This is a genomic window from Brevibacillus sp. HB2.2, from assembly GCF_013284275.1.
In the GTDB taxonomy this organism is placed as follows: Bacteria; Bacillota; Bacilli; order Brevibacillales; family Brevibacillaceae; genus Brevibacillus; species Brevibacillus brevis_D.
In genome coordinates, this window is record NZ_JABSUV010000023.1 from 1 (window position 1) to 107,080 (window position 107,080).

General features: G+C 48.4%; 97 protein-coding genes, 1 pseudogene and 1 riboswitch. Of the genes and pseudogenes, 79 read left to right on the forward strand and 19 right to left on the reverse strand.

Translation table 11 applies throughout. The annotated features are described in order from the left end of the window. The first annotated feature begins 380 nt into the window (after positions 1-380). The 10 genes from HP401_RS17390 (at position 381) to HP401_RS17435 (ending at position 13,131) form a co-directional block, all read left to right on the forward strand. Entirely contained in the window at positions 381-1,967 is a 1,587-nt protein-coding gene (locus tag HP401_RS17390) for a glutathione ABC transporter substrate-binding protein (RefSeq protein WP_173605900.1), read from the forward strand. Between the two features lie 101 nt (positions 1,968-2,068). Beyond that, on the forward strand, positions 2,069-3,640 hold the full coding sequence (locus HP401_RS17395) for a glutathione ABC transporter substrate-binding protein (RefSeq protein WP_173605901.1): 1,572 nt from the start codon (positions 2,069-2,071) through the stop codon (positions 3,638-3,640). Positions 3,641-3,677: 37 nt separating this feature from the next. Further along, complete coding sequence (locus HP401_RS17400; RefSeq protein WP_173605902.1) at positions 3,678-4,901, forward strand: amidohydrolase family protein; 1,224 nt, start codon at positions 3,678-3,680, stop codon at positions 4,899-4,901. A gap of 832 nt (positions 4,902-5,733) precedes the next feature. Further along, positions 5,734-7,308, forward strand: a complete 1,575-nt coding sequence (locus HP401_RS17405; RefSeq protein ID WP_173605903.1) for a glutathione ABC transporter substrate-binding protein — start codon at positions 5,734-5,736, stop codon at positions 7,306-7,308. Between the two features lie 130 nt (positions 7,309-7,438). Further along, positions 7,439-8,077 carry an NUDIX hydrolase gene (locus HP401_RS17410; protein ID WP_173605904.1) on the forward strand — a complete coding sequence of 213 codons (639 nt, stop codon included), beginning with the start codon at positions 7,439-7,441 and terminating at the stop codon, positions 8,075-8,077. A gap of 145 nt (positions 8,078-8,222) precedes the next feature. Next, entirely contained in the window at positions 8,223-9,659 is a 1,437-nt protein-coding gene (locus HP401_RS17415) for an MDR family MFS transporter (RefSeq protein WP_173605905.1), read from the forward strand. 146 nt (positions 9,660-9,805) lie between these two features. Further along, positions 9,806-11,056, forward strand: a complete 1,251-nt coding sequence (locus HP401_RS17420) for a GNAT family N-acetyltransferase (protein ID WP_173605957.1) — start codon at positions 9,806-9,808, stop codon at positions 11,054-11,056. A 90-nt stretch (positions 11,057-11,146) separates the two neighbouring features. After that, a complete protein-coding gene (locus HP401_RS17425) occupies positions 11,147-11,320 on the forward strand; it encodes a hypothetical protein (protein ID WP_016739076.1) in 174 nt (57 codons plus the stop codon). 77 nt (positions 11,321-11,397) lie between these two features. Next, complete coding sequence (locus HP401_RS17430) at positions 11,398-11,874, forward strand: PilZ domain-containing protein (RefSeq protein WP_173605906.1); 477 nt, start codon at positions 11,398-11,400, stop codon at positions 11,872-11,874. Positions 11,875-11,988: 114 nt separating this feature from the next. Beyond that, positions 11,989-13,131 (forward strand): DUF2087 domain-containing protein, encoded by a 1,143-nt coding sequence (locus tag HP401_RS17435; protein ID WP_173605907.1) that lies wholly within the window; start codon positions 11,989-11,991, stop codon positions 13,129-13,131. Here HP401_RS17435 and HP401_RS17440 read toward each other — a convergent pair. From HP401_RS17440 to HP401_RS17450, 3 genes are all read right to left on the reverse strand, one after another. Continuing rightward, entirely contained in the window at positions 13,128-13,445 is a 318-nt protein-coding gene (locus tag HP401_RS17440) for a hypothetical protein (RefSeq protein WP_173605908.1), read from the reverse strand. The genes HP401_RS17435 and HP401_RS17440 overlap by 4 nt on opposite strands. A 126-nt stretch (positions 13,446-13,571) precedes the next feature. Beyond that, positions 13,572-14,024 (reverse strand): spore coat protein GerQ, encoded by a 453-nt coding sequence (gene gerQ / locus HP401_RS17445; protein WP_016739072.1) that lies wholly within the window; start codon positions 14,022-14,024, stop codon positions 13,572-13,574. Between the two features lie 32 nt (positions 14,025-14,056). Further along, entirely contained in the window at positions 14,057-14,479 is a 423-nt protein-coding gene (locus HP401_RS17450; RefSeq protein ID WP_012685322.1) for a cell wall hydrolase, read from the reverse strand. Between the two features lie 168 nt (positions 14,480-14,647). Between HP401_RS17450 and HP401_RS17455 the strand changes: the two genes are divergently transcribed. From HP401_RS17455 to HP401_RS17465, 3 genes are read left to right on the forward strand one after another with little or no spacing between them, the layout of a single operon-like run. Further along, complete coding sequence (locus HP401_RS17455) at positions 14,648-15,064, forward strand: MerR family transcriptional regulator (RefSeq protein ID WP_172140805.1); 417 nt, start codon at positions 14,648-14,650, stop codon at positions 15,062-15,064. Further along, positions 15,061-16,632, forward strand: a complete 1,572-nt coding sequence (locus HP401_RS17460) for a class I adenylate-forming enzyme family protein (protein WP_173605909.1) — start codon at positions 15,061-15,063, stop codon at positions 16,630-16,632. The genes HP401_RS17455 and HP401_RS17460 overlap by 4 nt, the downstream gene beginning before the upstream one ends. Next, entirely contained in the window at positions 16,629-18,437 is a 1,809-nt protein-coding gene (locus HP401_RS17465; RefSeq protein ID WP_173605910.1) for an acyl-CoA dehydrogenase family protein, read from the forward strand. Before HP401_RS17460 ends, HP401_RS17465 begins: the two co-directional genes overlap by 4 nt. Before the next feature lie 55 nt (positions 18,438-18,492). On the opposite strand, the gene HP401_RS17470 is transcribed toward HP401_RS17465, so the two are convergent. Next, positions 18,493-19,059: a YqaA family protein gene (locus HP401_RS17470; protein ID WP_016739068.1), complete on the reverse strand. Its 567-nt coding sequence runs from the start codon at positions 19,057-19,059 to the stop codon at positions 18,493-18,495. Between the two features lie 242 nt (positions 19,060-19,301). On the opposite strand from HP401_RS17470, the gene HP401_RS17475 reads away from it, so the two are divergent. From HP401_RS17475 to HP401_RS17520, 10 genes are all read left to right on the forward strand, one after another. Beyond that, positions 19,302-19,526 (forward strand): hypothetical protein, encoded by a 225-nt coding sequence (locus HP401_RS17475; protein ID WP_173605911.1) that lies wholly within the window; start codon positions 19,302-19,304, stop codon positions 19,524-19,526. A gap of 146 nt (positions 19,527-19,672) precedes the next feature. Beyond that, positions 19,673-20,779, forward strand: a complete 1,107-nt coding sequence (mqnC, locus tag HP401_RS17480) for a cyclic dehypoxanthinyl futalosine synthase (RefSeq protein ID WP_173605912.1) — start codon at positions 19,673-19,675, stop codon at positions 20,777-20,779. 185 nt (positions 20,780-20,964) lie between these two features. Continuing rightward, positions 20,965-21,885 carry a putative sporulation protein YtxC gene (gene ytxC, locus HP401_RS17485; RefSeq protein WP_173605913.1) on the forward strand — a complete coding sequence of 307 codons (921 nt, stop codon included), beginning with the start codon at positions 20,965-20,967 and terminating at the stop codon, positions 21,883-21,885. A 321-nt stretch (positions 21,886-22,206) separates the two neighbouring features. Continuing rightward, the gene (thrS, locus tag HP401_RS17490; protein WP_012685330.1) at positions 22,207-24,120 is read left to right on the forward strand and encodes a threonine--tRNA ligase; all 1,914 of its coding nucleotides are present in this window, start codon (positions 22,207-22,209) and stop codon (positions 24,118-24,120) included. A gap of 148 nt (positions 24,121-24,268) precedes the next feature. Continuing rightward, positions 24,269-26,323 (forward strand): methyl-accepting chemotaxis protein, encoded by a 2,055-nt coding sequence (locus HP401_RS17495; protein ID WP_173605914.1) that lies wholly within the window; start codon positions 24,269-24,271, stop codon positions 26,321-26,323. Positions 26,324-26,529: 206 nt separating this feature from the next. Further along, a complete protein-coding gene (gene moaA / locus HP401_RS17500; RefSeq protein ID WP_173605915.1) occupies positions 26,530-27,549 on the forward strand; it encodes a GTP 3',8-cyclase MoaA in 1,020 nt (339 codons plus the stop codon). A gap of 266 nt (positions 27,550-27,815) precedes the next feature. Then, positions 27,816-28,322, forward strand: a complete 507-nt coding sequence (infC, locus tag HP401_RS17505) for a translation initiation factor IF-3 (RefSeq protein WP_041749807.1) — start codon at positions 27,816-27,818, stop codon at positions 28,320-28,322. A 30-nt stretch (positions 28,323-28,352) separates the two neighbouring features. Continuing rightward, on the forward strand, positions 28,353-28,550 hold the full coding sequence (gene rpmI, locus HP401_RS17510) for a 50S ribosomal protein L35 (protein WP_012685334.1): 198 nt from the start codon (positions 28,353-28,355) through the stop codon (positions 28,548-28,550). Positions 28,551-28,641: 91 nt separating this feature from the next. Beyond that, complete coding sequence (rplT, locus tag HP401_RS17515) at positions 28,642-29,001, forward strand: 50S ribosomal protein L20 (protein ID WP_007728568.1); 360 nt, start codon at positions 28,642-28,644, stop codon at positions 28,999-29,001. 158 nt (positions 29,002-29,159) lie between these two features. After that, entirely contained in the window at positions 29,160-29,525 is a 366-nt protein-coding gene (locus HP401_RS17520; protein ID WP_041749316.1) for a hypothetical protein, read from the forward strand. Between the two features lie 64 nt (positions 29,526-29,589). On the opposite strand, the gene HP401_RS17525 is transcribed toward HP401_RS17520, so the two are convergent. Next, on the reverse strand, positions 29,590-30,276 hold the full coding sequence (locus HP401_RS17525; RefSeq protein ID WP_173605916.1) for a helix-turn-helix transcriptional regulator: 687 nt from the start codon (positions 30,274-30,276) through the stop codon (positions 29,590-29,592). Between the two features lie 213 nt (positions 30,277-30,489). Here HP401_RS17525 and HP401_RS17530 point away from each other — a divergent pair, with 213 nt between their 5' ends. The 10 genes from HP401_RS17530 to leuB all read left to right on the forward strand — a co-directional run bounded on the left by HP401_RS17530 (position 30,490) and on the right by leuB (position 41,026). Continuing rightward, entirely contained in the window at positions 30,490-31,383 is an 894-nt protein-coding gene (locus tag HP401_RS17530; protein WP_256435376.1) for a R2-like ligand-binding oxidase, read from the forward strand. Between the two features lie 176 nt (positions 31,384-31,559). Then, on the forward strand, positions 31,560-31,814 hold the full coding sequence (locus tag HP401_RS17535; protein WP_173605917.1) for a hypothetical protein: 255 nt from the start codon (positions 31,560-31,562) through the stop codon (positions 31,812-31,814). Between the two features lie 159 nt (positions 31,815-31,973). Then, positions 31,974-32,207, forward strand: coding sequence for a hypothetical protein (locus tag HP401_RS17540; protein WP_016739055.1), 234 nt, complete (start codon positions 31,974-31,976; stop codon positions 32,205-32,207). Positions 32,208-32,445: 238 nt separating this feature from the next. Next, on the forward strand, positions 32,446-33,147 hold the full coding sequence (locus HP401_RS17545) for a phosphoadenylyl-sulfate reductase (protein ID WP_064200986.1): 702 nt from the start codon (positions 32,446-32,448) through the stop codon (positions 33,145-33,147). Beyond that, a complete protein-coding gene (gene sat, locus HP401_RS17550) occupies positions 33,129-34,268 on the forward strand; it encodes a sulfate adenylyltransferase (protein WP_173605918.1) in 1,140 nt (379 codons plus the stop codon). The genes HP401_RS17545 and sat overlap by 19 nt, the downstream gene beginning before the upstream one ends. A gap of 664 nt (positions 34,269-34,932) precedes the next feature. Continuing rightward, positions 34,933-36,669, forward strand: coding sequence for a biosynthetic-type acetolactate synthase large subunit (ilvB, locus tag HP401_RS17555; RefSeq protein ID WP_173605919.1), 1,737 nt, complete (start codon positions 34,933-34,935; stop codon positions 36,667-36,669). 1 nt (position 36,670) lies between these two features. Further along, positions 36,671-37,177: an acetolactate synthase small subunit gene (ilvN, locus tag HP401_RS17560; RefSeq protein ID WP_016739051.1), complete on the forward strand. Its 507-nt coding sequence runs from the start codon at positions 36,671-36,673 to the stop codon at positions 37,175-37,177. Positions 37,178-37,233: 56 nt separating this feature from the next. After that, complete coding sequence (gene ilvC / locus HP401_RS17565; protein WP_012685345.1) at positions 37,234-38,256, forward strand: ketol-acid reductoisomerase; 1,023 nt, start codon at positions 37,234-37,236, stop codon at positions 38,254-38,256. 57 nt (positions 38,257-38,313) lie between these two features. Further along, a complete protein-coding gene (locus tag HP401_RS17570) occupies positions 38,314-39,852 on the forward strand; it encodes a 2-isopropylmalate synthase (protein ID WP_173605920.1) in 1,539 nt (512 codons plus the stop codon). Between the two features lie 79 nt (positions 39,853-39,931). After that, positions 39,932-41,026 (forward strand): 3-isopropylmalate dehydrogenase, encoded by a 1,095-nt coding sequence (gene leuB / locus HP401_RS17575; protein ID WP_012685347.1) that lies wholly within the window; start codon positions 39,932-39,934, stop codon positions 41,024-41,026. Positions 41,027-41,097: 71 nt separating this feature from the next. Here the strand turns inward: leuB and HP401_RS17580 are convergent, their stop codons facing one another. Together HP401_RS17580 and HP401_RS17585 are read right to left on the reverse strand one after the other, a co-directional pair. After that, positions 41,098-42,444, reverse strand: a complete 1,347-nt coding sequence (locus tag HP401_RS17580) for a TrkH family potassium uptake protein (protein WP_173605921.1) — start codon at positions 42,442-42,444, stop codon at positions 41,098-41,100. Between the two features lie 87 nt (positions 42,445-42,531). Continuing rightward, positions 42,532-43,974 carry an aminotransferase-like domain-containing protein gene (locus HP401_RS17585; RefSeq protein WP_173605922.1) on the reverse strand — a complete coding sequence of 481 codons (1,443 nt, stop codon included), beginning with the start codon at positions 43,972-43,974 and terminating at the stop codon, positions 42,532-42,534. Positions 43,975-44,148: 174 nt separating this feature from the next. Between HP401_RS17585 and HP401_RS17590 the strand changes: the two genes are divergently transcribed. The 10 genes and pseudogenes from HP401_RS17590 (at position 44,149) to HP401_RS17635 (ending at position 54,914) form a co-directional block, all read left to right on the forward strand. After that, positions 44,149-44,655 (forward strand): MogA/MoaB family molybdenum cofactor biosynthesis protein, encoded by a 507-nt coding sequence (locus HP401_RS17590; protein WP_012685350.1) that lies wholly within the window; start codon positions 44,149-44,151, stop codon positions 44,653-44,655. Between the two features lie 121 nt (positions 44,656-44,776). Further along, positions 44,777-46,555 (forward strand): B12-binding domain-containing radical SAM protein, encoded by a 1,779-nt coding sequence (locus HP401_RS17595; RefSeq protein ID WP_173605923.1) that lies wholly within the window; start codon positions 44,777-44,779, stop codon positions 46,553-46,555. A gap of 37 nt (positions 46,556-46,592) precedes the next feature. Then, positions 46,593-47,264 (forward strand): annotated as a pseudogene (locus HP401_RS17600) (DNA alkylation repair protein). Between the two features lie 171 nt (positions 47,265-47,435). Further along, on the forward strand, positions 47,436-48,053 hold the full coding sequence (locus HP401_RS17605; protein ID WP_012685353.1) for a DedA family protein: 618 nt from the start codon (positions 47,436-47,438) through the stop codon (positions 48,051-48,053). A gap of 3 nt (positions 48,054-48,056) precedes the next feature. Next, positions 48,057-48,440, forward strand: a complete 384-nt coding sequence (locus tag HP401_RS17610) for a DUF1294 domain-containing protein (protein WP_041749318.1) — start codon at positions 48,057-48,059, stop codon at positions 48,438-48,440. A 94-nt stretch (positions 48,441-48,534) separates the two neighbouring features. Further along, the gene (gene kynU / locus HP401_RS17615; protein WP_173605924.1) at positions 48,535-49,815 is read left to right on the forward strand and encodes a kynureninase; all 1,281 of its coding nucleotides are present in this window, start codon (positions 48,535-48,537) and stop codon (positions 49,813-49,815) included. Positions 49,816-49,948: 133 nt separating this feature from the next. Beyond that, positions 49,949-51,490 carry a spore germination protein gene (locus tag HP401_RS17620; RefSeq protein WP_064200977.1) on the forward strand — a complete coding sequence of 514 codons (1,542 nt, stop codon included), beginning with the start codon at positions 49,949-49,951 and terminating at the stop codon, positions 51,488-51,490. Next, the gene (locus HP401_RS17625; RefSeq protein ID WP_173605925.1) at positions 51,487-52,647 is read left to right on the forward strand and encodes a GerAB/ArcD/ProY family transporter; all 1,161 of its coding nucleotides are present in this window, start codon (positions 51,487-51,489) and stop codon (positions 52,645-52,647) included. The genes HP401_RS17620 and HP401_RS17625 overlap by 4 nt, the downstream gene beginning before the upstream one ends. Next, a complete protein-coding gene (locus tag HP401_RS17630) occupies positions 52,640-53,770 on the forward strand; it encodes a Ger(x)C family spore germination protein (RefSeq protein ID WP_173605926.1) in 1,131 nt (376 codons plus the stop codon). The genes HP401_RS17625 and HP401_RS17630 overlap by 8 nt, the downstream gene beginning before the upstream one ends. A 13-nt stretch (positions 53,771-53,783) precedes the next feature. Further along, positions 53,784-54,914 (forward strand): GerAB/ArcD/ProY family transporter, encoded by a 1,131-nt coding sequence (locus HP401_RS17635; protein WP_173605927.1) that lies wholly within the window; start codon positions 53,784-53,786, stop codon positions 54,912-54,914. A gap of 42 nt (positions 54,915-54,956) precedes the next feature. On the opposite strand, the gene sspI is transcribed toward HP401_RS17635, so the two are convergent. Beyond that, positions 54,957-55,193, reverse strand: a complete 237-nt coding sequence (gene sspI / locus HP401_RS17640; RefSeq protein ID WP_012685360.1) for a small acid-soluble spore protein SspI — start codon at positions 55,191-55,193, stop codon at positions 54,957-54,959. 170 nt (positions 55,194-55,363) lie between these two features. On the opposite strand from sspI, the gene HP401_RS17645 reads away from it, so the two are divergent. Beyond that, positions 55,364-56,017 carry a potassium channel family protein gene (locus HP401_RS17645; RefSeq protein ID WP_007728524.1) on the forward strand — a complete coding sequence of 218 codons (654 nt, stop codon included), beginning with the start codon at positions 55,364-55,366 and terminating at the stop codon, positions 56,015-56,017. A 4-nt stretch (positions 56,018-56,021) separates the two neighbouring features. Then, the gene (locus HP401_RS17650; RefSeq protein WP_016739036.1) at positions 56,022-56,837 is read left to right on the forward strand and encodes a TrmH family RNA methyltransferase; all 816 of its coding nucleotides are present in this window, start codon (positions 56,022-56,024) and stop codon (positions 56,835-56,837) included. 105 nt (positions 56,838-56,942) lie between these two features. On the opposite strand, the gene HP401_RS17655 is transcribed toward HP401_RS17650, so the two are convergent. Next, positions 56,943-57,662 carry a DUF2225 domain-containing protein gene (locus tag HP401_RS17655; protein ID WP_173605928.1) on the reverse strand — a complete coding sequence of 240 codons (720 nt, stop codon included), beginning with the start codon at positions 57,660-57,662 and terminating at the stop codon, positions 56,943-56,945. Positions 57,663-58,120: 458 nt separating this feature from the next. Between HP401_RS17655 and pheS the strand changes: the two genes are divergently transcribed. The 3 genes from pheS to zapA all read left to right on the forward strand — a co-directional run bounded on the left by pheS (position 58,121) and on the right by zapA (position 61,952). Further along, on the forward strand, positions 58,121-59,155 hold the full coding sequence (gene pheS, locus HP401_RS17660) for a phenylalanine--tRNA ligase subunit alpha (protein ID WP_087345341.1): 1,035 nt from the start codon (positions 58,121-58,123) through the stop codon (positions 59,153-59,155). Positions 59,156-59,170: 15 nt separating this feature from the next. Further along, positions 59,171-61,594, forward strand: coding sequence for a phenylalanine--tRNA ligase subunit beta (gene pheT, locus HP401_RS17665; protein ID WP_173605929.1), 2,424 nt, complete (start codon positions 59,171-59,173; stop codon positions 61,592-61,594). A gap of 82 nt (positions 61,595-61,676) precedes the next feature. After that, the gene (gene zapA / locus HP401_RS17670; RefSeq protein WP_007728510.1) at positions 61,677-61,952 is read left to right on the forward strand and encodes a cell division protein ZapA; all 276 of its coding nucleotides are present in this window, start codon (positions 61,677-61,679) and stop codon (positions 61,950-61,952) included. Between the two features lie 95 nt (positions 61,953-62,047). On the opposite strand, the gene HP401_RS17675 is transcribed toward zapA, so the two are convergent. Then, positions 62,048-62,422 carry a phage holin family protein gene (locus HP401_RS17675; protein ID WP_041749319.1) on the reverse strand — a complete coding sequence of 125 codons (375 nt, stop codon included), beginning with the start codon at positions 62,420-62,422 and terminating at the stop codon, positions 62,048-62,050. 245 nt (positions 62,423-62,667) lie between these two features. Between HP401_RS17675 and HP401_RS17680 the strand changes: the two genes are divergently transcribed. The 7 genes from HP401_RS17680 to HP401_RS17710 all read left to right on the forward strand — a co-directional run bounded on the left by HP401_RS17680 (position 62,668) and on the right by HP401_RS17710 (position 69,634). Beyond that, positions 62,668-65,025 (forward strand): endonuclease MutS2, encoded by a 2,358-nt coding sequence (locus tag HP401_RS17680; protein WP_064200969.1) that lies wholly within the window; start codon positions 62,668-62,670, stop codon positions 65,023-65,025. Between the two features lie 17 nt (positions 65,026-65,042). Continuing rightward, positions 65,043-65,453, forward strand: a complete 411-nt coding sequence (locus HP401_RS17685) for a DUF350 domain-containing protein (protein ID WP_007728502.1) — start codon at positions 65,043-65,045, stop codon at positions 65,451-65,453. Positions 65,454-65,734: 281 nt separating this feature from the next. After that, the gene (locus tag HP401_RS17690; RefSeq protein WP_173605930.1) at positions 65,735-67,033 is read left to right on the forward strand and encodes a nucleotide sugar dehydrogenase; all 1,299 of its coding nucleotides are present in this window, start codon (positions 65,735-65,737) and stop codon (positions 67,031-67,033) included. A 145-nt stretch (positions 67,034-67,178) separates the two neighbouring features. Then, positions 67,179-67,766, forward strand: coding sequence for a sigma-70 family RNA polymerase sigma factor (locus HP401_RS17695; RefSeq protein WP_173605931.1), 588 nt, complete (start codon positions 67,179-67,181; stop codon positions 67,764-67,766). Next, positions 67,745-68,506 carry a DUF4179 domain-containing protein gene (locus HP401_RS17700; RefSeq protein WP_173605932.1) on the forward strand — a complete coding sequence of 254 codons (762 nt, stop codon included), beginning with the start codon at positions 67,745-67,747 and terminating at the stop codon, positions 68,504-68,506. Before HP401_RS17695 ends, HP401_RS17700 begins: the two co-directional genes overlap by 22 nt. 106 nt (positions 68,507-68,612) lie before the next feature. After that, on the forward strand, positions 68,613-68,813 hold the full coding sequence (locus HP401_RS17705; protein WP_012685372.1) for a cold-shock protein: 201 nt from the start codon (positions 68,613-68,615) through the stop codon (positions 68,811-68,813). Between the two features lie 206 nt (positions 68,814-69,019). Further along, positions 69,020-69,634 carry a hypothetical protein gene (locus tag HP401_RS17710; protein ID WP_173605933.1) on the forward strand — a complete coding sequence of 205 codons (615 nt, stop codon included), beginning with the start codon at positions 69,020-69,022 and terminating at the stop codon, positions 69,632-69,634. A 67-nt stretch (positions 69,635-69,701) separates the two neighbouring features. Here HP401_RS17710 and HP401_RS17715 read toward each other — a convergent pair whose 3' ends face one another. Both HP401_RS17715 and HP401_RS17720 read right to left on the reverse strand, forming a co-directional pair. Then, the gene (locus HP401_RS17715) at positions 69,702-70,529 is read right to left on the reverse strand and encodes a M55 family metallopeptidase (protein ID WP_173605934.1); all 828 of its coding nucleotides are present in this window, start codon (positions 70,527-70,529) and stop codon (positions 69,702-69,704) included. Positions 70,530-70,692: 163 nt separating this feature from the next. Beyond that, positions 70,693-71,829: a glycosyltransferase gene (locus HP401_RS17720; RefSeq protein WP_173605935.1), complete on the reverse strand. Its 1,137-nt coding sequence runs from the start codon at positions 71,827-71,829 to the stop codon at positions 70,693-70,695. Positions 71,830-72,039: 210 nt separating this feature from the next. On the opposite strand from HP401_RS17720, the gene HP401_RS17725 reads away from it, so the two are divergent. Continuing rightward, entirely contained in the window at positions 72,040-73,389 is a 1,350-nt protein-coding gene (locus tag HP401_RS17725; RefSeq protein WP_173605936.1) for a glycosyltransferase family 4 protein, read from the forward strand. Between the two features lie 152 nt (positions 73,390-73,541). Here HP401_RS17725 and HP401_RS17730 read toward each other — a convergent pair whose 3' ends face one another. The 3 genes from HP401_RS17730 to HP401_RS17740 are packed head-to-tail and all read right to left on the reverse strand — an operon-like array spanning position 73,542 to position 77,248. Continuing rightward, positions 73,542-74,360, reverse strand: a complete 819-nt coding sequence (locus tag HP401_RS17730) for a hypothetical protein (RefSeq protein ID WP_173605937.1) — start codon at positions 74,358-74,360, stop codon at positions 73,542-73,544. Beyond that, positions 74,353-75,981, reverse strand: a complete 1,629-nt coding sequence (locus tag HP401_RS17735; RefSeq protein ID WP_173605938.1) for a hypothetical protein — start codon at positions 75,979-75,981, stop codon at positions 74,353-74,355. The genes HP401_RS17730 and HP401_RS17735 overlap by 8 nt, the downstream gene beginning before the upstream one ends. 4 nt (positions 75,982-75,985) lie before the next feature. Next, the gene (locus HP401_RS17740; protein WP_173605939.1) at positions 75,986-77,248 is read right to left on the reverse strand and encodes an O-antigen ligase family protein; all 1,263 of its coding nucleotides are present in this window, start codon (positions 77,246-77,248) and stop codon (positions 75,986-75,988) included. A 189-nt stretch (positions 77,249-77,437) separates the two neighbouring features. Here HP401_RS17740 and murJ point away from each other — a divergent pair, with 189 nt between their 5' ends. After that, positions 77,438-78,964, forward strand: a complete 1,527-nt coding sequence (gene murJ, locus HP401_RS17745) for a murein biosynthesis integral membrane protein MurJ (protein WP_173605940.1) — start codon at positions 77,438-77,440, stop codon at positions 78,962-78,964. Here murJ and HP401_RS17750 read toward each other — a convergent pair. Beyond that, the gene (locus tag HP401_RS17750) at positions 78,939-80,315 is read right to left on the reverse strand and encodes a phenylacetate--CoA ligase family protein (protein ID WP_173605941.1); all 1,377 of its coding nucleotides are present in this window, start codon (positions 80,313-80,315) and stop codon (positions 78,939-78,941) included. The genes murJ and HP401_RS17750 overlap by 26 nt on opposite strands. Before the next feature lie 204 nt (positions 80,316-80,519). Here HP401_RS17750 and HP401_RS17755 point away from each other — a divergent pair, with 204 nt between their 5' ends. Further along, complete coding sequence (locus HP401_RS17755) at positions 80,520-82,172, forward strand: putative polysaccharide biosynthesis protein (protein WP_173605942.1); 1,653 nt, start codon at positions 80,520-80,522, stop codon at positions 82,170-82,172. Between the two features lie 57 nt (positions 82,173-82,229). On the opposite strand, the gene HP401_RS17760 is transcribed toward HP401_RS17755, so the two are convergent. Both HP401_RS17760 and csaB read right to left on the reverse strand, forming a co-directional pair. Beyond that, positions 82,230-83,081 carry a class I SAM-dependent methyltransferase gene (locus tag HP401_RS17760; protein WP_173605943.1) on the reverse strand — a complete coding sequence of 284 codons (852 nt, stop codon included), beginning with the start codon at positions 83,079-83,081 and terminating at the stop codon, positions 82,230-82,232. A 24-nt stretch (positions 83,082-83,105) separates the two neighbouring features. Next, positions 83,106-84,203 carry a polysaccharide pyruvyl transferase CsaB gene (gene csaB, locus HP401_RS17765; RefSeq protein ID WP_173605944.1) on the reverse strand — a complete coding sequence of 366 codons (1,098 nt, stop codon included), beginning with the start codon at positions 84,201-84,203 and terminating at the stop codon, positions 83,106-83,108. Between the two features lie 430 nt (positions 84,204-84,633). On the opposite strand from csaB, the gene HP401_RS17770 reads away from it, so the two are divergent. From HP401_RS17770 to HP401_RS17855, 18 genes are all read left to right on the forward strand, one after another. Next, positions 84,634-85,557: a 50S ribosomal protein L11 methyltransferase gene (locus tag HP401_RS17770; protein ID WP_173605945.1), complete on the forward strand. Its 924-nt coding sequence runs from the start codon at positions 84,634-84,636 to the stop codon at positions 85,555-85,557. A 65-nt stretch (positions 85,558-85,622) separates the two neighbouring features. After that, positions 85,623-86,798 (forward strand): acetyl-CoA C-acetyltransferase, encoded by a 1,176-nt coding sequence (locus HP401_RS17775; protein WP_173605946.1) that lies wholly within the window; start codon positions 85,623-85,625, stop codon positions 86,796-86,798. Between the two features lie 54 nt (positions 86,799-86,852). After that, on the forward strand, positions 86,853-87,842 hold the full coding sequence (locus HP401_RS17780; protein WP_173605947.1) for an LCP family protein: 990 nt from the start codon (positions 86,853-86,855) through the stop codon (positions 87,840-87,842). 200 nt (positions 87,843-88,042) lie between these two features. Continuing rightward, on the forward strand, positions 88,043-89,743 hold the full coding sequence (locus HP401_RS17785) for an AMP-binding protein (protein ID WP_173605948.1): 1,701 nt from the start codon (positions 88,043-88,045) through the stop codon (positions 89,741-89,743). Between the two features lie 151 nt (positions 89,744-89,894). After that, positions 89,895-90,485: a fatty acid metabolism transcriptional regulator FadR gene (locus HP401_RS17790; RefSeq protein WP_012685390.1), complete on the forward strand. Its 591-nt coding sequence runs from the start codon at positions 89,895-89,897 to the stop codon at positions 90,483-90,485. Between the two features lie 118 nt (positions 90,486-90,603). Continuing rightward, complete coding sequence (locus HP401_RS17795) at positions 90,604-91,377, forward strand: enoyl-CoA hydratase (protein WP_173605949.1); 774 nt, start codon at positions 90,604-90,606, stop codon at positions 91,375-91,377. A gap of 52 nt (positions 91,378-91,429) precedes the next feature. Next, entirely contained in the window at positions 91,430-92,197 is a 768-nt protein-coding gene (locus HP401_RS17800) for an electron transfer flavoprotein subunit beta/FixA family protein (protein ID WP_016739010.1), read from the forward strand. A 20-nt stretch (positions 92,198-92,217) separates the two neighbouring features. Beyond that, positions 92,218-93,177 carry an electron transfer flavoprotein subunit alpha/FixB family protein gene (locus HP401_RS17805; protein WP_173605950.1) on the forward strand — a complete coding sequence of 320 codons (960 nt, stop codon included), beginning with the start codon at positions 92,218-92,220 and terminating at the stop codon, positions 93,175-93,177. Between the two features lie 109 nt (positions 93,178-93,286). Continuing rightward, positions 93,287-93,574, forward strand: coding sequence for a hypothetical protein (locus HP401_RS17810; RefSeq protein ID WP_012685394.1), 288 nt, complete (start codon positions 93,287-93,289; stop codon positions 93,572-93,574). A gap of 140 nt (positions 93,575-93,714) precedes the next feature. Then, the gene (gene trxA, locus HP401_RS17815; protein ID WP_007722428.1) at positions 93,715-94,032 is read left to right on the forward strand and encodes a thioredoxin; all 318 of its coding nucleotides are present in this window, start codon (positions 93,715-93,717) and stop codon (positions 94,030-94,032) included. A 184-nt stretch (positions 94,033-94,216) separates the two neighbouring features. Then, positions 94,217-95,404, forward strand: a complete 1,188-nt coding sequence (locus HP401_RS17820) for an ABC transporter substrate-binding protein (RefSeq protein ID WP_173605951.1) — start codon at positions 94,217-94,219, stop codon at positions 95,402-95,404. Positions 95,405-95,551: 147 nt separating this feature from the next. Continuing rightward, on the forward strand, positions 95,552-96,418 hold the full coding sequence (locus HP401_RS17825) for a branched-chain amino acid ABC transporter permease (RefSeq protein ID WP_173605952.1): 867 nt from the start codon (positions 95,552-95,554) through the stop codon (positions 96,416-96,418). Between the two features lie 5 nt (positions 96,419-96,423). Next, positions 96,424-97,395 (forward strand): branched-chain amino acid ABC transporter permease, encoded by a 972-nt coding sequence (locus HP401_RS17830; protein WP_173605953.1) that lies wholly within the window; start codon positions 96,424-96,426, stop codon positions 97,393-97,395. Between the two features lies 1 nt (position 97,396). After that, positions 97,397-98,158: an ABC transporter ATP-binding protein gene (locus HP401_RS17835; RefSeq protein ID WP_173605954.1), complete on the forward strand. Its 762-nt coding sequence runs from the start codon at positions 97,397-97,399 to the stop codon at positions 98,156-98,158. A gap of 1 nt (position 98,159) precedes the next feature. After that, a complete protein-coding gene (locus HP401_RS17840) occupies positions 98,160-98,873 on the forward strand; it encodes an ABC transporter ATP-binding protein (protein ID WP_173605955.1) in 714 nt (237 codons plus the stop codon). A 124-nt stretch (positions 98,874-98,997) separates the two neighbouring features. Then, positions 98,998-99,249 carry a DUF2164 domain-containing protein gene (locus HP401_RS17845; protein ID WP_087345418.1) on the forward strand — a complete coding sequence of 84 codons (252 nt, stop codon included), beginning with the start codon at positions 98,998-99,000 and terminating at the stop codon, positions 99,247-99,249. 38 nt (positions 99,250-99,287) lie between these two features. Next, positions 99,288-101,069, forward strand: coding sequence for an excinuclease ABC subunit UvrC (uvrC, locus tag HP401_RS17850; RefSeq protein ID WP_012685401.1), 1,782 nt, complete (start codon positions 99,288-99,290; stop codon positions 101,067-101,069). A gap of 102 nt (positions 101,070-101,171) precedes the next feature. After that, positions 101,172-101,359, forward strand: a riboswitch (Lysine riboswitch). A 231-nt stretch (positions 101,360-101,590) separates the two neighbouring features. After that, entirely contained in the window at positions 101,591-102,832 is a 1,242-nt protein-coding gene (locus HP401_RS17855; RefSeq protein WP_142495572.1) for an aspartate kinase, read from the forward strand. A gap of 49 nt (positions 102,833-102,881) precedes the next feature. On the opposite strand, the gene HP401_RS17860 is transcribed toward HP401_RS17855, so the two are convergent. After that, entirely contained in the window at positions 102,882-103,334 is a 453-nt protein-coding gene (locus HP401_RS17860; protein WP_173605956.1) for a YslB family protein, read from the reverse strand. 428 nt (positions 103,335-103,762) lie between these two features. Here HP401_RS17860 and HP401_RS17865 point away from each other — a divergent pair, with 428 nt between their 5' ends. The 3 genes from HP401_RS17865 to sdhB are packed head-to-tail and all read left to right on the forward strand — an operon-like array spanning position 103,763 to position 106,919. Next, on the forward strand, positions 103,763-104,374 hold the full coding sequence (locus HP401_RS17865; RefSeq protein WP_012685404.1) for a succinate dehydrogenase cytochrome b558 subunit: 612 nt from the start codon (positions 103,763-103,765) through the stop codon (positions 104,372-104,374). Positions 104,375-104,393: 19 nt separating this feature from the next. Beyond that, positions 104,394-106,151: a succinate dehydrogenase flavoprotein subunit gene (sdhA, locus tag HP401_RS17870; RefSeq protein ID WP_087345433.1), complete on the forward strand. Its 1,758-nt coding sequence runs from the start codon at positions 104,394-104,396 to the stop codon at positions 106,149-106,151. 18 nt (positions 106,152-106,169) lie between these two features. Next, a complete protein-coding gene (gene sdhB, locus HP401_RS17875) occupies positions 106,170-106,919 on the forward strand; it encodes a succinate dehydrogenase iron-sulfur subunit (RefSeq protein WP_012685406.1) in 750 nt (249 codons plus the stop codon). Positions 106,920-107,080: the final 161 nt, after the last annotated feature.

The following is a 107,080-nucleotide window of genomic DNA, read 5'->3' on the forward strand; positions in this document are numbered from 1 at the left end:
CGACTACTTTGGACGCGGTTTCGCTTTTTGCATGGAGTCGTGCAGTCAATCCCCCAAGGGGTGGCCCTAGAATCTGAGCGTTTTCTCCTGTTTCCTCCCCACCACTACAGCACCATATAATCCAATTCTATTTTTTCTTGCATCATTCGCATAAAAGTAGAAAAAGTGAAAAAAAGAGTAAAGAAAGTGAAAATACAAGTAAAGAGAGTGAAAACACAGTGACAGAATAGTGGGTAAAATGAAATATGCGCGAATGGTCAAAATATTCAAGTACATCTGGCGCAAAAAGCGGTCACGACCGTTTTTTTTGACCGCAAGCGGTCACATCAACATGGATGAAAAACATCGAGACGTTTTTCACAAAAGAGGGGGATAACTACATGAAAAAGACGCGCTTTTTCCAGACGCTGCTTGCCATGACCGTTGCGGTTTCTACAGCGTTGGCAGGCTGCTCACAAGCACCTGAAGCAGGAGGGACTTCCAATTCTTCAGGGCAAACCAATGCTTCATCACCAGCTGGCAAAGAAGGCGGGACACTCGTCATCGCCCGCTTGTCTGATGCGAACAACCTTGACCCACATTTTCTAACGCAAATCAATTCCGCCGCTATCATTCATCACAAGGTATACGAGGGTCTCGTTCGGATGGACAAAGAAAGCAAATATGTAGGCTCACTCGCTTCTGAATGGAAGCAGCTCGATGATGTGACATGGGAATTCAAGCTCCGCTCTGGTGTGACATTCCACGATGGCACCCCATTCAATGCGGAAGCTGTGAAAAAGACGATTGCACGTGTTCAAGACCCGGCAGTAGGGTCTAACCGCGCCAATTTGTTTGAAGCCATTAAGGAAGTAAAGGTCGTGGATGATACTACGGTTCGATTCATCCTGCACTATCCATACGCACCACTCCTGTCAGTGCTCGCCAGTGCAGAGGGGGGAATTTTATCACCAAAAGCGATTGAACAGTATGGGAAAGATTTGACCAAGCATCCAACGGGAACAGGGCCTTATAAATTCGAATCATGGACACCTGGTCAAGAAGTCGTCCTGGTGAAAAACGACAGCTATTGGGGCGACAAACCGAAGCTGGATAAAGTCGTCTTCAAGACCGTTCCAGAAGATACGACCAGACTCGCGATGGTCGAGACAGGAGAGGCGAATGTAGCTGAGCAATTGCCAGTGACAGAAGTCGATCGGGTGAAAAATTCTCCGAGTATGACACTTGGCCGTTACCCTGCTTTCGCTAGCGATCATATCGGGATTAACAACTCGAAGAAGCCATTCGATGATGTACGCGTTCGTCAAGCGATTGCACATGCGATCGATAAGAAAACCATCCTTCAAGGGGTCTACAACGATGTCGGGACGGTTGCTCATTCCTCCATTACCCCGTCCATGGTTGGTTACAGCCCGAATGTAAAAGACTTGCCTTACGATCTGGAAAAATCCAAAAAGCTGTTGGCGGAAGCTGGATACGGAAACGGCTTCAAAGCAACCATTTACTTGAATGATAACAAGGCACGAGTAAGCTTGGCAGAGGTGCTGCAGCAACAGCTGAAACAAATCAATATCGATTTGGAAGTGAAAGTGCTAGAGTTCGGTGCTTATATTGAAGCAGCCAACAAAGGCGAAACAGAATTGTTCCTCAGCGGTTGGGGAAATGCCACAGGCGATGCAGACTACAACCAATACAATCTGTTCCACACGAAGTCGCAAGGGGCAGCCGGCAACCATGCTTTCTTCAGCAATCCGGAAGTGGACAAGCTGATCGATGAGGGCCGCAAAGAGAAAGACGAAGAAAAACGGAAGCAAATCTACGAAAAAGCACAGCAAATCGAAATGGACGAAGCGCCAATGGTACCATATCGCTTCTCAGAAAACCTCGCAGCGATTCAAAAAGGCGTAGAAGGAGTTTGGATCAGCCCAGCAGGACACATTGAGATCGACGATGTAACCATGCCATAATTTCAGCAGAAAAGTGCTTCACGATCAGCATAGCTTCGCCCATTGGGAACGAGCTATGCTGATTGATTATACACAGAAAGAATAAAATGGGGGCGAGTCTAGTGAAAAAACAGAAGATGCTAGGTTCAATGCTGGTAGGTATCCTGAGCGTTGGCCTTGTGCTTACAGGCTGTTCATCGGGTACAGAGCAAGGTACGGCAGGGACTCCGACTGCGAAGGAAGCTCCGGCAACAGATCAGACGTTGGTGATTGCACGGCAGTCTGACGCAAACAATCTGGATCCGCACTTTATTTCAGCGATCAATGCAGCGAGTGTGGTCCATCACAATGTGTACGAAGGTCTTGTCCAGCGAGATGATAACATGGCGTTCAAACCAATGCTAGCCACGGAATGGAAGCAGTTGGACGATGTCACCTGGGAGTTCAAGCTACGTCAGGGAGTCAGCTTCCACGATGGTACGCCGTTTAACGCCGAAGCGGTGAAAGCAACATTCGCACGCGTACGCGATGAAAAAGTCGCCTCTCCACGTGCGTCTCAGTTTAAGATGCTTTCGGAAATAAAAGTAGTGGATGATTACACCGTGCAATTCAAGTTAGCCTACCCGTACTCCCCATTGCTGTCGATCCTCGCCAACCACGAAGGCAGCATCATCAGTCCAAAAGCAATAGAGCAATACGGCAAGGACCTGAGCAAACATCCCGTCGGTACAGGACCGTTTGTATTCGAATCGTGGACACCTGGCCAAGAGATCGTACTCGTGAAAAATGATAACTACTGGGGAGAAAAGGTAAAATTTATGAAGGCCGTCTTCAAAGTCGTACCGGAGGACACGACCCGCGTAGCCATGGTAGAGACAGGAGAAGCGCACATCGCTGAACCATTGCCGGTAACGGAAATTGACCGCGTCAGTAATTCCCCTCATATGAGCTTGTACCGAACAGAGGGCTTGGGGACAGATTTCATCGGGTTCAATACCAAGAAGAAGCCGTTTGACGACGCTCGTGTTCGTCAGGCGATCAACTATGCGGTTGAGACAGATGCGATCATCAAAGGTGTGTACAACGATGTCGGAACGAAAGCAAATTCAGCAGTGAGTCCGAAGGTTCTTGGATACGATGGGGCGTTAAAAGGATACGAGTTCGATCCGAATAAGGCGAAGGCCCTGTTAAAGGAAGCAGGCTACCCAGACGGCTTCAAGACAACCCTGTGGACAGGCGATCGCAAGGAACGGATTAATGCTGCGGAAGTCATTCAGTCCCAGTTAAAAGGAATCGGCATTGAAGTAGAGGTAAAAGTGCTTGAGTATGGAGCCTATTTGGATGCAGAAGACAACGGTGAGACAGAGCTGTTCATCAGCGGCTGGGGCAATGCCACTGGAGACGCTGACTACAACCAGTACAATCTGTTCCACTCCAGTTCTTTGGGTAAAGGCGGTAACACAACATTCTACGTGAATAAAGAAGTGGACAAGCTGATCGAAGAGGGGCGCCGCGAGCAGGATACGGAAAAACGCAAGCAAATTTATGCGAAGGTGTTGGAGATTGAAAAGCAAGAAGCACCAATCGTCCCGATCCGCAATCTTGAACATGTCGCTGCAGTCAGTAAAAACATCAAAGGCTTCTGGATCAGCCCTTCTGGGTATATGATGATCAAAGGCATTACGATCGAATAACGCAAACATTTAGAGAGAAAAGGATGGGAGACGAAGCATGAAAGCAAGCTTGTGGATCAAAAATGCGAGTCTGGAATGTGGGTATACAGAGGAGAATGGCATCGTGACGGGAACAAAGACGGAGCGTTTCCACGTCTTGCTCACGGACGGTCGCGTTGAGAAAATCGTACCTGCGCTGTCAGATATACATGACGGGGTATCTGTGTGGGATGCACAAGGCCTACTGATGCTTCCATCTTTCCGGGAAATGCACATTCATTTAGACAAAACATTTTATGGAGGTCCGTGGCAAGCTGTTCTCCCTGCCCCCAATCGTTTTTTTCGAATCGAGCAAGAGCAGGAACTGCTGCCCCGCCAGCTTCCCGTTGCCCGTGAGCGTGCAGAAAAGCTGCTGGAGTTAGTGCAATCGCACGGCGCTACTCACGTGCGGACGCATTGCAACATTGACCCGGTCATTGGGTTGAAAAATCTGGAAGCCACATTAGAGGCATTGGCGACTTACCGTGAAAAACTTTCCTGGGAAATTGTCGCGTTTCCCCAACATGGCTTGCTGCGCAGTGATTCTGTTTCCCTCGTTCGTGAGGCGATGAAGCATGGAGCCGGACTCGTCGGTGGTGTCGATCCTGCCACGTTTGACGATGATATCGAGAAATCACTTGATACGATGATGGATATAGCGGTTGAAGCGAATGCGGATGTGGACATTCACCTGCACGAGCCTGGTCATTTGGGTGTTTATATTATGAAAAAAGTGGCTGCGTTGACGAAGGATGCGGGTTGGCAAGGTCGAGTCACTGTCAGCCATGCTTACGGGCTAGGAGAGGTACCGACTGCGGTGGCCGAAGAGGTCGCGGAGCTTTTCGCCGAGCAGCAAATCGCTGTCATGTCGGCTATTCCCATTGATATGCCAACCATCCCAATTCCGTTGCTTTATGCAAAAGGCGTCCATGTTGGATTGGGCAATGACAACATTACTGATCATTGGGACCCATTTGGAACCGGAGATATGTTACAGAAAGCAAACCGTTTGGCTGAACGGTTCCGGTGGATCGATGAGCGATCTCTATCGCGTGCACTGGGATTCGTGACTGGTGGCGTGACTCCACTAGATCAAGCTGGCAATCAAGTTTGGCCGAAAGTCGGAGATGAGGCAAATGCTGTTTTTGTCCGTGCCAAATGCTCCGCCGAGGCTGTGGCCAGACTATCTCCGAAGGAAGCGGTGGTTTTCTCGGGCAAGGTGGTTTGGCAGAAACAATCATAAAGATAGTAAGCGCAATCCGATCTTCTCCAGAAGGTCGGATTTTTCATGTTATAAATGTGGCCGTAGTGGGGAAGAAGTGCATTTCCAGTCTACGCTTCGGCCTCCGCCCCGCAAGGGGGGATCGACTGTCCGCTTCGGAATGAATGGCGGGAGCGCTTCAAACGTAGATAATTTCAAGGAAGTACCTCATAGGTGAAGCTGAAATTCCCCGCCATTCATTCCTACGCTGGGACGGGCTCCAGAGGCGCTTGGACTGGAAATGCACTTCTTCCAACGTAGTTTTTGTAATATCTTGAAAGGCAGGCAATACAAGATGATAAAAGATTACTTAACTAACTATAAAGGATTTTAAAACAAATCCATTCATTAACATGCAGACAATCATCAAGAACCCTCAATCATTTTCTTTTTGCCTTTCATATACAGATCGGAAAATCAACAAAGCTACACCAAGAAGCGTGTTTCCAGTCAATCGCCTTTGGAGCCCGACCAAGCGGAGGGATGAATGATGGGAGCGTTTTTAGCTTCAACGTGCGAATACCTCCTCGAGGCAACCACTTTTGAAGCGGCTCCCGTCATTCATACCGGAGTGGACAGTCTTCACCCCCTTGCGGGGCGTAGGCCGAAGCGAAGACTGGAAACACGCTTCTCCACCGCGGCTACGGTATCAAGTGTATTTTCACACTTATTGATCTGTACAAAATTAAATAAAAGTAAAAATATTATAAATTGATGTAAAGATGCTGAAAGGTTCGGTTGGGAATCTACCGTATAATGCAAATAAGAAATACATTCAGAATTTTCGACAGTATTCTACAGGGGGTAGACACAAATGAAGAAAACGGGCATGGTCGGTTCCTTGTTGGCTCTGACATTGACGGTTAGTGTTGCGCTGACTGGATGTGGTGGTGCGAGCTCGGAGCAATCCGGTTCGACGAATACAACTGCTGCTGAAGCACCGAAAGAAGGGGGAACCCTGATTGTCGCTCGGAAGGCAGACGCCAATAATCTGGACCCGCATTTCATTTCCAATATTCCTTCGGCAAACTATGTGTATGGAAAAGTGTATGAGAGCTTGGTTTCTCGCGATAAAAACGGCGAGTACAAGCCTACTCTAGCAACTGAATGGAAACAGCTCGATGACTTGACATGGGAGTTCAAGCTCCGTGAGGGCGTTACGTTCCACGATGGTACACCCTTTACAGCAGACGCTGTGAAAAAGACGTTCGAACGTGTACGCGATCCAAAGGTTGCATCACCGCGTGCATCCAACTTCTCCATGATCAAGGAAATTAAGATCGTAGATGATAAGACAGTACATTTCGTACTGGAGTATCCTTTTGCACCGCTGCTCTCCATCTTGGCTAGCTCAGAAGGAAGTATCATCAGCCCGAAAGCAATCGCCGAGCATTCCGATACATTGGCGAAGCAGCCTGTGGGAACCGGACCTTTCAAATTTACATCATGGACACCGAGTCAAGAAATGAAACTCGCAAAAAATGATACCTACTGGGGTGAAAAGCCAAAGGTAGATGAAGTATTGTATAAGGTTGTTCCAGAAGATACGACGCGTGTAGCGATGATCGAAGCAGGCGAAGCGCACATCGGCGACCAGCTTCCCGTGACGGAAGTAGAGCGTGCACAGGCATCTCCTGGGATGAACATGGTGCGTGCAGAAGGCTTGGGTGTGGATTACATCGGCTTTAACGTGCAGAAGAAGCCATTTGATGATGTACGTGTACGTCAAGCTGTCGCACATGCTATCGAAAAGCAAGCCATTGTACAAGGGGTATACAACAATGTAGGAACACAGGCAGTTTCCTCGCTATCACCAAAAGTCATCGGCTACAATCCGAATCTCCAGGATTACGCGTATGACGTCAATGCAGCAAAAGCACTGCTCGCAGAAGCAGGTTACCCAAACGGCTTCAAGACAACCATCGTGACAGATGACCGTAAAGAGCGCATGAACGTAGCAGAAGTCATCCAGTCACAGTTGAAAGGCATCGGCATTGATTTGGAGATCAAAGTAATGGAATACGGTGCGTATCTGGAGTACGCAGACAATGGTGAGCATGCGATGTTCATCGGGGGCTGGGGCAATGCAACAGGGGATGGCGACTACAACCAGTACAACGTCTTCCACAGCACTTCGAAAGGCAGCGCAGGTAACATGGCGTTCTACAACAATCCAGAGGTAGACAAGCTGATTGAAGAAGGACGTCGCGAAAAAGATGCGCAAAAACGCAATGAAATTTACGCAAAGCTACAAGAAATCGAGCTGAAGGAAGTACCGATTCTTCCAATCCGTACGATTGATCATGTGGCGGTTACATCCAAGAATGTAAATGGCTTCTGGCTGAGCCCTGTTGGCTACTTGATGCTGGATGATGTATCGATCAACTAAAGGTGATAGAAGGGATGGCGCTTGTCGCTGTCCCTTTTTTCATCAATCGTCAATAGAGGAATTCACGATCTGGACCAGGAATAACTTGAGGAAGAGAAATGCTCAAGAGACAGGTCATGGGGTGGAAAACATGCAGGAAGAGCAGCTAGACATATTTGACGAAGCAGGACAGCATATCGGGGTAGAAGCGCGTAGCGAAGTGCACCGCTTAGGGCTGTGGCACCAAACCTTTCACTGCTGGATTTATCGTGTAGTAGATGACCAGATCGAAATGTTGTTCCAAAAAAGACATCCACAAAAGGATACTTGTCCAGATCTGCTCGACATTACCTCTGCCGGTCATCTTCTCGCCACGGAACAGCCATGTGACGGCGTGCGGGAATTGGAGGAGGAGCTGGGCTTGTCCGTGAGCTTTGAGGAATTGGACCAGTTAGGCGTAATTCGTGATGTAATGGTTGCCCCCTCTATCATTGATAAGGAAATGTGCCATACATTTTTATATGAATGCGATCAGCCCTTAGGCGAGTACCGTATACAGGAAGAAGAAGTCACGGGGCTGTTTTGGGTCAGTCTGCGTGAGTTAGAGCGGTTGTTTGCGGGCGAGATTGGGCAGATGACGGTGAATGGATTTTTGCTAACGGAAAATGGTGAACCAAAGGATATCGCAATGATCGCGGCCAAGGCTGACTTTGTACCGCATGAAGTGCATTATTACCAGCAGGTGTTTGCAGCAGTGAAACGACGCGCAGCCAACGCAGCCAATCGATAGCCCTGAACGGAAAAACAATGCCTCGCTTGTTATTTGACAAGACGAGGTTTTTCGTTGGTCGAGAAAGATTGTTCTTTCGTGTGGTATACTAAACAATGCTTTTTCGCTACTCGTGATCATGCGTACATAGAGAGAGGAGATCGAGATGAGACTACAGATTATGATTGCCCTTATGCTCTCGACATTCCTTGCTGCGATGGAAGGAACGATTGTGAGTACAGCCGTACCGCGCATTACAAGTGATTTGGCAGGCTTTGAACAGGTGAGCTGGGTATACGCCATCTACATGCTTGCCACTGCCGTATCTGCTCCCATTTACGGCAAACTAGCTGATTTATTTGGCCGAAAAAACGTGTTGTTAATCGGGATCGGCATCTTTTTGTTAGGTTCTACGCTCTGTGGAGTGGCGACGTCAATGTGGCAGCTTATTGTTTTCCGTGCCATTCAAGGCTTGGGTGCAGGATCAGTCATGCCGATTACGATGACCATTATCGGTGATTTGTATACGGAGCAGACTGCCCGGGCAAAAGCGCAGGGCTGGATTAGTGCTGTATGGGGACTTTCCGGTGTGGCAGGTCCGTTGGTCGGAGGATTTTTGGTCGATACACTGACGTGGCGTTATATCTTTTTTCTTAACTTACCTTTTGGACTTGTATCGTTTTTCATGCTCATTCTTTTGTACAAGGAAAAGCTTGCCGTCAAAGAAAAGCGCCATATTGATTATCCAGGCGCGCTTATTTTTTCGGTCGGGACCATCGCCTTGTTGTATGCCTTGTTAACAGGTAGCCAGAATCAATCCTGGACCAGTCCAGTGACGATTTCCTTGATCGTATTTGCTTTGGTGACCTATCTAGTGTTTGTATCGGTGGAGAAGAAATCGCCTGAGCCGCTGATTCCGCTTTCGCTTTTTACCAATCGAAATGTAACCATGATCAATCTGCTGACGCTCTTGACCAATGGAATTGTAATCAGCATGGTGGTTTACTTGCCGATCTGGAGCCAGGGAGTCTTGGGCGAAAGCGCGACGATGGCTGGCTTTGTCCTGACACCGATGCCAGTTTGCTGGACGATTGGCTCTATCCTTGCGGGGAATTTGTTAGGAAAGCTGCGAGCGGAACAGTTATTTATCGCAGGGACAGCCGTTCTGACGGTAGCGACAACATTGTTGAGCTTCCTATCCACTCACTCAGCGGGATACCTCATTTATGTGGCTGTGGGCTCAATTGGTTTGGGAATGGGACTCATTTCCCCAATCGTTATGGTAAAAATTCAATCGTCTGTTGCAGTCGACAAGAGGGGGACTGCCATTGCCCTCAATACATTCACGGGTACATTTAGCCAAACCTTCGGGGCAGCAGTATTTGGAATGTTGTTCAACATGGTGACTGTAGCAGGTGGCCATACGAATTTAGGGGCCTCGTTTGAACACGGATCGATCCCTGTGGCCCAGTTGGCACAGATCCGAGACTTATTGGCTAGTGGTGTTCATGTGGTCTTCACAGGCAACTTCGTGCTTGCGATAAGCAGCTTTGTTCTGACCCTTTTGATCGCAAAAGGAAACCGAGTCAGGCAGACACACTAATTCGAAGACGTCCGCCACGTGCGGGCGTTTTTCAATATTTGGTTACAATTTTCCAAAAAATGCAAACTTCGTATTGCCAGCCGTTACATTCATCGATACTATTTTCCTAGATGCCCAATTTCTTGCAGACAGGAGTGCATGAGATGATGGAGGAGATTCGCCCGGTTTCCATTGACGATATCGATGAGGTCGTGAGAATTGCAGCGCTGAGCTACCCTGGAAGCAATCTACTGGGTGCAGAGAGTAGACAGCGATTTGCCCAACGCGTAAGGGAGACGATCGAAAACGACCCACATGTCAGCTACCACGGCTGCTACCGTAATGGACAATTAGCGGGTATAATGAAATGGTACGATTTTCCTATGAATGTTCTTGGTACACCGCTTTTGACTGGCGGAATTGGGCTGGTCGCCGTAGACCTTTTGCATAAAAAGGAAAAGGTCGCCATGTCGATGCTTCAAGGTTTTCTTTCCAGCTATCGGGAACGGGGAATCTCGCTGGTCTCTCTCTATCCGTTTCGTGTTGATTTTTACAAGCAAATGGGTTTTGGAATAGGGACCAAGGTTCATCAATACAAGTTCAAACCGTCCAGCCTGCCGTTTGTAGGCAAGGACAAAATCGTTTATATAAGAAAAGAGGACAAAGAAGAACTGTCTGCTTGCTATCATCGCATCGCCCGTCAAACCCATGGCATGATCAAGCGAACAGACCGTGAGTGGGACAGACTCCTCGATGTCCCTGAAATGATTGTTGTTGGTTACAAAAAGGAAGGGAAATTCGCCGGCTATCTCGCTTTCCAGTTCCAGAGCGCTCATGAAAAAAACAAACTCATCAACAACATAGAAGTAAGAGAGCTTCAGTATGAGAGCCGCGAAGCACTTGCACAACTGCTCTCTTTCCTGCGGAGCCAGGCCGATCAGATTCAGCGAATCGAGTTCACGACGACGGACGAAGATTTTCACTTGTTGCTATCCGATCCGGGCAATGGAACGGATTCGATTTTATGGAGCATTTATCATGAGAGCCATGTATCTGGAGTCGGTCTGATGTATCGGATTATTGATGTACCGGGATTTTTCCGTCAGCTGTCCCACCACCGATTTGGTTCGGAAACAGTGAATGTAAAGCTGACGATCCACGATTCGTTCCTGCCTGAGAATGAAGGGACATGGCTCATCAAGTTTGTCGATGGACGTCCGGAAGTAGGAGAGGCAGCGGAGTCTGATGTTTCGGTGGAGCTAGATATTTCGGATTTTTCTTCACTCGTGATGGGGGTAGTAACTGCACGCAAGCTGTATCAATACGGCCAGTTGGAGCTGGATGCACCAGAAAAGCTCCCCATTTTGGATAGACTGTTTGCTGTTTCCGAGAAGCCGAGAAGTGTGACAACCTTTTAGAAAAGAAGGTTCGTCACGTTTTTGACACATTTGGTTATCTTATTTTGCTTCCTCCCATATGTTGTTAGTAAATGGGAGGAGGTACGATTTATGATCTTTCTAACACTGGTTATCTTTTTTGCATTTCTTTTGATTGTTTGGGTGGTCGTTAGACTCCTCTTCCGGCTGGAAAAGCATGATTCCATCACACATGATGAGAGGGAATTATGGAATCGTTTTCAGGTGAAGGAGCAGGAGATCAGATACCGAAAGCCCAAAAAATAAAAAGAAAGGCGCCAAGATGACAGGCGCTCTTTCTTTTGCGTGTTACCCACTATGAGATGAGAAAGAAGGAGAAAACAATGCCAGGTAGATCAGAGGGGCATCAACGTGAATTTTTTCGCTTACGTCTAGAATACGCCCTCTGTGCAGACATGACCATTGTGCTGGTCAAAGGGAAAACCATGGAGATTGGGAGCACGCAGGTATTGATCGAGGATATTGGGGCAGGTGGACTTCGTTTTCTTTCTCATCTCAAAATGCCAGCAAACGACCAGCTCGTTCTGCAGTTTGCGACGGAATTGTGCGGACAGGCTCTGAAAATGTACGGCCACGTCGTTCGCACGATTCCGTGGGAAACGGACTATTACGAATACGCTGTACGGTTTACGATGGAAGAGGAACAACATCTGGAGATTAATCGCATGGTAAACCGGTTGGCCATCCGCTATCGGCAGAAGCGTACAGCAACAGAAGGACGTTTCTACAAAGGTGACCGCCAGACATTTTTAAAAGAGTTGGCTCAAGCAAGTCTTTCGATGCGAGCCAGTGAAGCATAGATAAAAAGGCTTTCTGTTGTGCGAATACAACGGAGAGCTTTTTTGTTTGACAGGGAATAAACGCGATGATAAGTTATCTATAATAACTCAAACGAATAAAGGTTGTGTTTATATATGAGTCTTCACGAAGCATTTTGGAGCGCTTCTCTTCAAGAATGGAAGCAAGGTTACATCGAACAAGACGAACATTTTATGTGTTTGCTCTGCGGGGAACAGGTGGAGAAAGGCATCATTTATCCAGTGGAGGGTGTCCTGTACGAAGCGTCCCGCTTTATCCGCCATCATATCGAGGTTACGCATGGTTCTGTCTTTACCCACCTGAGCCAGTTGGATAAACGATTGACGGGCTTGTCTGATCATCAAGTTAATTTACTTCGCCTTTTTTACCAAGGAAAGACAGACGCCGAGGTTCAAAATGAAATGGGGATCGGCAGTGCATCGACGATCCGTAATCACCGCTTTGCACTCAAGGAGAAAGAACGCCAGGCCAAGGTGTTCCTGGTCATGATGGAGTTATTGCATGAAGCGGATAAACATCAATCGTCCAACGATGCCAAATCAAGCAAGCAAAAGAACACCTCGAAAGATGGCGATGTCACAGAGTATGCCGCGGTCGTAAAGAAATTCCTTCCGAATGGACTATCAGGTCGATTAGAGCGCTTCCCACGCAAGCAAAAGCATAAACTCATCCTACTCGAAGAGATTTCCAAAAAATTCGAGCTTGATCGTTTCTACACCGAGCGGGAAGTGAATGAGATTCTCGAAGGTCTCTACGATGATTATGTGACCTTGCGGAGATATTTAGTCGATGCTGGATTGATGGATAGACAGGCGGACGGCAGTCAATATTGGCGAATCGTTGTGGAAAGTGAAGGAGAGGAGCGGGGGGCGCAGCAGATGAATCGCAAGCAAGAGCTCAAGCAGATGTACAAGGAAGTAGAAACCGATGCAGGTGTTTATCAAATAAAGAACAAGCAAAACGACAAAGTCTTCATCGCCAGCACGAATAACCTAAAAACGATCAACGGTAGAAAGTTCATGCTTCAGCATGGCTCGCATCCTAATCGACAGCTGCAAAAAGACTGGGATAAATACGGTCCGGACGCTTTTGAAATCGAAGTGCTAGAGAAGGTTGAAAAGAAAGACCACCCATATTTTGATTTGAAGGATGCATTGGAAAAACTCGAAGATAAATGGATGAAAAAGCTGACGCCATATGGTGATCGAGGCTATCACGTGCAAAAAGATCCGTCCTAGTCTCGTCCATTCTCCAGCATTCGGAAGCGCTCCAAGTGATCCCACAGACCTTCCTTTTGCAAGATCTGGATTTGTTTTTCGCCAAGTAAATCAAAATGCGGGAAGGGCGCACGATTATGAATGTAGGCAGGATCTAGTCCGTTGGTAAGGCACCAGTCTGTCAGTAACAAATAATTGGCGCAGCCTACTTTTGTAACGGTTTTGATTCCAGGAAACCGGGGGTCCAGCCAATAGTGGGTAAGAAATGCCAATTCGCCTTGACTAACGGCTTGCTTCCAACGGTTTAGTTCGTCTCGTGTAATCCCAAATGCCACTGTTCCTCATCCTTTGCAAAGCGGTTGTGTCTCTCCCTCATTAATAGCATGGAATGGTAGATACGTCAAAAAGACAGTTCTCGCCGGGGATAGCCGAAGGAAACTGTCTTTTTGTGCTTGGTTTGCTTACCGAACTCCTGTAGGAAGCTGAGGCGGGATGTAATTCAACTCTTCGTCCGCCGTGATGTAATCCGTGTGGACCATGAGGAGCAAATATCGTTTGCCGGTTTGCGGATCACTGAGAATGATGTGGTCCCGGCCAGCAGTTTCGAGGACACCACGGAAAATTTTGGCGTTCCATTGGCTGTTGTTTTCAAACGTTTGGTACACCGTAATGACTTTGCCTCGATTCAGGCGAAGGATGTTTTCGATGTACGATTCTTCCAGCACTTGCCCAGGAGTTATGGGCATTCCGGGAATCAAGGATCCGCTTGGTTGCATCGGAACCAGTTGAGGTTGTTGCTGCTGAATCATCTGCTGCTGTTGCTGCGGTATGCCGTATGGATACTGTGCGGATGGGTACATGTCGTAACCGAATTGTTGTTGAGGGTAACCAGTGTAAGGCATTTGTTGACTCATGATGAACTCGCTCCTTTATCTATCTAATCCTTTTAATAGACGCGTGGACAATCTGCAGGTGTTGGAACGAAGAAGCAGTGTGCCTTATAGCGACCGGAGTTTTGTTGATCCCACCAGGTAGCTGGACAGTTTCCGGCAGGCCGGTAGAACCATAATGCGTTGCTAGCCGGACGGGTCTTTTCGCCATTGACTGCGCGCTGTGCCAATCGTCTTTCTTTATCCCTGGTCCGTTGATAGAAATACGGCTTCTGGACCGCTTCGAATCCTCCCGGAGATTGATAGACCATGTCACGCATGCTGCGAATGTTTTTGAAGTCAAGGCAGTTACCTAAAATCCGATTTACCCCAACGTTGCCAACCATCAACATGCCCAACTCACCTTCACCCTCAGCCTCAGCTCGAATCAGTCTGGCAAGCATATCGACATCTTTGGAGTTCGCTTTGATGACGGCCATTGCTTCACCTCCTTCCACAAAAATCACAATAACAATATATGGGCGAATAATAGATTGGTGATTGGCCCGATAAATTTTTCATCAAGTTGACGTTTACGTAAACGGCAGTTACAATCGTTTTGTTCGGTGAATTCTGAATTTTATAAATGTAAGTAAGGGGCGCTGGACATGAACAGAGAAGGAATACAGAAGGAAGAATCGTGGACCATCTCTGATCTTGCTCAACAATTAGATGTCAGCACCAGAACGATTCGGTACTACGAGGAGCTAGGCTTGATTTTCCCCAGTCGGACAGAGAAGGGCAGCAGGCACTATAACCGTAAGGATCGTGCCAGGCTGCGACTCATTCTACGAGGGAAACGCTTCGGATTTTCGTTGGATCAGATTCGCGAGATGATTAAGCTGTTCGACGAGGATCGTACAGGTCGGGCGCAGCTTTTGCGAACGATTGAGTACGGCAACCAAAAGCTGGCTGAGATCGACGAGAAAATCATGGAACTCCGACAACTGAGAGAAGACATTCTCGTCTACAAGCAAAACTTTGAACAAAAATTGCTTGAAGAAAATGAGGAGGAGAAACGATGAACGTATCAGCTCTGCTCGCAGCAAACGGAAGGAAATACCCTGACAAGCCCGCTCTGGTTGCAGGAGATGTAGAGGTCAGCTATTCCCAGTGGGATACACGCTCTACGCAGTGGGCTTTCTATTTGCGGGAGCTTGGCATCGAGCAAGGGGATCGGATCGTCATGCTGATGCCCAATTGTCCGGAGTTTGCCATTTTTTACGTCGCCGTCATTCGCACTGGTGCACTCGTCGTGCCGATCAACGCACGCTCAACTCAAGAAGAAGTACGACATATATGTGAACATGCCGGAGCAAAGGCACTTCTTGTTCACGATGCTCTTGTGCCGATCGTGAATGAGTTGGTCCTTCAAACGCCGCAGCTTGTGGCAATCAAAACAGGAACGAGCCAAGGGAATTGGCAGGGCATTGCTGAGTGGGATGCTAATGAAGTGTCTTTTGATGAAATGAATGCGCTTTCTCTACAGCCCTATTTGGTGAACATGAACGAAGATAGCGAGATCAGTATCCTCTATACATCTGGAACGACTGGGCGCCCTAAAGGGGTGCTTTATACACATAGAAGCTTATTGACTGTCGCGAAAATGATGTCGATTGAACTGACGATGACACATCGTTCTCGAATTTTACATTTGATGCCGCTGAGTCATTCGGCTCCACTCCATCTCTTTTTCATTGCAGGGCTCATGCTTGGCGCCACTCAGGTAATGGCTCTGACCTTCTCGCCACAGCTTCTTTTGGACCTGGTGCAGCAGCATCGGATTACGCATTTCTTCGGAGCGCCTGTGGCGTATTTGCTGACGATGAAGCATCCCGAGTTTGCTTCGTACGATTTGTCTTCCATCGAATATTGGATGTATGGCGGGGCTCCTTTGTCCAAAGAGATGGCTGCGCTCATGGAAGAAGCTTATGGACGCGATAAACTGGCGTGCGTCTACGGCTTGACAGAGGCAGGGCCGACCGGAATGTGTCTTTTGCACCGAGAACATCCAGATAAAATCGGTAGTATAGGCAATCGAGGTGTATTGTTCGTCGAAATGGAGGTCGTAGACGAGCGAGGAGAGCGATGCGCCAGTGGCGAAGTGGGCGAAATTCGCTTACGTGGGGAAGGGACAATGAAAGGATACTACAACAATCCAGAGGCTACAGCAGAATCGATACGAGATGGCTGGGTGTATACGGGCGATATTGCACGGGTAGATGAGGATGGATTTCTGTGGATGATTGATCGCAAAAAAGACGTGATGATCACGGGTGGGGTTAACGTTTACCCCAAGGAAATCGAGCAGTTGTTGGAGCGTCATCCGTTGATTGGCGAGGTAGCGGTTGTAGGTTTGCCACATGTGGAGTGGGGCGAGACGGTGACGGCCTATGTGGTGCTAAAATCAGGAGTCGATAACAATCGAGATTGGCTAGAGGAAATCCAAAGCTTTTTGCGCGGCCATCTCGCGGATTACAAGCTCCCGCGACAGGTCCATATTGTCCCTGCGCTGCCGCGGAATACGAGTGGAAAAGTCTTGAAGCATGTATTGCGTGTTGTCAGTTCCCAGAAGGAAGTGGAGCTTCGATGAGTGATTTGCAAACGAGCATCGATCAGCGAACTTACAGTGACAACATCCCGCACCCGCGTATGCCACAGGGGGAAAACTTTTTCAAAGCAGATCCCAATCTCAATTACTTGCTGGAACGTTATCTCCCTGCTTCCATGCATGAATGGGCCAAACAGCAGTTGAGCTGGTTAGGTGCGCAAGTGGCAGGACCCATTGATGAGCGTGCCGCTTATACAGACAGGGAAGGCAAGCCGAGATTACGCAAGTACAATCGGCTAGGCGAGGATATTTCCGAGATTATTACCAATGAAGGCTACAAGGAAACAGTAGCAGAGGTTTACGGAGCAGGCATCGTCAGCTATTTGTATCAAGACATCCCTGAGTTGGGGAGAAAAGCGCCGTACAGCTATTCCTTTTTCATGGGCTATCTCGTGAGCCAGTCTGAGCCGGGCTTTTATTGCCCTGTCACCTTGTCGATGTCAGCCGCTTATTTACTTGATCGTTACGGCAGCAAAGAACAGAAGGAGCAGTACCTGACAGGACTGACCTCTCGTGACCGCACTCGCTTGTATGAAGGGGCTACTTGGCTGACCGAGAGACAGGGCGGGTCGGATGTCGGTGCGAATTTGACCGTTGCAGAGCCAGTAGCAGGTCGGCCCGGAGTGTACCGATTGACAGGAGAAAAGTTTTTTGCGAGCAATGCCGGAGCATTTGTTGCGACTGTTTTGGCAAGAATCGATGAGGAGAAACCGGGAACAAAAGGGCTCGGACTGTTTTTGGTGCCTTGGGTAAAGCCTGACAACGAACGCAATCACATCCAGGTCCGCCGCTTGAAAGAAAAGCTGGGCGTCAACGCCGTACCATCTGCGGAGATACTGTTGAACGGGGCAGAGGGTTATTTGATCGGGGAGCCACAGAACGGCTTCAAATACATGGCAGAAGCCCTGAACCTCTCGCGCATTTGCAACGCGATTGCTTCGATTGGGATTATGCGTCGAGCTTTTTACGAAGCGAGGTATTATGCCGAGCAACGCCGTGCATTCGGGAAGCCAATTGATCAGTACCCGATGGTAAAAGAAATGCTGGTGAGCCTCTTATTGGATACAGAGGTCAGCACGGGTGCGGTGTTTGATATGATTGCTGTCTATGATCGCTTGCAGTCTCATTCCGCGAGCAAAGAGGATAACGCGCTTGCTCGCCTACTGATTCCTTTGCTGAAATACCGTACAGGGGAAGAAGCTGTCAAATCAACCCATACCGCGATTGAAATTCATGGCGGTAACGGCTATATCGAGGAATACGTGACGCCGCGCCTGTTGCGTGACGCGCAAGTTTTGACCGTATGGGAAGGCACCTCGAATATACTGGCACTCGATATTTTGCGTGTGATGCAAAAAGAAAACAGCCACGAAGTGTTTAGCAGAATGCTTCGGGAGCGCATAGCTGGCTGGAAGCATGCCTTTTCACAGCCGTACGCCGAGCTGATTCGAACAGAACTGGCCATCCTGGAGGAAAATATCGCCTATCTCATGCAACAGATCCACGATTATGTAACGTACAAATTAAAAACGCTCGCAGACCATATGGTAGATTTGTACACTTTATCATGCATCGTCAGTGAAGCAGAGGATCAGGTGACACGTGAGGGAAATGCGCGCAAATACATTTTGGCAAAGCTGTATGCCGAAAAGCATTTCCCTTCACGAGAAAAGCGGGGGATTCAAGTTGATCCTTTGCTGGATGTTCAGTTCTTTACCCAACTGGTGGAGTATGAGTTTGTCAGCGTAGAAGAATGGGCCCAACAGTCCGCTATTGTTCCGACCTGATAATCAAAAAGCGCCTTTTGTCCACTTGGTGAGGTGGCAAAGGCGCTTTTGATTTTTACGCGTACCGCTTGCGGCGCATGCTCCAAATAAACCAGGTCGCAGCAACCACTGCTGCTACCGCCAGCAGCGTGATCTCGAAGTATTCATCGATCAGAACCTTTGCGTGATTTCCATATAAATAAAACAAGGTGCCAATCAAGAAAAACTTCAATCCCCGCCCGATGATCGCATAAAACATGAGCTTGGTCAGCGAGTAATTGAATACGCCAGAGAGCACAGTGAAAACCTTGAAAGGAATGGGGGTAAAAGCTCCGATTAGGACGGCAGCATCCCCGTTTTTTGCGAATTTTTCCGTCGCTACGATAACCCATTTTTCAGGGAGAATCTTGTGCAAAAGTGGTTTTCCCAGCCATCTCCCCAACAAAAATCCGATGGGAGCGCCGAGGACGGAAGCAGTAAAGGCTACTGTCGCAAACTGAATCGCTGAGCCTGGATCGAGCAGACTCATCGCAATTTGCATAAAAAACGGAGGAATTGGACTGATAAATGAGTCCAAAAATGCCATGGCCGCGAGTCCCCACATCCCATATTGCATGAATAGCTGTGTGATATGTTCGAGCATGAGCATCTCCTTACGGGGTTTTTTCTATTGTAGCCATCTTATGCCACTTTGTCCAAAGAAAGACCACAACGGAAGTGAGGTGACGTGAGGAAAAACGAGGAAATAGGCCGATTGGCCCAGCTATCACATTCCAAAATCTCTAGGTCGAATATTGGTAATGAAGTCCTTGCTTTTTCATTGACGCTAGGAAAGATTATCCACTAAAATGTAGGGAAACAGGACAAACATCATGGGAGGAACCAATGAAAACATTGGGTTCGGGAAAAGTCGTTTTCTATGCACCAAACGGGACTAACTTGCAAGTATCAGGGGAAATTGACGTACGTGGTGATCGGGTATCCATAACAGAAATCATCTATTTTAATGGACAACCAAACGGAGCGCGCGAAACGAATTTGCCATTAGCGCAAACCGTGATTTACTGGGAGCCAGAAGTGTACGAACAGATTGGATATGAAGAAGAATAAGAATCATTGCGATTCCAAGCCCTGTCTCTTGCAGGGTTTTTTCGCGTATGGTAGTGTATCTGCCAGCACCTCGGGCTATAGCCGATGTCCCGGTATTGTGTTATGATGTGGGATGGAATTTACGTATGGTACAAGGAGTGATCCTTATGATCGATTCTATATTGGAACGTGCTCTCGCAGGTGAACGCCTGGGTCTCGAAGACGGTCTGGCTTTGTTTGCGAGCAATGAAATCGAAAAGATCGGACATTACGCCAATCTGGTTATGCAGAAGCATCATCCAGATCCGATTGCGACCTTTGTTATTAGTCGCAACGTCAATTACACGAACGTATGTGACACGTATTGCCGTTTTTGTGCCTTTTATCGTCCCCCAGGCTCTTCTGAAGGATACGTTCTTCCCAGAGAGACTATTTTCGAAAAGATTCAGGAGACCGTTGATGTAGGCGGTACAGAAATCTTGATGCAAGGCGGCACCAATCCTGATCTAAAGCTGGATTATTACACTGACCTCTTGCGTGCGATCAAAGAGCGCTTCCCGCAGATTACGATGCACTCTCTGTCTGTAGCGGAAGTGATGAAAATCGCGGAAGTTTCCAACATGTCTGTCGAGGAAGTGCTGAAAGAGCTGAAGGCAGCAGGTCTCGATTCCTTGCCGGGAGCGGGTGGCGAAATCCTCGATGATCGTACACGTCGGAAGATTTCCCGTTTGAAGGGTTCGTGGACTGAGTGGATTGATACCCAAAAAGCCGCACACCGTGCAGGCTTGCCTGGTACAGCTACCATGGTCATTGGTTTTGGGGAAGAGATGGAGGAGCGCGTACTTTCTCTGTTGCGCATCCGCGATGCACAAGATGAGACAGGCGGATTCAAAGCGTTCATCGTCTGGACCTTCCAACCGGACAACACCAACATGAAGGCTGTCAACAATACGCCGGAGGAATACTTAAAAACACTGGCAATCAGTCGCCTCATGCTGGATAATATCGAAAACTTCCAATCTTCTTGGGTGACAATGGGCCCGCATTACGGTCAGCTTTCTCTCTCTTATGGAGCGAATGATTTCGGCCAAACGATGATGGAAGAAAACGTTGTTTCCGCAGCAGCATGTACGTACAAGGTCAACACGAACCAAATTTTGGAGCTGATTCGTGGCGCAGGCAAAATTCCTGCACAGCGCAACACACAATATGACATCCTGCGCGTTTTCAAAGACGGCGAGATGGCAGAACGTGATTTTGTCATGCAAAACTAAAAACCAATAAATCCAAAAACGCTTCTCTGTCCCCTAACAAAGGGAAACTGGCAGAGAAGCGTTTTTTGGTATTTTAATCAGGAACTTTTTACCTGCAACCTTCCCTGAGTTTCCAACCGTTTAAAAGTATATCGCTCCTGACGGGACATATACTGTAACTACAATGGCGGGTTGGGGGGATGGTTATGCAGACGTTTCGCGTATTGCTGGAGAATGTCCCTGAGCATTGTGACACATATCGGGCTATCGTAAATGAGATGACGGAGCGGGTCAACACTGCACCGGTGCGCATTACATACAGGGAGCAAGAAGAGAATGGATACCTCTTGTTCTACTTTCAAAGCTGGTGTGAGAGTGAGTATGACGCGCAGACCATCGATTGGGCAAGAGCCTTCGTTGCTCTTACATTAGCCGAATGGGTCATTCAGGTGAAGGAACCGAAAATCATGGAAGAAATGGCCGCAGACTTACTCGCTGCCGAACAGATGGAAACCGAGTGGGCGGAAATTTTTCCTTATATTCAACGCATGTGCCAAGAAGTCGAGCTGGATGGCGGGGAACTGTTAACGGCTACGACACGCAAGGCAAACGTATATCGCAATGTCTTCTCCTATCTGGAGTGGGAGAGAACGATCAACGTATTGGGCTTCATCCGCTTTCGACTGCAGGAGCATTGGAACGAGCTGTTCGAACTCGTGGAAACGGGCATTGACGAATATCTGGAAGACAAGCAATACCAAGAGTTTGTCGAACTGCTGCGCTATTTCATTGCTGTACAGGAAACCAAGCAGGAAATCGTTCATGTCGTTCCTAGTGTGGACAAACCTTTCCATCTTTATGATAAAAAAGGGGATCGTCTTTGGCTTGAACAGTTGGATACTGTTCTGAACATGGACGAACAAAAATGCCGAGACGAGGATTATTTGGTCAGTGCTTTGGTTACACTGGCTCCTGAGAGTATCGTACTCCATATGGCTTCGGAAAAGCCTGGGCTTGTACAGACGATCCGTAGTATTTTTGACGGTCGGCTCATTACTTGCCACTCTTGTTCCCTTTGTCTATCCGAGCGACGTGTACTTGACGGGAATAATCCCTCTAAACTATAATAGCAACAACAACTTTACATCGCTTATAAATACGATGAGAAGGACACGGACAATAGTAAGGACGCTCTAGAGAGGCGGGCCACAGGCTGGAAGCTCGCTGCGAACTGTTATTGATCTACCACCTTCGAGTAGCTGCCGGGAACGAAGCGTAGGCTTTTACTATCGGTATGCCGGTTAGATACCGTTACATGGAATGAGGAGTCTGTTTTTGTACGCAGACTTGAAGTAGGGTGGTAACACGAGAACACACTCGTCCCTTTTTGGGGATGGGTGTTTTTTTATTTTCTCAACTAAAACAGATACAGGAAGGAAGAATCCACAGTGGCACAAATTCATGTTACTTTCCCAGATGGAGCCGTTCGTCAATACGACGCTGGGATTACTATCGAAGACATCGCAGGCTCCATTAGCTCTAGCCTGAAGAAAAAGGCAGTAGCTGGTAAAAAAGACGGCAAGGTTGTTGATCTGTACACAGAACTCACAGATGACGCAGCGATTGAAATCGTTACCCTCGATTCTGCCGACGGGTTGGAAGTATACCGCCACAGTACAGCTCACTTGCTCGCCCAAGCGGTAAAACGTATTTACGGCGCTGAAGTGAAATTCGGAATCGGTCCTGTGATCGAAGATGGCTTCTACTACGACATGGATATTCCGGTTTCCCTTTCCCCAGAGGATTTGGGCAAAATCGAAGCGGAAATGGAAAAAATCGTGAAGGAAGACCTGCCGATTCGCCGCAAAGTCGTAAGCCGCGAAGAAGCAACTGCGATTTTCCAAGAACTGAACGATCACCTGAAGCTGGAGCTGATTCGCGACCTGCCAGAGGATGCGACTATCACGCTGTATGAGCAAGGCGAATTTTTCGACCTCTGTCGTGGACCGCACTTGCCGTCCACTGGTTTCATCAAAGCATTCAAGCTGATGAGCGTGGCAGGTGCATACTGGCGCGGAAAAGCAGAAAACCAAGTTCTGCAACGCGTGTACGGTACAGCTTGGCCGAAAAAAGCAGACATGGATGAATATCTGCACTTCATCGAAGAAGCGAAAAAGCGTGATCACCGCAAATTGGGTAAAGAACTGGGCCTGTTCATGTTCTCCGAGGAAGCACCAGGCATGCCGTTCTACCTGCCAAAAGGTTTCACTGTTCGCAACGAGCTGGAGCAATTCTCCCGCCGTCTGCAACAATTGGCACAATACACAGAAGTGCGCTCACCGTTTCTCATGAACGAGCGTCTCTGGAAAGAATCCGGTCACTGGGATCACTACAAAGAGAATATGTACTTCTCAGAAGTAGACAACGCGACTTACGCCTTGAAGCCAATGAACTGCCCAGGTCACATGCTGATCTATAAAAACGAGATGCATTCGTACCGTGACCTGCCGATCCGTTACTCTGAGTTCGGGCAAGTTCACCGTCATGAGTACTCCGGGGCGTTGAATGGAATGCTGCGGGTGCGTACCTTCTGCCAGGATGACGCGCACGTGTTTGTCCGTCCTGATCAGATCGCGAGCGAAATCAAAGGCATGATCACTTTGATTGACAGCATCTACAAGGTATTTGGCTTCGAATACAGTGTGGCTCTGTCCACTCGTCCAGAAGATTCCATGGGCTCTGATGAGCTGTGGGAAGCAGCAGAAAGCTCTCTGAAAACAGTGTTGGAAGAGCTGGGTATGGCCTATGAGATCAAAGACGGAGACGGTGCGTTCTACGGACCGAAGATCGACTTCCAAATTACCGACGCGCTGAAACGCCGTCACCAATGTGGAACGATCCAACTGGACTTCCAAATGCCTGAGAAATTTGACCTGACTTATGTTGGTCAAGACAACGAGAAGCACCGTCCAGTTGTTTTGCACCGTGCGATGTACGGCTCCATGGAGCGCTTCATCGGTATCCTGATCGAGCACTACGCAGGTGCATTCCCGATTTGGCTGACACCAATCCAAGCGCGCATCATGAACATCAGTGAAGTGCACATGCCATATGCAGAACAAGTAAGAGAAAAACTGCAACAAGCCGGCATTCGCGTAGAGCTGGATGGCCGCAATGAGAAAATCGGCTACAAAATCCGTGAAGCACAAGTTGAAAAAATCCCGTACATGCTGGTCATCGGTGAAAAAGAGGTGGCTGACGGTACACTGTCCGTCCGTAAACGCGGAGTGGGCGATGAAGGCGCGATGACAGTGGATGCGTTTGTAGAGAAAATCCGCGCTGAAATCAATGAAATGAAGTAAAAGCGTTTAGAAGTAGAGCCGCCCTGAAGTTTCGGGCGGCTTTTTTTCAGTAAACGTTTACTTGATACGTTTACTTGGAAAAAAGAACGGGAAAAGGATGTAGAGTAAGTATTCTTATCGACATCAAGAAGAACAGCGGGGGATTCGCATGCGGGTAAGCATCAAGCAAAGACTGATAGCAGCATTTCTTGCCATTATTTTAATCCCGATTGGGGTGATTAGCTCATTTGTATACGTCAGTATGGAGGAGCGAATCCAGTCTTATTTTATTGAATCCTCGACAAAAGAAGTGGCTCAAGTAGACAACGCGATTAACTTGTATTTCGACTCGATTCGTGAAAACGTCAACCTGATAGCAAGCAGTCCCTTACTAAAGAGTGCAGATAACACCATCACGACGTATATGGACAAACCAACCAAAACTAAGCATACCCCCCTGCAAAATGGCGGGGTAGAGGCCGCTATTTTTCAAGATTTCCTGCGATTTGTCGATTCTCATCAGAATACTGCCTTTATTTATTTAGCGACAAAATACGGAGGATACATACAGTGGCCGACAGATGATGTCATCGCGAATTACGATCCGCGTACAAGGGATTGGTACAAAAAACCAATGGAGAATCCCGGAAAAGTGATCACAACAGATCCTTATCTCTATTTGGGCGATAACAGTATCGTGATCAGTAACGTGACGACGTTAAAGGATGACAAGGGTGAACCATTGGGCGTTGTTGGACTGGATGTGAATTTAAAAGGGCTAACCGATATTTTGAAAGAAATTAAGATTGGGAAAACGGGTTATCTCATGCTAGTGGGCAAAGACGGAACGATTTTAGCTGATCCCAAGAACCCCGAGCTCAATTCGAAAAACCTGAAAGATACGCAAATTCCTGAATTGGCCGCTATTGCAGAGAATACCCCCAGCAGCTTTGCGGTAACAATGAACGATACCGAGTATTTGGCGAACGTCTTTACTTCCAACAAAACCGGTTGGAAATATATTTCGTTTATCGAAAAAGCTGAGCTCTCTGCTGAAGCCAATCAAATCGGGTTCACTATCGGGGCATTAAGTATTTTGTTTGCTTTACTAGCGGCTGTGGCTTCTGTTCTTTTCGCGCATAAATTTACCAAGCCATTGCTTGCCATCGTTGACCAGATTGCACAGATCGGTCGTGGTGACTTTACAGCGGAATTGCCCAAAAACCTTTTGGATAGAAAAGACGAAATCGGCATGCTTGGTCATAGCATTCAGGTGATGCAAGTATCCATCCAAGGACTCATTCGGGAAGTCCAAAAAGCGGTGAACACCCTCTCTACTTCGTCAGACAACATATCGGTTCGCATGGCGGACAATGTAGATACTGCGAACAAAATATCTACCACGATACAGGAAGTAGCGAGCGGGGCGCAAAATCAGCTCCGAGGTACAGAAGAATCCGCAAGAGCGATGGAAGAAATGTCGATCGGCATCCAACGCGTGGCGGAGACAACCTCCATTATCTCGGAATCATCTACAAGTACGGCGGATGAAGCGCAGCTAGGAAACCAGTCCATCCAAAAGGCTATCCAGCAAATGGACTCCATCCGTGGCTCTGTGGAACATTCCGTATCCGTCGTCAAGCAATTGGGTGAGCGTTCCAAAGAAATTGTGCAAATCATTGACGTGATAACAGGAATTGCCTCTCAAACGAATCTGCTTGCTCTCAACGCAGCCATTGAAGCTGCTCGTGCGGGAGAGCATGGACGAGGTTTTGCTGTCGTAGCAGATGAAGTGAGAAAGCTCGCAGAACAATCTGATGAGTCTGCTCGGCAAATCGCCAACCTGATTCAGGAGATCCAAACAGATACGAACATGGCGGTCAACTCGATGGATTCCGTCAATCAAGATGTTCAGGTTGGATTGTCTACTGTACTGGAGTCAGGAGAAGCCTTCCAACGCATCTTGCAAGAAATTCAACAGATAACCGATCAAATTCAAGAGGTATCTGCTGTCTCTGAACAGATGTCCGCTGGATCGGAACAAGTAGCAGCATCTGTGGACGAGACTGCCCAAATCGCAAGGGTTTCAGCGCACAATGCTGAAAATCTGGCGGCTTCCTCCAAAGGTCAGTTGGCCACAATGGAAGAGTTTGCCGTTTCATTTGAATCATTGAACCAGATGGCTCGCGAACTGGAAAGAATGATTCGCAAATTTAAGATATAAAAATGCATAGCTGGAAGAGTACGAATGTCAGGAGGAATTCGTACTCTTTTTTTGCAAAGCGAACCCATTTATGCCACAATGTGCTGTTTGCGTTTGAAAATTTGGCGATTTCGATTTAAGATAATAGACTGGAACGAAGTCGAAATACGGTATGATGAAGATGAAGGGGAAAAGTCGTCCTATAGATAAAAGGAGAGTGAACAGCTATGCCAGATAAAGTGCTTGATTTACGGAACCGTCCTCTCCGAGATTTACGAATATCTGTCACCGATAAATGTAATTTTCGTTGCCGTTATTGCATGCCTGCCGATATTTTTGGACCGGATTTTGAGTTTTTGCCGCAAAGCAAGTTGCTGACCTTTGAGGAAATTACCCGTTTGACCCAGATCTTTACTTCGCTTGGAGTCGGGAAAATCCGCATTACCGGCGGAGAGCCATTAATGCGCCGAAATTTGCCTGAATTGATTCGAATGATACGTGAAGTAGAAGGCGTTCAAGATATTGCGATGACGACCAACGGCTCTCTCTTGTCGCGCCATGCGCAAGCACTAAAAGAAGCAGGTCTGGATCGGGTCACGGTCAGCCTGGATAGCTTGGATAATGAGCGCTTTGGGATGTTGAATGGAAGAGGCTATCAGGTCGATGCTGTGCTGGATGGGATTCGTGTTGCAGCAGATGCCGGGCTTTCGATCAAGATCAACATGGTGGTACAGCGCGGAGTCAATGATCAAGATATTTTGCCGATGGCACGGTACTTCCGTGAGCAAGGGCACACCCTTCGATTCATTGAATTCATGGATGTGGGAAACAGTAACGGCTGGCGGCTGGATCAAGTCGTACCTTCCCGTGAAATTGTGCGTATGATCCATGAAGAGATGCCATTGGTAGCGACTGAAGCGAACTACTATGGAGAGGTGGCTTCTCGCTATCGATATGAGGGATCGAACCAGGAAATCGGATTGATCTCATCGGTGACCCAAGCTTTTTGCTCCACTTGTACGCGGGCTCGCCTGTCGGCAGAAGGGAAATTGTACAATTGTCTCTTCGCTTCATCCGGAGATGATTTGCGCGAACCAGTCCGCGATGGACGCACGGATGAAGAGATTCGCGAGCTGATACGTGCGATCTGGGAGCGGCGTGACGTGCGCTACTCGGAGGAACGACTAAGTGAAACGCCTGGTCTCGACAAGCGTGAAAAGGTCGAAATGTCCCATATCGGGGGATAATTAGGTATTAGCCTTGACAAAACCCAAGCTACCTTGTAATATAAATTGCGTGTATAAACAACACTTCATACTTCGAGAACAAGCAGAGGCGCCCAGCTTCTCACCTGGGTCGACGTCGTATACGACTGTTGACAGGTAACTCTTACGCAAGGATCCTCGGATCCGATGAAATTGCTTAGGTGAGATATGTGCGGGCGCAGAATGCGTTCGCACATTTTTGTTCCTTCTCGAAATTGACGGGGGTGGCAAGTATTAGCAAGGATCAAATGTTAATTAACGAAGCGATCCGTGCCCGTGAAGTCCGTTTAATCGGTGCTGACGGGAGCCAATTGGGAGTCGTACCTTTTAGGGAAGCATTGCGCATTGCCCAGGAAGCTGAATTGGATCTGGTAAACGTTGCTCCTACAGCCAAGCCGCCTGTATGCCGTATCATGGACTATGGAAAGTTCAAATACGAGCAGGCGAAAAAGGAAAAAGAAGCGCGTAAAAACCAGAAGATCATCGAGCTGAAAGAAGTGCGTTTTTCTTCTAACATTGAGGAACACGATTTTCAAACAAAGCTTCGCAACGTCCGCAAGTTCTTGGAGGATCAACACAAGGTGAAGTGTACGATCCGTTTCCGTGGACGTGAAATCACCCACTCCGAAATTGGACTAGGCGTTATGGAACGTGTAGCTGCCCAGTGTGAAGATCTCGCTGCGCCTGAGCGCAAGCCGAAGATCGAGGGCCGCAGCATGATCATGATTCTGGCTCCGAAAGCGGAAAAGCAGTAAGATAGTAGTTTAGACAGGAGGATTTTTCAGATGCCTAAAATGAAAACCAACAAGGCCGCTGCGAAACGTTTCAAAAAGACTGGAAGCGGCCAATTGAAGCGCGACCGTGCGTTTGGTAGCCACTTGTTCGCTAACAAATCGACGAAAGCTAAGCGCCACCTGCGCAAAGCTGCACTCGTTTCCAAAGGCGATCAAAAACGTATTGAGCAAATGCTCACTTACCTGTAAGTTTTTCTTTATTACACACCATTACGCAGCATGAGCTCCCTAAGCGCCTAGCAGTAGGCCGCCATGCTGGAAAGACCAGGAGGAGTTTAGTATGCCAAGAGTAAAAGGTGGCATTGTTACACGCCGTCGTCATAAGAAAATCCTGAAGCTGGCGAAAGGATACTTCGGTTCCAAACATCGCCTGTTTAAATCCGCAAATGCGCAGGTAATGAAATCCCTGCTGTATGCATACCGTGACCGTCGTCAAAAGAAACGTGATTTCCGCAAACTGTGGATCACTCGTATTAACGCACAAGCTCGCATGAACGGTCTGTCCTACAGCCGTTTGATGCACGGCCTGAAAGTTGCTGGCATCGAAGTTAACCGCAAAATGCTGGCTGACTTGGCTGTTAACGACAAAGCTGCGTTCAACGAACTGGCAACAGTTGCAAAAAGCAAACTGAACGCTTAATTTTTGAATAGAAGAGCCGATCTTCCCGATTGAGGGCAAGGTTGGCTTTTTTGTTGTGGTCTGGAGCGCAAAATCAAACGAATAGCATCCTACACCTGTCCACACGCTATCAATCTCCTTGTCATATCTTATAGCAAAGATAGAAGGAGGTGAGTGGCATGGCAGAATTACGAGTAAGCCTATGGGCAGGTCGAAACTTTGAAGCTCGTCGTATTCGTTTTCGTAGACGTGGGGTAGCAGTTAGACAGTGTCAGGCTCTTGAATTCAATGACGTACTGTCGAGTTTTCGATTACGAGCAGGGAATAATGGACGAGTGACACTCGTTCTGTTTTCAGGAACCGCTTATCAAGGCGATTTTCGTGTCTTTCGGGGCAATCGAGATATTGCCAACCTCGGTAATTTTGGCTTCAATAATCGTACCTCGTCGTTCATTTTTGTGGGACGCAATCTGACTACTTCTCAAATCAGGGAGATTCAACGGACGAGAACAGCACCGAGAAACGTGGTAGAAATCAGAACGTAGAAAGAGAAGTTTGAGTCAAAGAAAAAACAACCGAGCTCACTTTCGGTTGTTTTTCTATTTCTATTCAACAAATGATTCGCTGGCGAATAGCGTCTGCCACACCTTGTGCGCGATTTTGTACACCGAGCTTTTTTAAGGCGGACTTGATGTAATCCTGTACGGTAAACTCACTAATTCCCATCCAGCTCGCCATCTCCTTAACGCTTTCGCCCCATGACATCCGCTGCATGACTTCGACTTCTCTGCGTGAGAGCTTGACGGTTTTAGGGCGAAGGGAGTCGGTTGCCAATACTTTGCCCAGCATCGAACAGTATGCGCTCAAAGATTGTACCAATGGATGGTTGATGCCAGAACAGCCATCCTGATGCCAGGAAATACCGGCGTAGCCGAGTACATTAGGCCCATAGCTGATCGGGAGAATGAGCGCATAAGGGGCGCCGTACACTAAATGGGGCGGTAACTCACGAATCGCCTCAGAATCTAGTAGTACGGCTCTCTGTTCACTGATCGCCTGCTGGATAAGGGGCATATTGCGCAAGTCCACCCGGATATTTCGGATGGAGCATAACTCTTGGTCAAGGATCGACCATAGTCCCTCACCCGTTTGACTGAGCGTGGAGTAATTGCACAGAATGGCTCCCGTAAAAGGAAAGAGATCCACGAAACCACGTACAGCAAGCACTAGTTTCTCCTCGTAATATGCCGTTTCTTCGATTCGATCGATGTACATGTTCAGCTCTGGACTGACCATGGAGTGATTGCCACCTCCATTTGAGTGATAAACACCCCCTGATTTTTGGGGATATGAACGATCGTTCAGCCTGACCTATAATCAACCTACAGCGCCTTCATTTTATCAAATCGCAGATCGGAGCGTAAAGAATAGAATTGGTATAAATTAACAATCTTACAACTTCTTTCATTCATTCGAAATAGAAGGCGTATCAGAAAAAAGAAAGGTTGGATGGGGATGAGGAATGGTTTTGTTTCGATCAGCCAAAAAGGATTCGATCAGGAGCTACTGCCATACCAGTTGTATCAAAAAGCGAAGAGATACGGCATTTGGAACCCGCAGGACATTGATTTTACACAAGACCGCGAAGATTACGCGAATATGAATCCAGAGCAGAAGGAAGAAACCTTGGGACGGATTGCTGGTTTTCTTGGTGGGGAAGAGGCTGTCACCCTCGATCTTTTGCCTTTGATCATGGTCATTGCAGAGGAAGGGCGCCTGGAGGAAGAAATGTTTTTGACGACCTTCCTCTTTGAAGAGGCCAAGCATACGGAGTTTTTCCGGTTGGTCCTCGACAACATCGGCGAGTCAGGAGACTTGCATCATTTTCACGATGATGTGTACAAGCGAATTTTCCATGAGATCCTACCGAACGCACTCCATCGTCTATTGACGGATAAATCCCCTGAGGCCATCGCAGAAGCTTCTACTGTCTACAACATGTTTGTGGAGGGCGTGCTCGCAGAGACAGGCTATTATGCGTTTTACGAAGCACTCAGCAAAACGGGGCTCATGCCTGGTCTCATGCAAGGAATTGGGTATTTGAAGACAGACGAATCGCGGCACATCAGCTATGGAACATTCCTGCTACAGCGATTGATCTGTGAGCATCCGCATATTTACGATGTCATTGCCAAAAAGATGGATGAGTTAGCTCCGATGGCAACTCATCTGTACGACTGGATGGATGACCCACAAGGGGTGAGTGCATTCGGAGTGAAGATCACTGATTTGAAGCAGTTTGCGAAAAAGCAACTGAGTGTGCGCATGGAGGTACTTGCCCGAGCAAAAGGACAGACGATTGAAGAGCTGTATAAGCATACAAGGACAACGATTGATGTGTAAGCAAAAATGCGATCGAACATATTCGAGTCGTTGTTTACAGAACTAGGCTATGGTCCTAAAGCGGAATCCGCCTAAGGTCTGAGTAAAAAACAACCTCCCGTCCGTGTTAGACAGCCTGGCTAATCCCTTACAATAAAGCCATAAGAGGAAAACATTGGATAGGGAGAGAGATCAAAATGAGAAAACAAAAGTGGATGATGTTAGGAATTACAGCAGTTGTTTGTTCGGCGATGGTCGTGCCAGGGGCGTTTGCCAAAGAGAAAGATGACGCATATTCCGTGACGAATACTTTCTTCGCCCCTGCTCCGAACACGACGGCACCAGTAGTCCAGAAAACAGATACCGTAACAGATACGCAAACAGCAGGTACGCAAACAGCAGGAAGTGCATTTATTTTCGCTCCAAATGTAAACGAAAAAGAAAAAAACTAATGGGTTAAAGCATCCGAACAGGATGCTTTTTCTTTTGGAAAAAACGAATCCATCTCAAGTCTGAGAAAAAAACAATCTTTCGTCCGTGTCGAGCAGACTCCCTACTGCCATACAATAAAAAGCGTTACAGGAAAACATTGGATAGGGAGAGAGACATAGATGAGAAAACCAAAATGGATGATGATGGGTGTAACAGCAGTTGTCTGTTCAGCATTGCTCGTGCCAGGAGCGTTTGCAAAAGATAAGGATGATTCTTACACGGTGCTACCTTCCTTGGTAACCCCTGGTTCTTACGCCGTACCAACGGTTCAAAAAACCGAGGTCAAAAACACGCAACAAACCGGAGCCTCTTTTATTTTCGCCCCTACCGTAAACGAAAAAGAGGAGAAATAAAGCAGAAGAAAGCTGTCAGACCCTGTCTGGCGGCTTTTTTTCTGTGAAAAGCGTCCTCTCTCATCGGGGGATCGAAACATCTCGACGTTTTTCATAAAAGAGGATGCGACCGCTTGCATTCGATCAAACGATCATGACCGTTTGGTTTGGGCGAGTTGGATATAGGTGGACGATGCGCCACTTCCAGTCACTAGGCATATGATGGTGGGTGAATCCTAGCAAGAGAGGAGTTTCGCTGATGAGCAATCGCCAGAAAATGGCGGATGAGGAATTACAGGAATGGGCAAGCAGACTGGAGACTCAAGCGCCCCAAGACGTGCTTGTGAACGCCGTGGAAAACTATGCAGCGAGTCTGATCCTAGCTGCCAGCTTTGGCGCTGAAGATGTCGTTTTAATCGACATGCTGCACAAATTGGCTCCCACGATTCCTGTATTTTACCTTGATACCAACATTCATTTTGCTGAAACGTACGATACGCGTGACAAGCTGCAAGTCAGGTACGGCACGACATTTATTCAAGTGCAGCCACAGGTGACGTTAGCCGAGCAGGCAGAAACACACGGTGACAAACTGTGGGAGCGAGAACCGAATCTTTGCTGCGAGATTCGAAAGGTAGAGCCATTAAAGCGCGTCCTGTCCAACTATCAGGCGTGGATTACAGGCATTCGGCGCGAGCAATCACCTACTCGAGCGAATACCAAAAAAGTGGAGTGGGACGAAAAATTCAACCTGGTCAAATTCAATCCGCTAGCAGATTGGACGGAGGCCCAGGTGTGGGAATATATCCATGCACATGATGTCCCTTACAATCCATTGCACGACCGGAACTATCCAAGCATTGGCTGCCGAGTATGCACGCGCGCTGTCCTGCCTGGCCAAGATTCTCGGTCGGGACGGTGGGCTGGCTTCGAAAAGACCGAATGCGGTCTGCACAAATGAACAGCGCAGGAGGGAAAGGTGTGAAGCAAGCGATTTTGCCGCACGGGATCAAAAAAGCCATTATCGTGGACAAATGGACCCTGTCGGACATCGAATGTCTTGCCATCGGAGCATTTTCGCCTTTGACTGGTTTCATGGAAGAGGCGGATTACCACACTGTCGTGGAAACGATGCGTCTAGCCAATGGAGCGATTTGGCCGTTGCCGGTGACATTGGCTGTCGATGCAGATGAGCACGACGATCTTGTGCCTGGCGACAGCATTCTGTTACGTGGGGAAGATGGAGTGGACTATGCGATTTTGCAGGTGAAAAGCTGCTTTGTGCCAGATAAAATGCGTGAGGCAGCGCTCGTTTTTCGCACGGTGGATCTCGCTCACCCCGGTGTGAAAAAGCTGTTTGAAAAGCCAAACCTATACGTGGGTGGGCCTGTAGAAATCCTGCAAAAGCCACAGCCTGAGCGCTTCTCTGATTTTTATTTGACGCCGGCAGAAACCAGAAAAAGATTTCGAGAAAATGGCTGGAAAACGGTGGTTGGTTTCCAAACGCGCAATCCTGTTCACCGGGCACATGAGTATATTCAAAAAGCCGCATTGGAGATTGTCGATGGCCTTTTTCTCAACCCATTGATGGGGGAAACGAAATCAGACGATGTTCCTGCACAAGTACGAATGAAAAGCTATCTCGCCCTTCTGGAAAATTACTATCCACACAACCGTGTACTGCTCGGTGCTTTTCCGGCTGCTATGCGATATGCAGGTCCGCGTGAGGCGGTGTTCCACGCATTGGTACGAAAAAATTACGGTTGTACACACTTTATCGTCGGCCGTGATCACGCAGGGGTAGGCGATTACTACGGCACGTATGATGCGCAGCACATCTTTTCCGAGTTTGCTCCTAGCGAGCTCGGTATCCAGCTACTCTTTTTTGAGCACAGCTTTTACTGCAACGCCTGCCAAGGGATGGCGACGACCAAGACGTGCCCACATGACAGAGATTCTCATATGACCTTATCGGGAACAAAAGTGAGGGAAATGTTGAGAAACGGGATGACGCCACCTCCGGAATTTACACGTCCGGAAGTCGCAACAATTTTGATTGAGGGATTGAAATCTCCGCAATAAAACGGAACCGGAAAAGCAGGAGAGGGACGGCAAAGCCGTTCTTTTTCCGTTGCAAAAACTGGACAAGTGTGGTGAAAAACGTCTCGGCGTTTTTCATAAAAGTATACGCGACCGCTTGCGGTCAACAAAACGGTTTTGACCGTTTGTTGTATCCGCTTTCACGCAAAAACCGCGCTATAAAGCCATTTCCAACTGAGCATTCGTTCGGACGAAAGTCTAGTAAAATCTTTTTGTTTTCGTTGACACCCCCTAGGTGCCTAGCTATAATCAGACGTAACACTTTATTCTGACAACAACAATATTGAAAATATTTTTTAAATAGCAGGCTATGACGAGGACGGTGCGCGTTTCCCCTTTTACAGAGAGCCCTGATGCTGAGAAACGGGTATAGGGTACGTCGCATTGCTCACCTCCGAGCCGTTTTGCTGAAACTTGCTTTGCAGGTAGTAGGCCAAACCGCTTAACACCCGTTAACGTGTTACAGTCCACATTAGTTGTGACTGGCTGAGATCGGCTGACCGTGAGGCGCCGATAAAGTTGGGTGGTACCGCGAACCCTTTCGCCCCAAAAGACATGGAAATCGAACCGTGTCGGGGCGAAAGGGTTTTTCTATGTGTCTATAGTTATTTTCAATACCTGTTGGAATTGGGAGGAGGAGAGAGCAATGAGTGTTGAAATGGCCGAATTGCAGAAAAAGAACGGCATTCCACCGATTCAGTTCGGGGAAGAGGTGTCAGGAGCAGAAACACTGCTTCGCTGTTTGATCCTGGAGGAGGTCGAATACATTTTCGGCTATCCAGGCGGGGCGGTTCTCCCCATTTATGACTCCCTGTACGGGAGCTACTTCAAGCACATTTTGACTCGCCACGAGCAAGGCGCTATCCACGCTGCTGACGGATATGCCCGAGCGACTGGCAAACCGGGTGTATGTATCGCCACTTCTGGTCCGGGAGCAACGAACCTTGTAACAGGGATTGCAACTGCTCAGATGGACTCGGTTCCGCTAGTCTGCATCACGGGTAACGTAGCACAGTCACTGATTGGTACCGATGCGTTCCAAGAGGCGAATATTACGGGAATTACTATCCCGATTACGAAGCACAGCTACTTTGTCCGCGATATTCGCGATCTCCCGCGGATTGTAAAGGAAGCGTTCCACATTGCGACAACTGGACGCCCTGGCCCAGTATTGATCGACATTCCAAAAGACGTCGCCAATGAGAAGGCACCATTTACCTATCCGGATAAAGTGGAAATTCGCGGCTACCGCTCTTCACTCGTACCAAGCGACGAAGAAGTACAAGAGTTTGTCAAAGCCGTTAGCGAAGCGAAGCGTCCAGTCATTTTGGCGGGCGGGGGAATCATTGCAGCTCAAGCAGAGAAAGAATTGCGCGACTTTGCTGAAAAAACACGCATCCCGGTGATCAACACCTTCATGGGATTGGGCGGTTTCCCTGGAACACACGAGTTATCGTTGGCAATGCCGGGGATGCACGGCAATTACACAGCGAACCAAGCGCTCTTGAATGCGGATTGTGTGATTGGTCTGGGAGCACGCTTTGATGACCGGATCACGATGGGTCGCACGAAGGAGTTCGCACCAAAAGCTCGCATTGTACACGTCGACATCGATCCAGCAGAGCTGGGGAAAAACGTAGACACAGCGATAACAGTAGCAGGCGACGTGAAGAGTACGCTGGCAAAAGCAATTCCGCTCGCAAAAGCTTGTGATTCAGAAGCTTGGATCAGTCAGTTGAAAGAGTGGAAAGAACAATATCCGTACAAGTACAAAAAAGATGGCGACGTATTGAAGCCACAAGCAGTGATTGAACTCTTGTACAACTCCACAGATGGGGAAGCGATCGTCACAACAGACGTTGGACAACACCAGATGTGGACAGCTCAATACTATAAGTTCAAGCACCCGCGCTCCTTTATCTCTTCCGGTGGTCTCGGCACGATGGGCTTCGGCTTTCCGGCAGCAATTGGCGCACAGATCGCTCACCCAGATCGCACGGTAATCTCCGTCGTAGGGGATGGCGGATTCCAGATGACCAACCAGGAGCTGGCAATCGTCTCCCAGTACAACATTCCGGTCAAAGTAGCGATTGTGAACAACCAGTGCTTGGGAATGGTTCGTCAATGGCAGGAGCTCTTCTACGATAATCGCTACAGCCAAATCGATCTGACATGCAGCCCGGATTTTGTCAAACTGGCCGAAGCATATGGCGTTAAAGGCTTGCGAGCACACACGCCAGAGGAAGCCGAAGCAGTTTGGGCAGAGGCACTTGCGCATGATGGACCAGTCGTGGTGGACTTCCGAGTTGCACAGGAAGAAAACGTATATCCGATGGTTGCATCAGGCAACACACTAGATCAGATGGAATTGGGGGACGATTAGGATGCAGCAACATACCATTTCCGTACTCGTCAACGACCAACCAGGCGTTTTGACTAGAGTGGCGACACTGTTCGGCCAACGCGGCTTCAACATCGACAGCATTACGGTGGGAGGCACGGAAGAACAGGGGCTGTCCCGGATGATCATTTCAACCGGGGGAGATGACCGCCAAATCAATCAGCTCATGAAGCAATTGCACAAGCTGATCGATGTCATCTCAGTCACGAATCTCAGCGAGAACCCTTTTGTTTCACGGGAACTGGCACTGATAAAAGTGACGGCATCGCCCAGTCAGCTGGCAGAGTTAAACGGAATTGTCGAGCCGTTCCGTGCCGCGATCGTCGATGTGGGTCCTAGCTCACTGATCGTGCAAGTAACGGGTGACACCGAAAAGATTGATGCGCTGCTCGTACTATTACAAAGCTACGGCGTTATTGAATTGACAAGAACAGGTTCAGTAGCGATGGCGCGCAGTATTGTTCCAGCAACAGCCGCAGCAACGGTTTAAATTAAAAAATTTCAGAATAGAAATTCAAACTAAACATTTTTAGGGAGGCTATACAAATGGTAAAAATGTATTATGAAGCGGACGTAAAACAAGAGGTACTGCGTGGAAAAACAATCGCAATCATCGGTTACGGTAGCCAAGGTCATGCACAAGCACAAAACCTGCGCGACAGCGGTTATAAAGTAGTGGTGGGTCTTCGTCCAGGTAAATCTTGGGATGTTGCAGCGAAAGACGGTTTTGAAGTTTTGACTGTAGCAGAAGCAACCAAACGCGCTGACGTAGTACAAATCCTGATGCCAGATGAGCGTCAAGCACAAGTATACCGCGACGAGATCGCTCCAAACCTGAAATCCGGCGCTGCACTTTGCTTCTCACACGGATTCAACATCCACTACGCGCAAATCGTGCCACCAGCTGATGTAGACGTAATCATGGCAGCTCCAAAAAGCCCGGGTCACCTTGTTCGTCGCGTATACCAAGAAGGCTTCGGTGTACCTGGTTTGATCGCAATTTACCAAGATGCAACTGGCAACGCGAAAGATCTGGCACTCGCATACTCCAGCGGTATCGGTTGCACAAAAGCTGGCGTAATCGAAACTTCTTTCCGTGAAGAGACAGAAACAGACCTGTTCGGTGAGCAAGCAGTATTGTGCGGTGGCGCAAGCGAGCTGGTAAAAGCAGGCTTCGATACATTGGTGGAAGCAGGTTATGCTCCTGAGATCGCCTACTTCGAGTGCTTGCATGAGCTGAAGCTGATCGTTGACCTGATGTACGAGGGTGGCTTGGCTCGTATGCGCTACTCCATCAGTGACACGGCTGAGTACGGTGACTACAGCACAGGTCGTCGTATCATCACAGATGAGACTCGCAAAGAAATGAAAAAAGTACTGGCAGAAATCCAAGATGGTACATTTGCTCGCAATTGGATCTTGGAAAACCAAGCAAACCGTCCTGGCTTCACTTCCCGTCGCCGTCTGGAATCCGAACATGGTATCGAGGTAGTAGGGGAGCAGCTGCGTGGCATGATGTCTTGGATCAACAAAGATACGAAAAAAGAAGAAGTGAAAATCGGACAATAAATAGGTGTGTAAAAAATGTATATATAATGTAGGGAAAAATGTGGAGGTGAAAAGTTCATGCGGACCATTGAGATTTTTGATACGACTCTGCGCGATGGGGAGCAGTCTCCGGGCGTCAATATTAGCACGAACGAAAAGGTGGAGATCGCCCTTCAACTCGAGAAGCTGGGCGTAAACAGAATGGAGGCGGGCTTCGCTGCTGCCTCCCCTGGTGACCAAAAGTCTGTGGCCGAAGTTGCAAAACGGGTGAAGAATGCAACCGTCGTCAGTCTGGCTCGTGCCGTAAAAGACGACATGGATAAGGCATACGAAGCGCTTCGCAACGCACAAAACGCTTCCCTCCACGTTTTTCTCGCAACATCTCCAATTCACCGTCAGTTCAAGCTGAACATGAGCAAGGAAGAAGTCCTTGCTCGGGCGGTGGAAGCGGTCACCTATGCGAAAAAGTATTTTACGGAAGTTCAGTTTTCCGCAGAGGATGCGGCGCGTACCGAGATCGACTTTTTGGCAGAGGTTGTAGAGGCGGTCATCAAGGCAGGGGCTACCACGGTAAATATTCCAGATACGGTTGGCTACATGACGCCGTATCAATACGGAAACATTTTCCGAGAGCTGAAAAAACGTGTGCCTTCTACTGATCTGATTCGCCTGAGCTGCCATTGCCATGATGACCTCGGGATGGCAGTCGCCAACAGTCTTGCTGCTGTCGAGGGTGGAGCTACACAAGTAGAGGGTACCATTAATGGAATCGGAGAGCGCGCAGGAAATGCTGCTCTGGAAGAAGTGGCGCTTGCCTTGGAGACACGCAAGGATTACTACCAGGCGACGACCAAGCTGAATTTGAAAGAAATCGCACGGACCAGTCAGTTGGTAAGCCGTTTGACAGGGATGATCGTGCCAGGAAATAAAGCAGTCGTGGGTGCAAATGCGTTTGCGCACGAATCCGGTATTCACCAGGATGGTGTGTTAAAAGAGGTCACTACGTACGAAATTATCCGTCCGGAATCGGTTGGCTTCAAGTCAAACAAACTGGTTCTCGGCAAGCACTCTGGCCGTCATGCTTTCAAAGAAAAATTGGTTGATCTGGGTTATCACTTGGAGCAAGAAGAGGTAAACGCAGCGTTCGCAGCATTTAAAGTATTGTGCGACAAGAAGAAAGAAATCACGGATGATGACATCCTCGCATTAGTCGATTCCAAGATGGTTCGCGGACCTGAAGCGTTCCAGCTAGAATCGGTGCAGCTCGCTTACGGCAACATTTCCGTTCCGACAGCGAGTGTGCGACTGGTTCGTCCCGACGGATCGGTATGCGAAGAAGCCGCATGTGGAAATGGATCGGTTGATTCTATCTACAAAGCGATTGACCGCGCTACCGGAGAAGAAGTCTCTCTTGTCGACTACAAAATTCTTTCTGTTACCCATGGACAAGATGCGTTGGGTGAAGTGTTCGTACGCCTTCAACAGGACGATCTGATCGTAACAGGACGCGGTGTGAGTACGGATGTGCTGGAAGCAAGCGCCATTGCCTATGTACGGGCAGTCAACAAGATCATGGAGCGGCGAGGCGAGCCTACTCCTGTCAGTGCAACGATATAAAGATAGGGTTTAAAGTGGATAGGATCATAGGAACCAGCAGCGTTCGGAAACCATTACGTATAGAAAAGCGGGATAAACGATGAAGAAAAACTATCGCATCGCCGTTCTTCCTGGAGACGGTATTGGACCAGAAATCATGCAGGAAGCGGTCAAAGTCCTTACACTCGTAGGGGAACTTGAAGGTGTCACTTTTACATGTGAAGAAGGCCGGATCGGTGGGATCGCAATCGATACGGATGGAACACCGTTGCCAGAAGAAACGGTAACGTTGGCAAAGCAAGCGGATGCTGTGCTCTTGGGTGCCGTTGGCGGACCGAAGTGGGATCAAAATCCTGGGCATCTTCGTCCAGAAACAGGGTTGCTCGGCATTCGTAAAGCACTCGGATTGTTTGCGAACATTCGCCCAGCAACCATGCACAGCTCTCTGGTGGATGCGTCCACCCTCAAGCCAGAAGTCGTTTCTGGCGTTGACTTGATCGTTGTACGTGAACTGACCGGGGGGATTTACTTCGGTGAGAAAAAACGCTATGACGGTCCAAACGGTGAAGTCGCAGAGGATCAGTGCATCTATCATGAAGCGGAAGTCGAGCGAATCATTCGAGTTGGCTTCGACATTGCCCGCAAACGCCAAAAGCGTCTCGTATCTGTAGATAAGGCAAACGTCCTCGAAAGCTCCCGCCTTTGGCGCAAGGTAGCCGAGCGAGTAGCGGCTGACTATCCAGATGTAGAGCTGTCTCACCAGTTGGTAGACTCTTGCGCGATGCAGCTTGTGCGTGAACCCAAACAGTTTGACGTCATCGTGACAGAAAACATGTTTGGCGACATCTTGAGTGATCAGGCAGCGATGCTGACTGGTTCGATTGGGATGCTGTCCTCGGCGAGTCTGGCAGCTGGCAGCTTTGGCCTGTATGAACCGGTTCATGGCTCTGCCCCTGACATTGCTGGAAAAGGCATTGCCAATCCGCTGGCAACCATTCTGTCCGTAGCGATGATGCTTCGTCTCTCTCTCGGAATGGATGAAGCGGCAGCAGCGGTGGAAAACGCAGTTTGGTCCGTACTGGAAGCAGGACATCGCACGGGCGATATCGCAGCAGACAGAAGCAAAGCGATTGGTACAATCGAGATGGGCCAACTGGTTCGCGACGAGCTGTCCAAACAGTGGCAAACACAATAAACCATACACAAAACGAAACCCTGCCAAAGTCCTTCGGTGCTCTGGCAGGGTTTTCTCCATTATGATACGACTTATCCGATCGTAATCTTCCCTTTTGGATAGCGGAAGTACTCCTTTTGCTTGCGTTGTGCGAGGGCAAAGGCAATGGTGAGAGGCCCTACCCGACCGGCAAACATCGTCAATACGATCAGGATTTTCCCGATTGGAGTCAGATGAGGGGTTAGCCCCATGGACAATCCAGTCGTAGCAAACGCAGAAGTGACCTCGAACAGGATCATTTCGAATCGGGCACTTGTCTCTGTAATGGAAAGCACCATCGTCATGACAAGGACAATAAACAAGGAGATCATCGTCAATGTCAGCGATTTGTAGACCATGTGAGGCAGGATACGTTGTCGGAAGAAGATCACGTCTTCTTTTCCTTTCATTTGGGCGACAACAGCACCGATCAGTGTGGCGAATGTCGTCGTCTTGATACCGCCACCCGTTGATCCTGGGGAAGCACCGATGAACATTAAGAGAATAATGAGGAATAGAGATGACTGATACATGTCACCGATATTCAAGGTGTTCGAACCTGCCGTACGTGCTGTCACTGATTGATAAAGTGAGCCAAGCACTTTGCCCATCATAGACAAAGGCTGCAAGGTCTTCGGATTCGCATACTCCAAAATTAAGATCAGAGCAGTTCCTGCGACAACTAAGATCCCGGTCGTAGACAAAACGACCTTCGTATGTAGCGAAAGACGGCGCGTTTGACGGTAATCGTACAGCTCACTCACAACCATGAAGCCGATCCCGCCGAGGATGATCAGCAGACAGACAACGAGCGTGACGACCGGATCATCTACGTAGGCTGTCAAGCTGGCGAATTCCCCCATTAAGTCAAAGCCAGCATTATTAAAGTTAGAAATTGCATGAAAAAAGCCGAAGTAGATCGCTTTAGGCAATGGGAAATCAAAGGCAAAGCGTATAGAGAGAAGCACACCGCCTATCAGCTCAGTGAGGGCAGTAAAGACCAGAATCATTTTGGCCAAACGAACGATACCTTCCATTGACATCTGATTCAGGGATTCTTGCAGGATGAGTCGCTCGCGCAAGGAGATCTTTTTGCGCATGATTAGTGCGAAAAAGGTAGCGAACGTCATAAAGCCGAGTCCGCCAATTTGGATGAGCGATAAAATGACGAGTTGACCAAAGGTAGTGAAAGTCGTTCCGGTATCGACGACAACCAAGCCTGTTACACACGTAGCAGAGGTGGCTGTAAACAGTGCATCAAGCCAATGCAGACCAAGTCCATCAACTGTAGCGACCGGGAGTGTCAAAAGCAGCGCTCCTAAGAAGATAATCAAGGAAAACCCAAGAACAAGCGTTTTTGGTGGATCAAGGTGAAGCTTTTCTACGATTTTTTTAATCATAGTAGGTTATACCTCGGCTTTTTTTGAGTCTAGTGAAAAGGAAAAGAGGGAAATCCATTTCTTAGTATGGCATTTCCCTTGGAAAACTTACTGAAGTAGAGCAGCACCCAATCGGTGAAGCCAATGCTTCAACTCTCTTTCTTCCAGTGGAGCGAGTGGAAAACGGACAGCCGGGCAGCGCAGAATGTCGGCGGGCTCATCTGCTACGCGAAAAGCATGACCACCAGTCAGCTCGAGTCCTTCCTCACGCAGAATAGCGACGACTCTCTCTTCTTGTTCGGTTGCTCTTGCGGTTGGCGTGCCCCATTTGATCCACGTATTTAAGCCCCCTGAAATGGGGTACATTCGCGCGTGATCAGGGAGTGCCTGGCGTCTTTCCTGCCACAGTCGCAGGAAGCGAGTCTGGAACAGGGCGCGACGATCCGTCAGAAACTCTTCATAAAACCATGGATCATCGAGGAGGCGGACGGCGGATTCCACGACGAGCAAGGATGGCTCAGCTCCTGTCATGGAAACAAGCTGACTGTAGCGCTCCAACTCGTCATCCGATAAATCAGAAGGAAGCATCAATACGCCCAATTGCAGATCGCGAGCCAACGTTTTTGACAACGAATGCAGATAGTAGACCTCCACAGGGCTTTTTGCCTGTGCAGCCATCTGGTACAGCGGAACACTCGGTTCTTCAAACCAGAGGTCGCCATAATGGTCATTTTCCACAAGACGTACGTTATGGCTCTGCGCCCATTCGAGCAGATCTTCCTTTCGTTTCAACGAATAGCTGATACCCGTAGGAAATTGATAATGCGGGTTAATCAAAAGCCAATTCGCCGGGTAATGCTCCTGCTCTTCTGTGAGAGCTTGAATACAAACGCCTTCTTCATCCATGCGAATCGGGCGAACGGTAATTCCGCACTGACTCAATAGGCGAAGAAAAACGGGATAGCTGTACTCCTCCACATAGACGACATCACGTGAATTCATGACACGCTGGGCAAGAAAGGCGAAGCCGCTCGTGCTTCTATTAAAAAGCAGGAGGCGCTCAGGTGAGTGAGGAAGCCCCCGGCGGCCGAGGTGATCGGCAAAAACCTTGGCAGCTTGTGTACGCCTGATTTTCTTTTGCGCGGACGGTTCATCCAATACGGTCAGGCTCTCATAAAAAGCACCACGCAATCGTTTCACCAGCTCTTCGCTAGGACGAGGGGAGGAATCAGCTAGGGAAGCGATCGGAATATCTGTGAGCGGGAGGCGATTTTCCAAACGAGCTTCTTTGGCAAGCTGCGTCAAGTAATAACCTTTGCCGTGCACAGCTTCCAGCCAGCCTTCCAACGCAAGATGATCGTATGCTTTTTTGACTGTCTCCAGCGAGCAGCCGCTAATTGTTTTCATATCTCGCAGCGATATCAATTGTTGTCCATCTACAAGAAAGGCACCACGAAGAATCGCTGTTTTCAATTGTTCAGCGAGTTGTACATAGATCGGTGTGTGCGATTGTTTGTGGAAATGAAAAGAAAAATATGGTCGCTCTGGCATTCGCGCACGCCTCCTTGTCTGTCGAAAAAATAGCAGTCATCAGCATTATATAGGAAAGCGAAGCATCTCGGGTATAGGGAGTGAAGAAATTGTTGCCGGAACGACGAGGGTATTGGAAACCGGAACATGGTATCATGAGAAGAGATATATATTGAAGAAATGAGGAAAATACGGATGAGTACGCAGGAACACAAGGCACTATCGCCCAAGCAAGTCACATGCATGGTCATCACCGTTTCCGATACCCGGACAGAGGATACAGATAAAAGCGGGCAATTAATGAAGCAACTATTGACTGAAGCAGGTCACAGCGTTGCGCTTTATCAAATAGTAAAGGACGAGCCTGTACAGGTCATTGCTGCGATCGAAGCGGGAATCGCACATGAAGACGTTCAAGTCATTCTTCTCAATGGCGGTACTGGCATTTCGCCCCGAGACAATACCTTTGAGGCTGTTTCTGGCTTGCTCGATAAGGAAATGCCAGGGTTTGGGGAGCTGTTTCGGATGTTGAGCTTTACAGAAGACATCGGTTCGGCAGCGATGCTCAGTCGTGCGATTGCAGGGACGCGGAAAGGGAAAATGATTTTTTCCACGCCAGGTTCGACAGGTGCGGTGCGACTGGCGATGAATCGGTTGATCGTGCCGGAGCTGGGGCATGTGGTGCGCGAATTAAACCGTTAACGATTTGCCGTTACTAGCCTCGTATGGTACTGTTACGAAAGGAAAAAGATCGGTCAGACCTGAACCATCGATTGCAGATGGTTTTTTGGTGCCGAATTTTGCAAGGAGAGTAGACCCATCCATGAAGATTTTACTATCGACTTTAAACGCCAAGTTTATTCACTCCTCACTCGCTTTGCGTTATTTGCGAAGCTATGCTCAGGAAGCATTTCCTTCGATTGAGCTGGTGGAGTATACCATCAACGATGTGACGTTAAATATAGTAGCAGATATACACAAGCGCAAGCCCGATGTTGTTGCATTTTCCTGTTATATCTGGAACATTCGTGAGACCCTCAGTGTCATGCGCACGCTGAAAAAGATTTGCCCGGATGTTCCGATTATCCTCGGCGGACCAGAAGTGACCTATGATGCGGACGAATGGATGAAGAAGCATCCTGAAATCGATGTGATCTGCATCGGTGAAGGGGAGCAAACCTTCTTGGAGCTTTTGCAGGTGTACCAGGAATCATTGCAAACCAAGCAGCCTCCGCGCTTGCGTGATGTCGCCGGAATCGCTTATCGCGAAGAGGAGTACGTGCGTTTTTCCATGCCGCGTGCGCAGGTTGAAGAGATGGACAGCATTCCTTCCCCATACGCGGATCAACTGGACGAGCTGAACAACCGCGTCGTCTATTTCGAGGCATCCCGTGGCTGTCCGTTCAAATGCCAATACTGTCTGTCTTCGATTGAAGACGGCGTACGCTATTTCAGTCTGGAACGAGTAAAGGAAGATCTCATGCGTTTGATCAATCACGGCGTCAAAACGATCAAGTTCGTGGATCGAACGTTTAACATCAATAAGAAATATGCGTTGGAAATCTTTCAGTTTTTGATCGATAACCACAATGGCACAGTCTTTCAATTCGAGATCACGGCAGACATTTTGCGCGCGGACGTACTCGATTTCTTGACCGAGAACGCACCTCCAGGTATTTTCCGCTTCGAGATTGGGGTTCAGTCCACGAATGATGAGACCAACCGCCTTGTTCAGCGGATTCAGCGCTTCGATCGCCTTGCGCGTACAGTGACACAGATCAAGGATTCGAAAAAAATCGATCAGCATTTGGATTTGATCGCTGGTTTGCCTGAGGAAGATTATGCGTCCTTCCGCAAAACCTTCAACGACGTGTTTGGTCTGCGCCCGGAGGAGCTTCAGCTTGGCTTTTTGAAAATGCTGCGCGGGACAGGTGTTCGTGCGCGTGCGGCTAATCATGGCTATGTTTTTATGGATGAGGCTCCTTACGAAATTTTGGGGAATAACGTCCTTTCCTTTGATGACATGCAAAAAATCAAGCGTGTTGAAGACATTTTGGAAAAGTACTGGAACGCGCACCGGATGGACTATACAGTGGAGTGGCTCTTGGTGAATCAGTTCGAAACGGCTTTTGACTTCTTCCAGGCATTTGGTGATTATTGGGAAAATCAGGGTTGGGGCCGAATCGGTCATCAATTAGAGGATTTGTTCGTACGTTTGCAGAAGTTTTTGCAATTCCAGGAAGTGGATGGTATGGGTCATGTGCTTAGCATGATGAAATTCGATTTCCTGCGCAACCAGAAGCATCGCCCGCGCAAGCTGTGGTGGGAGGACGTGATGGACAAGGAAGAGATGCAGCAGACGTTTGCTGTCCTAACCGAGCAGCGTGAGCGACTCCGCGATGATTTTGCGGCACATGCTGCGTTGGAAAAAGATTATTTCAAACACACGCTGACTGCCAAGGTGACCTTTGATATTGAAAAATGGATGGAGACCGGTGAGCTTGTCGAGGGAGATTTTACACTCGTCGTGTATTATCCGTACAAAGACGAAGAGCAAAATGCTTTTGCCGTCGTCAAGCAGGACGTCCAAGCAGCAGGCTAAACCACCGGATGATCAGATGGGGTGGGAGGAGACGCGGATGAACGCAAGTGAGTATACGGAGGCTGTCGAGGAACGGTTGCGTGCACATAGTGATTCGATTGTGGCTGGCCCCATGGCGCAGTACATGAAAAATCATTTTCCTTTTCTGGGGATAAAATCACCATAGCGCAAAGAACTGACCAAACAAATCTTTCGTGAGTATGGTGTACCCGAAGATTGGGAGCAGGTCGTTCGGTCCTTGTGGGCTTTGCCAGCGCGAGAGTACCAGTATGTAGCGCTTGACGTACTCGAGAAGTCCAAAAAGCGTCTCACCCCTAACCATCTCCCGTTCGTTGTCGAACTGATTACGACAAAATCGTGGTGGGATACCGTAGATTATCTGGCTTCCCATACAACGGGCAAATTGTTCGCCGTACATCCCGAACTGATCGAACCGAATGCGACAACCTGGATGGATGGGACCAACATGTGGCTGCAACGAACGGCCATTTTATTTCAATTGTCGTACAAGGACAAGACCGATCAGCGGCTGCTCTTTTCCTTGGTGGAAAGATGCGCGGATTCCAAAGAGTTTTTTATTCAGAAGGCAATCGGCTGGGCGTTGAGAGAGTATGCGAAAACCAATCCCAAAGCCGTGCGTGAATTTGTAGAAGCGACTCCACTTGCGAGTTTGTCCAGGCGTGAAGCGCTCAAGCATCTATCAGGATAGGGTCGTCTGTTGTATCTGTGCTTGATAAAATACGCAAATCTATTGCACAATAAACAAGTACCTTTTTTGAGGTTCATAACGTAATACATAGAGTCAGATATCGTGCGATGCCATAGCTGCTAGTATGTCAAGAAATGACCGCACTGTGGCAAGGATAGGGGATTTTGCCTCATGGAAGTCGACCTGCTAATGTCCATCATAGAGCAATACGGTTACGTAGCGATTTTTTTCATGCTTTGGCTGGGGATTGTAGGCTTGCCGATTCCCGATGAGCTGGTTGTCGCTACAGGAGGATTTCTTGCCTCCATTGGCATGTTAAACCCTTGGTATTCTTTTTTGGCGGGATATTTAGGGGTTGCCTCCGGATTGACGATTGGCTTTTTACTTGGAAAGTACTTTGGGAAACCGATATTGCAGTGGCTGTGCAAAACCGAGAAAATGAGGAACGCCGTGAATCGATCAACGAGCTTGCTGGAGAAGTATGGAACTACTGCTCTTTGCATCAGTTACTTATTTCCGGTTGTCCGTCATGTCGTACCTTATTTGGTCGGGCTTGGTGGTATGACGTTTCGGCGTTATGCGGTGCTATCATATCCGATCGGGTTGATTTGGACCATTGCCTTTTACTTTCTCGGCCATGTATTCGGTAATAATGTGGAAGCCATTATCGAGGTCATCCGTAAATACGGTTTCTACGCTTTGCTGGTGATCGTGATTGTATTGGCTGTGGTATTTTTCGTACGCAAGCAGTTTATGGCAAATCGGGCATATCGGGCAAAAGGAGAATAAGAAATGTACCATCAACAATTAGCTGCCCACCGCCGCAATTTCATGTTGCTGCTCGTTATTAGTTGGGCCCTCCTCTTGGTCGGATACTTCAATTCGAATGTTTGGGTGCTGGCGGCAGGAGCTTTACTGGTGAATGGCTATGCTTATTACCTGATGCAGGCAGACAAGCGTCTGGCTAAAGAAAAAGGTTTTCGGGTTCCAGAAATGAGCCTTTTTTTGGTCGCATTTTTAGGAGGAGGGATTGGGGCGTTTGAGGGTATGCTCATTCAACGGCATAAGACCAAGCATACCTCTTTTCGCATTCTGCTCCCGCTCTTTTGCATCGCGCAAATCTTGCTAGTCATTTGGGGAATACAACTATATTTGGATAAGAATCTCGTGTCGTAGGTGGCACGGGATTTTCTTTTTGTAAAAAGGATTCTCTTGTTTGAAAATTCAGCCTATAATAGAAATAACGATGGAACAAGCTGAGGAGGTAGTTATGTCTCAATCGAGCGGCTTAACGAAAGCGTACGCACAGCAATTGGATGCACAGGACGAACTCGCGAGCTATCGCGAAGAGTTTTATTTGCTTCCGAGCCTGTATTTGGATGGAAACTCGCTTGGCCTCATGTCAAAAAGAGCGGAAAAGAGCGTCATGGATATGATGCAGTCTTGGAAGGAGCTGGGTGTGGAAGGCTGGACAACGGGTCGTCATCCGTGGTTTTTCTTTTCGGAGAAATTGGCAGAGATGAGCGCCGCGCTTGTAGGGGCAAGCCCGGAGGAAGTGATCGTCACGGGATCTACGACGATCAACCTGCATCAGCTGGCAGCTACCTTCTATCGTCCTGTTGGGAAGAGGTCGAAGGTCGTTGCCACCGAACTGGATTTCCCTACGGATATATACGCACTCCAGAGTCAAATGAAGCTCCACGGGCTGGACCCGGAAGAGCATTTGGTTCGGGTAGCGTCAAGAGATGGTCGCCTGATTGAAGAAGAGGATATTATCGATGCGATGACGGATGAAGTAGCACTCGTTGTCCTTCCTACCGTCCTGTATCGCAGTGGCCAGCTGCTCGATATCGAACGGTTGACAGCAGCCGCACATGAGAGAGGCATTCTGATTGGTTTTGACGGATGTCACTCTGTAGGAGCGATCCCGCATTCCTTCAGTAAATGGGGAGTGGACTTTGCCTACTGGTGCAACTACAAATACGTAAATGCAGGGCCTGGAAGCGTGGGTAGCCTATATGTCAATCGCAAGCATTTTGGCAGGACTCCTGGATTGGCGGGATGGTTCAGCTCGAAAAAGGATAAGCAATTTGACATGGATCATACGCTGGAGGCATGCGAAAGTGCGGGCGCTTACCAGATTGGTACCCCACATATGCTGAGTCTCGCCCCACTGCTTGGTTCGTTGGAAATGTTCCAGGAGGTGTCCATGGAAAAGCTTCGGACCAAGTCACTCGGCTTAACGCGGTTCATGATGGATTTGATCGAGGTGGAGCTGGCAGACATGGGATTTACGATTGCGAACCCACAGCAGGACGATCGCCGAGGTGGGCATGTCAGCCTTGAGCACGAAGAGGCCATACGTATATGCAAGGCCTTGAAGGAAGCCGGCATTATTCCTGACTTCCGTGCCCCAAACATCATCCGGTTAGCCCCCGTTGCTTTCTATACGACTTATACAGAGGTTTGGGATTGTGTCCAGATCTTAAAGGCGATCATGCTGGAGAAGAGCTACGAGAAATTTGAAAACAAACGCGAGGTAGTCGCTTGACAGGTCCGACTTAGGTTGGACCTGTTTTTCTTTTGTAATACGCCATTTACGGGATTTCCTTTCCATTATTGGGTACACTATCCGTACCTGTAGACAGTCTACATTCTACATTCCATGGATAAGGGTGAGCAGCTTGAGCCAGTTTTTTCAAGCATGGAAAAAAAGAAAAGAAGCCCTCCAGTCAAAAACGTTGGAGCAGCACTCCGACAAGAGCATGGAAAGCGTATCGGATGTTGCGCTCACTACAAATGTGGAGGAAAACATCCAATTGATTCAAGCGCAGCTTGGAAAGTGTGACGATCTCGTCGTTCGTCGTTTTCAAACGAAGACAAAGACGCAAGCCGCTATCGTTTTTATAGATGGCATGGTGGATCGAAATGTCATCAGTGATTTTATTATTCGCTATATGACGACTCCCGATATCACCTATAATGATCCGGCTACAAATGAGCTGGATTTGACAGACAAACTGAGGCAGATCGTCCGAAATATTTTGTCTGGATGTGCGGTACTGATCCTCGATGGATGTCAAAATGCTTATTTGAATAACACGAGAGGTTGGGACAGGCGTTCAGTGGAAGAGCCTCAGACGGAATCCGTCGTACGAGGGCCACGCGATGGTTTCTGTGAGACGTTGTGTGTGAATTCAGCACTAATCCGCTTCCGCTTGAAGGACCCGAATCTCAGAGTGCGACATATGGTTGTCGGAGAACGAACGCAGACTGACATTTACATCATGTACGTCGAGGGTATTGCGTATCCCCCGATGGTAGAGGAAGTGATTGCGCGAATCGAGAGTAATGTTCGGGTGGATTCTGTGCTGGAGAGCGGGTACATCGAACAAATGATCCAGGATCGGAGATGGTCTCCATTTCCGCAGATTCAAAATACGGAGCGCCCGGACAAAGTAGTGGCCAATCTTTTGGAAGGGAAGGTAGGCATTCTGGTAGATGGGACTCCGTTCGGATTGATTGCTCCGGCTGTTTTTTCGCAGTTTTATCAGAGTCCTGAGGATTATTACGAGCGGTTTTATATCGCGACCTTGATTCGTTTCATTCGGATTATCAGTATCAGCATTGCCTTGTTGTTGCCGTCTCTTTATATCGCTTTTAGTTCGTTTCATCCAGAGATGATCCCTTCTCGACTGGTCATTGCGATGGCGGCAGGACGATCTACCGTTCCATTCCCTTCTTTAATCGAAGCGCTGTCTATGGAGTTGGCCATTGAAATATTGAGGGAAGCGAGTGTGAGGCTGCCGGGGCCAATCGGTCCTACGATTGGGATTGTTGGGGCACTCGTGGTTGGGGAAGCAGCGGTAACGGCTGGGCTTGTCAGTCCTGTCATGGTGATCATCGTGGCTGTAACGACAATTGGCTCGTTTGCATCCCCAAGTTACAGTGCAGCGATTGCTATACGCATGCTCCGCTTTCCGGTAATGATTCTGGCAGGAATGTTTGGTCTATACGGGATTATGCTGTTTTTGATTGTCATCCTCATTCATTTGTCTTCACTGAAATCGTTTGGAGTGCCCTATATGAGCCCGCTTAGTCCGCTCAACCTGAATGGAATGAAGGACTTGTTCATACGGGCACCCCATCACATGTTGAAAACAAGACCGATGATGTTTCACGTTCAAGATAAAATCCGGATCAGAGAGGAGGATAACCAGAAATGAACAGGAGGGAAGGGCACGGCTGGCACCAGACTCTATCGATGTGGCAGCAAATTTGTCTCATGACAAGTACCTTAATCGGTGTCGGAGTTTTGACCCTTCCTCGCACAACCAGTTCGAAATTATATGAGGCAGGCTGGATCGCCCCTCTGATTGGCTCAGCAGGTGCGTATGTCTCCTTATGGTTAATTGTCAAATTGAGCAAGCGTTATCCAGGGGAAACCTTTATTGAATACAGTCACAAGGTGTGGGGATCTGCCAAACGGCCTTGGGTGGGAAAAGTTTTCAGCCTTCCTTGGATTTGTATCTATCTGGTATACCTGTATTTCTCCACGGCCGTCGTCTCGCGTGTATTTGGTGAAGTAGTTGTCACATCCGTTCTGTTGCAGACTCCGTTGGAAGTTATGCTCATGACGATGTTTTTGTTGATACTATTTTTGTGTATGCATGAGGTGGAAGTAGTAGCGCGAGTAAACGAGCTGCTGTTTCCTTTTATTATCTTTCCCCTTCTTTTTATCGCGATTGCGTCATTTCAAAAGTCGGAAATTGGGAATCTCCTGCCGATTAATCATGTGTCGATCCGATCAATGGTAGAAGGAGTGTACGAAGGAATTTATTCCTATTCCGGTTTTGAAATTATGTTCATCTTTTTCGCTTATGCGCAACAAAACACGAACAGGGAATTAGCGGGATTGTACAGTTTATTGATTGCAGCATCACTCTACATGTTGATTGTGGTCGCGGGTATTTCGGTGTTTGGTTACGAAGAGCTGCAAAGGGTGACGTGGCCAACACTAGAATTGGTCAAGACGACTCAGGTGCCTGGATTGATCTTGGAACGATTGGAGTCCGCTTTTTTGGCAGTGTGGGTTTCGGCTGTTTTTACTACGGTAGCCAATGCGTATTACGTAGTTGTTTATTCATTGAGACAGTTGTTTCGTAAAGGAATCAGGTTTCAAAGAATCGTGGCTTCTGTCCTTCTCATCCCTTTATTCTTCTTTGCCCTCATTCCACAAAATATCACGGAAGTATTCAGTATGGCGTCGTTCCTTGGGTTGTCTAGCCTGGTCATTAATTTGCTGATCCCTGTCGTTTACTGGGTAGCAATCCTCATCCGCGACATGGTGACCCGACGAGAGGGGCGGAATATCGATGGGTAAGTCGCTTAGATACTTCGCTTTGTTGATCATCTCTACAATCCTACTGACAGGGTGCTGGGACAGACGTGAATTGGAAGAACGGGCATCGGTGTTGGCCATTGCGATAGATCGGGATGAAGAAAATGAAAATCTGTATAAAATGACCGTCCAAATCCCTATACCCATCAAAATCGCGGGGAGTAGCGGGAAGGGCGGAGGAAATAATGCGGATGCCGTGAAAATCATGAGCGTGACAGGAAGAACGGTGACAGATGCTTCCAACAACTTGCAAATGCGGCTAAACCAACGATTGTTTCTTGGACATACGCGTATTCTTGCCGTAAGTGAGGAGATCGCTAGAAAGGGAATCCAAGACATTATGGACAGTTTTCGTCGCGAACCGCAAATACGGCGACTTCTGTGGCCGATCGTCGTGAAGGGCAAGGCGGCTACCTTGCTGGAAATCAAACCGAGAATCGAGCCGATTCCAGTCGTCTATATGATGGGGCTGATCGAAAATGGCATGAAATTAGGAAGAATTCCAGACCAAACGTTGGGCGACTATTTCAATCAGACCTCTAATCTAACCATGGAGCCGTTTTTGAATTATGTAGAGGCAAGAAATAATGAGGTGAGCTGGAAAGGGGTTGCTGTTTTTCGCGGACACAAGATGGTGGGGATATTGGATCACGTGCAGTCATGGGTATTACTTCAGCTGCGAAATGAAAAACCAGGTGGAGACATTGTGATTCCCTTGCCGAAAACCAAGAACGGATATGTGAGCTTTCGTCCGCATTTTGTAAAAAAAAAGGTGATCATTCACAAATCGTCTTCCGCTACTTATCAATGTGAGCTCCAAGGGGATATTGTCGAACTTACAGAAAACCTGAAAATTCCTCCTGAGCAATTCATCTTACAAATGCAAGCGCTTATTAAAAAAGAAATGGAAAACCGTGCAAAGAAGCTCTTGCAGCAATTACAAAAGCAGTACAATAGTGACATTTTGAAACTGGGCCTTACACTGCGTGCAAAGCATTACCAAGACTACTGGAAAACGCACAACTGGAAGCAAGATTTCAAGGATTTTCCGATTCGTGTTACATACACAATCAAGCTGCGCCGTCTTGGTATGGAAATGCAATAGGAGAGCGATCACTGTGGAGAATCAGAAACGGAATTTTGGTACCTGGCAACTGACAAGCATTATGGTCAGTTCGATGATCGGGGTGGGTATCCTTGTCATCCCGAGAACGGCAACCGAACTTCTTCATCAAATGGGGTGGATAGGCCCTATTGCAGGTGCTTTCATAGCATCCGTGGCTGTGGCGGCTATCGTTTATTTAGGCAACCAGTTTCCTGGGCTTACCTTTGTGGAATTTATGCCGAAGATATTTGGTGTTGCCATCGGTACCCTGTGTATATTTCTTTTCATACTCTATCAGTTCCTTAATGCGGGAATCACAGCCAGATTGTTCGGGGAAGTCGTCGTGACCTCCGTATTGCCGCAAACCCCACTGGAAGTAATTATCATCACGCTGCTATTGTTGGTCGTGTTTCTTTGTTGTCATGAGATTGAAGTTGTGGCAAGGGTAAATGAGCTGTTGATTCCTTTCCTCCTTTTGCCGTCTCTCTTGATTCCGCTCGTCTCCTTCATGAACGCAGATTGGTACAATTTATTGCCATTCCGATTCGAGTCATGGACAAACGTCGTGAAAACGGGGCTGAATACGTATACGCTCTACACTGGGTATGAGTTGTTAATGGTTTACTTTGCCTTCGCTATTCCTGGGGCAAGGCTTGGGGTGGCTAGCATGACAGGGATGAGCTTTGCTCTTGTCGTTTATGTGATTACAGTTGTCGCAGGCATTACTGTATTTGGCTATGAAGAATTGCAGAGGCTGGTGTGGCCTACACTTGAACTGGTCAAGGTAACGCAGAAAACCGGCTGGTTTTTGGAGCGTTTTGAGTCCGCCTTTCTTGCGATTTGGGTTGCTTCCGTATTTACAACGATCGGGAATATGCTTTACGCGACGATTTTTTCATTGCGGCGCTTGTTCCACAAAGGCATTCGTTTTCAGCAAATCACCGCGATTGTGATCATGATGCCTCTTTTTTTCCTAACGTTAGTGCCGCAAAATATAGTGGAGCTGTTTTCTTATACACAGCATTTGACCAATGTAGGATATTTGATCACTATCATCATCCCTATCTTGCTGGCAATTACCCAATTCATACGCAATCGGTTCAACAAAGGTCGAGAAGTGAATAATGCAAAGGGAGGGACATAGGAGTCCCTCCCTTTGTAGCATGTCTGTTCGAAAAAGAAATGGTTAGATTGGCTTTTCGGCTTGCTCAGGCAAGTGTTCCGCGATAGTCGTAATCATGGATTGACGTGAGGAAGCATCGCTGTTTTGCCACAGAACTTCAAACAAAACCCCTAACCCTGGCAGTGTCTTCTCCTGACCGCTTGAGATAGCATCACTGATGGTCTCTTCCACTTCGTTTGGATCTGAGCCTTGCATTTTGTACATGATCGCTTGACGTAAATTGAGTGAGGCAATATTCATGACCGCGCTTGCACCTCTCTTGTGAGAATGAATTCAAGAAATAGTATTTGTAAACGCTGATTTGTCATACCATACTTTTCGTACAAAACGTTCATGACCGTTTTGTGGGGGATGTTTTGGTTGTGCTATAATGCTTGTTATTGGTAAGTTCCGTAAAGGGGAAGATTAACATGTCCAAGCAATTTGCCATTATCGGGATGGGACGTTTTGGTTCTAGCGTGGCGAGAACGCTGTACGAGATGGATTATGAAGTGATGGGTATAGATGAGAACGAGGAGCGCATTAACGAAAATATTCAGTATGTAACGCACGCGGTAGCAGCTGATTCTACGGATGAACGCGCCTTGAAGGAAATCGGCATCCGCAATTTTGACGTAGTTGTCGTGGCCATTGGGGTCGATATTCAGGCGAGTATCCTGACGGTGTTGACGCTGAAAGACTTAGGTGTCAAAAAGATCGTGGCAAAAGCACAGAATGAGCGTCATGGACAGGTATTGTACAAGGTGGGAGCTGACCGTGTCGTATTCCCTGAGCGTGACATGGGTGTTCGGGTCGCCCACAATCTGATCTCTTCTAACGTACTTGACTTTATTGAGCTGGCAGAGGACTACAGCGTAGCGGAGGTAGTCGTGTCGTCCAAGCTGGTCGGTCAAAACTTGCGCCAACTGGATATTCGGAAAAAATACGAGGTCAACGTGATTGCCATCAAAAGCGGAGATAAATTCAATATCGCTCCTAGCCCGGATGAAGTCATCCAATACGGCGACGTGCTTGTGGTGATCGGGAACAACAAAGACTTACGCGAATTTGAGGAGCGGGCATAGGTTTATGACAAATGAAATCATTACTTCAGTACAAAACCCTCTGGTAAAGCGATTGCACCAGCTGCTATCACGGAAAGGACGGGAAGAGCAGCAGCGTTTTCTCGTGGAAGGGGCGCATCTGGTAGAAGAGGCGTTAAAAAGTGGGGCGGAGGTAGTCACGGTGATTTACGATCAGCAGCGTGACATGGACCCTGCTTGTCAGCGTGCTCTGGCTAATCATCCGGAAGCTGTTCAGGTCATTGCTGCGTCAGAGACAGTGCTGGCGAAGCTGTCCGAAACGAAGTCACCGCAAGGAATTGTGGCCGAAGTGAAAAAAACAGCAGCAGATTGGGCAAAATGGGTGGATCAGAAGAGAGAGGAACAAGGAAGCTTACTGCTCCTCTTTTTGGACGAAATACAAGACCCGGGCAACCTCGGCACGATTTTGCGCACAGCAGAAGCGGCTGCAATCGATGGTGTCGTACTGGGGAGTGGCAGTGTCGATATTTACAATGGAAAAGTGGTACGGGCAACAATGGGGGCACTGTTCCGCATCCCGGTCTTTACACAATCGTTAGTTGACACGGCTGATGAATGGAAGGCAAAGGGAGGGAGAGTTCTCATTTCTTCGTTGGAGCAAAACAGTGTTTCCTATGACGAGGCTGATTATGCTGGTCTGACGGCACTGGTCATCGGCAATGAAGGAAGAGGCGTCTCCAAAGAGATGTTTGCCAAAGCTGATCAATTCGTCCACATTCCGCTTTACGGCGGAGCGGAGTCGCTGAATGCAGCGGTTGCGGCAGGAATATTTGTCTATGAGGCACAGCGCAAAAGAAGATAATAGGGAAAGCCGACATCCTCGAGAATAATGAGGATGATCGGCTTTGTTTGTGTGATCCACCGGAATGATTACATGGGACCTACATTAAAAAAAAGATCGGCATGTCTAGCCGATCTTTTGCTCGTTCTTTTTCTCTTTATACTCTTCACGAGCGAGTTGCCATTGATCCTGCGCCATCCGGATAATGCCGCTCTCAATGGTGTGGTTGCGAAAGGCGAGAGCCTTGCCGAAATATTTAATGGCTAAGTCAAACTTTTCGAGTCTGCGATAGAGCTCACCAATCAAGTACAGCAAGCGGACTTCGGTCATTTCTTTGTCACCGCGTGTATAATCGGAATGAATATACGATTGTTCATATTCTTCCACGGCCATATCGATAAAGCGCATTTCTTCCGTGACATTTTTTTGGTATCGATAAAGCCATGCAAGGCGCAAATACAGACCTGCTTTTACAGAATGGGGCTGATCCGTTATTTCAGCTGCATAAATAGCCAGCTTGTAGCTGACAACGGCTTCTGGTACGTGTCGAACCTTGCCAAAATCTTTTGGCTTCCATTTCGAGGAGATTTGTTCATCCACAATCTGTTTTTGCCAGGGGGCGAGCTTGTCCCGGAATTGATCCGTAAAAGCAAAGCCGCATTCAGGACAGACATTGACGGTATATAAAATGGGATTTAAAGATTGTTCTTTAAAAGTGGTATAAAAATCGCTGTCGCGGTTGACCATCGTCAACGTGCCGCTTCTGATCCTTTTGGTCGAAAAGGTCGCTTGGCAATGGCGGCAGCTGCTTGTCTTATCGTAAAGGGCGGAAACATTATCTATCATGTCAAAATCCCCTTTCGAATGGGTAACATACACTTGAAAACACAATCTGGATATGTAACATTTGTAGAATTGAAAGTTCTCTCTTGTTACGCTATAATTTTCCTTACGTCACAATTATAACGTAAAGCGATGACGGAGACTAGTACGCAGGACCTATCTGTTTTTTCAGGGAGAAGATGCCACAGACTGCGAGCATCTTTAACATGATAGCTGCCGAATTCACTCCAAAGCCGCACTCTGAACCGCTTTTCGCGCAGTAGGAGCAGCCGGGTCATACCCGTTACCAATGATCTGAAGTGAGACAAATGTCTCTTTCCACTAGTGATATTGTCATGGAGTTGTCACAGGGTGGAAGCGAATTGTCTAACAAGGGTGGTACCGCGAGAAAAAAGTAACTCGTCCCTTTTTGAGGGGCGGGTTTTTCTTTTTCCAAAACAGAAATAAAGGAGCGATTCGAAGTGCAAACTCGGTTGCAAGAAATGAAAGAGTCCGCACTGGGCCAAATCAGCCAAGTGACAGAAGCCGCACAACTTCAGGATTTGCGCGTCAAATACCTGGGGAAAAAGGGCGAGTTGACAGAACTGCTGCGCGGCATGGGCAGCCTGTCCCCAGAAGAGCGTCCAGTTGTAGGTCAGCTGGTGAATGAAGTAAGGGAAGCGCTGGAGGCAGCGTTCTCCGGTAAACAAAAAGCATTTGAAGAAGCGGCTCTCTTTGCCAAGCTTTCTTCTCAAACGATCGATGTGACACTGCCTGGACGCCCAGTACCAGCAGGCACCATGCATCCGCTTTCTCGGATCATTGAAGAGATCGAGGACATCTTCATTGGCCTAGGCTTCGAGGTGGCAGAAGGTCCTGAGGTTGAAATGGACCACTTCAACTTCGAGATGCTGAACCTGCCGAAGGATCACCCAGCACGCGATATGCAAGATACGTTTTACGTCACAGAAGAGCTGCTGCTCCGTACGCAGACATCCCCTGTGCAAGCACGTACAATGTTGAAAAAAGAAGGCAAGACCCCGCTCAAAATGATCTGCCCGGGTAAAGTGTATCGCCGTGATGATGACGATGCGACACATTCCCACCAATTCACGCAGATCGAGGGTCTTGTGATTGATAAAAAAATCGGGATGAGTGACTTGAAAGGTACCCTCTTGACGTTTGCCCGTCAAATGTTCGGGGAAAACCAGCAAATTCGTCTGCGTCCAAGTTTCTTCCCCTTCACGGAGCCTTCCGTAGAAGTAGACCTGCAATGCTTTAACTGCGGCGGTCACGGTTGCCGTGTTTGTAAGCAAACAGGCTGGATCGAGATTTTGGGTGCTGGTATGGTACACCCGCGCGTACTGGAAATGGCCGGCTACAACCCTGAGGAAGTCAGCGGCTTTGCATTCGGTATGGGTGTGGAACGAATTGCGATGCTCAAATACGCGGTAGAGGACATCCGCCATTTTTATACCAACGACGTTCGTTTCCTGCGTCAGTTCAATCGAGGCTAGAGAGGAGAGGTAAAGATGAAGGTATCGTACCAATGGTTATCTGAATACGTCGATCTGAGTGGAACGACGCCCCAGGAGCTGGCTGAAAAGCTGACTCGCAGCGGGATTGAAGTAGACGCAGTTGAATCGCGCAACGAAGGTGTATCCGGTGTTGTGATCGGTTATGTAAAAGAACGCAGCAAGCACCCAGATGCAGACCGTCTCAACGTATGTGTGGTTGATGCAGGACAAGGAGAAGACCTGCAAATCGTTTGTGGTGCAGCGAACGTAGACAAGGGACAAAAAGTTCTCGTTGCCCTGATCGGTGCGAAGCTCCCAGGTGGTCTGAACATCAAGCGTTCCAAGCTACGCGGTGTAGAATCCCAAGGGATGATCTGCTCTGCAAAAGAATTGGGCTTAAACGACAAGCTTTTGGCAAAAGATCAGCAAGAAGGCATTATGGTTCTGCCAGCGGATGCGGAGATCGGAATGGATGCTGTTTCGTACCTCGGCTTGGATGACTACGTGCTGGAATTGGGATTGACACCGAACCGTTCGGATTGCTTGAGCATGTTGGGGGTTGCTTACGAGGTTGCTGCTATCTTGGGCAAAGAAGTGGTATTCCCGCAAATCGAGCTGACCGAAAACGGTGGCGACAACCCGATCCAAGTTAAGATCGATGCGACAAATGAATGCTATCAATACCACGGTCGTCACTTCACCAACGCCAAAATCGCGACATCTCCGCAATGGATGAAAAATCGCCTGATGGCAGCAGGAATTCGTCCAATCAATAACGTGGTAGACGTAACGAACTACGTCCTGCTCGAGTACGGTCAGCCGCTACATGCTTTCGATGCGACACAGGTAGCTGATCGCTCTATTGTCGTTCGACTGGCAAACGAGGGCGAAAAGCTCGTGACATTGGACGATCAAGAGCGCGCGCTGGATGCACAAACCTTGCTGATTGCCGACCAGACCAAAGGCTTGGCGATCGCTGGTGTAATGGGCGGAGCGAACTCCGAAATTACTGGTGAGACGAGTGAAATCATTCTCGAAGCAGCTTGGTTCACGCCAAAAACAGTGCGCCGCACAGCTCGTATGCTCGGCATGCGTACAGAAGGCTGCGTACGTTGGGAAAAAGGCGTTGACCAAGCACGTGTACAAGAAGCTGGTGAGCGCGCCGCTGCGCTGATTCAGCAACTGTCTGGGGCAACAGTATCCAAAGGAATCAGCTCTGCTGTTGTAAGCGAAGCTGCGCCTGCTGTTGTTTCCGTTACGCTTGCAAAAATCAATCAGCATCTCGGAACCGACATGTCTGCTTCTGATGTATCGCCGATTTTCGAGCGTCTGCAATTCCCGTATGAAGTAGCGGGCGACAAATGGACGGTAACCGTTCCAACGAGACGTGGCGACATTACGCTGCCAGAGGATTTGGTGGAAGAGGTTGCACGTCTGTACGGCTACGACAACATTCCGACCAGCTTGCCTTCTGGTTCGACCACACAGGGACAGCTGACAAAAGAACAGCAATTGCGCCGTACGATCCGTCATCACCTGATCGGTACTGGTATGAATGAAGCGATTTCCTATGCACTGGTTCATCCAGATCGTGTTGAGGCAGTAGCGGGTCTGCATCAGGAAAAAGTAAACCCTGTTGCGCTCATGATGCCAATGAGTGAAGACCATAGCGTTCTGCGCACGAGCTTGATTCCTAGCCTCTTGGAAACAGTCGCTTACAATAAAAACCGCCAAAACCACGATGTTGCGATTTTCGAATTGGGCCGTGTGTTCTTGACAAAAGAAGAAACACTCACCCAGCTTCCGGAAGAGCGTCTGTATGTAGCAGGTGCATTGACTGGACAACTGCTCACACAAAACTGGATGGGCGCCAAGCAGCCTGTTGATTTCTTCCAAACCAAAGGGATTGTGGAATCACTCTTCGCTCGTTTGGGCATCCAAGCTACCGAGTACAAAGCCGTTCAAGACATCGCAGGTATGCACCCAGGACGTACCGCAGAGGTATGGGTAGGAGAAAAACGACTGGGCTATCTGGGGCAAGTTCATCCGGGCACAGAAAAAGCGTATGATCTGACCGAAACGTACGTATTCCAGTTGGATGTAGCTGTTTTGATTGATGTAGCTGCCGAGGTTGGACATTACAATCAGCTGCCGAAGTCCCCGGCGGTAACGCGTGACTTGGCTCTCGTTGTCGATCGCAGTGTAGCTGCTGGTGCATTGGAAGCAACGATTCGTGAAGCTGCAGGAGAGCTGCTTGAGTCCGTAACCCTGTTCGATGTATACATGGGTGAACGTATTGCCCAGGATAAGAAGAGCATGGCATTTGCCCTCGTATTCCGTCACGCAGAGCGTACCTTGCAGGACGAAGAGATTCAACAAGTGACTACTGCTGTCATCGAAGCTTTGAAAAACAACACAGGTGCTGAATTGCGCGTGTAACACAGCTTGACGAAATCTGACATTTTCAGTAACCTAAAAAAGGATAATGTAGAGCAAAGGTCGCAGTAGGGAGGTACCTCTCGTGCAAGGTGATGGGAAAAATCGTTTGACGGTGGACATCTTTGGCCAACAATACCGGCTCAGCGGCAAGGCAAGTGTCAATCACATACGCATGGTGGCCGGTTTCGTTGATGACAAGATGAACGAAATCGCAAACGGCAACCATCGACTGGATACTGCCAAAATTGCCGTACTTTCTGCAGTCAATATCGCGGATGAATACTTCCGCTTACGTCAGGAGTACGAAGAACTGCTGAAAATCATTCAGGAAGAGGCAAAGGCTAAACCGATAGATTAAGGAAAAGAGGGGCGAAATGCCTCTCTTTTCACGTTGTGGGTAAAAGGAGAAGAGCCACCCCGTCTTTGATGGGATGGCTCTTTGTTGCATTTTTCCTATGTCTCCTGCTTGTTCCCGGCATCTCCATTGCGCAAATCCATATGGGTTTTGATCGGGATAAACAAGTCGATGATCCCAATTACCAAGGAAGCCAGGAGCGCTCCAAGAATCGTTACGCGGAAGCCAGAGACGATGAACTGTGTGAGATAAATCACGACGGCACTGACCAAGAAGCCGATAATACCCCGATTGTACGGCGAAATTCGTTCTCCGAAAATGGCTTCTACGGCCCAGCCAATCAGTGCGATGACAACGGCCGCGAGCAGAGCTGTCCAAAAACTGCTAACTGAAAAGCCGGGGACCAGAAAGCCGACAAACATCAGGACTACGGCAGCGACGATAAAGCGGACGATATGGCGCATGATCGTCAAGTGTACTCCTCCTTTAGGGTTGTTTCACCTTTCATTCTCTCACGCAAGGAGCTGAACTATGCCAAACGAAAACGTGTAAAATTATCCTTCGCCGGTGGTGCCTGTCCGAAGCTATCCGTTGCCCAAGTTTTCTAAGCTCCGCTGCCATGCTATAATGAGGAGATATCGTAATGATTGCCGGTATAGACCGTCGCTCCCGCCCGCACGGTACAACGGTCGCCGCTGGATAAAGAAGGAGGAGCACAGTGGAACAACGGGTTTTAAAGACGTTAGAATACGATAAAATAGTCGCCCTGTTGATTGACAAGGCATCTTGCACATATGGAAAAGAAAAAGCATCAGAGCTGATTCCTTTTTTACGCTTGGATGAAGTCATTACCGCTCAGCAAGGGACTGAACAAGCAGCAACCGTGTTACGCTTAAAAGGCAGCGTACCGCTCGGTGGCATTCGCGATATCCGCGGCCCCGTACAGCGCGCCAGATTGAACGCCATGCTCGCCCCGATGGAATTGCTGGATATCGCCAGCACCGTTATGGCCGGACGCAGGCTCAAAACGTTTTTGCTCGATATGTGTGACGATCACGAGCTGCCATTATTGCAACAGCAGGCAGAGCGTATTGAGGGCCTGCGCGAGTTGGAAACCGAAATTCGCCGCTGTGTTGATGAAAACGGCGATATTTTGGACAGCGCGAGTCTTGAATTGCGTCAGGTGCGTCAGGAGATTCGACAGCTCGAGTCCCGCATTCGCGAAAAGCTCGATCAAATGACACGCTCGTCTACGTACCAAAAAATGCTGATGGAAAACATCGTTACGATTCGTGGAGACCGTTTCGTCATTCCGGTGAAGCAGGAGTATCGTTCGGTATTCGGTGGAATTGTTCACGATCAGTCGGCATCCGGGGCGACGCTCTTTATCGAACCGGAAGTGATCGTCGAGATGAACAACAAGCTTCGCGAGCTTCGTCTGCGCGAGGAGCGTGAAGTGGAGCGCATTCTGTATGTGTTGACGGAGCAAGTATCCTTTGCGGTAGAGGCTTTGGTCGAGAATACAGAAGCACTGACAGAGCTCGATTTTATGTTTGCCAAGGCGCAGCTTGCCTGGAGCATGAAGGCGATTTGTCCACGCATCAATGATCGCGGATACGTGAACATGCGAAAAGCGCGTCATCCACTCATTCCACGTGAAGTTGTCGTTCCAGTAGATGTGGAGCTAGGTGGAGAGTATCAGGCAATTGTTGTGACGGGTCCGAATACAGGGGGGAAAACCGTTTCCCTCAAAACAATCGGACTGCTGTCCTTGATGACGATGGCGGGCTTGCATATTCCGGCGGAGGAAGAGAGCGAGATGACTGTATTCTCCTCCATTTTTGCCGATATCGGGGATGAGCAATCCATCGAGCAGAGTCTGTCAACATTCTCGAGCCATATGACCAATATTATTCAAATCTTAGCGAAAATGGATGACAAGAGCTTGGTGTTGTTTGACGAGCTAGGCGCAGGAACAGACCCAACAGAGGGTGCTGCTTTGGCCATGTCCATCATCGACCATGTGATTGATTCCGGTGCGAGATTGGTTGCAACGACTCACTACAGTGAACTGAAGGCGTATGCCTACGATAGACCCGAAGTCATCAACGCCAGCGTAGAATTTGACGTACAGACGTTGCGTCCTACTTATCGCTTGCTCATCGGGGTGCCTGGCAGATCCAACGCGTTTGCCATCGCAAGACGCTTGGGATTGCCAGAACATATCATTGATGTAGCGCGTGGCTCGATCAGTGAGGAAGACAATCAGGTCGAGAGCATGATTGCTTCGTTGGAGCGTAATCGCAAGTCGGCGGAAGCAGACAGGTTGGCGGCAAAGGCAGCCCGCCAGGAAGCGGAAGAACTGCGTAGACAGCTCGAGGAAGAGCGCGCCCAATTTGCTGAAGAGAAAAACAAACGAATGGAGCGAGCAGAAGACGAAGCGCGAATTGCCGTCCAACTCGCAAAAGAAGAAGCGGAAACAATCATTCGCGAGCTGCGCGAAATGATGGCAGAAGGCATGGAAATCAAGGAGCATCGTCTCATCGATGCGAAGAAGCGCTTGGGCAATGCCGTGCTTGAGCTGGAGAAGGAAAAGGTGAAGAAGCCGGCAAAAGCAGTTCGAGCCACGCAGATCAAGGTGGGCGACGAGGTAATGGTGACGAGCTTCGGACAAAAAGGAACCGTGCTGGAAAAGGTAAACAATGAAGAGTTCCTCGTGCAGATCGGGATCATGAAAATGAAAGTAAAACGCGATGATATGCATGTACAAAACTCCATCCAGCAAAAACCGCAAGCGGCTCCGTATACCTCTGTGAAGCGTCGCAGTGACAATATCAAGATGGATCTCGACTTACGCGGCTACAACGTCGAGGACAGCATTCGGGAAATCGATCAGTTTTTAGATGATGCACTGCTGGCAGGCTTGCACTCGGTGTCTATTATTCACGGACACGGGACAGGAGTACTGCGCAAAGGCGTGCACGAGTATTTGCGGAGTCATCGTAATGTAAAATCCTTCCGCTTAGGCGGTCAAGGAGAAGGCGGCGTAGGTGCTACCATTGCCGAATTGAAATAAGAGGTCGGGAGGGACATATGGAAAGCCTTCTACACAATCCATATTTTGCAACTGCAGCTTATTTTACAGTGTCTGGACTGGCGATGGTTTTATTCTTAGCCATTTTTGAACTGGTGACGCGATATCGTGTTTGGGAAGAATTGAAGCGTGGGAACATGGCAGTAGCAATGGCAACAGGCGGGAAAATTTTTGGGATCGCGAACATTTTCCGTTATTCCATTCAGGCGCATTTGTCTTTGGGCGAAGCGTTGATTTGGGCGACATTCGGATTTTTCCTGTTGCTGTCTGCGTACTTCATTTTTGAATTCATGACCCCAACGTTTAATGTTGATCAGGAAATTGCGAAGGATAACAGGGCCATTGGCTTTATTGCGATGGTCCTGTCCATCGGTTTTTCGTATATCATAGGGGCATCCTTGCCTCGTTAGACGGGTTGAACGATATTTCAAACGAGAGTATAATTTGATTTGGCGAAAGAGTACCAAACTATTCTGCCCAATCAACGTCCTTTTTACGAAAAAGAGGACAAGCCAAGATTGTATGGGGGAGGAACAGCCTTGGAAACGTTGTACAAGGTCCTCATCGGATTGTGTGTGCTTTTTATCGCTGCAGGTGTTTACTACCTGTCCTAAAAATATACGCAAGTTGGCCGCGTGACTTCTACAGTCATACGGACCTTACTTGGAGAATGTGAAAGAGGAGATACGCAATGACTCAACCTGTACGCGTAGCTGTTGTGGGATTGGGGTTTGTAGGCTTGCCGTTGGCGCTTACCTATGCCATGAAAGGAGCAAACGTCATCGGTATTGACGTCTTACCGCATGTCGTCGATGAGATCAATGCGGCACATTCCCATCACCTGGAGTCCTATCAGGGAAAAACGTTGCCAGAGATCCTCAAAGAGCAGATTGAAGCAAAACGTTTCCGTGCAACGTCCTCCTACGAGGAAGCTGCTGCGGAAGTCCATAACTATATTGTAACAGTCGGATTGCCTGTTCATAACGGCGATCCTGATCTCGGTCCGTTGAAAAGCTGTGCACAATCGCTCGGTCGTGTACTGAAAAAAGGCGATACGATCATGATCCGCAGTACCGTCGTACCAGGAACGACAGAAGATGTGATTCTGCCGATTTTGGAGGAAACAAGCGGTCTTGTTGCGGGTGTCGATTTCTACCTGACATACTGCTCGGAGCGAATTGCAGAGGGGCGTGCTTTTGAAGAGTTCATCCATATGCCGCTCGTTTTGGGTGGCATCAATGAACAAAGCGCTGAAAAAGGTAAAGAGTTGTTGTCCTTCATCAGCGAGACCGACATTACGATTACGGATATCCGCGTAGTCGAGACAGCAAAAGTCATCGAGAACATCCAGCGTGATGTGAACATTGCGATGGTGCAGGAATTCGCTCGTTTCTCTGAGGCATTTGGCATCGATACGTTCGAGCTGATCAAGGTTGCTAATACGCACACACGTGTAAACCTGTTATCGCCAGGACCGGGTGTAGGCGGCTTCTGCTTGCCGAATGCGTTGTACTACTTGCAGCCTAAAGCACGTGAATTGGAAGTAAACCTGCCGATTCTGCAACTGGCTCGCAACACAAATGATGCGGTGCCTGAAGTGTTGATCGGCATGCTCGAGCAAGCCTTGAAGAAGAATGGCAAGACATTGGCAGGAAGCCGTGTAGCTGTATTGGGAATGGCGATGAAAGACTTTTCCAATGACGACCGTGTAAGCCCTGTCCACGACCTGATCAAGGTGCTCATGGCAAAAGGAGTAGACGTTCGTTCCTACGATCCGGCTGTTCCGACTGTGTATGATCACAAGGTTGACAGCCTGGACAAAGCAGTGAATGGAGCAGATGCGTTGTTCCTGACTGCTGTACAAACGGAATTTGCCGAGGCGGATTGGGCTCATGTTGCTGAAAAGATGGCTGACGCACCGATCCTCTTCGATACAAAGAACCGCATCCCGCGTGACCTTGTCAGCAAGGCGACTGTGGTGCGCATTTAATTCTTGAACAAGTTCCACTGATTTGAATGCCAAAACCTCTCTAAACGCACGTAAAAGCGTTTGGAGAGGTTTTTTTCATAAAGTAGTGAACCATATTGAACGAGAGAGCCAATACATGGTGTATACAATTTCAGGGGGCCCTCCGATGAATGATCAAATGTTAGAACTGTGGCTGGACCGTTTGCTTGATGGAGATCAAGAAGCTTTTGAGGTGATCTACAGCATGACGCGGACAAAAATTTACGGTACCGTAGCAGCCATGGTCACGAATAAAGAAGATGTTCATGATATTGTAAGCGAAATTTACTATCAGCTATGGAGATCACTGCCTGCCTATGATCGCAAGCGTCCGTTTCTTTTCTGGGTGAATGGGATTGTCATTAGACAGGTGAATAACTGGCGTAGACAGATTTGGAGAAGATTCCGTCTATTAGAACGAAAACAGAGCTTGGAAGAAGAGCAACATGTCGAAACACCGGATGAGCCAATGCTTGCGATGGAGTCTGCCACAGAGATGCAGCAAGCAATCCAAAAGCTGCCGTTCAAGCTGCGTATCGTCGTCATTTATCGGTATTACTACGATTATACGTACGACCAGATAGCCGAACTGCTGCAAATACCTGTGGGGACAGCAAAATCGAGAAATCATCTAGCATTAAAGCGAATCCGCGAGTGGATTGACGTCGAATGGAATGAGGAGGAGCTCCAAATATGTCTATCGAAAAAATCATAAAACAGTCACTCACCAAGCAAATGGACGAAACCACGATCCCTAATGAACTCGATCAGCGCATCAGGCAGTCCTTTCATCGCTATCACAAAAAAAAGGAGACTGTATCGATGAAGAAAAAATTAGTTATGATGGGATTAGTTGCTGCTATTATACTGCCGACTGGAGTATATGCGGCTTTAAATGGAACCTCTTATTTTGCAGACAATCCAAAAGACTTGAACGGTTTGGTGGGTGAAGAGGTTAAGCAAGCAGCGGCAAAAGGGTTGTCCATTCCGATCGATCAAAAAATTACCGATCAGGGGATTACGATTCATTTTACGGAAGTGTATGCGGAAGATAGCAAGGTTCTGCTGCACTATCGCATTGAACAACAAAATGGAGAACTGGTGCCTTTCGAATTCGATACGACTGGTTTAAAAGTGGTAGGCGAAGAAAATGGCAATCCTGTGTACCAGGATAAAGGCGTGGAAGGTACAAGTTTCCTAAGCTTTTTCGGGACCAAAGAGGATAATATGCCTTTCTACTTAACAGACGAGTCCGGTAAGGAATTAGAGGTGGGAATAGCCGATCATAACAAGCCAGAGGGCGTTCTTGCCTTCACCTCGCGTGAATTCAAGCTACCACAGCCACTCACTTTAAATATCGATGTGAACCGGATCGGTAAAACAAAGGGTAACTGGAAGGGACAATTTATTGTGGACCAGAGCAAAGCCAAAGAAGCAACAGAGGCTGCGAAATAGGAGAAAAAAGTTTGGTCACGTATAATAAGCCTCGTAAATGGCAATAGTAACCGAGGTAAGACAATATTTCAAATGTCATGTAAGGGTTACATGCTAGGAGGCAAAAATGGAACGTGGAAGAGTAAAGTGGTTCAACAGTGAAAAAGGTTTCGGTTTTATCGAGCGTGATGGTGGAGATGACGTATTTGTTCACTTCTCCGCTATTCAAGGCGAAGGGTACAAATCCTTGGACGAAGGGCAAGAGGTGGAGTTTGACGTAGAAAACGGTCAACGAGGTCCTCAAGCGACGAACGTTCGGAAATTATAAAAGCTGAAACGACAAGCAGACTCACATGGTGGGTCTGCTTTTTTATTTAGGTAGTAACTACAGTGGAGGAAAGAAGTGAATTTCCAGTCTACGCTTCGGAATGCGACCAAAAGTATATTTTTGTAAATCCACATCATTTGTCCAACACGCTTTGTCCGTCTTTCGCATTTACATGTAGTAGTCTCATGTAAAGGAATGAACTGCACATGTCCCGTCGGAAGGATAAACTGACAGTCATTTACCAAAAGGGTAAAAAGCGAATGGTCGTGAAGACATTTTTGCGTGAAACCAGTAGAGTGGTTGTCGTACTCAATACGCAGTTTACGAATGCCCCAAACACCACCCAAATTGCCAGCGGAGCAGGACGAAGCGGTGCAGCCGGTAATGATGCCGCCATCGATTCATCGAACACACTGCAACAACAGAGCGTGGGAGCTGGTGGAATTGCGCGAAATCGGGGAATGGCCGGCAAGCAATCGGAGTATCATGGTCATCATAAGGGCAAAAAGAAAAATGGAAAAGAAGCCATTGTGGTGATAAACGATCAAGTAGTCAAGCTGGCAAGACGCCTTAGAAATGCTTCCGCCACACAAGTTGCAGGTGGGGGTGGCACGTACAGTACAGGTGGTACGAATGCTGCGATTGAAAGCTCCAACACGAAGCAACAGCACGCTGTTGGAGGCGGGCCAGGCTCTCGGGCATCCAATCGAGGAATGAACAACAGACAGAAGGAGAAAGCGAAGGGAAAAGCAATAGCAAGAAAGGGAAAAAGAGGCTTCCGGCCACAAGTAGCGCGGAAACGGAAAAATAGGCGGGCTTGAATAATCTACCGCCAAAATGGAGAACGGAAGAACTGATTTCAGCCCTTCCGTTCCCTCCTTATTCTTCTTAAAAAAATTCAGCACCCGACGCCAGGTTCAGCATAGCGCGCATTGTTTTGTACATATCCTGCGGATTGGCTGCATTGTAATAAACTGTGTTTGTTGCTGTTTCATAGCGGGTTCCCGGGACAATTGCGGCCATCTCGGCTTGTCCTGCATGGGAGAATTCCATTGCCAGCTCTACAGGTACAGCTGTATGGAATGGCTGGATGTTGTTCCGGTTGCGCAAGGCATTGGCCGTCTTGCGCTTCAGTTCAGCGGTCGCCTCTTCACGCGAGAGACAGATAGCAGCTGTGCGGGATACCGCTTCCTTCACGATCGCTGTTTGGATGCCTGGAATCAGTTCCTGTGCTTCGACGGCGATGAGATTATCACCAGACACCATGACAACAGGAACGTTATGCATACCCGCGATCGCGGCGTTAAAGCCGAACTCACCCACGACTTGTCCGTTGATATACATATTGTGAACGACACCAGACATCGTATGGCTGAGTACACCAGGAATCCCTTGGCGAGTATGATAGCCGATAAACATCGCTGCATCAAAGCTTTCATCGATTCCCTGCATCATGGATGAATCGCGTGGAGAACCTGCCAACAGTCTTGCTTTCGGATGGAGCTTTTCCCAGAGAATGTTGTTCATCGTGTTGTGGCTGTCTGCTACGACAATTTCCGTTACGCCAGACTCAAGTGCAGCTTCAATAACCGCATTGGCATCATCTGTCATAAATTGGCGTCCACGCTGATAGTTAACCCCCGAATCCGGGTTAATATAGCTCGTATCTACAATGCCTGAAATACCTTCCATGTCTACCGATAGAAATAGTTTCATCTCATTTTCACCCTTTCTGTCTGGTGCAGCTTGCTATACAAAATAGTTCCAATTCATATGTAACCAGATTGATCATGAGTAGGCAACTATAAAAACAGATTCTTCAAATAAATCATATAAAAAAAGCACGATGCCCGCTGTTCGCGTTTCACCGTGCCTTTCGTCATTTCAGTAACGTACGATAAAGAGCAACAATTTGTTCGGTCATGAGTTGAATGGTAAAAGTGGACTCCACTTTGTTCAACGCGTTTTGCACCAAGATCTCACGCAATTGTGGTGAAGTCCAAAGTCGTTCCATTGCTTGCGCCAACAAAGCGGGATTTCCCGGTTCGACGATCAGCCCCGTTTCGCCATCGAAAACAAACTCTTTCACACCGCCGACATTGCTTGCTACGACAGGAACCTCCGAAGCCATTGCCTCGATGATGGTATAGCCAAGCCCTTCGTACAAGGAAGAGTGGACAAAGCCATCTAAGGCATGCAAGCACGCCGGAATGTCTTGTCGAAATCCAGCAAAGCGAACACGCGATTCCAGCCCCAATTCTTTTACCTTCGCTTCAAGCATTGCACGTTCAGAACCGTCTCCGATCAATACGAGATAAGGAGCCGCCCCTTTCGTGTTCGCCACAAGCGTATGAAAAGCATCGAGCAGAATCGGGAGCCCTTTTACGGGAACAAAGCGAGCTGCTGTCCCGAACAAAAAGGCGTCCTCTGGTATGTTCCATTCCGCACGCAGTCGATTGCGGTCATTCTCCCGTAAATGGTTTTGCCGATAAGGCTTCATGTCCATTCCGTTATAAATCACGCTAATGTCAGACGAGCGAACACCCTGCCCCCGCAAAATATCGGCAATCGCACCACTGATCGCGATGTAATGACGGTTCCAATGTCTCGTGCTCATTTCCATCATGCTGACAATGGCATAGGCCAAGGAGCTTGTATAATCATAACGGAGTGAGCTGTGAACAGTGGTCAGCAAAGGAACCTTCATAGCGCGAGCTGCCAGTCGTGAAAAGAAATTGGCTTTAATCCCATGCGTATGAATGATCGCTGGTTGGAATGTGGTAAAGGCATTCCGCAGAGCCTGTAGCAATCGTAAGTCAAAACGTCCGAACTGATTCAGTGTAATGACTTGGATGCCTGATTCCCGCAATTTACTCGCAAAAAGAGAATCATAGAAGCATACGACTGCGACTTCTACTTCGTCGACTGGAAAAGTAGTGACCAAATTGAGAATATGTTGTTCAGCACCGCCAAATTCCCCCCCGCCAATCACGTGGAGGACTCGTAATTTGCTCATCTGAATTCACCCGAATCGTAATTAAAAACCCCTACTGAGGTTATGTACATGGAGGCACGACCGAATAGAGGCGGTGTACCGAAAAAATAAACGATCATTTGTAAACAAAGCCATTTTCACTATAGCAGATGCCTGCTAGATTCGCAATAAGACAGCACTTATGGTATCGTTGATGATGGAAAATTGAAATGGAGAAGGACGGTTACGTAAATGAATACGCACAACGTGTTGATCATATGCTACATATTTCCTCCTATTGGGGGAGGCGGCGTGCCAAGACCGTTGAAAATGGCCAAATATTTGGGGGAGTTTGGCTGGAATGTCCATGTACTGACAGTAGATCCTGCTTATCATGCGACGCTCGATACATCCCTTTTGGCACAACTGCCGAGTGATGTCACTATTCACCGTGCGAAGGAGTGGCAGCTGCTGCCGAATCGAGGGGGACAAGCCCCATCAGCAAGTGCCAATACAACGTCTACACCATCACAGCCATCATTTAAGGCGAAGGTAAAAAAACAGATCGTCCATGTGCTGAAAAAAGTTAAGCCATACCTGTTGATTCCAGACGACCAAATCCTGTGGATGCCGAATGCGCTCAAGCTAGGGCGAGAAATCATGCGACGTGAAAAGATCGACGTGATTTTTTCTACATCGGGACCCGTAACGAACCATTTGATTGCGAAAAAGCTTTCCCGTGAGTTTGGCTGCAAATGGGTAGCGGATTTCCGTGATCCATGGACGCAAAATATGCACACCTCTGGCATCAAATGGCGAGAGCGCATGGAAGAGCGAATGGAGGAGGCGGTGATGTCCCAAGCGGATGCGATCACGACCGTCACTGCGACCTTCGCCTATAATTTTCGCGAGAAGCACCAGAACCGCATCAAGCGGATGGAGCTGATCTACAATGGGTTTGATCAGGCTGATTTTCAAGGGTTGGCTCCCAGCCATGCTGCTCCGGACAAGTTTCATGCGGTGTACGCAGGTATTTTGTATCAAAAGCGCAACCCACGCCTTCTCCTGCAAGCCATCCGGGAACTTATCGATGAAAAAGCAGTAGACCGAAATGATCTCTTGCTCAGCTTTGCTGGGGTGTTCGATTACCCGGGGTATTCCGAAAATCGCGATTGTGTGGAAGCATTAGGGCTGAGTGACATCGTTCGCGTGTTGGGGAACCTGCCGCATAAAGAAGCGCTCGGATTGATGAAAGGCGCAAATGCTCTTTTGCTGATCGGGGATGTGTCCGCTGACGCCGGAGCGTATATTCCGGGTAAGCTCTACGAATACATGGGGATTGGCAACCCGATCCTTGCTCTGAACAAAAGAGGCGAAGCGACAGAGATTATTGAAGATTTCCGTCTCGGGCAAGTAGCCGATCCAGAGCAAAAAGACGAGATCAAGCAAGCATACCTGAAGCTGTATCAGGAGTGGAAAGCGCAAGGACAAACGGGTAGCGAGGAACGCGGAGCGGATTTTGCAGAGCGTGTGAAACCGTACGAGCGCCGTGAACAGGCGAAGCAATTGGCGCAATTGATGGATGAACTGGTGAAAAAATAGGACAGCATCGCCCCGGAGCCAATGAAGCTTCGGGGTTTTCTTCGTTTGGCAGGAATACTTCTTCTGCTTCAAAATAAAAGGACCTGACGATGTTCGCCAGGTCCTGATTCGTACCGATTTGTCTGCTGCCAAGCTAAGGTAGCAGGCTTTTTTTAGTACAGCAAATATTTCTCTACTTCTTCCGGTTCCTTGATGTGAATGCCACCGGTATCGCCGTATTTTAACAGGTTGAATATTACTTGCTGGTCCATCGTTCCAGCTTCAGGAAGTGGGAGAATGATCCAAGTCTCGTATTGGTGGATCAGACGGTCTTCCTTACCGAACCAAAACGTTGTCTTGATCGTGGATTCCTTCAAGATGTAATCCAGATCAGGGCGTTCTCCCAATTGTTTTTTCAAAGGTTCAAACAGTGGGCTTTGGCTATTTTTCAGCCATTCTGCTCCTGTCATTTTTAATTGGAACGGAACGCTGACTACACCGATAACCTTTTCCTCAGGCAATTGGACGGCCTTGTCCATGAGAGGCAGCCAGTCCTCGAAGCCTTTCAATACATCAAATGCTAGCGGCTCATCCGGAGCGGTTACAAACTGCTCATTTGCCTTGATGTAGCGTTTGTCGTTAATTCGATAGTACGAATAAGGCTGGGCCGCGATGCGTGCATCCACATTGTAGCCTTTCCCGTTGATGACGGCTCCATTGAACATACTCGTCGTGGTACGAGACAGGATTGTGTTTTTTACATACCCCTTATACCAGTAAGTCTGTGCCTCTTTATCCGTTTTGCCCTTTTCTAGGGCTGTTTTCAACCACTCGGCCCCTGACTCGGTTTGGACCGTTGTCGTTTGATCCGGCTTCTGGTCAAAATTGGTAGTGGCAAAAGCCTTCGTCCCTGATTCATACGTGCAGCCACCGAGCAGGGAGGCTGTGCAGATGGCAGCGAGCAATGCCCATGCTTTCGTCGCTTTACGCATGGCGAAACCTCCTTACGACCCCGTATCCCAAGAGTCCCACGAATAGCGCGATTGTGAGTCCGAGTACCGGAATGTTGTGCTGCTTAAACACGAGAATACGATGCGTATTGTACATGTTGGCCACGATTTCGTTTTCCTTGTCGCCATCGATGTCGCCAATTTGAACATTGATCAGCGGCATGTAAATGCGCCAGGTTTGTTTCAAGCCCTCTGGCGTGTAGTCATAGCCAGCCAAATAGCGAGTATCTGTGGTACTTACCCAGCTTTTCGCTTTGGCCACGATCTCAGGCTTGGCGTTGTTACCAATCGTAGCAAAGTTGGAGAAGCGGAAGCTCTTATCGTGGTCACCGCTTGCCCACAAAATTTCCCACGTACCGTCTGCTTTTGGTTTCAAGATGTACGAAGGTTTGCCAGCCACGAGTAGCTCATCGACTTTATCGTTGTCGATATCGGCAGGAATGAACTCGCCAGTTGCCAATTCAGCCTGTTTGCGTGTCAGTGTGTACGATTCTGTCAGTGTTCCATCTGCCTCTACAGACAGTACACTCAGGTGCTCGCCCATGACAACGATTCCCTCGCGGCCATCTGGCAGCATCATGGTGGTCATCAGCTTGGTTGCTTTTGTCGTGCCGCCAAAAGGCTTGCCATCGTAGTTTCCTGTCAGCATACCATCCTTGATGTGTAGATCCGTGTACTTGGAACCCAATGTTTGTCGGACGTCTATACTTCCTGCATTATCTGCCAGTTGATTTGCGATGTTCTCCATATCAAGCATAAACGCACGATAGGGTGCCGTTCCGATTTGCATCATGCCTTCCGCATATGGTTGGCGTTGGACATTCGGTACCAATTGACCATCTTTCATCGTGTAATACGGGAAGCCTGGGTAATCGGTCGGCAGTTTTTCCTTGATGATCTCCATGGTTTCTGCCGGAATCTGATCATTCGGCATCCGCACCATTTGACCATCTTTCCAGGTCAGGACGTAAAGAGAAACAGGTTCCGCCTGCAAATGGCGCAGCTTCTCCGCCATTGCTTTTTTCTCTTCTTCCGTCTCTGGCTTTTCAATTTTTTCCGGCAGTGGAAGCTCCTCCGCATTTCCGTACGTAATGATCTCCATTTTGCCATCGCCATTGACGTCTTGCAGCGTGATCGGGAAATAATCTACCCAATCGCCGTTGTACAAACGATCAGATTCGTATGTCACGGTAAAGTGGCTCAGTGCAGTCAGAGTATCTCTGTTGAACGTCACGTTCGCCAAAAGTGCGATCAGAACTAATGAGCCGACTGCACGCCAGTTGAGACGCCCATACCATTTCACGAGAAGCGCAATCACGATGACTGCGATTGCACCACCGATCAACAGAGCAGCGGTCGTTTTCACATCGACGCGTGTCAGTGCGCGATCCAAGAGCAAGAAGCCGATGGTAAACACAAGCACTTGTCGACGTTCCGACGGATGTACCACAAAGTAGCAAAATGCTAGCAGTGGCAGGAAAATGAGTACAGCAATCCACGTTAAATCAAGGAACGCGGGTTTCACGAGCAAATGATAAATCAGAAACAGGGCAATGGCGTACAGCGCCCAGCTTATCGTATCGAGAATAGGATTCCGGCGCATGCCCTCACCACCTTTTATTTTGTGTCTGGTCGACGAATAATGCGCAGAGGAAGCCGCCAAACAGCCAGAAATAGAGGGCCACGAACGGCACCTCGAAAATGTTTTCCACGAGGTTATGGGTTGCTACCGCGATTAATCCACCGAGCAGTCCGAGAATCGCAAAAAAGTGTGGCGAACCCTGGATGTTGCGGATGAGCCCAGCTCCGTATTTGAACATCGTGATCACGGTTCCGATCAACAGGATGATCCCGATTAGACCGTATTCCGCCAAACTTTTAAAGAAGTAGCTGTCTGAATAAATGGTACCGAAATGGCGAGCTGCAACTGCTCCGCCGTGATGACCGAGTCCGACACCGAACAATGGCTCGATACGCATATTGTCGTATGCTTTTCCCCAGCGCCCGATGCGTCCACCTTCACTGCTAGATGCGAAGTATTCAGGTGTAAACAGCGTGAAAATGCGATCTTTTACTTTTCCGACAAGTGGAACTGAATCAGGAACGAAGAACAGAGCTACAACCCCGATAATTCCTGCGATCACCAAATATCCTGCTACTCGTTTGTTCCAGATATAGAAGCAAACGAACACGGCAAAGGCAAGAGCGAACCAGGCACCGCGGGACCCGGTTAAGAGCAAAGCAAGCACGGTGGTCAGTGCAACAATGGCCCAAATCAATTTTTGCTTGAGAGTAGTAGCTGTCATGAACAGACCAGCGGCGATCGGTGTAACCAACGCCATATAGCTGCCCAATACGTTCGGGCTCGTTACAAAGGAGAATGCACGCGTTGTAACTGCTTCCCCTTCCTGCACCCATGATTCAGGTGTTTTGACGCCCACGATGACTTGCAAGACACCATACAGCGCCGCTACGAAACCAACCAGCACAAGTACCTTCATGAACTTGTTCAGGTCTTCCATCGACTTCAGTAAATAGAAGCCCATGAAAAAGGCGAGGATGTACTGGTAGACAGAGCGGAATCCTTCCACAGTCGCTTCCCAGTTCGCCATGTCTGTCACCATGATGGCAACACCCAGGACGAAAAAGGCTCCCAGCCAATGTTTGATTCCAGGCATCGTTCTGTTTGATTGCAAAAAGGCTCCAAACGTAAACAGCATCAGAACGATGAGCAGTGCTTCATCCCACAAAGAAGATATGACTGGAATCGGTAGAATCTGTCGCAAGACGTAATCAATTACTGGATAGGCCAACAGCAAATACAACCATGTAGTTGATTGGCTTCCCCACTTCAACACGGTTTCTCTCATTTTTATTGTAGTCCTCCTACAGGTAGGGATTAACCTATCTATTATAATGAATCTGGCAACCCGGTAGCAAGCCGGGGGGAAAGAGGTTGGTAGGAACGGTAGAAATAAGATATGATAACTAGGTAGTTTGAGGGGTTAGAACCAAGCCTGGAACGTAGGGTTTCAAATAGGGATAGGAGAAAAGTGGACATGAGTTTGTTAAAAATTGCTTCCATGATTGTCGTGCTGACTCTTGTTGGAAGGCTTCTGGGCTTTTTTCGCAGTGTGTATGTATCCAACTTGTACGGTACTGGCATGGAGGCAGATGCGTTTAATATCGCGGCAACGATCCCGCTGACGCTGTTCTTGGTCATACCGGGAGCGGTCAATGCTGTACTGATTCCGACCATGCGCGGCATGATGGAAAAAGGAGAGCGGACGACTGACCTCTATCAGAAGATGCTCACGATCATTTTGGGTATATTCGTTGCTCTGTCTGTCTTAGGAGTTGTCTTTTCTTATCAGCTTGCTGCAATGTTTGGACTGTCAGGTGAGAAGCTTGAACTCACGGCTAGCATGCTGCAATGGATGTGGCCATCAGCTATTTTCATCGGGTTAACAGGGCTGTGGTCGAGTATTTGTAATGCTCACCAACATTTCTTTACACCGACGCTCGGTACGGTAGCCAATGGTGCTTTGGTAATTGTCAGCATGTATGTGCTCGTTCCGATGTATGGACCCATTGGTTTGGCGATGGCTACGACAATCGGTTACTTGGCTGCACTGTTGCCGATTCTCCCGACTTTGCGTGGATTCGGTTATCAGCAGCGCTTCTCCTTCGCTTGGCGTGAGGACGCTGCTCTCAAAGGCATGGGCGAGCGAGTCATTCCGATTTTAATTGGTGCAGTGGTTGCTCAGGCGACTACCTTTTTGGAGCGAGGATTCGCGGAAGGGCTTGGAACGGGTGTCGTTTCCGCTCTCGCCAATGCGAACCAGATCATGCAATTGCCTCTGGCTATTTTTGTAGGGGCGTTTACGTTGCCGTTATTCCCACTGTTGGCTAGTCATGTCAAGCGGGGGGAAATGGTGGAGATGAAGCAAATCCTGCAAAAGGGACTTGCCTATCTCCTCATTTTGCTGCTGCCCGTGACAGTTGGACTTGCGCTATACGCAGAGCCTATCATCCGTCTAGCTTTTGAGCGCGGTGCGTTCGATGAGCATTCTGTCGCTTTAACAGCGTGGGCACTACCGTTTTACGGCGTGGGACTTTTCTTTTTAGCGTCGAGAGACTTGCTGACTCGCGCCTTTTATGCTCTAGAAAACACGAAGACACCCGTTATGATCGGGGCGATTGGGATCGGTGTGTATGCCCTTGCCAACTGGTTGCTCATTCCGCTGCTTGGTCATGGCGGAATTGCTCTTGCCAATGCAGTTTCGGCTATCAGTCAAGCGCTCCTGCTGTTCATTTTGCTATGGAGGGCAGTAGGCAGCCCTGTACGAGCGAATTTCCTCATGACTACAGGGAAAACCATTCTGGGCTGCGCAGTCATGGCTGGTGCTATTTTGTTCGTCGATCCATGGTTATCCGTTTTGCCTGTCTGGTTGTACTTATCGCTGGGAATTATGGGTGCAGCTGTTTTATATCTTGTTGTGCTCATTTTGTTTCGCGAGCCACTTGTTTCAGAGCTGCTGCAAAAAGTACGCAAGCGGTCTACTCCAGCGGGGGGGCGCTCATAAGCGGGAATTCCCGGATGGCATAACGAGTCTTACCTGAGCTAGCGGGAGGAATGGTCTCCACATAAGAAACGTGGATACTCACTTGACCTAACGCCGCACGAATTCCTGCCAAAAGCTTGGCTTCATCAGCAGGCAAAAAACGTTCGGGCTCCTTCACCAGTCGCAGGCTCAGTCGCTCCGGCTCATGCTGGACGATCTGGAAGGTGCGAAAGCTGTCCATATTGCGAACGATGTGATTAAAATAATGTCCGTGCACGTACTGTCCGTTTCGTGATAGGAACATGTCGTCTTCTCTGCCGTCGATCGAAGCAAGAAGTGGAAAAGGGAGATTGCATGAGCAGGCTGAATCAGAAAGAGCGACGACATCTCCTATTTGGTAGCGCAGGCGAGGCATGACGGTATTGTGCAGGTCAGTGACAAGCAGAGCTCCTGGGTGCCCATTGTTGAGGGGAATATGCGTAATTGGATCGACTACCTCCAAATAACAGTTCCCGGAAAAGGCGTGCATGCTCCCTGCTTTACATTGATAGGCGATCATTCCGCCGTCACGAGCGCCGTATTCATTCACAACAGGCGCATCAAAAGCTTGGGTAATCGCTTGCCGTTGTTGCTCGTGCAGGCTTTCTGCTGTAGAGACCACGGCTTTGAGCGGGATTCCCAGTGTCATGCCGCGTCGTAGCATCATCATGGCGAGGGTATGCAGCGCGGAGGCGTACCCGTATAAATAGGCAGGACGGAATTCCCGGATGAGGCGCAGGTTTGCTTCCAAATGTCTTTCGTCCAATTCATAGGCAGAAATCATCAGGCGGTTTTTCAACCAGCGTTCCTTCCAGCGGTAGCGGCGAGCTTGCTGGGCGTTTAATTCGAGTGGAGAGCCCCAAATCATCACACACGGGTCACCAATGCGAATGCCGTACCAGGATAGCCCAAACCACCGTGCAGCTTCATATTGCTCGACAGTTGGACGATCGAGGTAAAAATGGGTAGGTTCACCCGTGGAGCCTCCCGTTCGATTTCCAATGAGCCTGCTTGTTTGTCGGCCCTGGCTCAAATATTGATCAGTGTTTTGCCGAAAGTGTGTTTTGGTCAGAACAGGAATCCGCTGCAAAAAACGTTCTGGCATCTCACGCATTTTACTCCAATCTGGGGCGAAGGTAGTATAAGCTGGTACATTTTGTATCGCATGATCGAGTAGTTTCACCAGCTTTTCTCGCTGCTGCACGGTTAGCGCTTCGGCAGATAGACGCTGTGTTGCTTGCAATTCTTTCATGTAAGGACGGATGCGATTTCCTTTCAAAGCCTCCATTAGCGGCCACTGTACATGGCGGATCAAAAATCCGGTTGTGGGCATAATATCCCCTCCTACTCATTGATCACACAGGCAGATGATTAAAAAAAATCAATGGAATCTGTTTTTCACCAGTATTCCTGCGAAATTCCATCGATATACCTGTTTGCTGGAAGAGGGAAATGATAGTAGGATAGAGAGTGGGTTCATGTCGATTGGTGCTGCCCCACGGGTATCCAGTCAAAGAGACGAATAAAGGAGTTACCCATGTTGAAAAAAAGTCATTTTCTCGCGGGAGCGTTGATCTTAGCCATAGCGGGGATTTTGTCAAAAGTTATCGGGATGTTCTATCGAATTCCCCTTCAAGAGATAGTTGGCGACAGAGGTCTCGGACTCTATCAGGAAGTATATCCTCTCTACCTGACCTTTCTCATATTGGCGACAGCAGGTGTGCCAGTAGCGTTGTCGAGAGTGATTGCAGAGGCATTGGCTGAAGGAAAACAAGGCTCTATAGGACAAATTTTGGCCCGTAGCATGGTCATGATGGGCGCCATCGGACTTGTCTTATTTGGGCTCCTGTACGTCAGCTCTCCACTCATTGCAAAGCTCATGGGGAATCCGCATTTGATTGAGCCAATTCGAGCGATTTCCATGTCGCTGCTGTTCGTTCCCTTGATTGCGGTTATTCGCGGCTTTTTCTACGGCCATCAAAAAATGTTGTTTGTCGGGCTCTCGCAAATCGTAGAGCAGACCTTGCGTGTCGTATTTATTTTGGTAGCTTCCCTGTATCTCGTGTCACTCGGTGAAGATACGGATACCGTGATTACCGGAGTCAACTTCGGTACGATGATCAGTACGTTTTTGAGTCTCGGGTTTCTAGCGTTACTCATGTGGCTCCACAATCGGAAAAATTCCGTCTTTGGCGGGGCTGAGTGGCGGAGCCTTACTTGGTGGTATGATCGTGCCTTCTTCGCCTCGATGTGGCGAATTGCCTGGCCGATTTGTATCAGCGCCTTAGTTATCCCGATTTTCAGCTTGACGGATTCCTTTCTGGCGATTAACATCTTCCGCTACATATGGAATGTGGACGGCTTGACGGCGGATACGTGGTTTGGCATTTACAGCAGGGGAGGACCACTTCTACAAATGGCGAGCTTGTTCGGATCATCGATTGCCCTCTCGATCGTTCCTGCCATTGCCGAAGCGATCAGACAAAAGGATCAGGAGCGGATTACGACCTTGACCAAGCTCTCCTTGCGTTTTGCTTGGCTAATCGGTCTACCAGCCGGTCTGGGACTGACAGCTGTAGCTGAAGGGGCGAATCTGGCGTTGTATGGCGATATGGAAGGCACGCGTGCCATGGCGATTTTAGGCATCACCGCGATCCCGCTTTCCTTGTTGCTGGCTACAAATGGTATTTTGCAAGGGATCGGCAAAGAAAAAATCCCTGCACGACATCTGCTGTATGGGGTTATTGTGAAGGTACTGGCGACACTCGTGTTTACCTCGATGTTCGGTATGGACGGCTTGTCCTTGTCTTGGCTGGTTGCTACTGCATTTGTCTGCGTACTGAATATGCGAGTCATCAACCGTTACGTATCGATTCCGATTAACTGGCGCTTCGATACCATTTATCCGTTACTGGTGGCTAACCTCATGCTGATTCTGGCTTGGGGAGCGACAGAGGCAGTTGATTTCCTGTTCAGAGGAAGAGAACCAGTACGCATGTTGGGAGCGATAGAGACCGTTGCTGGAGTCGGTGTAGGACTCATCGTGTACTTGGGACTGCTCATCCTTATTCCACTCATTGAGGACAAGGAGTTGGATTGGCTGCCAGGCGGAAACAAGCTGCGCACCTTTATCCAATTCATTCGGAGGAAACAGGCTTCTTCATTAAAGTCCAATACGAATAACGATTAAACCAATTACAAAACCCCTTTCTCCACAAACGGAGGAAGGGGTTTTATGTGGTCCTTTTTATTTCGCTTTTTGATAAACACAGACGACCATTTTCACGAAAAATTCACGGGTAGCGGGCCATTTTGCCAAGGTCTGCAACTGATTGCGCAACGGAATCTCTCGCTGGTAAACCGCAGGCTGCACCACGCCTTGTTGAATTTTTCGAAATCGCTTGATCGTCATGCGATTGATGTACGAGATCGTATCCCTACCATCAGGAAGCTTGTCGAAGCGAAAAGCAATCCGGTCAGAACCGTCTGGCAAGTCGCGGACTAGCTGTTTATAAGCGTCAATCAAGGCTTGCTCCGAGAAGAGAGCATGTACCCAAGGAATGCCGATCGCATCTGACAAATGAGCACCGTATGGATGATAATACGGCGGAAAATTGATGTAGAGATGCCCGCCAGGCTTCAAGACCCGAAAGCATTCCTCCAGCGTTTTTTCCGGTTCGCCTACGTGCTCCATCGCGTCATTCATGATGATCGTATCGAACGTGTTGTCCGGGAAGTCCATTCTCGCGGCATCACCAGTCATGAAGGAGACGAGATGATTCAGTCCTTTTTTCTTCGCGAATTCATTTCCTTCGTCCGCGTAGTGGGGGACGATGTCGATGCCGATCATTTTTTTCGGTTCAAAGGTGGCGTAATAACAGGTTTTTCCACCGCCGCCACAGCCGATGTCCAAAACCGTTTTGTCACGGAACATTTGCTCCTGTGAATGGAAGGGGAGGAAAAACTGAATCGTTTGATCCCCTTTTTGAAATTGCCATTCTGTATAGCTCATTTCCCCGTTGTTTGCCAGATTAAATGGGTGAACGGGGAGAGGAAATAATCGATTTAAACGAAGTAACACTTGTGAAGAAAAGGACATGATGTCCTCCTTTCCAGGTCAGCCTTATTTGCGCAGCGCCTGCAAAACAAGTTCACTGCTTTTGGAAGCTTCGATCGCTAACAGATGGGAATGCTTCGTTACCACATCAATTTCGTGATCGAGGTTGTCCAGTTTTTCAGCGAGCAAGGTCAAAAGTGTAGTTTCATCGAGTTCAGTAATATGACCAGCATTGGGCATTCCAGCGCGTTCAACGAATCGATCGATTTTCGGATCGTAGGAGATACCGATAAAAGGGATTCGCAGCATGCACGCAAGAATAAGTGAATGAAGCCGCATTCCAACGACGTAGTTGCATTGCTTCAGTACCGACATAATGTCATGAAAAGTCACGGGTGCATCGAGAAGACGTGCTCCTGGTTGGCTCATCTGGTCCATGATTTCCTGAGACGGTGCCAAATCACTAGGGACATGCATCGGCAGGAAGAGAACATTCCATCCGCGTATGATAAACCAATCTGCTGCCCTGGCTATCTTCTGTTTGAATTGCTGTTCCTGCTTCCAGTCCCGGACAGAGATGGCGACCAAAGGCTTGGAAGGATCATCAAACATACCATGGAGCAGCTCTTTTCCCCGTTGATCTGCAATATCGTCAGGGGATATCGTCAGAGCAGGATCAGCTGTTATATAGATAGGGGCTTTTTTTACGCCGCAGGCTTTGAAGTCCTCCCCTGATTCGTAGTCGCGAACCGTGATGATGTTGACGTGATTCACCACGCGTTTAATCATCGTGCGACTGAGCGATTTAAGGATGGGTCCAAACCCTTGCGCGTAAAAGACCACGGGTTTACCTAAAAGCTTGGCAATGGTGACGATGCCCAAATAGTAGAGGACACTGCGCGGACTGGTTACATCCTGCATCAGTGTACCGCCGCCCATCACCAGCATGTCACTTCGCGAAAGCTCGCGGACGATGGTTCCAAAGCTCCAGCGGTTATAGGCTTCAATCCCGAACAGTTCTGCAGTCCGATCAGGCTGATTGGACAGGACGGCGAGAGAGATATTTGGTTGTTCCCGCTTAAGAGAGCTGATGATGCCGTACAGGACCACATCGTCTCCGGCATTATTAAAGCCGTAGTACCCGGAGATGAGAATTCGCGACATGGAGTGAACCTTCTTTCTATATCAAACGTACAGGAAAAATACATTCTCAAGTATAATCGAGTAAACAAGGGGAAGTAAAGCAACCACAGTAGAAAACTTCCCGCTCCAATTGTTTGGACAGATACAGTGGGTGCAGCACAGTTCGTAGGGTATAATGATGTTGTTCCGACTTACGAGAACATATAGAGGAAACCCATACCGAACATGCCGATGCCAAGAACGATGAGGACAATCATAACGATAAAAAGTCCCTTGTTTTTACGGCGACGGTAAAAAAATTCGTCAAACATGGTAAGCCTCCCTGCGGTTGTGATAGTCCATTCTACTATCATACCATGTTCTCTATCATCCTTGCCATCTACATATGCGTGAATAGATGTCCGCAAGAATAGGGGCGAATAACAGCAAAAGGGAAGGAGCATTTTTCATCATGGAAAACATGTGGCTCAAATACACTTTACTAGTGGAACCAGAAATTGAGGATTTGTTTGTGGCAGAGGTTTTGACCAGCTCCTACACGCTTGGCTGGATCGAACCGCAAATCGAAGTACTGACAACGGAAAACGGATATGATTACGCAGAAAATACGGAAGGTCCACTTGCTGGCTATTTGTTTGAACCCCAGCACGATCGTGAAGAGGAGCATGTAGCTCGCCTGAAGACCTACATTCAGCGGTGGAATGGACAAGTCACGATAAAAGAAGTAGACCTCGTCGCTGAGGAAAATGATTCGTGGAAAGAGGAGTTCCGTGAAGTAAAAATAGGCGACTGGTGGGTGGCACCAACGTGGACGGACCCCGCAGCGTTGGAGTCGGCTCGGCATATCCTATGGATCGATCCAGGTGCAGCCTTCGGAACCGGCTATCATGGGACGACGCAGGACATTCTTTTGTTTTTGCAAGAAATGGATCTGGAGGGTAAGCAAGTCATTGATGTAGGAGCTGGCTCAGGAATTCTCTCTTTGTACTGCGCTTTGAATGGAGCGAAGCATCCTGTATGGGCAGTGGACATTAATCCACAAAGCGAGTATCAGGTTCTCGTCAATGCGACCAATAACCACCTTACTGACCACGCTGTACAAGTAATCATTGGGGATGCGAGCGAGGACGCAGTGAAGTCCCAATTGCCTGACCAAGCTGATGTCATTCTGGTCAACATCGGGGGCGATGAAAATGTCGCGATGCTTCCGATGATTACGGAGCGAATGGCACCGAAAGGAACTTTGATTCTCTCGGGAATTGTCGAATGGAATCGGGATGCTGTCATCGCTATATTTGAACAAGCAGGCTTCCAAGTAGAAAAAGAAAGTCAACATGACGAATGGGTTACCGTTGTATTGAAAAACATCGCTTAGAACCGCCCTGTAACTTCCGTGTGAGACAATAAAGAAAATAAGGTACTCAATGGAGGGGAGAACAAATGGAGCAGGTTGTCATTGCTGCTGCTGGACGTACGCCAATCGGTACGTTTGGTGGCGTCTTGAAAGATGTAAGCGCTCGCAAGTTGGCAGAAACCGTCATTCGTGGTGTCATGGATCGATCTGGCCTGGAAGCTTCTCAGATCAATGAAGTCATTTTAGGGAATTGCATTCAGCGGACAGACGAACCAAACATAGCGCGAGTGGTAGCATTGGACGCAGGATTGGGAAAAGAAGTGACGGGCTTCACGATACAACGTCAATGTGCGTCCGGCATGCAAGCGATTGTGAGCGGCGCTTCCCAGATCCTTTTAGGCGACAGTGAAATTGTTTTGGCAGGCGGCGTAGAGAGCATGAGCAACGCCCCGTATGTCCTGAAAAATGCGCGCTGGGGCAAACGTTTGACACATGGAGAAATGACCGATGCGATGTGGGAGTTGTTAACAGATCCCCACCATCAAATTCTGATGGGCGAAACGGCAGAACGTCTGGTCGATCGTTATGGGATCACACGTGAGGAGTCGGATGAAATTGCCTTGCGTAGTCAGCAGAATGCGATCCGCGCCATAGACAGCGGTTTGTTTGCGGAGGAAATCATCGGGGTCCCTATTAAAAAACGGACCGAAGAAATCATGGTTACGGAAGATGAATTCCCTCGCAGGGGAGTGACTCTGGAGAGTCTTGCGAAGCTTAGGCCCAGTTTTCGTGACAATGGTACAGTGACGCCAGGCAATGCTTCCGGGCTCAACGATGGAGCGTCCGCAGCCGTTTTGATGAAAGAAGGAAAAGCGAGAGAGCTCGGGATCGAACCACTCGGCAAAATTGTCTCGTGGGCAGTAGCGGGAGTAGAGCCTGATTTGATGGGATATGGACCCGTTCCAGCGGTGAAGCGAGCATTGGCAAAAGCCGGTTTGACGCTCGCGGATATCGAACTGATCGAAGTAAACGAAGCCTTCGCCGCACAATACCTCGCCGTGGAAAAACTGCTGGAGCTGCCGCGGGAAATAACGAACGTGAACGGGAGTGGCATCGCGCTGGGTCATCCTGTCGGTTCTACTGGCTGCCGAATTGTCATAACCTTGCTGCACGAAATGAAGCGGCGACAGCTGAAACGAGGCTTGGCTGCCCTTTGTGTTGGCGGCGGGATGGGTATGGCGATGGTTGTCGAACGCACATAGGTTTAAACGAAGTCTCCCCTGTTAAAAATGGAAGCAAAGGGGGAGGCTTTTGTCATGTTTATAGGGTCATTTTTCAAGCGACATGGAAAACAGATTGCGTTTCATACCTTATCCTGTTTGGCGATCGGGGCGTTGCTGCTGGTTGCCTACAGTGCCTATCAATACAAGCAAATGACCAATCAGTGGTATGCTCCGATTGATGGAGCCAAAGGGAGCGCAAAACAGGCGACTGCGTCCCTTCCTCCTCGTGATCTTTTGACAGGAACAGCACCATTGGAGCCTTTCGTCGCCCTGCTTCTTGGCGTAGATAGTCGAGACGGGGAAAGTGCACGTTCAGATACGATGATGCTTGCGGCGATTCATCCCGAGAAGCAATCCGTCTACCTTTTGGCGATTCCGCGTGACAGCTACATGGAGCTCCCGGGAAAAGGATACGACAAAGTGAACCATGCGATGGCTTTTGGTGGTCCGAAGATGGTGAAGGAGTCACTGGAAAAATTTTTACAAATAAAAATCGATCGGTATATCTCCGTAGATTTCGATGGCTTCCGTCAAATTGTGGACGAGCTGGGCGGTGTCACTGTCGATGTGAAGAAACGTATGAAGTACAGCGATCCGAGCGACGACACGTACATCGATATTCAACCAGGGCTGCAGACTTTATCAGGTGAGCAGGCATTGGATTATGCCCGTTATCGCAAAAGTGATCTGGGCAAGGAAGACAGTGATTACCTGCGGATTGGCCGGCAGCAGGAGATTCTCAAAGCGTTGGCTTCTAAAGGGACCTCGCTCCAAGGGTATACCAAGGCATTTTCACTCATGGAAATACTGGGTCAGCATGTGAAAACGGACCTCACTGAGCAGGAAATCGCCTCTCTGTTACTGTCTTATGGCGATGGGACTCCGAACACCATTCAAGTCGATACACTGGTCGGGCAGGATGAGCGGATTTGGCATAATGGAATCGTCGGCTGGTATCATCTCGTCCCCACAACTGAACGGGAAAGAGCACGTCAGCAAATGATCAAGGAAATAACATCGTAAGACACAAAGAGCATAAGGATAAAGGACACGGCTTTATCAAAGGTCGTGTCCTTTTTTGTCGAAAGCTCTTGTCCCGATGGAACGTACATGATTTTAATTGGAAAATTGAATATGTTTCGAATACAATAGTCATTAGGAAGAGATTATGAATGTAGATCATAGGGAGAGGCAAGGCCATTTAAGGGATGGAGGGAATGACCATGTCAAATGCCAAGCCTTGGATTGCCAATTACCCGCCCGAAACTGCGCCGTCATTGGATTACCCCCGTGTTCCTTTGACGCATTTTCTGGAGCAATCAGCAGCTGTGTATCCAGACAGTAACGCGATCTATTTCATGGGAAAAAGCATTACGTATCGAGAGCTTTTGCAGTTGTCATACCAATTTGCCAATGCATTGATCAAGCGCGGTGTAAAGAAAGGTGACCGCGTGGCGATTATGCTGCCAAATACTCCACAAGCCGTCATCAGCTACTACGGGGCGCTTTTTGCAGGCGCGATCGTGGTCATGACCAACCCGCTATATACCGAGCGAGAATTGATTCACCAAATGAACGATTCAGGCGCCGAGACCATCATCACACTGGATTTGTTGTACAAACGTGTTACCCAAGTCCGTGCATCTACCTCACTTCAACGAATCATCATCACAAGCGTTGGCGATTTCCTTCCCTTACTGAAAAAATGGCTCTATCCGTTCGTGCAGAAGAAACAAGGACAAAATCCGCAGGTTACATACAGCGCAGATATTGAGCCTTTTCTTTCCGTATTAAAAGAAAGCGCTACCAAGCCTGTTGAAATTCCAGTCGATCCGACCAAGGACATCGCGCTCCTCCAATATACAGGGGGGACAACAGGTGTTGCCAAAGGCGTCATGCTGACGCACGCCAATCTCATTGCGAATGCAGTCCAGTGCCAAGCGGTCCTTTACAAACTGAAAAAGGGAAAAGAACGGATTTTGTGTGTGCTCCCGCTGTTCCACGTGTATGGAATGACTACCGTGATGAACAAAGGGATTTGTATCGCAGCAGAAATTATTCTCGTTCCCAAATTCGACGTGAAGCAAATATTTGAAATGATCGACAAGCGCAAGCCTACTCTTTTCCCAGGGGCACCCACCATGTATATCGGTCTCATCAACCACCCGGACTTGAAAAAGCATGATCTTTCATCGATCGACGCATGTGTCAGTGGATCAGCTCCGTTGCCGATCGAAGTGAAGCTCAAATTTGAGGAGTTGACGGGCGGCAAGCTGGTCGAGGGCTATGGGATGACAGAGGCTTCTCCCGTAACACATTCCAACCCGATTTGGGAAAAAGGCATTACGGGAAGCATCGGGATGCCATGGCCAGATACGGATTGCCGAATTGTGGATCCGGCCACAGGAGAAGAGATGCCCCAAGGCGAGGTCGGGGAGTTGGCTGTAAAAGGACCCCAAGTTATGCTCGGCTATTGGAATCGCCCAGAGGATACCGCTGCCGTATTAAGGGATGGCTGGTTTTTGACGGGAGATATGGGCTATATGGACGAAAACGGCTATTTCTATATCGTAGATCGCAAAAAAGACATGATTATAGCTGGTGGCTTCAATATTTATCCGCGCGAAGTAGAAGAAGTGCTGTTTGAGCATCCCGCCATCCAGGAGGCAGCAGTCATCGGTGTCCCAGATCCGTACCGGGGGGAAACAGTCAAAGCATACGTCGTTTTCAAGGATGGACAGCTCGTAAGTGAAGAGGATCTGGAATCGCATTGCAGACAGAGACTCGCCGCCTATAAGATTCCGAGACAATACGAGATTCGTACAGATTTGCCCAAAACCATGGTCGGAAAAGTATTGCGTCGCCAATTACAAGAAGAAGACAAGAAGAAAAGGGAAGCCCAGGAAGAAATCAAAACGAGCTAGTAGCTGATGTTTTGAGGCTTGCGATCCCAGGCGGAAAGCGGCCTTTTTTGCTGACCTCTTGCGATTGACAGAGGAGTGGCCCTGTATTACACTAATTATGAATGAGTGATCATTCATTTCATCATCAATGTTAGTAAACATGGAGGTAGTTATGGCAAAGAAAACGGGGGAAAAGTATCAAGCCATTATTGATGCTGCTGTTCGAGTAATCGCCAAACAGGGCTATTACAGTGCCCAGGTATCGAAAATTGCGAAAGAGGCGAAGGTAGCAGACGGCACCATATACCTCTATTTTGAAAACAAGGATGATATTTTGATATCACTGTTTAACGAAAAGATGGGCCAGTTTGTGGAGACAAACCGCAAACGCATTTCGGAAGCGACGACCATTGAGCAAAAGCTGTATGTACTCATCCATGCACACTTGAGCCAGCTATCCAAGGACCATGATCTGGCAAAAGTGACGCAAATCGAGCTCCGTCAATCCAGTCCGTTCATTAGTGAAGGAATCGGCAACGTGATGAAGCAGTATTTCAACCTTATTGACGAAGTGATCGTAGAGGGTATGGAGCAGGGCGTATTCCGATCTGATCTCGAGGTGCGGATTACGCGCAAAATGATTTTTGGAACGCTGGACGAAGTGACGACATCTTGGGTGATGAAAGAGTGCAAGTACGACCTTGTCTCTTATGTTGATTCCATTCATAACCTCTTCCTGCTTGGTATGAAGGGAAAAGAATGAAAAGAAAAGCTTTTTTTGCATGAAAACGTTTGTTACAATGGAAACAGTAAGACTGAGCGATCGCTCGGAATGAAAAGTAGCTGTTTTTTATATATGGGGAGAGTTTGGGGGGAGAGGAATGGCGTCGTATTGGAATGTAGAAATCGTTGATCGCGTTGCTACGGTTACGATTAGCAACCCGCCTGCTAACGCACTCAGTCAAGCAGTGCTCGGTCAATTGAGTGAACTTTTGGACCAGTGGGAAAATAACGATGAAATCAAAGCGATCGTTTTGACTGGCGAAGGTCGGTTTTTCATTGCAGGAGCGGACATCAAAGAATTTACCCAACTGAATCGGGAAAATGCAGAAGAAATGGCGAAGAAGGGTCAAGCGTTGTTCAATCGCTTGGAAACGTTCCCGAAGCCAATCATTGCAGCAATTAACGGCGCTTGCCTTGGCGGAGGATTGGAGCTTGCATTGGCATGCCATATCCGCTTGGCAGCACCTGAAGCCAAGCTTGGGTTGCCAGAGCTGAATCTCGGACTCATTCCTGGCTACGGTGGTACGCAACGTCTACCACGTCTGGTTGGCCGTGGCAAAGCGACACAGATGATTCTCACTTCTGAGATGATCGGTGGCGAGGAAGCATTGCGTATCGGTCTTGTGGAAGCGGTTTATCCCGTAGAGCAATTGCTTGCAGAAGCACAAAAGCTGGCGGCTGTTTTCGCGAGTAAGAGCGCGATAACCCTGAAGCTTGCCCTAGCGTCCATCCATAACACAACGGAGCTTTCGTTATCACAAGGCTTGGAGCAGGAAGCAAAGCTCTTTGGCGATGCTTTCGCGACGGAGGACGTAAAAGAAGGCGTGACTGCATTTCTCGAAAAGCGCAAGCCGCAATTCGCAGATCGGTAGTTAAGCATATAGCTTCACAAGTATGAGGTACCACTAAGGAGGAGGCATCCTGATGAATATCGTGGTTGTGTTGAAACAGACGTTTGACACAGAAGAAAAAATCGTCATCCAAAACGGACAAATTTCCGAAGATGGCGTTGAATTCATCATTAATCCCTACGATGAGTACGCTGTTGAAGAGGCAATCAAGCTCAAGGAAGAGCACGGCGGCGAAGTAACCGTGATCAGCGTCGGCCCAGATCGTGCGGAAAGTGCCCTGCGCACTGCTTTGGCTATGGGCGCAGACAAGGCTGTTCTGGTGGATGACGAGTCTCTGTTCGGAGACGAATTCACAATCGCCAAAGTATTGGCTGCAGTAGCGAAAAAGGTTGGCTTCGATATCATCATTGGTGGACAAATGGCTGTAGACTCCGGGGCTGGCCAAGGCGGTCCTCGTCTGGCAGAAGAGCTGGGAATTAACCATGTATCGACTGCTGTGAAGTTAGAGGTGGACGGTACGAACGTACGCGTAGAGCGCGATGTAGAAGGGGACCTGGAAGTCGTGGAGACGAGCCTTCCTGTTTTGATTACGGCTCAGCAAGGACTCAACGAGCCGCGCTATCCTTCTCTCCCAGGTATCATGAAAGCAAAGAAAAAACCTTTGGATAGACTCGGCGCAGACGATTTGGGAATGACTGCGGATGAGGTAAAAGCAAAGACAGAAATCGTCGATCAGACATTGCCTCCGAAAAAGCAGGCGGGCCGCATTCTCTCTGGCGAATTGGCAGCTCAAACGTCGGAATTGGTGCAACTGTTGCGCAATGAAGCGAAAGTGATCTAAGCGAGAGGGAGAGGATATCCATGAAAAAAGTACTTGTATTGGCAGAAGTACGTGACGGACAACTTCGCAACGTGTCGCTGGAAGCATTGACTGCAGCACAAGCATTGGCTGAGGGCGGCGAAATTGTAGCAGGTGTATTCGGAGCAGATGCAGCAACGCATGCAGTGACATTGGGGCAGCATGGTGCGAGCACGGTGTATACGGCTGATCATACAGCGTTGGCACAATACACGCCAGATGCGTATGTGCAGGCACTTACGCAGTTGATTGAGCTGGCTTCTCCAGATGCAGTTGTTTTGGGTCACACCGCGATCGGTCGTGACATCGCACCTCGCGTAGCAGCGAGACTCGGTTTTGGTCTGGTTTCGGACGTAACCGATGTTGAAGCAGGCCCAGTATTTATTCGCCCGATCTATGCCGGAAAGGCGACGCAAACACGCAAATTCGTTGATGGAACAACATTTATTACGATTCGTCCAAACAACATTGCCATCGGCGCTGCTGACCCTTCGAAAACGGCAGTGGTGGTTCCAGTTGAATTGGAAATCAAGGATTTGCGCACCATCGTAAAAGAAGTTGTACGAAAAACAAGCGGCAAAGTAGACCTTTCCGAAGCGAAAGTCGTGATTTCCGGTGGACGTGGCGTGAAGAGTGCAGATGGCTTCCAGCCGTTATACGATCTGGCGGAAGTGCTCGGTGCAGCTGTTGGTGCATCTCGTGGAGCTTGCGACGCAGACTATTGCGACTACTCCATGCAGATCGGACAGACAGGTAAGGTCGTTACACCTGATTTGTATATCGCATGCGGAATTTCCGGAGCGATTCAGCACTTGGCAGGTATGTCCAGCTCGAAAGTCATCGTTGCCATCAACAAAGATCCGGAAGCGCCAATCTTCCAAGTGGCTGATTACGGTATCGTAGGTGACTTGTTCGAAGTGCTGCCATTGCTGACGGCTGAGTTCAAAAAAGTATTGGTTTAACATAAAGATGATGACTAGGCGCTCTTTTTGGGGGCGCTTTTTTTGTCCTTGGCTCTTACTTTATGCTTTCCTTGCTTGGTATAATAGGGGATAAGGTGAGGTGATCGGAATGAGCGAGGAACTTTTGCAACAACTGATTCACATGGTTGCTGAGAATAATCGGCTTGTAAAAGAGACACAACAGGAACAGCGTGAGTTTAAGAAAGAGATGTATGATTTTCGTGATGAGATGTACGCGTTTCGAGATGAAATGTACGAATTCTGCGATGACGCTACACGCCGATTAGACAGATTAGAACGTCAAAATAAACATATCGATGCAGACCTTGACCTGCTTCATCGGAAAGTTAGTGACCACGAACGGGAGATCAACCGGCTCAAACAAGTTGGGCAATAAGGTGCGGACAGACTGGACAGACTAAAGCGAGAAGTGCAGGGCAAAGTGTGGAGCGGCGTAGTCAATTTGTTGTTTGAATGATATACTGATAACCGTTAGGAACCTTTATTTAGTAATTGAAATTCAAGGAGGTAACTTCTATGGCAATTGTAAATGCTACCGACCAAAACTTTTCCCAGGAAGTAGAGCAAGGCGGTACAGTCCTGGTTGACTTCTGGGCTCCATGGTGCGGCCCTTGCAAAATGATCGCTCCTGTACTGGAGCAAATCGACGGTGAAGTGGGCTCCCAGCTCAAAATCGTTAAAGTAAACGTGGATGACAACCCAGATTCTGCTGGTCGTTTTGGCGTGATGTCCATCCCAACCCTGATCGTATTCAAAGACGGTCAACCAGTTGACAAAGTGATCGGCTTCCAACCAAAAGAAGCGCTCATGGCAACTGTAGGCAAACATCTGTAAGAGCAATCCAACGACTGAAGCGGCATAGTTATGTGCCGCTTTTTTATTATGTTTGAATACTGAATTCTGAGCGATCGTTTGTCAAAAAATTAAGTTTACTTGAGCGAAAATAATTGCGTTTTTAGAGTACTTTGATTAAACTTCATATATTCAATTTATTTCGAAAATAGAGGGGGCTTTTCTAATGAAGGGATTTCATTTGATGCGCTCGCTGGCGGCGATCTCGCTAGGGGCGGTATTGATGGTCGGATGTTCGAGCGGAGGAAATACAAGTGCTCCTACAGCAGGAGAAGGTGGCTCTGGACAAGCAGCTAGCGCCGACGGACAAGAGATACAAGCAAAAATCGGTGTCGTTGGTTTCCTTTCAGGATCTGGTGCAGCATATGGAGAAGCGCAAAAAGCAGGATTGGAGCTGGCGTTGGGCGAGCTGAATGAAGCGAACAAAGGAAAGCTCAAGATTGAATTGAAGTTTGAAGACTCCGCAGGAGAAAAAGAAGGCGCGATTAACGCGGTGAATAAACTGATTAATCAGGATAATGTCGTGGCGATTATCGGACCGACACTTTCCGGTGAAATGTTTGCAGCAGGACCAGTTGCAAACGAGGCGGAAACTCCGATTTTTGGTATCTCCAACACGTCAGAAGGAATCAATGATATCGGGGAGTATGTGTTCCGAAATTCTTTGCCTGAGTCCATTGCAATCCCGACAGCTATGAAAGCAGCCGTGGAGAAAAATGGCTTGAAAAAAGTAGCACTCATCCATGCATCCAACGATGACTTCTCTGTGAATGGTTACAAGGTCATGAAAGCAACCGCAGAAAAGCTGGGCTTGGAGATTACTGGTGAAGCGACTTTTGCAAATGGCGATGTGGACTTCTCGGCGCAGTTGACCAAGCTGAAGCAAACAAACCCGGATGCTTTGCTTGTGTCCGCTTTGTACAAAGAAGGCTCCATGGTTGTGAAAAAAGCACGTGAGTTGGGCTTTACAGGGACCATTCTTGGTGGGAATGGCTTCAATAATCCGAAAGTTTTTGAAATTGCGGGTCCAGCAGCAGAGGGCTTGATCGTTGCCACTCCATTCAGCCCTGAAAAGAAGGATGATAAAGTACAAGCCTTCGTAAAAGCATTCGAAGCCAAATACAACAAAAAGCCTGACCAGTTCGCTGCCCAAGCATACGACTCGCTGTACATCATGTCGCAGTCACTGCTTGCCGCAGGAAAAGCAGATCGCGAAGAGCTGCGCGGAAAATTGGCTCAGCTGAAAGACTTCACAGGTGTATCCGGCAAACTGTCTTTTGACGAGAAGCGCAATCCGATTGGTGATGCGGTGGTCGTTGTCGCAAAAGAAGGCAAATTTGTCCCGTTTGAATAGGATCGTGCCCGGGGTCGCTCCGGGCTTCTTTTTCTATCGGTTATCTCGCTGGATCAGAAAGTATCAGATGATATTTTCGCTTGCTGATCCAGCGAGAATAACTCAATCATCATTGGATGGTAACCACTTAACAGTGAGGTGAGGCATTTGTTTTGGCAGCAATTAGTCAACGGTTTGACAGTTGGTAGCACTTATTCATTGATTGCATTGGGCTATACGCTCATTTTTGGTGTCTTGGGAATCATTAATATGGCACACGGCCAAATTTTTATTTTTGGATCACTGGTTGGCTTGGTATTGATGACCAGCCTGAATATGCCTTTAGGGGTAGCGCTGATCGTAGCAATCGCCATATCTGCCATTTTGGGTCTCGTGCTGGAGTATATAGCGCTTCGCCCCCTTCGTAAAAAAAATGTACCCCATCTGGCATCCTTGATCAGTACGATCGGATTTGCCATTTTAATGGAGGAGGCCATGCACAAGTTTTTCGGTGCTGACTCCCGTGCGTTCCCGCAATCTTTTGGGGACACCACCTTTGACTTGGGGCTCGTTCAAATTCGCAGTGTCGATCTCGTTATTTTGGGGATTTCTGTGTTACTGATGTTCGTTCTGCATTTCTGGATTCAAAAAACGAAAATGGGAAAAGCCATTCGCGCGACGGCTGAAAATACGGATACAGCTAATATTTTGGGAATTAACACGAATATGGTCATTGTCGTGACCGTCATGCTTGCTTCGGCGCTGGGAGGAATCGCCGGCATATTGATCGGGATGGCGTACTCTGCTCTCATTCCGACGATGGGAATGACGCTTGGCTTCAAAGGTTTGGCGGTCTTGATTTTAGGCGGTGTGGGGAGCATTCCTGGAGCCATGGTGTGTGGCGTATTGCTCGGGATTATCGAGGTGTTTACCGTCGCATACGGAGATTCGTCGTATCGGGACGCGGTTGCTTTTGGCTTGATCATTCTCATTTTGCTCTTGAAGCCGGAAGGACTATTTGGACGCAAAGCGTAAGGGAGGTGCAGACATTGGACATTCTCAATCCATATAACTTACAGGTACTGACTTTTATCTTGTTAAACAGTATTTTGGCGATCAGTATTTACATTACGCTCTCGACGGGACAGCTTTCCTTGGGACATGCGGGCTTTATGAGCATTGGTGCTTTTACGGCGAGTATTTTGACGAAGCAAGCGGACATGCCGCTGTTTATCGCCATCATCATTGGGGGACTGGTGGCAGGGCTGATTGCACTGTTGATCGGTGCTCCGACATTGAAGCTCCACGGCCTGTACCTGGCAATTGCTACGCTTGGCTTTGGTGAAGTGATTCGCGTTATTTTTCTCAATATGGAGATGACAAATGGCGCTCTCGGATTGACCGGACTTCAATCGGTTGGCAATTACTTGTACGATTTTGAAAAAGCAATGGGGGTAAAAGCACAAACCTTTGGCATTTCGGTCATGCAAATGAAGTCATTATCGACCTTTGTGTTTATGCTGCTCCTGTTTGCCTTCGTTCTTTTTCTGACGCTGCGTCTGAACCGTTCGCGTCTGGGGCGAGCTTTTGAAGCGATCAAAGCGGATGAAACGGCAGCACGAGCAATGGGATTGCAAGTCAACTATTATAAAATGCTTGCATTTGTGATCGGTTCCATTTTGGCTGGTGTATGTGGAGGATTGTTCGCCCACATTACGACGACGATTACTCCTGATGATTTTAACTATCATAAAGTAGTCGAAATCTTGTCCTATGCCGTTATTGGCGGCAGTGAAGTGGTTTGGGGGCCGCTATTCGGTGCCTTTGTTTTGACAGCATTGCCGGAGGTGCTGCGTGGTTTGGCCGAGTACAAAATGCTCATGTACGGTTTGATCATGGTCGGTGTAATGGCGTTCCGCCCGCATGGCTTGATTGGTGCCGACACGTTCCAAAAGCTGTTCAAGCGTCGTCGGGGCAAGTCATCCGACAAGGAAGCGAAGGGGGGAGTATAAGATGTTGCTGGAACTTGCGAACGTAGGAAAAAGCTTTGGCGGCATCACCGCTCTTCGTGACGTTTCTTTTACTGTAGGAGAGGGTGAGATTGTCGGCTTGATTGGTCCGAATGGTGCGGGGAAAACGACCATTTTCAATATGGCGACGGGCATATTCGAACCAACGACGGGAACCTTTACTTTTGCCGGACAGAAGCTAAATGGAATGGCGCCTAACAAAATTACCGAAATGGGGATTGCAAGGACGTTCCAAAATATTCGCTTATTCGGTCACATGAGTGCGTTGGACAACGTGAAGGTAGGATGTCATTCGCGCATGAAGGCCGGCTTCTGGGCTTCCCTTTTGAAAACATCGGGACAACGTGCGGAAGAAAAGGCGGTGACCAAAAAAGCAGAGGAGCTCCTCGAATTCGTAGGCTTGTCTGACATTGTTGACGTCCGCTCGGATACATTGGCGTACGGTCAACAACGGCGTCTGGAGATTGCACGGGCACTGGCTACTGAACCAAAACTCTTGCTATTGGACGAGCCTGCTGCCGGGATGATCGAGACCGAGACGAAAGCACTCATGGAGCTGGTCAAAAAAATTCGCGATGATGGAACGACTGTTTTGTTGGTCGAACACGATATGGGATTGGTCATGAATCTGTGTGAAAAGGTCGTATGCATCAACTTTGGGGTCAAAATTGCTGACGGCACACCAGCAGAGGTACAAAACAATCCAGATGTGATTGAAGCCTACCTCGGCAAGGAGGACGAATAAGATGCTGAACATACAAAACTTGACGACCTCCTACGGTCAAATCAAGGCGATTCGCGGGATAACGCTGGAAGTGCCGAAGGGCAAAATCGTCTCGCTAATCGGGGCGAATGGAGCGGGCAAAACCACAACTATGCGTACGATCGCAGGTCAACTGAAGCCTGAAGCAGGGACGATTACGTTTTGTGGTCAATGCATCGAGGGTTCGAGGCCCCATCAGATCGTGAAAGCCGGGCTGGCGTTGGTTCCAGAAGGGCGTGCAATTCTCGGGAAGATGACCGTACTGGAAAACCTGGAGATGGGCGCATTCCAGCGCAACGATGCACAAGGCATCAAGGACGACATGGAGAAGATGATGACGTGGTTCCCCATCCTCAAGGAGCGTCTTTCCCAATTGGGAGGGACGATGTCTGGTGGTCAGCAGCAAATGCTAGCCATTGCCCGCGCATTGATGTCTCGACCGAAGCTGCTGCTTTTGGACGAGCCGTCAATGGGCTTGGCTCCCATTGTGGTGGCAGACATTTTCAAGGTGATCAAAGAAATCAATGCAGAAGGTACGACCGTCCTGATCGTGGAGCAAAATGTCAAGCAGGCCCTCAAAATCGCTGATTACGGGTATGTGCTGGAGGCTGGGCAAATCGTATTGGACGGCACAGGAGTAGCGCTGTTAAACGACGAGCGTGTAAAAGAAGCATATTTGGGCGGTCGCAAACACTAGGTCTGCCTATAAAAACTGTCGCCATGGAATGAGGCGGCAGTTTTTTTCGTATGGATTCCATGGTACTATGAAGAATAGAACGTATATTCTCTTATGATGCGAAATGGGAAGGAAGCCGGATACGATGCCAACCAAATTGACGAGAGAGCAAATGGAATATCTTGTTCATCAAGTACAACGCTATTTTAAAGAAGAACGGTCGGAGACACTCGGCAATTTGGAGACGGAAGAGTTGATTGCCTTTTTTTCAAAAGAGCTCGGCCCTTTCTATTACAATCAAGGGGTGCAAGACAGCCGCAAGCTGCTGATGGAACGGATGAGTTCCTTAGAAGATGAACTGTATGTATTGGAAAAGCCAATCCACAAGAACAAATAGATGCTAGGCAGATATAGAGCAAAGAGGAGGGAGCAGCCATGAACAGCTCCTTAAAAGATAAACTGGCCGTCCTGCCAGATAAACCAGGCTGCTACCTGATGAAAAATGCGAGCGGGGAAATCATTTACGTCGGAAAAGCCAAGGTGCTGAAAAACCGCGTCCGCTCGTATTTTACAGGCAGTCATAACGGGAAGACGCAGCTGTTGGTCAGTGAGATCGTGGACTTTGAGTACATTGTGGTATCCTCAGCGATTGAGGCCCTTATCCTCGAGTGCAACCTGATCAAGGAGCACGACCCGCGCTACAATGTCATGCTCCGCGATGACAAGACGTATCCGTACATCAAAATTACGAACGAGGCGCAGCCACGCCTGGAGATTACCCGTAAGGTATTAAAAGATAAAGCTAAGTATTTCGGGCCCTATCCGAATGCCGGAGATGCCTCCGAGGTGAAGAAGCTGCTGGATCGGCTCTATCCGTTGCGAAAATGTCGCAATATGCCCAAGCAGGTTTGTCTTTACTATCATTTGGGACAATGTCTTGCGCCCTGTGTGTACGAGGTATCGGCAGAGGAAAACCAGCGTTTGGTGGATCAAATCAGCCAGTTCCTCGATGGTGGCCATGAGGAAATGAAGCAAACCCTCACGGAAAAAATGCTGCAAGCCGCAGAAAACATGGAGTTCGAACGAGCCAAGGAATATCGTGATCAGATCAAGAGCATCGAAGCCGTAATGGAGAAGCAGAAGATCACGTTCACCGATACGATAGACCGCGACATTATCGGGTTTGCCGTGGAAAAAGGCTGGATGTGCATCCAGGTGTTTTATATGCGAAAAGGGAAGATGATCGAGCGTCAGACGACTTCCTTTCCATACTATGGAAGCGAAACCGAGGACTTCATGTCTTATGTGAGCCAGTTCTACTACGACAAGCAAAATGCGCTGCCAAAAGAAATACTGCTCCCGCAAGAGAGTGAGCCGGAGCTTTTGGCTGAGTGGTTGGGCATCAAAGTCCATGCTCCGAAAAGAGGCAAAAAGCATGAGCTCGTGAAGATGGCTACCGAGAACGCCCGTATTGCTTTGCAGGAGAAGTTCGCGCTGATGTCCAAGGACGATGCTCGTACGGTCCAAGCAGTACACAATCTCGGTCACATTTTAGGGATTCCGGTTCCTCATCGAATTGAAGCGTTTGACAACTCCAACATTCAGGGAACAGAGCCAGTGTCTGCGATGATTGTGTTTACAGACGGCCGCCCTGACAAAAAGGAATACCGCAAATTCAAGATCAAAACCGTAGAGGGACCAGATGATTACGGCTCCATGCGCGAAGTCGTTCGCCGTCGTTACTCTCGTCTGCTGAAAGAAAACCAGCCAATGCCCGACCTGATTGTGATCGATGGTGGTAAAGGCCAAATCAGTGCAGCTATGGACGTGCTGGAAAACGAGCTAGGTCTCTATATTCCTGTCTGTGGTCTGGCGAAGGATGAGAAGCACCGCACTGCTCAGCTCATGTACGGAGATCCGCCAGAGCCTGTAAATCTTAGACGTGACAGCTATGAGTTTTATTTGTTGCAGCGCATCCAGGATGAAGTCCACCGTTTTGTTATTACGTTCCACAGACAATCCCGGACAAAAACAATGCTTTCCTCGCAGTTGGATGAGATCCCGGGTATTGGTGAAAAGCGGCGCAAGCTGTTGTTCTCTCATTTTGGCTCGTTGAAAAAAATGCGCGAGGCGACCGTTGAGGACTTCCGCCAATTGGGAATTGGCGACAAGCTGGCAAAAGAAATCATCGGGCATCTGCGCAAGCTAGACACGTAGCCAGTGTGACTTTTGGAACAACCTTTAAAAAGGAATTGATCCATTTTTAGACTCATGTTATAATCCGATTCAAACAGAATAGTTAGCCTCACTTCCATTATGGAGTGAGGTAGAGGCGCGAAAACCAAGAGTACCACCCTGAGATCGGGTATCTGTGAAGGGGACGGGAAAGGGGAATTCGCCGAAGTGTGGAGGGAAACCCGCTTTTCTCCATGCTGGGTCTGCGTTGAACAAATGCAGGACTGTCATCTGCACAATGACCAATTGTCAGATGGAGAGCTATCTCACGGTGTGTCAATGTGAGTTTTGATGGTGATAACTGTCAATCTTCGTTGTCCGCGTGTATTGGGAGGGAGGAACCGGTATGTCGAAACACTAGGCAGCGGCAGGTCTTATTCCTTGTCGGTGCCTTTTTTGTAAAATAAAAATGTAAGACTTTTCCTTATAGAGAGAATAGTGAAAAACCATACGATACGAGATAAATACCAATATTGGATATGAGAAAAAGGGAGAGAAGCCGCATGGGGTTGATCGTGCAGAAATACGGAGGCACCTCTGTAGGTACCATTGAGCGAATTTTACGAGTTGCGGATCGAATTATCAGCTATAAAGAGGAAGGGCATGATGTGGTAGTTGTTGTTTCTGCAATGGGGAAATCTACTGACGTGTTGGTAGACATGGCCAAGCAGATTAGCGCATACCCATCTGAGCGTGAAATGGATATGCTGCTGACCACGGGGGAGCAGGTATCGATCGCGCTTTTGTCAATGGCCTTGCATACAAAAGGCTACGATGCCATTTCTCTTACGGGCTGGCAAGCTGGAATCACCACAGAGGCGATTCACGGACGAGCACGGATCAAGCAGATTGATCCAGAGCGGATTCAATCCGAGCTCGGTCGTGGTCGTGTGGTGATCGTGGCAGGATTCCAAGGGATCAGTGACGAAGGGGAAATTACGACGCTCGGCCGCGGTGGATCGGATACATCTGCGGTTACACTCGCAGCCAGCTTGAACGCTGAGAAATGCGAAATCTTTACGGACGTGTCCGGGGTGTATACAGCTGATCCGCGAATGGTTCCAGCTGCGAGCAAGCTGGATACGATCTCGTATGATGAGATGCTGGAGCTGGCGAACCTCGGTGCAGGGGTTCTTCATCCTAGGTCAGTTGAGGCTGCGAAAAAATACAAGGTAAGGCTGGTCGTCCGCTCCAGCTTTACTGCCGAAGATGGTACGTACGTTGAGGAGGTTGCCAACATGGAAACAGGAAGAGTAGTAAGTGGAGTTGCACACGATGAAGATGTAGCGAAAATCACGGTTGTCGGCATGCCTGCCAAGGTCGGGACGCTCTCCCGTCTGTTCAATACGCTGGCGGACAATCAGGTGAACGTCGATATTATTATCCAAAGCTCTTATGATGCTACTGTTACAAATATTTCTTTTACAGTTGCAGCGGATGACCTGAAAAAAGCACTGGATACGCTGGACAGAAACAAAGACGAGCTTGGCTTTGAAAAAGTCGATTTCGAGGAAAGCTTGACCAAAGTATCCATTGTCGGCTCTGGAATGATCAACAATCCAGGGGTAGCTGCCGAAATGTTCCGCGTTCTGGCAGAAAAAGAAATTTCTATTAAAATGGTATCAACTTCTGATATCAAGGTTTCTTGCGTCATTCCAGCAGCTTTGACAGAGCTGGCTGTTCGCAGTCTTCATTCGGCCTATGGTCTGGATGTTGAGGAAACCGCGGTTGTGCACGGAGTATAAAAAGATAGATGCTCCCTCTCCCTTCTTATAGGTAGAGGGGGCATTTTGTTCATGACGCCACTTGTACAGAGATGCGTATGTCTAAAGGGTTTTCCATTTCGATTTTGCTGAACGCTTCTTTTTCTTTCCACTGCTCAATCATACCTGCGATGATCCCGGCTTCAAAGGAAAGACTGCAACCTAGTCTTTCTATAGACTGATAGCTAAAAATGGAATGATTGAGTGAATAGACGATCGTTTGCTCGTTCTCCTCGAGGACGTCTAGCTGACCTAATCCAAGCCGAATAAAAGGCATAATCGGGCCTGTTGAGGATTGAATGGGGATTTGGCGGCCCATATTTTTTCCTATCCAATAGAGGATATGGTTTTCACTATCGCCTAGCAGGGTGCTAGTAAGCGTTTCGCGTAGAAGATGATAGCCAAGATAGGGCATATTCATTCTCTCTGCATAGGGAATGGTCTCTGGCGGCAATAGTGCTGCAAGCTGATCCTTCTCTTTCATATGTGCTTCCCTCCTGTCTTTACTAGATTATGAGGAGGGACACGCATTCATGACATCGGAATAGAAAAAATAGCTGGACTAAACAAAGTTATTCTATCAATGTATTTAGTACATTGATTGTCTTGACGCTCTGTGTCGACAAGAGTACAATTGGATTTGGTCATAGTTTTGCCCAACTTTTTCTCGTATTTTGACACATTCCGACAAATTCATTTGATCTAGTGAACGCAGTCATTTTGTGAACAGCGTCAAGATCCCGTTCATAAAATGATCGTGGTGGTTTTGCTATGTCTAATGGGTGAGGCAATGGGTTAGGATATTGGGGAAAGGTCTATCAAAACGGTCGAAGCCGTTTTGGACCGCTTGCGGTGATGCTTGACGTTTTTCACAAAATTGAGAGTTACATACATTGAAAGGGGGACCATTGTATGGCGAAAGGCCATAGCTTTCTCAGTCACAAGCTCCACTCACTTCTTGGTTTGTTTCCGATCGGGCTCTTCCTGCTGTTTCACTTGACAGCTAACTACCAAGCGACCCGTGGAGCCGAAGCTTTTAATCAAACAGTTGGTTTGATTGAAAATGTTCCATTCGTATTGGTGCTTGAATTTGTTTTCATCTACCTCCCGATCCTGTTTCACGCTATTTACGGTATCTACATTGCGTTCCAAGCAAAGCAAAACGTAGGGAACTTCGGCTACTTCCGAAACCAAATGTTCTTGTGGCAACGTGTTACAGGAGTCATTACCCTCATTTTTATCGTTTGGCACGTTTGGGAAACCCGTATCCAAAAAGCAATGGGTGCACACGTGGATTTTGACATGATGGCAAACATTTTGAGCAGTCCTGCAATGATCGTATTCTACACTATCGGGATTATTAGCACGACTTTCCACTTCTCCAACGGACTGTGGTCATTCCTGGTTCACTGGGGAATTACAGTTGGGCCGCGTTCCCAGCGCATTGCAACATTCCTGACTTTGGGCGTATTCGTAATTGTAACCTTCATCGGCTTGCGTGCGATGTCGGCTTTCATTTTGTAGGGATAGGGGGACAAAACACATGGCAAAAGGTAAACTGATCATTGTCGGTGGAGGTTTGGCCGGCTTGATGGCTACCATCAAAGCAGCAGAAAAAGGCGTTCCTGTTCAGCTGTTCTCCCTGGTTCCGGTAAAACGTTCCCACTCTGTCTGTGCGCAGGGCGGTATTAACGGAGCGGTAAATACCAAAGGGGAAGGCGACTCCACATGGGAGCACTTCGACGATACAGTATATGGCGGAGACTTCTTGGCAAACCAACCGCCAGTTAAAGCAATGTGCGATGCAGCACCTGGCATCATCTATATGTTGGACCGTATGGGCGTTATGTTTAACCGTACTCCAGAAGGTCTGTTGGACTTCCGTCGTTTCGGGGGAACCAAGCATCACCGTACCGCTTTTGCGGGTGCGACAACTGGACAACAGCTTTTGTACGCATTGGACGAACAAGTACGCCGTTATGAAGCTGAAGGTCTGGTAACCAAGTACGAATATTGGGATTTCCTCGGAGCCGTTTTGGACGATACAGGAACCTGTCGCGGGATTACTGCACAGAACATGCGTTCCGGTGAAATTCAATCCTTCCGTGCGGATGCCGTTATTTTGGCAACAGGCGGACCTGGTATCATCTTCGGTAAATCGACGAACTCGATTATCAATACTGGTACAGCAGCATCTGCGGCGTATCAACAAGGGGTTATCTACTCCAATGGTGAGATGATCCAAATTCACCCAACTGCAATCCCGGGCGACGACAAGCTGCGTCTGATGTCCGAGTCTGCTCGTGGTGAGGGTGGTCGTGTATGGACGTACAGAGACGGTAAGCCTTGGTACTTCCTGGAAGATAAATACCCTGCTTACGGAAACCTGGTTCCGCGTGACATCGCGACTCGCGAAATCTTCTCTGTTTGCGTAGATATGAAGCTGGGTATCAACGGCGAAAACATGGTATACCTCGACCTGTCCCACAAAGATCCAAAAGAACTGGATGTAAAATTGGGCGGTATTATCGAGATTTATGAAAAATTCGTTGGGGATGACCCACGTAAAGTTCCAATGAAGATTTTTCCTGCGGTTCACTACTCCATGGGTGGTATGTGGGTAGACTACAACCAAATGACCAATATCCCTGGTTTGTTTGCAGCAGGTGAGTGCGATTACTCTCAGCACGGTGCAAACCGTTTGGGTGCGAACTCCCTCTTGTCCGCGATCTATGGTGGTATGGTAGCAGGTCCAAAAGCGATCGAGTACATCAATGGCTTGAACAAATCCTCTGATGACCTGTCTTCCACGCTCTTCGATGGCTTCACAAGCAAAGAGCAAGCGAAATATGACAGCATCCTGAAAATGGACGGAACAGAAAATGCTTACCTGATCCACAAGGAACTGGGTGAGTGGATGACTGACAACGTAACGGTAGTACGTTACAACGACCGTCTGCAAAAAACGGATGATAAGATCGTTGAACTGATGGAACGCTACAAGAAAATCAACATCAACGATACAAATAAATGGAGCAACTCTGGTGCGGCGTTTACCCGTCATCTGTGGAACATGCTCGCACTGTCCCGCGCGATCACAATCGGTGCGCTCAAGCGCGACGAGAGCCGCGGTGCTCACTACAAGCCTGACTTCCCTGAGCGTGATGACGAAAACTTCATGAAGACGACAATGGCGAAGTTCAATGCTGAAACGACTGCGCCTGAAATCTACTATGAAGACATCGACGTATCCCTGATCGCACCACGTAAACGTGACTATACGTCTGACAAGAAGCATTAAGAGAGGAGGAAACTGATCATGGCAGAAAAATTGATTCATTTGATTATCACTCGTCAAGATAGCCCTGACAGCACTCCGTACAAGGAAGAGTTCAAAATCCCTTACCGTCCTGGTATGAACGTGATCAGTGCTTTGATGGAGATCCAACGTAATCCACTCAACGCACAAGGTCAAAAAACGTCTCCAGTAAACTGGGAATCGAACTGCTTGGAAGAAGTATGCGGTGCGTGCTCGATGGTTATTAACGGAAGACCGCGTCAAGCGTGCTCGGCACTGGTAGATAAACTGGAACAGCCGATTCGTCTTGAGCCAATGAGCACCTTCCCTGTACAGCGTGACTTGTCGATTGACCGCAGCCGCATGTTCGATGCGCTGAAGCGCGTAAAAGCATGGGTTCCAATCGATGGTACGCATGATCTGGGACCTGGTCCTCGCATGCCGGAAGTGGAGCGTCAATGGGCGTACGAGCTTTCGAAGTGCATGACGTGCGGTGTTTGCTTGGAAGCTTGCCCGAACGTGAATGCGAAGTCTGACTTCATCGGTCCGTTCGCAATTTCGCAGGTTCGTCTGTTCAACCAGCACCCAACGGGTATGATGAACAAGCATGAGCGTCTGGAAGCTCTGATGGAAGATGGCGGTATCGGTGATTGCGGTAACTCGCAAAACTGCGTACAAGCATGTCCAAAAGGCATTCCGCTGACAACCTCGATCGCTCACATGAACAAAGAAACAACCAAACATGCAGTGAAGAAGTTCTTCTTCTCCTAATTGTTTGCAATAGAAAAGGCGTGCACCGGTGATCCGGATGCACGCCTTTTTTCAGTTTAGGAAAGGTAGATGTCGCTGTAGTGGAGAGAAGAATATTTCCAGTCTAGGCTCCAGGCTCCGTCCTGCTGGGGGCTGAGACTGTCCGCTCCGAAGGGATTCGG

Bases quoted from the DNA above. Each gene is read 5' to 3' on its own strand.
- HP401_RS17630 (WP_173605926.1), top strand. From the start codon at position 52,640: ATGGGTAAGTCGCTTAGATACTTCGCTTTGTTGATCATCTCTACAATC.
- gerQ (WP_016739072.1), bottom strand. From the start codon at position 14,024: ATGAGTCAACAAATGCCTTACACTGGTTACCCTCAACAACAATTCGGT.
- HP401_RS17455 (WP_172140805.1), top strand. From the start codon at position 14,648: ATGAACAGAGAAGGAATACAGAAGGAAGAATCGTGGACCATCTCTGAT.
- sdhA (WP_087345433.1), top strand. From the start codon at position 104,394: ATGGCAAAAGGTAAACTGATCATTGTCGGTGGAGGTTTGGCCGGCTTG.
- HP401_RS17405 (WP_173605903.1), top strand. From the start codon at position 5,734: ATGAAGAAAACGGGCATGGTCGGTTCCTTGTTGGCTCTGACATTGACG.
- uvrC (WP_012685401.1), top strand. From the start codon at position 99,288: ATGAACAGCTCCTTAAAAGATAAACTGGCCGTCCTGCCAGATAAACCA.
- HP401_RS17495 (WP_173605914.1), top strand. From the start codon at position 24,269: ATGCGGGTAAGCATCAAGCAAAGACTGATAGCAGCATTTCTTGCCATT.
- HP401_RS17465 (WP_173605910.1), top strand. From the start codon at position 16,629: ATGAGTGATTTGCAAACGAGCATCGATCAGCGAACTTACAGTGACAAC.
- sat (WP_173605918.1), top strand. From the start codon at position 33,129: ATGCGGTCTGCACAAATGAACAGCGCAGGAGGGAAAGGTGTGAAGCAA.
- HP401_RS17700 (WP_173605932.1), top strand. From the start codon at position 67,745: ATGTCTATCGAAAAAATCATAAAACAGTCACTCACCAAGCAAATGGAC.
- HP401_RS17855 (WP_142495572.1), top strand. From the start codon at position 101,591: ATGGGGTTGATCGTGCAGAAATACGGAGGCACCTCTGTAGGTACCATT.
- HP401_RS17755 (WP_173605942.1), top strand. From the start codon at position 80,520: ATGTTGAAAAAAAGTCATTTTCTCGCGGGAGCGTTGATCTTAGCCATA.
- HP401_RS17740 (WP_173605939.1), bottom strand. From the start codon at position 77,248: ATGAGAGAAACCGTGTTGAAGTGGGGAAGCCAATCAACTACATGGTTG.
- HP401_RS17845 (WP_087345418.1), top strand. From the start codon at position 98,998: ATGCCAACCAAATTGACGAGAGAGCAAATGGAATATCTTGTTCATCAA.
- HP401_RS17580 (WP_173605921.1), bottom strand. From the start codon at position 42,444: ATGATTAAAAAAATCGTAGAAAAGCTTCACCTTGATCCACCAAAAACG.
- HP401_RS17795 (WP_173605949.1), top strand. From the start codon at position 90,604: ATGGCGTCGTATTGGAATGTAGAAATCGTTGATCGCGTTGCTACGGTT.
- HP401_RS17790 (WP_012685390.1), top strand. From the start codon at position 89,895: ATGGCAAAGAAAACGGGGGAAAAGTATCAAGCCATTATTGATGCTGCT.
- HP401_RS17725 (WP_173605936.1), top strand. From the start codon at position 72,040: ATGAATACGCACAACGTGTTGATCATATGCTACATATTTCCTCCTATT.
- HP401_RS17435 (WP_173605907.1), top strand. From the start codon at position 11,989: ATGAGTCTTCACGAAGCATTTTGGAGCGCTTCTCTTCAAGAATGGAAG.
- rplT (WP_007728568.1), top strand. From the start codon at position 28,642: ATGCCAAGAGTAAAAGGTGGCATTGTTACACGCCGTCGTCATAAGAAA.
- HP401_RS17800 (WP_016739010.1), top strand. From the start codon at position 91,430: ATGAATATCGTGGTTGTGTTGAAACAGACGTTTGACACAGAAGAAAAA.
- HP401_RS17425 (WP_016739076.1), top strand. From the start codon at position 11,147: ATGATCTTTCTAACACTGGTTATCTTTTTTGCATTTCTTTTGATTGTT.
- HP401_RS17770 (WP_173605945.1), top strand. From the start codon at position 84,634: ATGGAAAACATGTGGCTCAAATACACTTTACTAGTGGAACCAGAAATT.
- ilvN (WP_016739051.1), top strand. From the start codon at position 36,671: ATGCAGCAACATACCATTTCCGTACTCGTCAACGACCAACCAGGCGTT.
- HP401_RS17720 (WP_173605935.1), bottom strand. From the start codon at position 71,829: ATGAGCAAATTACGAGTCCTCCACGTGATTGGCGGGGGGGAATTTGGC.
- HP401_RS17780 (WP_173605947.1), top strand. From the start codon at position 86,853: ATGTTTATAGGGTCATTTTTCAAGCGACATGGAAAACAGATTGCGTTT.
- HP401_RS17525 (WP_173605916.1), bottom strand. From the start codon at position 30,276: ATGGTCAGTCCAGAGCTGAACATGTACATCGATCGAATCGAAGAAACG.
- HP401_RS17860 (WP_173605956.1), bottom strand. From the start codon at position 103,334: ATGAAAGAGAAGGATCAGCTTGCAGCACTATTGCCGCCAGAGACCATT.
- HP401_RS17645 (WP_007728524.1), top strand. From the start codon at position 55,364: ATGTCCAAGCAATTTGCCATTATCGGGATGGGACGTTTTGGTTCTAGC.
- HP401_RS17420 (WP_173605957.1), top strand. From the start codon at position 9,806: ATGGAGGAGATTCGCCCGGTTTCCATTGACGATATCGATGAGGTCGTG.
- ilvB (WP_173605919.1), top strand. From the start codon at position 34,933: ATGAGTGTTGAAATGGCCGAATTGCAGAAAAAGAACGGCATTCCACCG.
- HP401_RS17545 (WP_064200986.1), top strand. From the start codon at position 32,446: ATGAGCAATCGCCAGAAAATGGCGGATGAGGAATTACAGGAATGGGCA.
- HP401_RS17655 (WP_173605928.1), bottom strand. From the start codon at position 57,662: ATGATAGATAATGTTTCCGCCCTTTACGATAAGACAAGCAGCTGCCGC.
- sdhB (WP_012685406.1), top strand. From the start codon at position 106,170: ATGGCAGAAAAATTGATTCATTTGATTATCACTCGTCAAGATAGCCCT.
- HP401_RS17390 (WP_173605900.1), top strand. From the start codon at position 381: ATGAAAAAGACGCGCTTTTTCCAGACGCTGCTTGCCATGACCGTTGCG.
- HP401_RS17610 (WP_041749318.1), top strand. From the start codon at position 48,057: ATGTACCATCAACAATTAGCTGCCCACCGCCGCAATTTCATGTTGCTG.
- HP401_RS17730 (WP_173605937.1), bottom strand. From the start codon at position 74,360: ATGCGTAAAGCGACGAAAGCATGGGCATTGCTCGCTGCCATCTGCACA.
- HP401_RS17400 (WP_173605902.1), top strand. From the start codon at position 3,678: ATGAAAGCAAGCTTGTGGATCAAAAATGCGAGTCTGGAATGTGGGTAT.
- HP401_RS17715 (WP_173605934.1), bottom strand. From the start codon at position 70,529: ATGAAACTATTTCTATCGGTAGACATGGAAGGTATTTCAGGCATTGTA.
- ytxC (WP_173605913.1), top strand. From the start codon at position 20,965: ATGCAGACGTTTCGCGTATTGCTGGAGAATGTCCCTGAGCATTGTGAC.
- sspI (WP_012685360.1), bottom strand. From the start codon at position 55,193: ATGAATATTGCCTCACTCAATTTACGTCAAGCGATCATGTACAAAATG.
- HP401_RS17810 (WP_012685394.1), top strand. From the start codon at position 93,287: ATGAGCGAGGAACTTTTGCAACAACTGATTCACATGGTTGCTGAGAAT.
- HP401_RS17540 (WP_016739055.1), top strand. From the start codon at position 31,974: ATGAGAAAACCAAAATGGATGATGATGGGTGTAACAGCAGTTGTCTGT.
- HP401_RS17805 (WP_173605950.1), top strand. From the start codon at position 92,218: ATGAAAAAAGTACTTGTATTGGCAGAAGTACGTGACGGACAACTTCGC.
- HP401_RS17710 (WP_173605933.1), top strand. From the start codon at position 69,020: ATGTCCCGTCGGAAGGATAAACTGACAGTCATTTACCAAAAGGGTAAA.
- HP401_RS17520 (WP_041749316.1), top strand. From the start codon at position 29,160: ATGGCAGAATTACGAGTAAGCCTATGGGCAGGTCGAAACTTTGAAGCT.
- murJ (WP_173605940.1), top strand. From the start codon at position 77,438: ATGAGTTTGTTAAAAATTGCTTCCATGATTGTCGTGCTGACTCTTGTT.
- HP401_RS17835 (WP_173605954.1), top strand. From the start codon at position 97,397: ATGTTGCTGGAACTTGCGAACGTAGGAAAAAGCTTTGGCGGCATCACC.
- kynU (WP_173605924.1), top strand. From the start codon at position 48,535: ATGTCTCAATCGAGCGGCTTAACGAAAGCGTACGCACAGCAATTGGAT.
- infC (WP_041749807.1), top strand. From the start codon at position 27,816: ATGTTAATTAACGAAGCGATCCGTGCCCGTGAAGTCCGTTTAATCGGT.
- mqnC (WP_173605912.1), top strand. From the start codon at position 19,673: ATGATCGATTCTATATTGGAACGTGCTCTCGCAGGTGAACGCCTGGGT.
- leuB (WP_012685347.1), top strand. From the start codon at position 39,932: ATGAAGAAAAACTATCGCATCGCCGTTCTTCCTGGAGACGGTATTGGA.
- HP401_RS17430 (WP_173605906.1), top strand. From the start codon at position 11,398: ATGCCAGGTAGATCAGAGGGGCATCAACGTGAATTTTTTCGCTTACGT.
- HP401_RS17690 (WP_173605930.1), top strand. From the start codon at position 65,735: ATGACTCAACCTGTACGCGTAGCTGTTGTGGGATTGGGGTTTGTAGGC.
- HP401_RS17865 (WP_012685404.1), top strand. From the start codon at position 103,763: ATGGCGAAAGGCCATAGCTTTCTCAGTCACAAGCTCCACTCACTTCTT.
- HP401_RS17530 (WP_256435376.1), top strand. From the start codon at position 30,490: ATGGGGATGAGGAATGGTTTTGTTTCGATCAGCCAAAAAGGATTCGAT.
- HP401_RS17695 (WP_173605931.1), top strand. From the start codon at position 67,179: ATGAATGATCAAATGTTAGAACTGTGGCTGGACCGTTTGCTTGATGGA.
- HP401_RS17605 (WP_012685353.1), top strand. From the start codon at position 47,436: ATGGAAGTCGACCTGCTAATGTCCATCATAGAGCAATACGGTTACGTA.
- HP401_RS17450 (WP_012685322.1), bottom strand. From the start codon at position 14,479: ATGGCCGTCATCAAAGCGAACTCCAAAGATGTCGATATGCTTGCCAGA.
- HP401_RS17570 (WP_173605920.1), top strand. From the start codon at position 38,314: ATGCGGACCATTGAGATTTTTGATACGACTCTGCGCGATGGGGAGCAG.
- csaB (WP_173605944.1), bottom strand. From the start codon at position 84,203: ATGTCGCGAATTCTCATCTCCGGGTACTACGGCTTTAATAATGCCGGA.
- trxA (WP_007722428.1), top strand. From the start codon at position 93,715: ATGGCAATTGTAAATGCTACCGACCAAAACTTTTCCCAGGAAGTAGAG.
- HP401_RS17650 (WP_016739036.1), top strand. From the start codon at position 56,022: ATGACAAATGAAATCATTACTTCAGTACAAAACCCTCTGGTAAAGCGA.
- HP401_RS17415 (WP_173605905.1), top strand. From the start codon at position 8,223: ATGAGACTACAGATTATGATTGCCCTTATGCTCTCGACATTCCTTGCT.
- HP401_RS17750 (WP_173605941.1), bottom strand. From the start codon at position 80,315: ATGCCCACAACCGGATTTTTGATCCGCCATGTACAGTGGCCGCTAATG.
- pheT (WP_173605929.1), top strand. From the start codon at position 59,171: ATGAAGGTATCGTACCAATGGTTATCTGAATACGTCGATCTGAGTGGA.
- HP401_RS17460 (WP_173605909.1), top strand. From the start codon at position 15,061: ATGAACGTATCAGCTCTGCTCGCAGCAAACGGAAGGAAATACCCTGAC.
- HP401_RS17470 (WP_016739068.1), bottom strand. From the start codon at position 19,059: ATGCTCGAACATATCACACAGCTATTCATGCAATATGGGATGTGGGGA.
- ilvC (WP_012685345.1), top strand. From the start codon at position 37,234: ATGGTAAAAATGTATTATGAAGCGGACGTAAAACAAGAGGTACTGCGT.
- HP401_RS17705 (WP_012685372.1), top strand. From the start codon at position 68,613: ATGGAACGTGGAAGAGTAAAGTGGTTCAACAGTGAAAAAGGTTTCGGT.
- HP401_RS17410 (WP_173605904.1), top strand. From the start codon at position 7,439: ATGCAGGAAGAGCAGCTAGACATATTTGACGAAGCAGGACAGCATATC.
- HP401_RS17840 (WP_173605955.1), top strand. From the start codon at position 98,160: ATGCTGAACATACAAAACTTGACGACCTCCTACGGTCAAATCAAGGCG.
- moaA (WP_173605915.1), top strand. From the start codon at position 26,530: ATGCCAGATAAAGTGCTTGATTTACGGAACCGTCCTCTCCGAGATTTA.
- HP401_RS17585 (WP_173605922.1), bottom strand. From the start codon at position 43,974: ATGCCAGAGCGACCATATTTTTCTTTTCATTTCCACAAACAATCGCAC.
- HP401_RS17785 (WP_173605948.1), top strand. From the start codon at position 88,043: ATGTCAAATGCCAAGCCTTGGATTGCCAATTACCCGCCCGAAACTGCG.
- HP401_RS17475 (WP_173605911.1), top strand. From the start codon at position 19,302: ATGAAAACATTGGGTTCGGGAAAAGTCGTTTTCTATGCACCAAACGGG.
- HP401_RS17625 (WP_173605925.1), top strand. From the start codon at position 51,487: ATGAACAGGAGGGAAGGGCACGGCTGGCACCAGACTCTATCGATGTGG.
- rpmI (WP_012685334.1), top strand. From the start codon at position 28,353: ATGCCTAAAATGAAAACCAACAAGGCCGCTGCGAAACGTTTCAAAAAG.
- HP401_RS17735 (WP_173605938.1), bottom strand. From the start codon at position 75,981: ATGCGCCGGAATCCTATTCTCGATACGATAAGCTGGGCGCTGTACGCC.
- HP401_RS17590 (WP_012685350.1), top strand. From the start codon at position 44,149: ATGAGTACGCAGGAACACAAGGCACTATCGCCCAAGCAAGTCACATGC.
- HP401_RS17535 (WP_173605917.1), top strand. From the start codon at position 31,560: ATGAGAAAACAAAAGTGGATGATGTTAGGAATTACAGCAGTTGTTTGT.
- HP401_RS17595 (WP_173605923.1), top strand. From the start codon at position 44,777: ATGAAGATTTTACTATCGACTTTAAACGCCAAGTTTATTCACTCCTCA.
- HP401_RS17685 (WP_007728502.1), top strand. From the start codon at position 65,043: ATGGAAAGCCTTCTACACAATCCATATTTTGCAACTGCAGCTTATTTT.
- HP401_RS17760 (WP_173605943.1), bottom strand. From the start codon at position 83,081: ATGTCCTTTTCTTCACAAGTGTTACTTCGTTTAAATCGATTATTTCCT.
- HP401_RS17775 (WP_173605946.1), top strand. From the start codon at position 85,623: ATGGAGCAGGTTGTCATTGCTGCTGCTGGACGTACGCCAATCGGTACG.
- HP401_RS17820 (WP_173605951.1), top strand. From the start codon at position 94,217: ATGAAGGGATTTCATTTGATGCGCTCGCTGGCGGCGATCTCGCTAGGG.